General features: G+C 71.7%; 95 protein-coding genes and 6 pseudogenes (1 of these 101 only partly in view). 54 read left to right on the top strand and 47 right to left on the bottom strand.

The window, feature by feature from the left end; translation table 11 throughout:
• Positions 1–739 carry the 5' portion of a discoidin domain-containing protein gene (locus tag AB0I52_RS16745; RefSeq protein ID WP_363073153.1) on the bottom strand. Its footprint begins 3,551 nt before the window's first position, so the window shows 739 of its 4,290 coding nt (coding positions 1–739); the start codon lies at positions 737–739; its stop codon lies beyond the left edge, outside the window.
• A gap of 327 nt (positions 740–1,066) precedes the next feature.
• Between AB0I52_RS16745 and AB0I52_RS16740 the strand changes: the two are divergent.
• Both AB0I52_RS16740 and AB0I52_RS16735 read left to right on the top strand, forming a co-directional pair.
• Positions 1,067–1,438 (top strand): annotated as a pseudogene (locus AB0I52_RS16740) (MarR family transcriptional regulator); the annotation flags it as partial.
• Positions 1,431–2,860, top strand: a pseudogene (locus AB0I52_RS16735) (MFS transporter). The pseudogenes AB0I52_RS16740 and AB0I52_RS16735, both read left to right, overlap by 8 nt.
• Positions 2,861–3,046: 186 nt before the next feature.
• Here the strand turns inward: AB0I52_RS16735 and AB0I52_RS16730 are convergent.
• Positions 3,047–3,541, bottom strand: coding sequence for a GNAT family N-acetyltransferase (locus tag AB0I52_RS16730; RefSeq protein WP_363073151.1), 495 nt, complete (start codon positions 3,539–3,541; stop codon positions 3,047–3,049).
• 184 nt (positions 3,542–3,725) lie between these two features.
• On the opposite strand from AB0I52_RS16730, the gene AB0I52_RS16725 reads away from it, so the two are divergent.
• Together AB0I52_RS16725 and pgm are read left to right on the top strand one after the other, a co-directional pair.
• Positions 3,726–4,463, top strand: a complete 738-nt coding sequence (locus tag AB0I52_RS16725; RefSeq protein WP_363073149.1) for a 4'-phosphopantetheinyl transferase superfamily protein — start codon at positions 3,726–3,728, stop codon at positions 4,461–4,463.
• 46 nt (positions 4,464–4,509) lie between these two features.
• The gene (gene pgm / locus AB0I52_RS16720) at positions 4,510–6,150 is read left to right on the top strand and encodes a phosphoglucomutase (alpha-D-glucose-1,6-bisphosphate-dependent) (protein ID WP_363073147.1); all 1,641 of its coding nucleotides are present in this window, start codon (positions 4,510–4,512) and stop codon (positions 6,148–6,150) included.
• A 65-nt stretch (positions 6,151–6,215) separates the two neighbouring features.
• Here the strand turns inward: pgm and AB0I52_RS16715 are convergent, their stop codons facing one another.
• Positions 6,216–8,105, bottom strand: coding sequence for a rhamnogalacturonan lyase (locus AB0I52_RS16715; protein ID WP_363073145.1), 1,890 nt, complete (start codon positions 8,103–8,105; stop codon positions 6,216–6,218).
• A gap of 263 nt (positions 8,106–8,368) precedes the next feature.
• Here AB0I52_RS16715 and AB0I52_RS16710 point away from each other — a divergent pair, with 263 nt between their 5' ends.
• Positions 8,369–10,396 (top strand): SpoIIE family protein phosphatase, encoded by a 2,028-nt coding sequence (locus tag AB0I52_RS16710; RefSeq protein WP_363073183.1) that lies wholly within the window; start codon positions 8,369–8,371, stop codon positions 10,394–10,396.
• Positions 10,397–10,532: 136 nt separating this feature from the next.
• On the opposite strand, the gene AB0I52_RS16705 is transcribed toward AB0I52_RS16710, so the two are convergent.
• The 3 genes from AB0I52_RS16705 to AB0I52_RS16695 all read right to left on the bottom strand — a co-directional run bounded on the left by AB0I52_RS16705 (position 10,533) and on the right by AB0I52_RS16695 (position 11,936).
• Positions 10,533–10,694: a hypothetical protein gene (locus tag AB0I52_RS16705; protein ID WP_363073143.1), complete on the bottom strand. Its 162-nt coding sequence runs from the start codon at positions 10,692–10,694 to the stop codon at positions 10,533–10,535.
• A 201-nt stretch (positions 10,695–10,895) separates the two neighbouring features.
• Positions 10,896–11,531 carry a DUF6629 family protein gene (locus AB0I52_RS16700; RefSeq protein ID WP_363073141.1) on the bottom strand — a complete coding sequence of 212 codons (636 nt, stop codon included), beginning with the start codon at positions 11,529–11,531 and terminating at the stop codon, positions 10,896–10,898.
• Between the two features lie 105 nt (positions 11,532–11,636).
• Complete coding sequence (locus AB0I52_RS16695) at positions 11,637–11,936, bottom strand: DUF1876 domain-containing protein (protein ID WP_363073139.1); 300 nt, start codon at positions 11,934–11,936, stop codon at positions 11,637–11,639.
• Positions 11,937–12,206: 270 nt separating this feature from the next.
• Here AB0I52_RS16695 and AB0I52_RS16690 point away from each other — a divergent pair, with 270 nt between their 5' ends.
• Together AB0I52_RS16690 and AB0I52_RS16685 are read left to right on the top strand one after the other, a co-directional pair.
• Complete coding sequence (locus AB0I52_RS16690; RefSeq protein ID WP_363073137.1) at positions 12,207–13,040, top strand: PP2C family protein-serine/threonine phosphatase; 834 nt, start codon at positions 12,207–12,209, stop codon at positions 13,038–13,040.
• Positions 13,041–13,107: 67 nt separating this feature from the next.
• Positions 13,108–14,106: an MASE1 domain-containing protein gene (locus tag AB0I52_RS16685; protein ID WP_363073181.1), complete on the top strand. Its 999-nt coding sequence runs from the start codon at positions 13,108–13,110 to the stop codon at positions 14,104–14,106.
• 13 nt (positions 14,107–14,119) lie between these two features.
• Here AB0I52_RS16685 and AB0I52_RS16680 read toward each other — a convergent pair whose 3' ends face one another.
• Positions 14,120–15,400, bottom strand: a complete 1,281-nt coding sequence (locus AB0I52_RS16680) for an FAD-binding protein (RefSeq protein WP_363073135.1) — start codon at positions 15,398–15,400, stop codon at positions 14,120–14,122.
• 398 nt (positions 15,401–15,798) lie between these two features.
• Between AB0I52_RS16680 and AB0I52_RS16675 the strand changes: the two genes are divergently transcribed.
• Positions 15,799–17,301 carry an exopolysaccharide biosynthesis polyprenyl glycosylphosphotransferase gene (locus tag AB0I52_RS16675; protein WP_363073133.1) on the top strand — a complete coding sequence of 501 codons (1,503 nt, stop codon included), beginning with the start codon at positions 15,799–15,801 and terminating at the stop codon, positions 17,299–17,301.
• 99 nt (positions 17,302–17,400) lie between these two features.
• Here the strand turns inward: AB0I52_RS16675 and AB0I52_RS16670 are convergent, their stop codons facing one another.
• Positions 17,401–18,384 carry a GDP-L-fucose synthase gene (locus AB0I52_RS16670; RefSeq protein WP_363073131.1) on the bottom strand — a complete coding sequence of 328 codons (984 nt, stop codon included), beginning with the start codon at positions 18,382–18,384 and terminating at the stop codon, positions 17,401–17,403.
• A gap of 112 nt (positions 18,385–18,496) precedes the next feature.
• Here AB0I52_RS16670 and gmd point away from each other — a divergent pair, with 112 nt between their 5' ends.
• The 5 genes from gmd to AB0I52_RS16645 are packed head-to-tail and all read left to right on the top strand — an operon-like array spanning position 18,497 to position 26,070.
• A complete protein-coding gene (gene gmd / locus AB0I52_RS16665; RefSeq protein ID WP_363073129.1) occupies positions 18,497–19,510 on the top strand; it encodes a GDP-mannose 4,6-dehydratase in 1,014 nt (337 codons plus the stop codon).
• The gene (locus AB0I52_RS16660; RefSeq protein ID WP_363073127.1) at positions 19,507–22,296 is read left to right on the top strand and encodes a LamG-like jellyroll fold domain-containing protein; all 2,790 of its coding nucleotides are present in this window, start codon (positions 19,507–19,509) and stop codon (positions 22,294–22,296) included. The genes gmd and AB0I52_RS16660 overlap by 4 nt, the downstream gene beginning before the upstream one ends.
• Positions 22,296–24,551 (top strand): LamG domain-containing protein, encoded by a 2,256-nt coding sequence (locus AB0I52_RS16655; protein ID WP_363073125.1) that lies wholly within the window; start codon positions 22,296–22,298, stop codon positions 24,549–24,551. The genes AB0I52_RS16660 and AB0I52_RS16655 overlap by 1 nt, the downstream gene beginning before the upstream one ends.
• Positions 24,548–25,246: a hypothetical protein gene (locus AB0I52_RS16650; RefSeq protein WP_363073123.1), complete on the top strand. Its 699-nt coding sequence runs from the start codon at positions 24,548–24,550 to the stop codon at positions 25,244–25,246. Before AB0I52_RS16655 ends, AB0I52_RS16650 begins: the two co-directional genes overlap by 4 nt.
• Positions 25,243–26,070, top strand: coding sequence for a glycosyltransferase family 2 protein (locus AB0I52_RS16645; protein ID WP_363073121.1), 828 nt, complete (start codon positions 25,243–25,245; stop codon positions 26,068–26,070). Before AB0I52_RS16650 ends, AB0I52_RS16645 begins: the two co-directional genes overlap by 4 nt.
• Position 26,071: 1 nt before the next feature.
• On the opposite strand, the gene AB0I52_RS16640 is transcribed toward AB0I52_RS16645, so the two are convergent.
• Positions 26,072–27,232: a glycosyltransferase gene (locus tag AB0I52_RS16640; RefSeq protein ID WP_363073119.1), complete on the bottom strand. Its 1,161-nt coding sequence runs from the start codon at positions 27,230–27,232 to the stop codon at positions 26,072–26,074.
• Positions 27,233–27,420: 188 nt separating this feature from the next.
• On the opposite strand from AB0I52_RS16640, the gene AB0I52_RS16635 reads away from it, so the two are divergent.
• Positions 27,421–28,851: a hypothetical protein gene (locus tag AB0I52_RS16635; RefSeq protein WP_363073179.1), complete on the top strand. Its 1,431-nt coding sequence runs from the start codon at positions 27,421–27,423 to the stop codon at positions 28,849–28,851.
• On the opposite strand, the gene AB0I52_RS16630 is transcribed toward AB0I52_RS16635, so the two are convergent.
• Genes AB0I52_RS16630 through AB0I52_RS16620 form a run of 3 tightly spaced genes read right to left on the bottom strand, consistent with a single transcriptional unit; the run spans position 28,820 to position 33,095 of the window.
• The gene (locus tag AB0I52_RS16630; protein WP_363073117.1) at positions 28,820–30,064 is read right to left on the bottom strand and encodes a hypothetical protein; all 1,245 of its coding nucleotides are present in this window, start codon (positions 30,062–30,064) and stop codon (positions 28,820–28,822) included. The two genes, AB0I52_RS16635 and AB0I52_RS16630, sit on opposite strands and share 32 nt — an antisense overlap.
• Entirely contained in the window at positions 30,061–31,836 is a 1,776-nt protein-coding gene (locus AB0I52_RS16625) for a lipopolysaccharide biosynthesis protein (protein WP_363073115.1), read from the bottom strand. The genes AB0I52_RS16630 and AB0I52_RS16625 overlap by 4 nt, the downstream gene beginning before the upstream one ends.
• A complete protein-coding gene (locus AB0I52_RS16620) occupies positions 31,833–33,095 on the bottom strand; it encodes a glycosyltransferase (RefSeq protein WP_363073113.1) in 1,263 nt (420 codons plus the stop codon). The genes AB0I52_RS16625 and AB0I52_RS16620 overlap by 4 nt, the downstream gene beginning before the upstream one ends.
• Positions 33,096–33,309: 214 nt before the next feature.
• Here AB0I52_RS16620 and AB0I52_RS16615 point away from each other — a divergent pair, with 214 nt between their 5' ends.
• On the top strand, positions 33,310–33,756 hold the full coding sequence (locus AB0I52_RS16615) for an adenylyltransferase/cytidyltransferase family protein (RefSeq protein WP_363073111.1): 447 nt from the start codon (positions 33,310–33,312) through the stop codon (positions 33,754–33,756).
• Here the strand turns inward: AB0I52_RS16615 and AB0I52_RS16610 are convergent.
• Complete coding sequence (locus tag AB0I52_RS16610) at positions 33,725–34,459, bottom strand: CDP-alcohol phosphatidyltransferase family protein (protein ID WP_363073109.1); 735 nt, start codon at positions 34,457–34,459, stop codon at positions 33,725–33,727. The two genes, AB0I52_RS16615 and AB0I52_RS16610, sit on opposite strands and share 32 nt — an antisense overlap.
• 184 nt (positions 34,460–34,643) lie before the next feature.
• Entirely contained in the window at positions 34,644–35,351 is a 708-nt protein-coding gene (locus AB0I52_RS16605) for a ribonuclease H (protein ID WP_363073107.1), read from the bottom strand.
• 196 nt (positions 35,352–35,547) lie between these two features.
• Here AB0I52_RS16605 and AB0I52_RS16600 point away from each other — a divergent pair, with 196 nt between their 5' ends.
• The 3 genes from AB0I52_RS16600 to AB0I52_RS16590 all read left to right on the top strand — a co-directional run bounded on the left by AB0I52_RS16600 (position 35,548) and on the right by AB0I52_RS16590 (position 37,570).
• Positions 35,548–35,730, top strand: a complete 183-nt coding sequence (locus tag AB0I52_RS16600) for a DUF6381 family protein (RefSeq protein WP_363073105.1) — start codon at positions 35,548–35,550, stop codon at positions 35,728–35,730.
• A 205-nt stretch (positions 35,731–35,935) separates the two neighbouring features.
• Positions 35,936–36,670: an SDR family oxidoreductase gene (locus AB0I52_RS16595; protein WP_363073103.1), complete on the top strand. Its 735-nt coding sequence runs from the start codon at positions 35,936–35,938 to the stop codon at positions 36,668–36,670.
• 372 nt (positions 36,671–37,042) lie between these two features.
• A complete protein-coding gene (locus tag AB0I52_RS16590) occupies positions 37,043–37,570 on the top strand; it encodes an HAD domain-containing protein (protein ID WP_363073177.1) in 528 nt (175 codons plus the stop codon).
• A gap of 26 nt (positions 37,571–37,596) precedes the next feature.
• Here the strand turns inward: AB0I52_RS16590 and AB0I52_RS16585 are convergent, their stop codons facing one another.
• Positions 37,597–38,466, bottom strand: a complete 870-nt coding sequence (locus AB0I52_RS16585) for a UbiA family prenyltransferase (RefSeq protein WP_363073101.1) — start codon at positions 38,464–38,466, stop codon at positions 37,597–37,599.
• A 118-nt stretch (positions 38,467–38,584) separates the two neighbouring features.
• Between AB0I52_RS16585 and AB0I52_RS16580 the strand changes: the two genes are divergently transcribed.
• From AB0I52_RS16580 to AB0I52_RS16560, 5 genes are all read left to right on the top strand, one after another.
• Complete coding sequence (locus AB0I52_RS16580; protein ID WP_363073099.1) at positions 38,585–39,640, top strand: 3-oxoacyl-[acyl-carrier-protein] synthase III C-terminal domain-containing protein; 1,056 nt, start codon at positions 38,585–38,587, stop codon at positions 39,638–39,640.
• Between the two features lie 12 nt (positions 39,641–39,652).
• Positions 39,653–40,180 carry an isoprenylcysteine carboxylmethyltransferase family protein gene (locus AB0I52_RS16575; protein ID WP_363073097.1) on the top strand — a complete coding sequence of 176 codons (528 nt, stop codon included), beginning with the start codon at positions 39,653–39,655 and terminating at the stop codon, positions 40,178–40,180.
• On the top strand, positions 40,177–41,190 hold the full coding sequence (locus AB0I52_RS16570) for an FAD-dependent monooxygenase (protein WP_363073095.1): 1,014 nt from the start codon (positions 40,177–40,179) through the stop codon (positions 41,188–41,190). Before AB0I52_RS16575 ends, AB0I52_RS16570 begins: the two co-directional genes overlap by 4 nt.
• Positions 41,191–41,260: 70 nt before the next feature.
• Positions 41,261–41,893 (top strand): methyltransferase domain-containing protein, encoded by a 633-nt coding sequence (locus AB0I52_RS16565; protein WP_363073093.1) that lies wholly within the window; start codon positions 41,261–41,263, stop codon positions 41,891–41,893.
• A gap of 170 nt (positions 41,894–42,063) precedes the next feature.
• Positions 42,064–42,411, top strand: coding sequence for a DoxX family protein (locus AB0I52_RS16560; protein WP_363073091.1), 348 nt, complete (start codon positions 42,064–42,066; stop codon positions 42,409–42,411).
• A 236-nt stretch (positions 42,412–42,647) separates the two neighbouring features.
• Here AB0I52_RS16560 and AB0I52_RS16555 read toward each other — a convergent pair.
• Positions 42,648–44,115, bottom strand: a pseudogene (locus AB0I52_RS16555) (FAD-dependent monooxygenase).
• A gap of 63 nt (positions 44,116–44,178) precedes the next feature.
• Here AB0I52_RS16555 and AB0I52_RS16550 point away from each other — a divergent pair.
• Positions 44,179–44,796 (top strand): TetR/AcrR family transcriptional regulator C-terminal domain-containing protein, encoded by a 618-nt coding sequence (locus tag AB0I52_RS16550; RefSeq protein WP_363073089.1) that lies wholly within the window; start codon positions 44,179–44,181, stop codon positions 44,794–44,796.
• A 58-nt stretch (positions 44,797–44,854) separates the two neighbouring features.
• Here the strand turns inward: AB0I52_RS16550 and AB0I52_RS16545 are convergent.
• The 3 genes and pseudogenes from AB0I52_RS16545 to AB0I52_RS16535 all read right to left on the bottom strand — a co-directional run bounded on the left by AB0I52_RS16545 (position 44,855) and on the right by AB0I52_RS16535 (position 46,878).
• Positions 44,855–45,345: pseudogene (locus tag AB0I52_RS16545) on the bottom strand (cupin domain-containing protein).
• Between the two features lie 55 nt (positions 45,346–45,400).
• Positions 45,401–45,772, bottom strand: a complete 372-nt coding sequence (locus AB0I52_RS16540; protein WP_363073087.1) for a DUF4267 domain-containing protein — start codon at positions 45,770–45,772, stop codon at positions 45,401–45,403.
• A 176-nt stretch (positions 45,773–45,948) separates the two neighbouring features.
• Positions 45,949–46,878: an SDR family oxidoreductase gene (locus tag AB0I52_RS16535; RefSeq protein ID WP_363073085.1), complete on the bottom strand. Its 930-nt coding sequence runs from the start codon at positions 46,876–46,878 to the stop codon at positions 45,949–45,951.
• A gap of 121 nt (positions 46,879–46,999) precedes the next feature.
• Here AB0I52_RS16535 and AB0I52_RS16530 point away from each other — a divergent pair, with 121 nt between their 5' ends.
• Positions 47,000–47,566, top strand: coding sequence for a TetR family transcriptional regulator (locus tag AB0I52_RS16530; protein ID WP_363073083.1), 567 nt, complete (start codon positions 47,000–47,002; stop codon positions 47,564–47,566).
• Between the two features lie 99 nt (positions 47,567–47,665).
• Complete coding sequence (locus tag AB0I52_RS16525) at positions 47,666–48,271, top strand: hypothetical protein (RefSeq protein ID WP_363073081.1); 606 nt, start codon at positions 47,666–47,668, stop codon at positions 48,269–48,271.
• Between the two features lie 15 nt (positions 48,272–48,286).
• Here the strand turns inward: AB0I52_RS16525 and AB0I52_RS16520 are convergent, their stop codons facing one another.
• From AB0I52_RS16520 to lnt, 4 genes are all read right to left on the bottom strand, one after another.
• Positions 48,287–50,899 (bottom strand): alpha-L-rhamnosidase C-terminal domain-containing protein, encoded by a 2,613-nt coding sequence (locus AB0I52_RS16520; protein ID WP_363073079.1) that lies wholly within the window; start codon positions 50,897–50,899, stop codon positions 48,287–48,289.
• 127 nt (positions 50,900–51,026) lie between these two features.
• Complete coding sequence (locus tag AB0I52_RS16515) at positions 51,027–52,790, bottom strand: protein kinase (RefSeq protein ID WP_363073078.1); 1,764 nt, start codon at positions 52,788–52,790, stop codon at positions 51,027–51,029.
• A gap of 151 nt (positions 52,791–52,941) precedes the next feature.
• Positions 52,942–53,421 carry an NUDIX domain-containing protein gene (locus AB0I52_RS16510; RefSeq protein WP_363073076.1) on the bottom strand — a complete coding sequence of 160 codons (480 nt, stop codon included), beginning with the start codon at positions 53,419–53,421 and terminating at the stop codon, positions 52,942–52,944.
• Positions 53,422–53,452: 31 nt separating this feature from the next.
• Positions 53,453–55,048 (bottom strand): apolipoprotein N-acyltransferase, encoded by a 1,596-nt coding sequence (gene lnt, locus AB0I52_RS16505; RefSeq protein ID WP_363073074.1) that lies wholly within the window; start codon positions 55,046–55,048, stop codon positions 53,453–53,455.
• A 195-nt stretch (positions 55,049–55,243) separates the two neighbouring features.
• Between lnt and AB0I52_RS16500 the strand changes: the two genes are divergently transcribed.
• Positions 55,244–56,308: an O-antigen ligase family protein gene (locus AB0I52_RS16500; protein ID WP_363073072.1), complete on the top strand. Its 1,065-nt coding sequence runs from the start codon at positions 55,244–55,246 to the stop codon at positions 56,306–56,308.
• A 36-nt stretch (positions 56,309–56,344) separates the two neighbouring features.
• Here AB0I52_RS16500 and AB0I52_RS16495 read toward each other — a convergent pair whose 3' ends face one another.
• Positions 56,345–56,908 carry a hypothetical protein gene (locus AB0I52_RS16495; RefSeq protein WP_362964408.1) on the bottom strand — a complete coding sequence of 188 codons (564 nt, stop codon included), beginning with the start codon at positions 56,906–56,908 and terminating at the stop codon, positions 56,345–56,347.
• Positions 56,909–56,977: 69 nt separating this feature from the next.
• Positions 56,978–57,763, bottom strand: coding sequence for an aspartate/glutamate racemase family protein (locus tag AB0I52_RS16490; protein WP_363073070.1), 786 nt, complete (start codon positions 57,761–57,763; stop codon positions 56,978–56,980).
• A gap of 58 nt (positions 57,764–57,821) precedes the next feature.
• On the opposite strand from AB0I52_RS16490, the gene AB0I52_RS16485 reads away from it, so the two are divergent.
• Positions 57,822–58,994 carry a glycosyltransferase gene (locus tag AB0I52_RS16485; RefSeq protein WP_363073068.1) on the top strand — a complete coding sequence of 391 codons (1,173 nt, stop codon included), beginning with the start codon at positions 57,822–57,824 and terminating at the stop codon, positions 58,992–58,994.
• Positions 58,995–59,004: 10 nt separating this feature from the next.
• Here the strand turns inward: AB0I52_RS16485 and AB0I52_RS16480 are convergent, their stop codons facing one another.
• From AB0I52_RS16480 to AB0I52_RS16470, 3 genes are all read right to left on the bottom strand, one after another.
• Complete coding sequence (locus tag AB0I52_RS16480; protein WP_363073066.1) at positions 59,005–60,372, bottom strand: TerD family protein; 1,368 nt, start codon at positions 60,370–60,372, stop codon at positions 59,005–59,007.
• 219 nt (positions 60,373–60,591) lie between these two features.
• Entirely contained in the window at positions 60,592–62,160 is a 1,569-nt protein-coding gene (locus tag AB0I52_RS16475; RefSeq protein ID WP_363073064.1) for a polysaccharide lyase family 1 protein, read from the bottom strand.
• A gap of 487 nt (positions 62,161–62,647) precedes the next feature.
• Positions 62,648–64,207, bottom strand: a complete 1,560-nt coding sequence (locus AB0I52_RS16470; RefSeq protein WP_363073062.1) for an aromatic amino acid ammonia-lyase — start codon at positions 64,205–64,207, stop codon at positions 62,648–62,650.
• Positions 64,208–64,334: 127 nt separating this feature from the next.
• Between AB0I52_RS16470 and AB0I52_RS16465 the strand changes: the two genes are divergently transcribed.
• From AB0I52_RS16465 to AB0I52_RS16445, 5 genes are read left to right on the top strand one after another with little or no spacing between them, the layout of a single operon-like run.
• On the top strand, positions 64,335–65,402 hold the full coding sequence (locus tag AB0I52_RS16465) for an ABC transporter ATP-binding protein (protein WP_363073060.1): 1,068 nt from the start codon (positions 64,335–64,337) through the stop codon (positions 65,400–65,402).
• A complete protein-coding gene (locus AB0I52_RS16460) occupies positions 65,399–66,049 on the top strand; it encodes an ABC transporter permease (RefSeq protein WP_363073058.1) in 651 nt (216 codons plus the stop codon). The genes AB0I52_RS16465 and AB0I52_RS16460 overlap by 4 nt, the downstream gene beginning before the upstream one ends.
• Positions 66,050–66,055: 6 nt before the next feature.
• The gene (locus tag AB0I52_RS16455) at positions 66,056–66,742 is read left to right on the top strand and encodes an ABC transporter permease (RefSeq protein WP_363073056.1); all 687 of its coding nucleotides are present in this window, start codon (positions 66,056–66,058) and stop codon (positions 66,740–66,742) included.
• Positions 66,739–67,668 (top strand): ABC transporter substrate-binding protein, encoded by a 930-nt coding sequence (locus tag AB0I52_RS16450; RefSeq protein WP_363073054.1) that lies wholly within the window; start codon positions 66,739–66,741, stop codon positions 67,666–67,668. Before AB0I52_RS16455 ends, AB0I52_RS16450 begins: the two co-directional genes overlap by 4 nt.
• 57 nt (positions 67,669–67,725) lie before the next feature.
• Positions 67,726–69,129 (top strand): cytosine permease, encoded by a 1,404-nt coding sequence (locus AB0I52_RS16445; protein ID WP_363073052.1) that lies wholly within the window; start codon positions 67,726–67,728, stop codon positions 69,127–69,129.
• Positions 69,130–69,225: 96 nt separating this feature from the next.
• Here AB0I52_RS16445 and AB0I52_RS16440 read toward each other — a convergent pair whose 3' ends face one another.
• The 4 genes from AB0I52_RS16440 to AB0I52_RS16425 form a co-directional block, all read right to left on the bottom strand.
• Entirely contained in the window at positions 69,226–69,924 is a 699-nt protein-coding gene (locus AB0I52_RS16440) for a DUF4232 domain-containing protein (protein WP_363073175.1), read from the bottom strand.
• A gap of 264 nt (positions 69,925–70,188) precedes the next feature.
• Positions 70,189–70,647 carry a helix-turn-helix domain-containing protein gene (locus AB0I52_RS16435; protein ID WP_363073173.1) on the bottom strand — a complete coding sequence of 153 codons (459 nt, stop codon included), beginning with the start codon at positions 70,645–70,647 and terminating at the stop codon, positions 70,189–70,191.
• Between the two features lie 147 nt (positions 70,648–70,794).
• Complete coding sequence (locus tag AB0I52_RS16430; RefSeq protein WP_363073050.1) at positions 70,795–71,490, bottom strand: hypothetical protein; 696 nt, start codon at positions 71,488–71,490, stop codon at positions 70,795–70,797.
• Entirely contained in the window at positions 71,487–75,320 is a 3,834-nt protein-coding gene (locus AB0I52_RS16425; protein ID WP_363073048.1) for a CHAT domain-containing protein, read from the bottom strand. The genes AB0I52_RS16430 and AB0I52_RS16425 overlap by 4 nt, the downstream gene beginning before the upstream one ends.
• A gap of 765 nt (positions 75,321–76,085) precedes the next feature.
• On the opposite strand from AB0I52_RS16425, the gene AB0I52_RS16420 reads away from it, so the two are divergent.
• From AB0I52_RS16420 to AB0I52_RS16410, 3 genes are all read left to right on the top strand, one after another.
• Positions 76,086–76,565: a DUF6643 family protein gene (locus AB0I52_RS16420; RefSeq protein WP_363073046.1), complete on the top strand. Its 480-nt coding sequence runs from the start codon at positions 76,086–76,088 to the stop codon at positions 76,563–76,565.
• A 412-nt stretch (positions 76,566–76,977) separates the two neighbouring features.
• The gene (locus AB0I52_RS16415) at positions 76,978–77,586 is read left to right on the top strand and encodes a hypothetical protein (protein ID WP_363073044.1); all 609 of its coding nucleotides are present in this window, start codon (positions 76,978–76,980) and stop codon (positions 77,584–77,586) included.
• A gap of 223 nt (positions 77,587–77,809) precedes the next feature.
• Positions 77,810–80,242, top strand: a complete 2,433-nt coding sequence (locus tag AB0I52_RS16410) for a right-handed parallel beta-helix repeat-containing protein (RefSeq protein WP_363073042.1) — start codon at positions 77,810–77,812, stop codon at positions 80,240–80,242.
• On the opposite strand, the pseudogene AB0I52_RS16405 reads toward AB0I52_RS16410, so the two are convergent.
• Positions 80,215–82,511, bottom strand: a pseudogene (locus tag AB0I52_RS16405) (hypothetical protein); the annotation flags it as partial. The gene AB0I52_RS16410 and the pseudogene AB0I52_RS16405 overlap by 28 nt on opposite strands.
• 270 nt (positions 82,512–82,781) lie before the next feature.
• On the opposite strand from AB0I52_RS16405, the gene AB0I52_RS16400 reads away from it, so the two are divergent.
• The 4 genes from AB0I52_RS16400 to AB0I52_RS16385 all read left to right on the top strand — a co-directional run bounded on the left by AB0I52_RS16400 (position 82,782) and on the right by AB0I52_RS16385 (position 85,690).
• Positions 82,782–83,624: a DeoR/GlpR family DNA-binding transcription regulator gene (locus tag AB0I52_RS16400; protein ID WP_363073040.1), complete on the top strand. Its 843-nt coding sequence runs from the start codon at positions 82,782–82,784 to the stop codon at positions 83,622–83,624.
• 83 nt (positions 83,625–83,707) lie between these two features.
• Entirely contained in the window at positions 83,708–84,160 is a 453-nt protein-coding gene (locus AB0I52_RS16395) for an SRPBCC family protein (RefSeq protein ID WP_363073038.1), read from the top strand.
• Positions 84,161–84,308: 148 nt separating this feature from the next.
• Complete coding sequence (locus tag AB0I52_RS16390; protein WP_363073036.1) at positions 84,309–84,509, top strand: hypothetical protein; 201 nt, start codon at positions 84,309–84,311, stop codon at positions 84,507–84,509.
• Between the two features lie 701 nt (positions 84,510–85,210).
• Positions 85,211–85,690 (top strand): SRPBCC family protein, encoded by a 480-nt coding sequence (locus tag AB0I52_RS16385; RefSeq protein ID WP_363073034.1) that lies wholly within the window; start codon positions 85,211–85,213, stop codon positions 85,688–85,690.
• A gap of 44 nt (positions 85,691–85,734) precedes the next feature.
• Here AB0I52_RS16385 and AB0I52_RS16380 read toward each other — a convergent pair whose 3' ends face one another.
• Positions 85,735–86,886, bottom strand: a complete 1,152-nt coding sequence (locus tag AB0I52_RS16380) for a PLP-dependent cysteine synthase family protein (protein WP_363073032.1) — start codon at positions 86,884–86,886, stop codon at positions 85,735–85,737.
• 230 nt (positions 86,887–87,116) lie between these two features.
• On the opposite strand from AB0I52_RS16380, the gene AB0I52_RS16375 reads away from it, so the two are divergent.
• Positions 87,117–87,431: a hypothetical protein gene (locus AB0I52_RS16375; RefSeq protein ID WP_363073030.1), complete on the top strand. Its 315-nt coding sequence runs from the start codon at positions 87,117–87,119 to the stop codon at positions 87,429–87,431.
• A 188-nt stretch (positions 87,432–87,619) separates the two neighbouring features.
• Positions 87,620–88,141: an ATP-binding protein gene (locus AB0I52_RS16370; RefSeq protein ID WP_363073028.1), complete on the top strand. Its 522-nt coding sequence runs from the start codon at positions 87,620–87,622 to the stop codon at positions 88,139–88,141.
• 71 nt (positions 88,142–88,212) lie between these two features.
• On the opposite strand, the gene AB0I52_RS16365 is transcribed toward AB0I52_RS16370, so the two are convergent.
• Genes AB0I52_RS16365 through AB0I52_RS16355 form a run of 3 tightly spaced genes read right to left on the bottom strand, consistent with a single transcriptional unit; the run spans position 88,213 to position 91,852 of the window.
• Positions 88,213–90,780, bottom strand: a complete 2,568-nt coding sequence (locus AB0I52_RS16365; RefSeq protein WP_363073026.1) for an FtsX-like permease family protein — start codon at positions 90,778–90,780, stop codon at positions 88,213–88,215.
• A complete protein-coding gene (locus AB0I52_RS16360) occupies positions 90,777–91,565 on the bottom strand; it encodes an ABC transporter ATP-binding protein (protein WP_363073024.1) in 789 nt (262 codons plus the stop codon). Before AB0I52_RS16360 ends, AB0I52_RS16365 begins: the two co-directional genes overlap by 4 nt.
• Positions 91,562–91,852 (bottom strand): SHOCT domain-containing protein, encoded by a 291-nt coding sequence (locus tag AB0I52_RS16355; protein WP_363073022.1) that lies wholly within the window; start codon positions 91,850–91,852, stop codon positions 91,562–91,564. The genes AB0I52_RS16360 and AB0I52_RS16355 overlap by 4 nt, the downstream gene beginning before the upstream one ends.
• A gap of 365 nt (positions 91,853–92,217) precedes the next feature.
• On the opposite strand from AB0I52_RS16355, the gene AB0I52_RS16350 reads away from it, so the two are divergent.
• The gene (locus AB0I52_RS16350; RefSeq protein ID WP_363073020.1) at positions 92,218–92,787 is read left to right on the top strand and encodes a TetR/AcrR family transcriptional regulator; all 570 of its coding nucleotides are present in this window, start codon (positions 92,218–92,220) and stop codon (positions 92,785–92,787) included.
• Positions 92,788–92,890: 103 nt separating this feature from the next.
• Here AB0I52_RS16350 and AB0I52_RS16345 read toward each other — a convergent pair whose 3' ends face one another.
• Positions 92,891–94,105 carry an ROK family protein gene (locus AB0I52_RS16345; RefSeq protein ID WP_363073018.1) on the bottom strand — a complete coding sequence of 405 codons (1,215 nt, stop codon included), beginning with the start codon at positions 94,103–94,105 and terminating at the stop codon, positions 92,891–92,893.
• A gap of 122 nt (positions 94,106–94,227) precedes the next feature.
• On the opposite strand from AB0I52_RS16345, the gene AB0I52_RS16340 reads away from it, so the two are divergent.
• The 4 genes from AB0I52_RS16340 (at position 94,228) to AB0I52_RS16325 (ending at position 97,146) form a co-directional block, all read left to right on the top strand.
• Complete coding sequence (locus tag AB0I52_RS16340; RefSeq protein ID WP_363073016.1) at positions 94,228–95,445, top strand: MFS transporter; 1,218 nt, start codon at positions 94,228–94,230, stop codon at positions 95,443–95,445.
• 95 nt (positions 95,446–95,540) lie between these two features.
• Complete coding sequence (locus AB0I52_RS16335; RefSeq protein WP_363073014.1) at positions 95,541–95,912, top strand: hypothetical protein; 372 nt, start codon at positions 95,541–95,543, stop codon at positions 95,910–95,912.
• Between the two features lie 11 nt (positions 95,913–95,923).
• Positions 95,924–96,691: a maleylpyruvate isomerase family mycothiol-dependent enzyme gene (locus AB0I52_RS16330; RefSeq protein WP_363073171.1), complete on the top strand. Its 768-nt coding sequence runs from the start codon at positions 95,924–95,926 to the stop codon at positions 96,689–96,691.
• 137 nt (positions 96,692–96,828) lie between these two features.
• Positions 96,829–97,146 carry a DUF6332 family protein gene (locus tag AB0I52_RS16325; protein ID WP_363073012.1) on the top strand — a complete coding sequence of 106 codons (318 nt, stop codon included), beginning with the start codon at positions 96,829–96,831 and terminating at the stop codon, positions 97,144–97,146.
• Here the strand turns inward: AB0I52_RS16325 and AB0I52_RS16320 are convergent.
• The 3 genes from AB0I52_RS16320 to AB0I52_RS16310 form a co-directional block, all read right to left on the bottom strand.
• Positions 97,107–97,772, bottom strand: a complete 666-nt coding sequence (locus tag AB0I52_RS16320; protein ID WP_363073010.1) for a response regulator transcription factor — start codon at positions 97,770–97,772, stop codon at positions 97,107–97,109. The two genes, AB0I52_RS16325 and AB0I52_RS16320, sit on opposite strands and share 40 nt — an antisense overlap.
• Positions 97,769–99,118 (bottom strand): sensor histidine kinase, encoded by a 1,350-nt coding sequence (locus AB0I52_RS16315; RefSeq protein ID WP_363073008.1) that lies wholly within the window; start codon positions 99,116–99,118, stop codon positions 97,769–97,771. Before AB0I52_RS16315 ends, AB0I52_RS16320 begins: the two co-directional genes overlap by 4 nt.
• A gap of 183 nt (positions 99,119–99,301) precedes the next feature.
• Positions 99,302–100,051, bottom strand: coding sequence for a TetR/AcrR family transcriptional regulator (locus tag AB0I52_RS16310; protein ID WP_363073006.1), 750 nt, complete (start codon positions 100,049–100,051; stop codon positions 99,302–99,304).
• Between the two features lie 128 nt (positions 100,052–100,179).
• Here AB0I52_RS16310 and AB0I52_RS16305 point away from each other — a divergent pair, with 128 nt between their 5' ends.
• A complete protein-coding gene (locus tag AB0I52_RS16305; RefSeq protein ID WP_363073004.1) occupies positions 100,180–100,632 on the top strand; it encodes a nitroreductase/quinone reductase family protein in 453 nt (150 codons plus the stop codon).
• A 102-nt stretch (positions 100,633–100,734) separates the two neighbouring features.
• On the opposite strand, the gene AB0I52_RS16300 is transcribed toward AB0I52_RS16305, so the two are convergent.
• On the bottom strand, positions 100,735–101,952 hold the full coding sequence (locus AB0I52_RS16300) for a geranylgeranyl reductase family protein (RefSeq protein WP_363073002.1): 1,218 nt from the start codon (positions 101,950–101,952) through the stop codon (positions 100,735–100,737).
• Positions 101,953–102,135: 183 nt separating this feature from the next.
• Here AB0I52_RS16300 and AB0I52_RS16295 point away from each other — a divergent pair, with 183 nt between their 5' ends.
• Positions 102,136–103,500 carry a dipeptidase gene (locus AB0I52_RS16295; RefSeq protein ID WP_363073000.1) on the top strand — a complete coding sequence of 455 codons (1,365 nt, stop codon included), beginning with the start codon at positions 102,136–102,138 and terminating at the stop codon, positions 103,498–103,500.
• A gap of 135 nt (positions 103,501–103,635) precedes the next feature.
• Positions 103,636–104,346, top strand: coding sequence for an MBL fold metallo-hydrolase (locus AB0I52_RS16290; protein WP_363072998.1), 711 nt, complete (start codon positions 103,636–103,638; stop codon positions 104,344–104,346).
• Here the strand turns inward: AB0I52_RS16290 and AB0I52_RS16285 are convergent.
• Positions 104,305–105,342, bottom strand: coding sequence for an NUDIX domain-containing protein (locus tag AB0I52_RS16285; RefSeq protein ID WP_363072996.1), 1,038 nt, complete (start codon positions 105,340–105,342; stop codon positions 104,305–104,307). The genes AB0I52_RS16290 and AB0I52_RS16285 overlap by 42 nt on opposite strands.
• Positions 105,343–105,547: 205 nt before the next feature.
• Here AB0I52_RS16285 and AB0I52_RS16280 point away from each other — a divergent pair, with 205 nt between their 5' ends.
• Positions 105,548–105,724 (top strand): hypothetical protein, encoded by a 177-nt coding sequence (locus tag AB0I52_RS16280; RefSeq protein ID WP_207315030.1) that lies wholly within the window; start codon positions 105,548–105,550, stop codon positions 105,722–105,724.
• 67 nt (positions 105,725–105,791) lie between these two features.
• Here the strand turns inward: AB0I52_RS16280 and AB0I52_RS16275 are convergent, their stop codons facing one another.
• Positions 105,792–106,058, bottom strand: coding sequence for a hypothetical protein (locus AB0I52_RS16275; protein WP_362964480.1), 267 nt, complete (start codon positions 106,056–106,058; stop codon positions 105,792–105,794).
• 567 nt (positions 106,059–106,625) lie between these two features.
• Here AB0I52_RS16275 and AB0I52_RS16270 point away from each other — a divergent pair.
• Positions 106,626–108,674 carry an NPCBM/NEW2 domain-containing protein gene (locus AB0I52_RS16270; RefSeq protein WP_363072994.1) on the top strand — a complete coding sequence of 683 codons (2,049 nt, stop codon included), beginning with the start codon at positions 106,626–106,628 and terminating at the stop codon, positions 108,672–108,674.
• Between the two features lie 166 nt (positions 108,675–108,840).
• Here the strand turns inward: AB0I52_RS16270 and AB0I52_RS16265 are convergent, their stop codons facing one another.
• Positions 108,841–109,797 carry an ROK family protein gene (locus tag AB0I52_RS16265; RefSeq protein ID WP_363072992.1) on the bottom strand — a complete coding sequence of 319 codons (957 nt, stop codon included), beginning with the start codon at positions 109,795–109,797 and terminating at the stop codon, positions 108,841–108,843.
• Positions 109,798–109,980: 183 nt separating this feature from the next.
• Here AB0I52_RS16265 and AB0I52_RS16260 point away from each other — a divergent pair, with 183 nt between their 5' ends.
• Together AB0I52_RS16260 and AB0I52_RS16255 are read left to right on the top strand one after the other, a co-directional pair.
• Positions 109,981–111,009, top strand: a complete 1,029-nt coding sequence (locus AB0I52_RS16260; protein ID WP_363072990.1) for a LacI family DNA-binding transcriptional regulator — start codon at positions 109,981–109,983, stop codon at positions 111,007–111,009.
• 274 nt (positions 111,010–111,283) lie between these two features.
• The gene (locus AB0I52_RS16255; protein WP_363072988.1) at positions 111,284–112,945 is read left to right on the top strand and encodes a hypothetical protein; all 1,662 of its coding nucleotides are present in this window, start codon (positions 111,284–111,286) and stop codon (positions 112,943–112,945) included.
• A gap of 26 nt (positions 112,946–112,971) precedes the next feature.
• On the opposite strand, the gene AB0I52_RS16250 is transcribed toward AB0I52_RS16255, so the two are convergent.
• Positions 112,972–114,270: an aldolase gene (locus tag AB0I52_RS16250; RefSeq protein WP_363072986.1), complete on the bottom strand. Its 1,299-nt coding sequence runs from the start codon at positions 114,268–114,270 to the stop codon at positions 112,972–112,974.
• A 192-nt stretch (positions 114,271–114,462) separates the two neighbouring features.
• Positions 114,463–114,603: pseudogene (locus AB0I52_RS16245) on the bottom strand (electron transfer flavoprotein subunit alpha/FixB family protein); the annotation flags it as partial.

The raw sequence follows: 114,603 nt of genomic DNA, 5'->3' as shown, positions 1-114,603 counted from the left end.
TCTTCAGCGTCTGACTGCGGGTCTCCCAGCCGTCCGGCAGGCGCAGCACCACCCGGTCCACCCGTACCGAGGACCCCAGATCCGCCTGGAGCCACTGCGGCAGGTCGCCGTTGCGGCTCTCCCAGTAGCTGGCCGGGTTGCCGTCGTTGGCCTGGGCGGCGGTGTACGTCTGGGTGTAGCTGCTGGCCGTCAGCGTACGGCCGGCGGCCAGGTTCACCGACGACTCGGCCGCCGCGCGGACCTCCAGCTCGGCGAGCTGGCCGTTCTTGGCGACAGTGTTCGCGGTGATGTTCGCCCGTACGAACCGGGCCTGGGTGGCCGGGAAACCGATCGTCACCTTGTTGGAGCCGCCCGGTGCGAACGTGTAGGCGGCCGAGGTCTTCAGCGTCGAGAAGCTGGTGCCGTCGGCGCTGCCCTGAAGTGACAGGGTCTGCCGGCGGCTCTTCCAGTCGGCGGGAAGCTTCAGGGTGACCTGGTCGATGCGGGTGACCTTGCCCAGGTCGCTCTGCACCCACTGGGGCAGGGCGCTGCTCGCCCCCTCCCAGTACGTCGACTGGTCACCGTCGGCGATGTTCCCCGCGGCTTTCCCGCTGCCGGCGCTGCTCGCGGCCGTCTTCTGGTCGGCGGCGATGTTCGGGCCGCCGGCCGCCGAGGCGTTGAGTGCCGGCCAGCCGATCATCAGCAGGCTGGTGGTGACAGTGGCGGAGAGGACCCGCCATCTCCAGCGTTGCGGTCTCATATGTCCCCGATCTTCGGCCTCGGCGCAGGGCGCGTCCAAGGCGCGGCTCTTTCTGCGTACCTGCTGGGGCATGATTTCCTGCACCCACAGGATGGACTTTTGCGTATTGTGGTCAGAGAGTTGCAGAGAATTGACGGTGAGTCCACTGTCGCGGCAGAACCCGAAACGCAAGCGGACTCCCCCGCCCCGCCTCAACTGCCGTAACAAATAAGGCAATAGATGGCTCATCGGCACGATCGCAAACGGTCTGCAATTTACGCAAAAGATTTGCGTAAAAGCGAAAGGCGCTGAAAGGCCCCAGCTCGGACGGGGAGACGGGGCCGAGGGAGGCGCCGCATCCTGAACGCCGCCGAGGCCGAGGACATCACCTTCGGGCAGGAATCCGTGCTGACGCGTCTGTCGGGCGAGCCCGGCGTCACGGCCAGTCAGCTCGCCTCGGCCGAGGGTGTGCGCCATCAGTCGATGACGGCGACGGTCGCATCGCTGACCGCCCTGGGGCTCGTGGAACGGCGGCCGGACCCCGCTGACGGGCGCCGCCTGCTGATCTCGCTGACCGCGCAGGGGCGCCAACGGGTGGCGGAGGGGCGACAGGCCCGGCAGGAATGGCTCGCCGGCGAGTTCCAGGAGAAGTGCACGGAGGAGGAACGGCGGGCCGTGATCGCCACCACGGCCGTACTGGAACGCCTCACTCATGACTGACCGCACAACAGCGGGTCGGGGCGGGACGGCGACGGCGGGCTTCGACCGGCGGCTGCTGCCGGCGATGACGCTGGGCTCGGTCCTGAACCCGATCAACTCGACGGTCATCGCCGTCACACTCATACCCATCGGCGAGGCGCTGGGCGCGCCGCCCTCCCGGACCGCGTGGCTGGTCTCGGCCCTCTACCTGGCCACTGCTCTCGGGCAGCCCGTCACGGGCCGGCTCATCGACATCTTCGGGCGCGCAGGCTCTTCCTCGTCAGCACGAGCCTGGTCGGGGTCGCCGGTGTCGTCGGCACCCTGGCGCCGAACCTGGGGGTGCTGATCGCCTCTCGCGTCCTGCTCGGGTTCGGCACCTGCGCCGGGTATCCCGCCGCGATGGCGCTGGTGCGCAGCGAGGCCAAGCGCACCGGGCAGGACAGTCCCGGTGGGGTGCTGACCGCCCTGGCCGTCGCCAACCAGACCATCGCGGTGCTCGGCCCGCTGCTGGGCGGCCTGCTGATCGGTCTGGGCGGCCGGCGCAGCACCTTCGCGCTGAATGTGCCGCTCGCCGCCGTGGCCGTACTGCTCGGGCTGCTCCGGCTCCCCAAGGAGGCCGGCACCGGGGAGTCCCCGCGGCGTGGGCGCCTCGCCGCCCAGCTCGACCTGCCCGGGATGGCGCTGTTCGCCGCGATGCTCATCTCCCTGCTGCTGTTCCTGATGAACCCGCATCTGCGCGACTGGTACCTGCTGGTGATCACCGCCGCCGCGAGCGCCGCGTTCGCGGCACGGGAGCTACGGGCCGCCACCCCGTTCATCAACCTGCGGGTGCTGGGCGGCAACACGCCGCTGCTGGCCACCTACGGGCGCGCGCTGGTCGCGTACATCGTCGCCTACGCCTTCCTCTACGGGTTCACCCAGTGGACGGAGGAGGGCTTCGGGCTCTCGCCCTTCCACGCCGGGCTGGTACAGATCCCCATGTTCCTGGTGGCCATCGGTGTCTCGGTCGTCACGGGGCGGCGCAAGGGTGTGCGAGGCAAACTGATCGTCGGCGGGCTCGGCCAGATCGCCGCCTGTGCGGTGATGCTGACGCTCACCGGGGACAGCCCCGTGTGGATGCTGGTCCTCGTCGCCCTGATATTCGGCATCCCGCAGGGGCTGAACAGCCTGGCCCTGCAGAACTCGGTCTACTTCCAGGCCGATCCCGAGCGCACCGCCTCCTCGGCCGGCCTGCTGCGCACCTTCGCCTACGTCGGCTCGATGGTCGCCTCCTCCACCGCGGCCGCCTCCTTCGGGCAGCGCGCGGACACCGGCGGCATGCACCACCTCGTCTGGATCATGCTCGGCGCGGGCGTGCTCTACCTGCTGCTGACCGTCTTCGACCGCACGCTCGGCCGCGCGACGGACCAGGGCACCTCGGCCGATGCGCCGCAAGCGTCGTAGCCCACCCGGGACTTCGCCCCGCGAGCACCCCGACGCCCAATGCCTTGCGCCCGACGCCTGCGCCGACCCAGGCCCCGCGCCGCACCACACTCTCGCGAACGACCTCCTCGCCCGCCGCCGCGAGGTCGCCGCCGTCGCGGAATGGGCCCGCGCCGTCAGCGCCGTCCCACAGGCGTTCGCCGCGCCTCACCCGGCCGCGGTCCAGCGGTATCTGACGTCCGGCTCCCCCTCCTCGTTGCGGCTGCCGTCGTTGAACTCGACGGCGGTGAAACCGTGACGCTCGTAGAAGGCCCGCGCGTCGGTGTTGCGCTGGAAGGCGTAGAGGGCGAGCCCCTCGGGGCTGTGCTCCTTGGCCTTCGCCAGCAGCCGGGTCCCGATGCCCCGGCGTCGTGCACCGGGGCTGAGGTAGAGCTGTTCGAGCTCATCGCCGTCGAGCGAGACGAAGCCGACGATCTCCGCCGCACCGCCCTCCTCGTGGAGTTCGGCCACCCAGACATCCGTGTCGGGCAGCACGACGTGGGTCATCCAGCCGAGCGTGGCCTCGTCGCTGTGCACTCTGGGCAGGTACGGCATGGCGACGGCCCGGGAAGCGAGAAGGAGCCGGGTGAGGGAGCCGGCGTCGTCGGCTCGGGCGTCCCGCAGCCGTACGGTGCCGAGTTGCGGGTGGTTGTCCGATGGCATCCGGTGTCTCCTGTTCGAAAGGGCGGTGGCCGAAAGGCCCGCCGTACCTCATTCGGCACGGTGACCTGGCCACCCGTGGTCGAACGTACGTCTGCACCGGCCCGGATCTCCATAGAATATGGGCGACCGCTCCGCCGTTGACGACCGCTCACGGCACCCGCCCCGGCCGAGGGAAGACGTAACGGTGTACCAGCCCGACGAGTTCGCACTCACCGAGACCGGCTACCGGGGCCCGCCGCCCTCCTGGGCCCCCGGCGGCCCCGCGCTGTGGATCGTGGACGCGCAGCAGGAGGGCGAGCGGGCGCAGCGGCTCGCCCCGGGGATCCTCGACGCGCAGGAGCTCGGGCGGGCCGGGAGTCTGGTCGTCGAGGCCGACCGCCTCTGCTTCGTCGCCTCGCACGTGGCGCTGCGAATGCTGCTGGGGGCCCGGCTGGGCATCGCTCCCGACGCCGTGCGGCTGACGCGGGAACCGTGCCCGTCCTGCGGCGGGCCGCACGGCCGTCCCGCGACCGGTGGGGGTGTGCACTTCTCCCTCTCGCACACCCGGGGCGTCGCCCTGCTGGCGTTCGCGGACGAGCCGGTGGGGGTGGACGTGGAGCGCACTCCCAGGGCCCGGACCGTGTCGGAGATCGGGGACCAGCTCCATCCGGCGGAACGCCGGGAACTGGCGGAGCTGCCCGAGGAACAGCGGCCGGCCGCCTTCCTCCGGGCCTGGACCCGCAAGGAGGCGTACCTGAAGGGCAAGGGGATCGGCCTGGCCGGCGGCCTCTCGCACGACAACATGGGCACCGGCCCCCGTCCGCGGCCCGGTCCGCCGGGCTGGACCGTCACCGATGTCGCGGTCCCCGCCGGATACGCGGCGGCGGTGGCCGTGCGTACGGCGGGGCGGCCGCCCTCCCACGACGGCGACCGGCGAAAATGACCCGGCGGGCAGATCGCACCGACCGACCGATACGGAGGAGTGGCAGATGCCGCACACACGAGCCGGACAGCACGCGCGCCCCGAGGACCTGACCGATGTGGCACGGCTGGTGACGGCGTACTACACGCTGCACCCGGATCCGGCCGAGGCCGGGCAGCGGGTGGCGTTCGGCACCTCGGGGCACCGGGGGTCGTCGACGGCCACCGCGTTCAACGAGGACCACATCGCCGCGACGAGCCAGGCCATCAGCGAGTACCGGGCCCGGCAGGGCACGGACGGGCCGCTCTTCCTCGGGGCCGACACCCACGCGCTGTCGGAGCCCGCGCGGGTCACCGCCCTCGAAGTGTTCGCGGCGAACGACGTGGCCGTGCTCATCGACCCGGCCGACGGCTACACCCCGACGCCCGCGGTCTCGCACGCCGTCCTCACGTACAACCGCGGCCGTACGTCGCATCTCGCCGACGGTGTGGTGGTCACCCCGTCCCACAACCCGCCCGGTGACGGCGGGTTCAAGTACAACCCGCCGAACGGCGGTCCGGCCGGGTCCGGGGCGACCGGCTGGATCCAGGAGCGGGCCAACGAGATCATCGCAGGCGGTCTCAAGGACGTGCGCCGGATGACCCGCGTCCGCGCGCTGGCGGCGGCGTCGACCGGAACGTACGACTTCCTGGGAAGCTACGTGGCGGACCTTCCGTCCGTGCTCGACCTCGACGCCGTGCGCGAGGCCGGCGTACGGATCGGCGCCGACCCGCTGGGCGGGGCGTCGGTCGCGTACTGGGGCCGCATCGCCGAACAGCACCGGCTCGACCTGACCGTGGTCAATCCGCTCACCGACCCCACCTGGCGGTTCATGACGCTGGACTGGGACGGCAGGATCCGGATGGACTGCTCGTCGCCGTACGCGATGGCCTCGCTGATCGGGCAGCGCGACCGCTACGACATCGCCACCGGCAACGACGCCGACGCGGACCGGCACGGCATCGTCACCCCCGACGCGGGCCTGATGAACCCGAACCACTACCTCGCCGTCGCCATCGACTACCTGTACACGCACCGGGACCGGTGGCCCACCGGGGCGGGCGTCGGCAAGACGCTGGTGTCGTCCGGAATGATCGACCGGGTCGCCGCCGATATCGGCCGGGAACTGGTCGAGGTGCCGGTCGGGTTCAAGTGGTTCGTGGACGGCCTGGCCGACGGGTCGCTCGGCTTCGGCGGCGAGGAGTCGGCCGGGGCCTCCTTCCTGCGCCGGGACGGATCGGTGTGGACGACGGACAAGGACGGCATCCTTCTCGCGCTGCTCGCCTCCGAGATCCTCGCGGTGACGGGCGATTCGCCGTCCGAGCGCTACGCCGCGCTGACCTCGCGGTTCGGTGAGCCGGCGTACGCCAGGATCGACGCCCCGGCGGACCGCGAGCAGAAGGCGGTGCTGGCGCGGCTCTCCCCCGAACAGGTCAGCGCCGACACCCTCGCCGGTGAACCGGTCACGGCCGTGCTCACCTCGGCGCCGGGCAACGGGGAGGCGATCGGCGGTATCAAGGTGACGACGGAGAACGCCTGGTTCGCCGCCCGGCCCTCGGGCACCGAGGACGTCTACAAGATCTACGCCGAGTCCTTCCTCGGTGCCGAGCACCTGGGCCGCGTCCAGGAGGAGGCCAAAGCCGTCGTCTCGGCGGCCCTGGACGCCTGACGCGGTACGGGCGCAAGGGCCGTTTCCCTGGCGTCGATCCGCCGGGGAAGCGGCCTTGTGCCGTGTCAGGGAGTCGACACCTTCGGCCGCGGCGCCGTCGCCATCCCCGCGCCGATGTGGAAGCTCGGGTGCGGCGGCTGGTTGTACGCGGTGTTCTGCCAGGCCAGAGCCGTGCGGTAGGTGGTGTCGTGGAGCAGTGTGGTGATCTTCGTGCCGGTCTCGTACGGCGTGGAGTAGATCCGCAGCGCGGTGTTGTCGGTGGTCGGCCAGACCACTTCCTCGCGCCAGTCACCGAACAGGTCACCCGAGATCGCGGGGGTGGCCTTGGTGCCGTTGTTGGAGCGCACCGATGCGGCGGTCAGCAGCCGGGTGTCCGAGGAGGTGCCGTACTTGTCGATGTGGGTGCCGTCCAGGAGTTCCCGGGTGGTGTCGCCGTCCCACCAGGCCAGGAAGTTGGAGCTGGAGGGCTTGCGGCTCGCGACGACGGCGCCCTTCGGATCGCGCAGCCCGTCCGCCGCGGCCGACCAGGACTCGGCGCCGGCGCTGCCCGGCCAGATGTCGTCGCTGACACCGCGTCCGTTGTCGCCGTTCGCGGGCGTCGACCAGAGGATCTGGCCGGTCCTCGCGTCCGCCATCCACGACGAGGGCTTCGAGCTGTCCTCGTCGACCTTGAACTCCTCCAGCCCGGGACGGGACGGGTCCAGGTCGCCGACGTGCATGGCGTCGCCGTGGCCGTTCTTCGTGGTCCACAGGGCGTTGCCGTTGTCGTCGACGGCCATGGCCCCGTAGACGATCTCGTCCTTGCCGTCGGCGTCGACGTCGGCCACCGAGAGCTGGTGGTTGCCCTGGCCGTCGTATCCCCTGCCTGAGTTGGTCGAGCTGTTGGTGTCGAAGGTCCAGCGCCGGGTGAAGGCCCCGTCCCGCCAGTCCCAGGCGGCGATGACGCTGCGGGTGTAGTAGCCGCGGGCCATGATCAGTGACGGGCGCGCACCGTCGAGGTAGGCGGTGCCGGCGAGGAAGCGGTCGACCCGGTTGCCGTAGTTGTCGCCCCACGAGGACACGGTGCCGCGTGCCGGAACGTAGTCGACCGTGCCCATGGCCGCACCCGTCCGGCCGTTGAACATGGTCAGGTACTCGGGTCCGGACAGGATGTAGCCGGAGGAGTTCCGGTAGTCGGCGGAGGTGCTGCCGATCGCCCTGCCGTCTCCGTCGACGGTGCCGTCGGCGGTCTTCACCGCCACCTCGGCCGAGCCGTCGCCGTCGTAGTCGTACACCTGGAACTGCGTGTAGTGCGCCCCCGAGCGGATGTTGCGGCCGAGGTCGACGCGCCACAGCCGGGTGCCGTCGAGCTTGATCCCGTCGACGATCGTGTTGCCCGTGTAGCCGGACTGCGAGTTGTCCTTGGCATTCGTGGGCTGCCACTTCAGTACGAAGTCGAGTGCGCCGTCGCCGTCGAGATCTCCGACGGACACGTCGTTGGCCTCGTAGGTGTAGGCGACCCCGTCGGGGGTCGTGCCGCCGGCGGGCGGGCTGATCGGCACGTCCTTGTAGCCGGCGCGGAACTGGATCGCGTGCACGGAGTCGCTCTGCTCGACCCCGCCGACGACCGCGCGCACGGTGTAGTCCGCGGAGTTGGGCGCCCCCGTGTGGAAGTAGTTCGTCGAACCGGTGACCGGTGAGGCGTTGACCTTGGTACCGGCCCGGTAGACGTTGAAGGAGATGTCGTCGGTGTCGGTGGCGAGCCAGCGCCAGCTGATCAGATTGCCGGCGCCGGTGTGGACGCTGACGACGCCGCGGTCCAGCGCCTCTGCCTGGCGGACGGTCGCGGCCTGCGAGGTCTGGCCCGAGACGGCCAGCCCGGCGGTGGCCAGCAGACCGGCCGTCACCGCGCCGAGCAGCGTGCTGGTCCGGGTGGTGCGGCGTCTGCGGGGGGATCGGGGGTGCTCGGGAGCCACGGTGGATACCTTCCGGGATGGGGGCGGGTTTCGTAACGTCAGTGGCCGCCGGACCCGGAAAGGTTGCCGTCCGTCCGCGGCCGGATCGCGGCGGTGCGCGTGACGGTGGCTTCACCCGTTCGGCCCCTGCACGGTGGCGGGCGGGACGGCAGGTGCGCAGGCTGTCCCGAAAGCTGCCGATTCGCTGGGGCGGCGGAGCCCGATGGGGGTGCGACGTGTCGGACGCCGGTGGAGCGGTCCCAGGGACGACCACGGGCGATGTCATGGCGGCGGCGCTCCTGGACGCCCTGTTCGACCAGTCCGCGGTGGGCCTGCACGTCCTGGACACGGAGCTGCGGGTCGAGCGCGTCAACACCCTGTCCGACGCGGTCGACGCCGAGCAGCTCGTGGGACTGCACTTCACCGAGGCGTACCGGCTCGACGATCCGGACGAGGCGGAACGGCTGCTGCACCAGGTGCTGGAGAGCGGCACGCCCGTGCTCGACCGGGTCATCCGGGGGCGGCCGGCCCGCGCGCCCGGCCCCAGCCACAGCCTGCGGGTCACCCTCCACCGGCTGGACGACCCCGAGGGGCGGCCCCTCGGGGTGCTGGCGGCGGTCATCGACGTCAACGACCGGGAGAAGGCGCGCGCACGGGCGGACTGTCTGACGGCCGTGCGCAGGGAGGTCGGCCACTCCCTCGATGTGGCGGCGACCTGCGAGGGCCTGGTCGCGGCGCTGGTGCCGCGGTTCGCCGGCTTCGCCTCGGTCGAGGTGGTGGACGAGGTTCTGCGTGGTTCGTCCCCTCCGCCCGGTCCGCTGGGACCCGATGTACCGCTGCGCCGCGCGGCGCAGCGGGGGCCCGGCGGTGACAGCATGGCCGGGGACATGCGGCGGCTGCCCGGCCGTACGCCGTTCGCGCTCGCCGTCACGGATCTGCGCCCCCGGCTGTCCGATCTCGGCCCGGACACCCCGTGGCTGGCCGCGGATCCGGACAGCGCGCGGATGATCGAGGTGTCCGGGGCCCACTCCCTGATCGTGGTCCCGCTGAAACTTTACGGCGCCGTGCTCGGACTGGTGAGTCTCTACCGGTTCCGAGGCGTCGAGCCGTACGACGAGGACGACCTCGCCCTCGCCCTGACGGCTGCCGCCCATGCCGCGCTGAGCATCGAGAACGCGCGGCGCTACGAACGCGACCACGCGATCGCCTCGACCGTCCAGCGCCGGCTGCTCCCCCAGCACGACGGTGCCCGGATCGCCGTCGAGACCGCGCATGTGCTGCTTCCGGGGCGCAACAGCGGCTGCTGGTTCGACACCATCGGGCTGTCCGGTGCGCGTACCGCGCTGATCATCGGCAATGTCGAGGGGCACGGGCTGCAGACGGCCATCACCATGGGGCAGCTGCGCACGGTCATCCATGCGCTGGCCGGCCTCGATCTGGAGCCGGACGAGGTGCTGGCCCGGCTCAACACGACGGCCGACCGGCTGGCGCAGGAGCGCAGGTCGCTGCCGCCCGGCGACTCGCTGCACCGTCAGCCCCTGACCGCGACCTGCATGTACGCGGTCTACGACCCGTTCGCCCGGACCTGCACCGTGGCACGGGCGGGGCATCCGGCGCCGGTCGTCGTCGCTCCCGACGGCAGTCCGGTCGTCCTCGACGTACCGGAGGGCCCGCCGCTCTTCTCCGCGGACAGCGCCCCTTTCGCCACGGCGACGATCGAGCTCGACGAAGGCAGTGTGCTGGCCTTCCTCACCGGTTCGCTGCTGCCGGACGCCGGGTCCGTGGCCAGGGTGCAGGACGCGCTCGCCTATCCGGACCGCCGCCTGCGGGAGTTGTGCGACGCCATCGTCTACAGCCTGCCCGCCGACGCCCATCCCGACGGTGCCGCGCTGCTCCTCGCCAGGACCGGTGTGGTTCCGCCCGAACGGGTCGCGACCTGGGAACTGGCCCACGACCGGGCCACGCCGGCCATCGCCCGTACGCTCGTGCGGGACCGGCTCGAGGGGTGGAACCTCGACGAGGAGACGATCGAGGCGACCGAACTGATCGTGAGCGAGCTGATCACCAACGCGGTCCGCTACGGAACCCCGCCGCTGCACCTGCGTCTCCTGCTGGACCGCACCCTCACCTGCGAGGTCCACGACACCAGCCCGGTGGCGCCCCACCTGCGCCATGCGCGCACGGTGGACGAGGGCGGCCGCGGCCTGTTCATCGTGTCGCAGCTCGCCACGCACTGGGGCACCCGGTACGGCGCCGACGGCAAGGCCCTGTGGACCGAACAGGAGATCCCGGCCCCCGACAACGAATCCTGACGGGCCGGAAGCCGCCAAGCGCACCGGCTCGCAGGGGTGTTGACGCGGGTGCGGCGCACCGCGGCCGGGTGGGCCGTGGTGCGCCGCGGTCAGAAGGCTGGTGGCGGCCCCGGGTTCAGGGGGCGGCCGTCAGCGGTCAGCGGCGGCCCAGGACGACGGCCGAGCGCGGGGCCGGCTTGCCGTGGCCCCTAGCGTGGTCGTGGCCGCGGCCGTCCGCGGTCGCCGGCAGAGCGGCGGCGGCCAGAAGTGCGCCGGAAGCGAGAACGGTGGCGGTGATCCGCCGTGCGGAACGGGACATGAAGGCCCCTCGGATCCGGGCCCGGAGTCTGTAACAGCCACCACGCCGCCGGACCCGAACGTCCATTCCGTTACCCCGGGAATGGGCGCACGGAGGTTCCCTCGAACACCGGGCGAAGCGAGTGGCCGGGTGGCGGGGAGAACGGTGGATCGAGGTCCGGACCGTTGCGGGCGTCCGAGGCGCGGACGTGTCCCCCGCCCTTCATGGCGCGGCCGGTTCGGCCGCCTCGGCGGGGCGCCTCCCGGACCAGCCGAGCAGGACCACCGAGCACACGGCGGCGAACGCGCACCAGGTCGAGACGAACTCCAGCCGCCACAGGGCGGCGCAGACCACGGCCCCGATCGCGGCCAGCGCCCCGAGACACCGCAGCCACCGGTCGCCGGACAGCAGCAGCGATCCGACGGTGGCCAGGAGGTAGCCCGCGGCGAACAGCCCTGGACTCGGCAGGTCGAGCACATAGCCGAGGGTGTGCCCCCTGATGTGCGCGGTCACGGGCCGGACGGCCAGGCCGTACCCGAGAGCGGCGGACGTCACGGCGCCGGCCACCAGCGGCACCAGCAGCCGGCGCCGGGCGTTCGGCGGCGCCGCGCACAGGACGCCCACCGGCACCCACAGCGCCAGCAGCGGCAGCGCGATGACGGCCCAGGCCACGGTCGCCGGGCCGGTGCCGCCGTCGGCGCGCCACACCGCGGACTCGATGATCTGGTGGGCACCCAGCAGCAGCGGGAGCGCGGCGAGCGGCAGGTCCCGGGCCCGGTGCGTCCTGAGGACACAGGCCGCACCGATCACCGCGACGGCGGTGCCGGCGACCAGATCGGCGTTCGCGCTCCAGCACATGCCGCCACCCGGGGGTCTCTCGTTCGCGTGAACCGGATTCCTCCCCGGTCACGCTACGGCCCCTCCGGCGGGCACGGCCCGTGACACGGCCGCCGTGCGGCAGGCTCAGGCCGTCGCGTCCGACCAGGCGTACGGCGGTGGCAGCGGCCCGTCCGCGGGCCCCGCGCCGGCCTCTCCGAGTTCGCGGTCGGCCACGCTCATCAGCTGGGCCGCCACATCGCGCATCGCACGGCTCGCCGCGAGTTCGTCACCGATGGTGGGCACGTCCGGGTCCTGTGGACTACAGCGGGCGACCCCGTGGCCGGTGAGTTTCGCCGTGCCGGTGTCGAGCACCGCCTCCGCCTTGGTCGCACCGTTCTCCGCGGACAGATCAACGTGGACCGTCCACTCCAACGTCCGGTTCATCGCACACCTCCCGGCCCGCGCCGGCCGCCATGCGACGCCGCCACACGGGCTCGCTCCCAGCATCCACCCAACCGGGACGCCACGCGCGTTCCGGCCGCCGGGGACGGCTCGGACTGCGCGGATCACCGCACCGAAATAGGATGAGGGAAGCCGCGTCCGGACCAGCCGGCACGCGGCACGTACCGGATCGGAAGCATTGACCTCCCGGATCGTCCCGCCACGACCGACCCTGTGGTGCGGCTCGCCACCACACGCACTGGGGAGCGGCCCATGAACCGGCGTCGTCCTCCCCGGTCGGCCAGTGCCGAGGAACTGCTGACCACGCTCCAGCACCTCACCTCCCGGGCGCGTCGCGAGGTGGAGCTGCACCAGGCGCGGGTGGAGCTCGCCGAGGCCCTTCAGCGGGAGATGCTCCCCTCCTCCCTGCCCGATCTGCCGGGTCTGCAGACCGCCGCCCGCTACACACCCGCGCGCAGCGGTCTGGACATCGGGGGCGACTGGTACGACGGTTTCCGGCTCCCGGACGGTTCACTCGCGTTCGCCATCGGGGACGTACAGGGACACGACGTCGAGGCGGCTGCCTTCATGGGCCAGATCCGGATCGCGATGCGCGCCCTGGCCGTCACCGCGTCCGATCCGGGCGAAGTGGTGCGGCGGACGAATGACCTGCTGCTGTCCGTGGACTCCGGTCTGCTCGCCACCTGCACCTTCGTCCGGATAGACCCGCTCACCCGGGAGCTGCAGAGCGCCCGAGCGGGTCACGTCGCCGCAGTGTGGGCCACGGCGGACGGACAGTCGGGCACCACCGAGGACGAGGGCGGTCTGCCGCTCGGGATCCAGACCGGTGAGGAGTACCCGGTCACCACCCGGCGCCTCACGACGGCCGGGGCCTTCGTACTGCTCACCGACGGAGTGATCGAGGGGCCGTCCTACTCGATCGACGAGGGGCTGGACGCGGTGGTCCGCCTGGTGCGCTCCCGGGTCTGCGACGACGCGGACGAGCTGGCCGACGCCATCCTCGGAGCGGCTGAGCGTACCGGGCACGAGGACGACTCCGCGGTGCTCGTCCTGCGTCACGACGCGTTTCCCGCAGCCCCTGGATGACACCGCGATCCAGGCCGGTGCGTGTCACGCAGCCACCTCCCGCCGGGGCCGGTGTCTGATGAGAACCGTGATCCGCAGCGAGGAGTACCGGCGCAGGGCGGTGGCACTCCTGCGCATCCTGGCAGTGGCCGCCGCCTACTACGTGGCCGGGGGCCTGGGACTTCTGAGGCAGGTGACCGTGCACGGCGCGGTGGTCACACCGCTCTGGCCGCCGACCGGGATCGCCCTGGGATGCCTGCTGATCCTGGGCCTGCGCATCTGGCCCGGGATCGCCATCGGCTCGCTGGTCGTCATCGCCACGCTCAGCGGCGAGGTGACGCCGTCGACGGCCGCCCTCGTGGCGGGCAACACTCTCGCACCCGTCTGCGCCTGCCTGATACTGCGCATGGTCGGCTTCCGCGCGGAGCTGGACCGGCTGCGCGACGGGGTCATGCTGGTCTTCCTGGGTGCGCTGGCCGGGATGGCCGTCAGCGCGACCGTGGGCAGCGCCATGCTGGCGGTCGACGGCAAACTGCCCGCGAGTGGTTTCGGTACGGTCTGGGTGGCGTGGTGGGCAGGGGACGCGATGGGAGTACTCGTGGTCACTCCACTGGTGCTCGTCGTGCTGCGCACGTTGCGGATGCCCCGGGTGACCGACCGGTGGGTCGAGGCCAGTGCGCTGCTGGTCGTCGCGGTGGCGGGTTCGCTGCTCGCCACCCGCGGTCCGCTGTCGATGCTCTACCTGGTGTTCCCGATCCTCATCTGGGCGGCGCTGCGGTTCCAGCTGGCGGGCAGCGCGCCGTGCGCCCTGCTGGTGTCGGTCCTGGCGGTGGTCGCGGGGACGGAGCAGGTGGGTCCGTTCGCCGGCCACGGCATGGTCGAGGTGATGATCAACCTCACGGTACTCAACGGGGCCGTGGCACTGACCTCGCTGCTGCTGGCCGCCGTCGTCGCGGAGCAGCAGAACGTCCGCCGCCGGATCGAACGCGCCTGCGAGGAGCTGGCCGATGTGGTGGACCACCTCGCGCCGGGCAGGTCGGCGGCCGCCTGGCCGTCCCGGGCGAGGGACGAGCGCGAGGGCCGCTGACCTCCGGCCGGGGTCACCCCGGGAAGTGCCGGTCCAGGAAGGCGTTGCGGAAGGTGCCGGCCGGGTCGTACCGAGCCATCAGCTTCTCGAAGTCCGCATACTCCCCGTACAGCGTGCGCAGGACGTCGGGGGCGGTGGTGAACACCTTGCCCCAGTGCGGCCGCGCGCCGAACGGCGCCAGCGCCTCCTCGATCTCCCGGAGGACCGGCGCCACCGCCGCGGTGTCGGGTATCCAGGTGAAGTGGAAGGCCACCGAGTCCCTGCCGGAGGCGGGGCTCAGCCACAGGTCGTCACCGGCGACGGTACGGATCTCGGAGATCTGCAGCAGCGGGGCGATCCGGTCCCGGAGCCTGCTCACCGCCTCGTAGGCAGCCGCGGCGTCCTGCCGTGCCACGAAGTACTCCGACTGCAGCTCGTCCCCGTTGCTGGGGGTGAACTCCAGCCGGAAGTGCGGCAGCCTCCGGTGCCAGGCTCCGGCGGCGCCCTGCTGCCGGGTGCAGTTACCGGCCGGCACCCCGGCGATCGGATGGCGCGGACCGTCGGCGAGCCGCGCGCCCAGCCACTCGCCGGGCGCCTGCCGGACGCCCTCGCTCCCCACCCGCTGCTTGAGCCAGACCTGGCCGATCGGCCCGGGGCGCCAGTCGGTGAAGACGCTGACGCTGTACGCGGCCGACAGCACCTCGTCGAAAGAGCCGGTCAGCCGGGCCTCGGGAAGGTCCTCGTAAACCCATTGCTGGACGTCGAAGGCCGGGACCACGTCGAGCGTCAGCCGGGTCACCACACCCAGCGCCCCCATGGAGACGACCGCTCCGGGGAAGTCCGCGTCGCCGCGCCGCAGCGAGACGGTCCCGCCGTCCGCCGTGACCATGTCCAGCGCCCGGACGGCCCCCGCGAGCGACCGGTTCCCGACACCCGAACCATGGGTCCCGGTCGCGCAGGCGCCGGCCACCGAGATGTGCGGGAGCGAACCCAGGTTGTGCAGGGCGAAGCCGCTCTCGTTCAGCTCGCCGGCGAACTCGCCGAAGCGCAGACCCGCGCTCACCGTCACCGCACCCGCCGCCGGGTCGATCTCGACCACGCGGGGCAGGCCGGCCACCGACACGAGGTCCCCGGCGGTGTCGGCAACGGCGTTGAAGGAGTGCCGGGTACCCAGGGCGCGCACCGCGCCGGAGGCGGCCACCGTCTCGCGCAGCTCGGCCTCCGAGCGGGGTACGCACAGCCGCCTCGCCCCGAACGTGACATTGCCGGCCCAGTTCTTCTCCGCGGGAGTCACCGTGCGTCCTCTTTCGCTCATGGCCGGGTGCAGTCTCCCGGCAGCGCATTCTCCCAGACGGCCCCGCGGAGCCGTCCGGCGAGCAGACAGCGCAGATCAACCGATCGACCACGTAAGGTAGTTGGCGGAACCGAGGTACATATCCGCACACCGACCGATTCTACTGCCGGCCAAATAGCAACACCCACGCACAGAACCTGTGATCCAGTACGGAACGGGACGAGTTCCGGCTCACACCGCATGTCTGAACTTCACTGGAACTCCAGCGAAATGGCACGTGTGTGGATATCGTGCACCGAGCGAGGGCGCATCCGTCAGTCCCACAGGATCGGCGGATGCGCCCCGTTTGTGGAGATGCAACTGTGACTGGGGGGTTCATGGGGCATGTCGAGCTACCCGAATCCGATAGATCAGGACCCGTGGGGCTGGCGGGGTCGCCTCGCCCACGGACCGCTTCGAACCGGCCCCGCAGCCAGGAGTTCGACCGGCTGCCGCAGGGCCCGACCGTACAGCGCGAGCGTTCCACCCGGTCCGGCCGGAAGAGCGGACCCGGCCGGTACCTACCGGTCGTCGTCTGCCTCGACCTGCTCGGGCTGGGGCTTCCCGGCTGGTTCGTCCTGCGCATCGACGGCGAGCCCGGGGCCCTGGCCTGTGCGGCCGCGGCCGCCCTGGTGTGGTCCGCCGTGCGGGCGGCGCGCGGCCGGTACTCGCTCCGGGCGGCGGGCCGCCCGGCCGGGGCGCTGACCGCGTCCGGGGACTGGTTACTGCTCATCGGCGTACTGGCGGTGCTCTGGACCGTGGCCGACGGGTCCGTCGATCCGGCGGCGGCGGTCGTGGCACTGATCCCGGGCCTGCTGGCGACCACGGCCGTGTCCGGGGTCCGTCAGCTGCCGCGGTGGGGGAAGCGGCGGACGGTCCGCCGGGTGCTGGTCGTCGGCGAGGCCGCCGAGGTGGACCGGGCGGTGCGGCTGCTCGGTTCCCGTTCGGACCACGGGTACCTCGTGGTGGCCGCCGTACCCGTGGGATCGGCGGCGCTGAGCTGCGACGCCCCCGTACCTGGGCGGCTCGCGCCCGCACCCGCCGACGACGACGCCTCGACGGTGCTGGGCTCGGCGTTCGCGCACGAGGCCGACCTGGCCCTGGTGGTGCCGGGACCGGAGCTCACCGAGGAGCGACTACGGCGGCTGTCCTGGGGGCTTCACGACGGCGGGCTCGAACTGTCCGTACTGTCGCACCTCTCGGAGATCGCGGCGGGCCGGGTCCGCCCGGCGTCGGCGGCCGGACTGACCCTGCTGCACATCGTGCCGCCGCTGCGAAGGGGACCGCAGCCCGCGCTCAAGGCCGCGGTGGACCGGACCGGCGCTGCCCTCGGCCTGCTCGCACTGGCTCCCCTGCTGCTGCTGGTCGCGACGACGGTCCGGCTCACTTCCTGCGGACCGGTCTTCCACCGGCAGATCCGCCACGGGCAGCACAGCCGGCCGTTCACCATGTGGAAGTTCCGCACGATGATCGCGGACGCCGAACAGCACCGGGCGCGGCTCGCCCCGTCCAACGAGATGGACGGCCCGATGTTCAAGATGCGCGGCGACCCCCGGGTCACCCGCGTCGGCCGGCTGCTGCGCCGCTCGTCGCTCGACGAGCTGCCCCAGCTCTTCAACGTCCTACGGGGTGACATGTCCCTGGTCGGACCGCGTCCGCCGCTGCCGGACGAGGTGTCCCGTTACGACGACCGCGAGCTGAGACGGCTCGCGGTCAAACCGGGGCTGACCGGCCTGTGGCAGGTCAGCGGGCGCTCCGACCTGTCCTGGCAGGAGACCGTGTCACTCGACCTCTGGTACGTGGACAACTGGTCGGTGGCCACGGACATGGGACTCATGGCCCGTACGCTGCGCGCCGTCACCGACGGCCGCGGGGCGTACTGAGAGCGGCGGCAGCGGATGCGAGGAGCGGGAGGGGGCCGGGTGGGCGGCGGCGCGACGGCGTCCGCCCACCCGGCCGGGAAGGCCGTCCCCGGCCGCCGGTCAGACCTGGGCACCCTGCCGCTGGAGCCACCACGCGTAGGTGCCCGCGATTCCCTCACGCAGCCCGATCCGCGGTACGAAGCCGAGGGAGGCCAGCCGGGACACGTCCAGCAGCTTGCGCGGGGTGCCGTCCGGCTTGGTCGTGTCCCACTCGACAGTCCCCTGATAGGACGTCACATCAGCTACGGTCGAAGCGAGTTCACGGATCGTCAGGTCGTCGCCGGAGCCGACGTTGACGGGTGCGTCGCCGTCGTAGCGCTCCAGCAGCAGCACGCAGGCGGCGGCCAGATCGTCGACGTGCAGGAATTCACGCCGGGGGCTTCCGGAGCCCCAGAGCGTGACGGCCGGCGCGCCGCTGCGCTGCGCCTCGTGGAAGCGGCGGATCAGCGCGGGCAGGACGTGCGAGGTCTCCAGGTCGAAGTTGTCACCCGGTCCGTAGAGATTGGTGGGCATGGCGCTGATGTACGAGGCGCCGTACTGGCGGCGGTAGGACTGGGTCTGCACGATCCCGGCGATCTTCGCGAGCGCGTACGCCTCGTTGGTCGGCTCCAGCGGGCCGGTCAGCAGGGCGCTCTCGGGGATGGGCTGCGGGGCACGCTTGGGATAGATGCAGGACGAACCGAGAAAGAGCAGCCGTTCGACACCCGCCGCGTGCGCCCCGGCGATCACGCTCAGCTGGATCCGCAGATTCTCCTCCAGGAACTGCACCGGGTAGGTGCTGTTGGCCATGATCCCGCCGACCTTGGCGGCGGCCAGCACGACGGCGTCCGGCCGCGCGTCCCGCAGAAAAGCCGCGGTCCGCGCGGCGTCGCACAGGTCCAGGCGGTCACGGCCGCGGGTGACCGCCTCGTGGCCTTCGGCGGTGAGACGGCGTACCACCGCCGAGCCCACCAGACCGCGGTGACCGGCGACGAACACACGGGCGCCGGGTCGTAGCAGGGACGGGACGGATTCCTGGGGAGGGCCGGGGAGATCAGTCGTCATGGCTCGGATTGTGCCAGCAGCTCCATGACGCGGTGACGTTTTACCGCAGATCGCTCAAACTCTGAAATTTCGGCGACCAACAGCCTCTCGGGCGACCAGAGAAGGGGGAGACGTGGCGAAGACCGCGCTCATCACCGGCGTGACCGGACAGGACGGTTCGTACCTGTCCGAGCTGCTCCTGCAGAAGGGGTACACGGTCCATGGACTCATCCGCCGTTCGTCGAGCTTCAACACCGAGCGGATCGACCACATCTACCAGGGCCCGGAGGAGGAGGACCGCTCCTTCGTCCTGCATCACGCCGATCTCGCCGACGGTGTCGCCCTGGTGAACCTGCTCCGCGACATCCGGCCCGACGAGGTCTACAACCTCGGCGCCCAGTCGCATGTCCGGGTCTCCTTCGACGCCCCGCTGTACACGGGGGACATCACCGGGCTCGGCACGATCCGTCTCCTGGAGGCCGTGCGCGCCAGCGGCATCGACACCCGCCTCTACCAGGCGTCGTCCTCGGAGATGTTCGGCGCCAGCCCGCCGCCGCAGAACGAGCGGACCCCGTTCCATCCGCGCAGCCCGTACAGCGTGGCGAAGGTCTACTCGTACTGGTCGACGGTCAACTACCGTGAGGCGTATGGGATGTTCGCGGTCAACGGAATCCTGTTCAACCACGAGTCCCCGCGCCGCGGCGAGACCTTCGTGACCCGGAAGATCACTCGCGGGGTGGCCCGGATCAAGGCGGGCCTGCAGACGCGGCTGCATCTGGGGAACCTGGACGCGGTACGCGACTGGGGTTACGCCCCCGAGTACGTCGACGCGATGTGGCGGATGCTCCAGTGCGACGCCCCGGACGACTACGTGGTGGCCACCGGTGAGGGGGTCAGCGTCCGGCAGTTCCTGGAGTACGCCTTCGAGCACGCGGGCCTGGACTGGCGCGAGCACGTCCGCCACGACGCGAAGTACGAGCGCCCCAGCGAGGTCGACGCGCTGATCGGGGACGCGTCCAAGGCGGCGGAACTGCTCGGCTGGAAACCGGCCGTGAAGTCGCGGGAGCTGGCCCGGATCATGGTCGACGCGGATGTCCGGCAGCTGGCCGACCAGCTCACCGGGGCCGCGGTACGGGTGGACCGGTGAGCCGCCCCGGACGTCTCGGACGGGCGCGCGGCGGGGTGTTGGGCGCCGTCCTCGCGCTCGCGGCCGGGGCGCTCACCGCGTCCGCGGCCACCGCTCCCCCGGCCGCCGCGCTGACCCCGCCCGTCGGCTTCACCGCCGACGACCTCGCCACCTACCAGACGAACGGCATCGTCTGGACGCTCGCCGAGGCGAACGGCGTCGTCTACGCGGGCGGCACGTTCACCGACGTGCGCCCGGCCGGCTCCCCGGCGGGCAGCGGCACCACCTCGGCGGTCAACTTCGCCGCGTTCGACGCCGCCACCGGCGCACCCGTCGGCTGCTCGCTCTCCTTCACCCGGAGCAGCGGCACGGCGACCGTGCGGGCGCTCGCCGTCTCGCCCGACAAGTCCACGCTGTACGTGGGCGGTTACTTCAACGGGGTCAACGGGACGGGCGCCAACGGCCTGGTGGCCGTCAACACCGCCGACTGCACACTGCGTCCGGGCTTCGCGCCGAACTTCGGGGCGACCGTGCGGGCGCTGGACGTGGCGGCGGACGGAACCGTCTACGCCGGCGGCGACTTCCAGAGCCTCAACAGCCGGACCCGCCGCTTCTTCGGCGCGGTCACGGCCACCGGTGCGGTGACCTCATGGAACCCGGACGCCGACGATCCGGGCAGGACCCTGAAAGTCACCCCGGACGGGCGGAACGTGCTGATCGGCGGCGACTTCTTCACCGTGGGCGGCACGAACTCGCACGCCCTCGCGGTGGTCAGCGCCGCTTCCGGCGCGCTGACCCGTGCCTACACCGGCAACTTCATCCCGTCGTCCGCCGTGATCAAGGACATCATCACCGACACCGCGTCCAACGGCTGGTACGCGGGGGGCGAGGGTGCCGGCGGTGCCTCCTTCGACGGCCGTCTGGCCATGGGGCTCGACACCTTCGACCAGCGCTGGCGGGACACCTGTCAGGGCGCCACTCAGGCCCTGCGGGTCTACCGGGGGGTGCTCTACGCGGGCAGCCACGTCCACGACTGCTCGACCATGGGCGGGTTCCCCGACCAGGTCCGCAAGCACCTCACCGCCCAGTCGGTCGACGATCCGGCCATGCTGGGCTGGCTCCCGGACACCAATGACGGCATCGGTGAGCCGGTGGGGCCGCGCGCCCTGACCGTCTCGTCGCGGGGCGGCCGTGACTTCCTCTGGGTGGGCGGCGAGTTCACCACGGTCAACGGGGTGGCGCAGCAGGCGCTGACCCGGTTCGCCACCGCACCGGACACCGGGGCGCCCTCCGTACCCGTGGTGAGCCTCTCGGCGCCGCGGGCCGGTGAGGTGCGGGTCAGCTGGCGCTCCAGCCTGGACCTGGACGACAGCCTTCTGACCTACCGGGTGTACCGCGACGGCGGCTCGACGCCCGTCCACACCACGACCGGTTCCTCGCTCTTCTTCAGCCGACCCCAGCTCAGCTTCACCGACACCGATGTCGTGGCGGGCCGGAGCTACTCCTACCGGGTCACGGCGAGCGACGGCACCAACACGAGTGCGCTGTCCGCCAACGCCTCGGTCACGGCGGCCGGTTCGTCGAGTCCGTACGCGCAGCGGGTGCTGGCCGACGGGGCGGATCTGTACTGGCGCTACGACGAGGCAGGCGGGGCGTTCGCCGCCGACGCCTCGGACAACGAGGACGGCGGCGTGTACGTGAACGCCCCCTCGTACCGTTCGACGCCGTCCGCCGTGGCCGGTTCCGCGGCGCTCGCCCTCAACGGCGCCGACGAGTACGTCCACAGCGACCGGCTGCGCCATTACACGTCACCGACCCCGTACTCCATCGAGACCTGGTTCCGCACCGGCACGAACCGGGGCGGCCGGATCGTCGGCTTCGGCAACAACATCGGCAGCGGGCAGGGGCACACCAGCGGGATCTCCGACAAGCTCCTCTACCTCACCGACAACGGGCGCCTCGCCTTCGGCGTCCAGGTCGGCAGCACCAGCAGCCGCCCGACCATCACCTCGGCCGCCTCGTACAACGACAACGCCTGGCACCACGCGGTGGCCACCCAGGGACCGTCCGGTATGAGGCTGTACGTGGACGGCGTGTCCGCCGGCTCCAACACCACGGCCGGCAACCGCTCGTACAACGGGTACTGGCGGGTCGGCGGGGACGCCATGACCAACGGCTGGCCGAACCGCCCCACCAGCACCTACTTCGCGGGGCAGGTCGACGAGACGGCGATCTATCCGTCGGCGCTGACCGCGGCGCAGGTGGCCGCGCACCACGATCTGGCGGACACCCCGCAGGGCCCCGGGGACACCACGGTCACGCTGACGCCGACCGAGGACGCGTACGTCAACGGCGTCGCCGCGAACACCACGTACAACGACAACCAGCTCGCCTCGCGGGGCACCACGGCCTATCTGAGCTACCTCAGGTACGCGCTGCCCGCCGCCCCGACGGGGCTGGAACTCAAGAGCGCCCGGCTCACCTTCCGTACCTCGTCGGACCCCACGGCGGGCTCGGCCGACAGCCACACCCTCGTGCCGGTCACCGGCGCGTGGACCGAGTCGTCGGTCACCTACAACTCCCGGCCGTCGCTCGCCCCGACGGTGCTGGGGACCATTTCCGGCGCGACCGACGTCTCCACCGACTACTCGGTGGAGCTGGACGCGCCGGCGCTGGGCGGGGCCCTGGGCTCCGCCTACTCACTCGCCCTCACCAGCGGCGGAACGGACTCGCTCCGCATCTGGTCGGGCGAGGTCGCAACCGCGGCCCACCGGCCGCAGCTCGTTCTCACCTTCGGAGCTGAATGATGAACGAAAGTACGGGGCGCAGATCCCGTGGCCGCGGCCGGGTACGAGCCGCGGCCGCCGCGCTCTGCCTGCTCGCCGGGGCCCTGACCGCCGCCGCTGCCGGGGGCTCCCCGGCCACGGCGCTCACCGCGCCGGTCTCACTCACCGCCGACGACCTCTCCACCTGGCAGACCAACGGCATCGTCTGGTCGATGGCCGCGTCGGACGACGGGGTCGTCTACGCGGGCGGCACCTTCTCCACCGTTCGCCCGCCGGGCGCACCGGCCGGGACATCCGAACAGCCCGCGGTGAACTTCGCCGCCTTCGACGCCGCGACCGGTGCGCCGACCGGCTGCAGCCTGTCGTTCACGCTCTCCTCGGGAACTGCGACCGTGCGGTCCCTCGCCCTCTCCCCCGACGGCAAAACCCTCTACGCGGGGGGCCAGTTCGGTTCGGTGAGCGGGGTGGGCGTGAGCAACATCGCGGCCATCGACACCGCGACCTGCACCCCGCGCACGAACTTCAAGGCCGCCGTCTCCGCCACCGTCCGGGCCATCGCCGTCACCGACGACACGGTCTATCTCGGCGGTGACTTCAACAGTGTCGCGGGACAGACCCGGAACAAGTTCGCCGCGCTCACCACGGGTGCGGCGCTGAAGCCGTGGACCGCCAACACGGACGAGGTCGGCCGGGCCGTCGAGGTCACTCCCGATGGGCGGCACGTCGTGATCGGCGGCGACTTCTTCACCGTCAACGGCACCACGTCACACGCGCTCGCGGTGGTGAACGCGACAACGGGCGCCGTGGACAAGAGCTACCCCGGCTTCATCCCGAACACCTCGACGGTGCAGGACCTCACCTCGGACGCCACCAAGTTCTACACCGCCAACGAGGGCACCGGGGGCGGTGTCTTCGACGGCCGGATCGCACTGGACCTGGGCACCTTCCAGCAGGTGTGGCGGGACACCTGCCTCGGTGCCACGCAGGCCATCCTGGTGCACAAGGGGGTGCTCTACAGCGGCAGTCACGCCCATGACTGCGCCTCCATGGGTGAGTTCCCCGACCAGCCGCGCAAGCATCTGCTGGCGCAGTCCGTGGACGACCCCAAGCTGCTGCCGTGGTTCCCGGACACCAATGACGGGATCGGGGAGCCGGTCGGTCCGCGCACGATGGCGCAGACCGACAAGGGCGGGCATCACTACCTGTGGGTGGGCGGCGAGTTCACCACCGTCAACAGCTCACCGCAGCAGGCGCTGACCCGCTTCGCCGACGGCCCCGACACCGGGGCGCCCTGGGTGCCCAACGTCAGCGTCTCCACGGTCGCCCCGGGCAAGGTCGACGTGAACTGGCAGACGAGCTTCGACACGGACGACGGTGAGCTCACCTACCGGATCTACAAGGACGGCGCGAGCACACCCGTGTACACGACGACGGGCTACTCGGTGTTCTGGGACCGTCCGCAGCTGCGGTGGACCGACACGAATGTGGCACCGGGTGAGACGCACACGTACCGGATCACCGCGAGCGACGGCACCAACACCAGCGCCAAGTCCCCCGCCGTGAGTGCGACCGTGGCGGCGAAGGCCGAGAGCTACCCGGCCAGGGTGCTGTCCGACGGGGCGAGCCTGTACTGGCGCTACGACGAGGGCACGTCCACCTTCGCCGCCGACACGAGCGCGGGTCTGGACAACGGCTTCCTGCGCAACGCGCCCTCCTACCGGCAGACCCCGGCGGCCGTGTCCGGGCCCTCGACCGCCATCGGGTTCAACGGGACCAATCAGTACGCCTACAGCAACCGGAGCCACACCCAGACCACGAAATTCTCCGTGGAGACCTGGATCAAGACGACGACGACCCGGGGCGGGAAGATCATCGGCTTCGGCACCAACACCATGAAAGCCAGCGGCAAGTACGACAAGCATGTGTACATGCTCAACAACGGGCGCCTCACCTTCGGCACCCACAACGGCGGCGGCCGGACCGTCAGCACACCCGGGGCCTACAACGACGGCGCCTGGCACCATGTCGTCGCCTCCCAGGGTTCCGGCGGCATGGCCCTCTATGTCGACGGACAGCTCCGCGCCTCGAACCCGCAGTACACCACCAACGAGAGCTACACCGGGTACTGGCGGGTGGGCGGGGACAACCTGGCGACCTGGCCGAACCGTCCGACGAGCGACTTCTTCGCCGGACAGATCGACGAGACCGCCGTGTACCCCACCGCGCTGACCGCTGCCCAGGTCAGTGCCCACTACGCCCTGAGGACGGGTGGATGAGATCTCCGTTCCTGGCCGGCGCCGTCGTCGTCATCACGACGGCGGCGCTGGCCGCCTGCGGCTCGTCGTCCGGCAACGACGCCGGGCAGGCGGCGGCCACCGGTCCCGCCGCCTCGGCCGGGCCGGTGGCCGGCGCGCCCGCGGAGCCGGACGGCTCCGCCTCCGAAGGCCCTCGGGCATCGCAGTCCAGCGAGCCGCCGAAGACCCCGACCGACCAACTCACCCCGGCCACCGGCACGTTCACCAAGAAGCAGAAGAAGTACCTGGTCGGCCGGGTTCCCAAGGGAATGGACCCGGCGGCGGTCCTCCAGACCGGGCAGGAGACCTGTGACCGGCTGACGTACCTGGTCAAGGTCGACCCGGACACCGCGACCGGTGCCGTGGCCACCGGCGAGATCGCCGACGCGAAGCCCGCCGTCACGCATCTGTGCACCCAGCACAAGGCGCTCGTGGAACGGGCCTCGCGGGCGTACGCCGACGGCACGTACAAGGGCGCGCAGCTCCGTCCGGGCCGCTACCGCGATGTCGCGCCCACGAAGAACTGCGGCTGGGAGATCACCGGGGCGAACGGCAAGGTTCTGGCGTCGGGCTCGTCCGGCGACGGGAAGCGCAGCGGCATCACGATCCCGGAGGCGGCCCGCGCCTTCACCTCCACAGGCTGCTACGCCTGGCTGCCCGAAGGAGACAACGGATGAACAGGCTGCCGATAGCCGTGGCGATCCCCACGAAGAACGAGGGGCTCAACATCGCCGAGGCGGTGAAGTCGGTCCTCGGCCACTTCGAGGCGGTCGTGGTGGTCGACTCGCACAGTACGGACGACACCGCGAAGATCGCCGCGGAGTGCGGGGCCGAGGTCGTCATGTACACCTGGGACGGCGGGCATCCCCGGAAGAAGCAGTGGTGCCTGGACCATGTCCGCACGGACCTGGACTGGATCCTGCTGCTCGACGGGGACGAGCGGCTGAGCCCCGGGCTGCTGGCCGAGCTGCGGCAGGTCTTCGCCGATCCGGACGCGCAGAAGCCCGCCGCGTACGACATTCCGCTCGGGTACTGGTTCTCCGGCAAGCGGCTGCGGCACGGCTACACCATCCGCAAGCGGTCGCTGACCGACCGCACCCGCAGCCGGTACCCGGAGGTGGGGGATCTCGACGCGCCCGGCATCGGCGAGGTCGAGGGCCACTACCAGCCGGTCGCGGAGAGCGCCGGGTCCCTGCGCCATCCGATCGAGCACCAGGATCTCGACCCGGTGACCGCCTGGTTCGAGCGGCACAACCGGTACTCGGACTGGGAGGCGTGGCTGGAGCACCATCCCGAGGTCAAGGAGCAGGTGCGCCGGGTCAAGTCCCGCCAGGGGCAGCTGTTCCACAAGGCGCCGTTCAAGCCGCTGGTGTCCTTCGTGTACATGTACGTGTACCGGCGGGGCTTCCTGGACGGGCGGGCGGGCCTGGACTTCGCCCTGGCGATGAGCTTCTACCGGTGGCAGATCGCCCTCAAGTCGCGTGCGGTGCCTGCTCCTTGAGTCACCGGCGCTTGCGGCGGACCACGTTCTCGTAGGTCCGCCGGAGCGTCCGGGTCACGACGTCGATGGTGAAGTGCTCCCCGACCAGCTCCCAGGCGGCCTGCCCCGCCTCGGCGTTGGCCTTGGGCTCCAGCAGTTCCAGGACCGCCCGCGCGACCTTCCGCGCGTTGGCCGCGTCATCGCCGGGCCGGCTGTCGATCACCCGGCCCGCACCGGTCCGCGCCACGTCGGGCCCGAGGCCGCAGGTGCGGGTGATGACCACGGGGGTGCCCACGGACATCGCTTCGAGGACCGAGACGCCCAGGGGTTCCTCGATCGACGGAAGGACGTACACATCGGCCTGCCGTCCGGCCGCCAGCACCTCTTCGTGGCCGAGCGGTCCGACGTGGTCGAGCGAGTCCAGCACGCCGAGCTCGCGGGCCAGCCGGAGCGTGCCGGCCAGCGCCCCGGTGTCGGGGCCCGCCAGCACGAACCTGGCGTCCGGGTGCTCGGCCAGGACGGCGGGCATCGCGGCGACGAAGTCCTCGGGGCGCTTGCGCTCCTGTATCCGGGCGAGGAAGAGCACCGTCGGCGGCCGCGCGGGGTCCCGGTCCGGCTTGCGCTCCTGCGGCCGTACGCCGTTGACCAGGCGCACCGTCCGGGTGAGCGGTACCGGGGCCGCGACGGCGTTCACATCGATCCGCTCGGTCTCGGTGAGGTGCAGCACCGCGTCCGCGCCGCGCAGGACCTTCCGTACGCCCAGCAGATCGGTCAGCTGCGCCACCCGCTTCCCGGTCGGGTCGACCATGCCGTGCGTCTGGACCACCAGCGGGGTGCCGGAGGCCAGCGCCAGCAGCCCGGCGGGCAGCGTCACCAGATCGCGCATCAGATGTACGTGGACGACGTCGGCGCCGCGCATCATCCGGCGCGCGGCCAGCAGCAGCGGTCCCGAGGTGATCCCGCTGACCTCGAACCTCGGCAGCAGATGGCGGGCCTGGTAGAGGTGGGCGGGCACCCCCTCCACCTGGGACGGCAGCGGGCCGTCGAAGCCGTCGCCCAGGGCCATGATCCGGGCGTCGTCCCCCTCGGCGCGCTGGACCTTGGAGAGGTTCAGGGCCACCCGGGTCGGACCGCCGAAGGCGTGGTCCGGGGTGTGCAGTGTGACGACGTGCAGGATCTTCACCAGGGTTCCCCTCGACCTCGGCAGCTGTGCCCAGAGTAGTCATCAGATCCCCCCAAGTGGGTTGATTCGTTAGAGTGTTCACAGGCTCACGGAACGGGGAACAGATGACGTCCGTGCACGGGGTGACGCCGTCCGCTCCCGGCCTGGAGAGCGGGCCGCGGCGTCCGGTCGAGCCGCCCGCCAAGCCGATGTCCTGGGCGATGCTGTCGCGGGCGATGGCCGTGCCGCTCATCCTCGGTCTCGTCTGCTTCCTGCCGGCGCTGATCGCCGCGCAGCCCGGGAGCGGGGTCCGGGACACCGCGTACTGGCTGCAACTGGTGCTGACGTGCTATTCGGGTGCGCGGCTGGCGACCATGGTCCTTTCCACCCGGCGGCGGCTGCTGCAGGGCGTCTTCTGGATGTTCGTGTACATCGCGATGGGGGTGGCGCCGTTCGCCCAGGCCGTCATCGGGCAGACCCCGACGCCGGTGGTCGGGCCGCGCTCCGACCTGGTGACGGCGATCGCGCTCGTCCTGGTGGGATGCGCCGCGTTCGACCTCGGGGCGCTGCTGGCGTCCCGGCGTCCGCTGCGCAGGCGCACCACCGCGCGCGGGAGCGGTGGTCCGGCCACCGCTCACCCGGTCCGGCTGCGGCTGCTGGTGCTGGTGGCGTTCGCGGCGAGCGGCTACTACGTGCTGAAGCTCGGCGGGCCCGCGGTCTTCTTCTCCAGCAGGCAGGAGATCAGCGCCTCGGTCGCGGAGAGCGGGGTGGTGTCCGGCGGGTCGAATGTGGGGTCGGCGTTCCTCAAGGGGTTCGGCACGGTTCCGGCCCTGCTCGCGCTGCTCTTCTGCACCCGGCGGCTGGTCACCTCGCGCCGGGCCCGGCGCTCGCCGTCCACCGTGCTGGTCTGGTTCGCGCTGCTGGTCGTGAACCTGGTCGTGAACAACCCGGTGTCCAATGCCCGTTACTGGTTCCTGACGGTGCTGGTCTCGCTGCTGTTCACCGCGTTCCCGGCCAGTGCGGCGATGTACCGCTCGGTGCTGGCCATGGGCGTGATCGGGGCCCTGGTGCTGTTCCCGTACGCCGACCGGTTCCGCTACGACGACTCCGGGTACCGGCCAGTCCAGTCGTCCTCGGTCTTCGAGCCGCTGGCCATCAAGGACTACGACCAGACGGTCATGTTCGCCAACACCATCTCCTGGGTCGACACCCGGGGCCACACCTACGGCCGTCAGCTGGCGGGCTCCGCCTTCTTCTTCGTGCCACGGGCGGCGTGGAGCGGGAAGCCGGAGGACACCGGGGTGCGGGTCGGACAGTGGATGGGGATGAACATGACCAACCTCTCGGCCCCGCTGTGGACCGAGCTGTGGGTCGACTTCGGCGCCCCGGGCATGATCGGCGGCTTCGCCGTGATCGGGTACGCGGCCGCGCGCACCGACCGCCGGTACGCGCGGGCGGTCTCCCGGGACGGTCCGGGGCCCGCCAGCGTCCTCGCCATCGCGGCTCCGCTGATCGCCGGGTACACCTTCATCCTGCTGCGCGGCCCGCTGTTGCAGGCGGCCGGGAAGCTGGCCATCGCCGCGCTGTGCCTGGCGCTGGTCACGAGTCTCAGGGACCGGAACGGACAGCGGTCGCACTGACCGGGGCCCTTCCCGCGGCGCCGCGACGGGCCAGCCGCGCCACCCGGGTCCAGGTGGCGACCGCCTTGCAGACGGAGCCCAGGCAGAGGCCCCAGGCGGCGCCGGGTACCCCGCCGAGCACGTATCCCCCGGTCAGGAAGGCCACCGCGGCGAGCGAGAAGACCACCTGGATGGAGAGCGTGGTGCGCGGGTCGAGCAGTCTCAGCGCCAGCAGCCCGCAGGTGCCGACCGCCATCGCCGCGTACTGGCTGCCGGTCGCGGGGAGCAGGGCCGCCGCCGTGGGCCAGGTGTCGCCGAGCAGATGGCGGCCCGCCGATGCGGGCAGCAGGGCCAGGACGGTGGCCCAGCCCGCGGCGGTCGCCGCCAGTACGGCGGCCAGGGCCGCGGCGGCCCGCACCCTGAGCCGGTCGGTGGCGAGCCGTCCCAGCAGCGGCGGGCCGAAGCCGGTGGCGGAGGTGAACAGTACGTTCAGCGGGCCGAAGAGGGTGGTCGCGCCGCGCAGCGCACCGACCACGAGGGGGTTGCCGACGACGCCCAGGCCGAGGACGGAGAGCTGGCTGGTGGCGTTGCCCACCCCGAACTCGACGACGAACCGCCGGCCCAGGTGCCCGCGCCGCAGCAGGGGCGCCAGCCGCACGGGTGTACCGGCGGTCCGGCGGTGCAGCACGGTGACGGACAGCAGGAGCGCGGGCAGTGCGGAGAGACCCCAGACGGTCACGAGCCGGGCGGCCGAGGTGGCGTGCGGCTGTACGGTCAGGGCGCCGAGCACACAGACCAGCCGGAGCGTGTCCGAGGCCAGGGCCAGGTGCTGTGCCTGGAGTGTGGCGAAGGCGTAGCGGGCCGTGTCCTGTCCGAGGACGACGGGCAGCACGAGTCCCAGCATCATCAGGGCCCGTGCCGTGTCCCCCGCGAGTGCCGCGCAGACAGCCGCGAGCAGGCCGCCGAGGACGGCCGAGACGAGCAGGGTGAAAGCGACCGCCGAGCGGCAGGCGCCGCGTGTCTCCTCGCTCGCGCCGCAGCGCAGCACCAGTGGCTGTCCGGTGTAGGCGCCGAAGACGCCGAGCAGCACGGTGAAGACCAGGTAGACGCCGGAGAACCGGGCGAAGTCGGCGACGGTGGAGAGCCGGGCCGCCACCACCAGGACCAGGATGTTGGTGAGCGCCGCCACCCCCTGGTCCGCGACCGAGCAGGCGATCGCGGTGCGTGCCCTCATCTGCGTCCCGCGGTGCTGCTGTGGTCGCTGCCGCCGTTGTGGCCGTTGCCGCTGCCCGGCCGGGTGTCGCCCTCCAGGGTGCGCAGGCCGAGCGTCTCGGTGGGGTCTCCCGCGCGGCCCCCGTCGGTCCGGTCGGGTCCGTCCGGATGTCCACGGCCGTCCGGCGCGTCGCGCCCCGGCCCGGGGGTCTGCCGGCCGCGGGCGCGGCGTTTGGCCGCCTTCCGGGACGCCCGGCGCTCCAGCCGTCCGCGGCCGGGGTGCAGCAGGGTGCCGAGCACGGCCCCGCCCGCGGCACCGATGATCTCGCGGATCCGCTCCAGGTCGCTGCGGTGCACCTCGCGCGGGTCGCAGACCACCACAACGCCCTCCACCCGGTCGATGAGCGCGACGGCGTCGGCGTACGAGAGGACGGGCGGGGTCAGCACGATGACGACGGCTCCGGGCCGGCCGCCCTCGGCGACGATCCGGCCGACGGGCGCGGAGGTCAGGGCGCGGGGCACGTTGTCCGTCCGGCGGCCCGCGATCAGGGTGAAGGCCCCCGATCCGGGCACGTCCACGTTGGTGCGGCTGTCCGATGGCCAGCCCCGCCCGTCGCGCTCCGCGGCCCAGCGGGGCCGGCCGCCCTGGACTGCGGGGCCGAGGTCCCTGGCCAGGGACGGGGTCCGCAGATCGGCTTCGACGAGCAGGACGTCCCGCCCCATCTCGGCGAAGGCGGCCGCCAGGTTGACCGCTGCGGCGGCGGCCATGTCGTTGTCCCCGCGCGGGGCCGTGACCAGGAACCGCCGGCGCTCGGCGAACGAGGGGTCGTACGCGAGGCGGAAGGCCACCGCCCGGTACTCCTCGGCCAGCCGGCTGCCGCCGCGTCCGATGGCGAGCAGTTGGCCCGCCGAGGCGCGTTCCCTGGGCAGGGTGCCGAGCAGCGGGGCGCCGAGCGAGCGGACGAGTTCCCTGGTGGAGCGGACGGCCGGGTCGAAGACGAGCCGTACCCAGGAGAGCAGCAGCCCGAGCGCGAGCCCGACGACGCCGCCGAGGCCGAGCAGCAGGGGCAGTCCCGCGCCGGTGGGCCGCTCCGGTGCGACCGGCTTCTTGTTCAGGTAGCCGGGTGTGGTGTCGAGGGCGCGCAGCTCGGAGATCTTCTGGCTGAGTCCGGAGATGGCGACGATCAGGTTGGCGCGGGCGCTGGTGACGTCGCTGCCGGCGGTGCCGGTCTCCTGCTCGGCCAGCCGGTCGCGCTGTTCGGTGAGCGGCTTCAGCTGGGCCCGGTAGCCGTCGACCATGTTGTCGATGCTGTTCTCGGTGCGCTCCCTGCGGATCTCCAGGTAGGCGTCGGCGAGTGCCTGGGCCCGCGCCCTGGCCTGTTCGGGGTTGCGGTCGGTGTAGGAGAACCTGAGCACCAGGGTGTTGGGCGGGTTGGTGACCTGGAGGCCGGTGAGCAGCTTTCCGACCTCCACCCGGTCGCCGTGCTTGACCAGCGAGCCGACGGCCACGGTGCCCACGGCGTCGCTGACCGCGGTCTGGCGTTCGGAGCCGATGTTGATGCCCTTGTCGGCGGACGCTCCTGCGGCGAACGGGTCCGATGTGGCCGAGCGCACCGACACCTCGCCGGTGGAGGTGTAGGTGTCCTCGCCGCTCAGGGCGAGCCAGCCGCCGCCGAGCAGTCCGACGACCACGCCGCACGCGAGCAGCGCGCGGTAGCGCAGGAGCTGCCGGAACTGGTCCCTCAGCAGCGCGGGTTCGTCCTGGTCCTCCAGGGCGCGGATCTGCTGGGTCATCGGCGTGGTCTCCCTTGGGCGTCCTGAAGGACCTCGGTGAGCAGTGCGTCGAAGCGGGCGAGACCGGCTTCCCGGCCGAGGTGACGTGCCACGTAGCGGGGTCCGTTGGCGCCGAGTTCGTCTGCGGCGGCGGGCTGCTCGACGAGCTTGCGGACGGCCGCGAGCACCGCGGCCGGGTCCTCGGGGGCGACGAGGAGTCCGGCGCCGGAGCGCTGCACCTCCTGGGCGGTGCCCCCCTCGTCCGCCACGGAGGCGACGACGGGGCGGCCCGAGACGAAGTACGAGGTCAGCTTGGAGGGCACGCTCATGTCGAGGACGGATGCGCGCTGGGTCACGGCGAGGACGTCGGCGGCGGCCAGGACGTCGGTGAACTCGTCCGCCCCCGCCGCCGGCAGGAAGTCCAGGTTGGGCAGTCCTGCCGCGCGGGCCAGCAGCGCTTCGCGCTGGTTGCCGTCGCCCATCAGCACGATGCGTATCCCGGGGGCGAGCCGGGCCGCGTCGACGAGGACCTCAAGGCCTTGTTTGAGGCCCATGTTGCCGGAGTGCAGCACCACCGGGGTGCCCTCGCGCCAGCCCAGGCGCGCCCTGGTAGCGGCCCGGTCGGCCGAAGACGCTTGTATGTGACTCCAGTTGGGGACCAGCCGGATGCGCCCGGGGTCGACTCCGTAGGCGGTGACCCGGGGCACGAAGCTCTCGTGGATGACGCCGACGAGCGAGGCGGCGCGCAGCGCGTACCGCTCGGCCCGGGACGCCACCGCCGCCGCGCTGCCGCCGCCGCGGATGCCGCTCTGCGCGGCGGCGGCGCCCATCAGGTCCTGTACGACGGGTATGTACGGGACGCGGTGGCGGCGGGCCAGCCGGGCGCCCAGGATGCCGCCCGCGAGGCTCGGCATCTGGGAGATCACCGCGTCCGCCCGCACCGCGGGCGGTGAGACCAGCCCGTGCGCGAGGACCGACGCCTCGAACGTCGCTCGGCTCAGGGCGCTCTGACGGGGCGGCACATAGTGCCTTCGCCGGTGGACCGTCACCCCCGAGCGCTCCTCGTCGGCCCGCCACACACCCCGGTACTCCGGCTCGGTCCGCCAGGACGGATAGTGCGGCATACCGGTCAGCACATGGGTCTCGGCCCCGGACGCGGCCCAGTGCTCCGCGAGTTGCGCGGCGTACGGTCCGATCCCGGTCAGCTCCGGTGCGTAGTTCGTCGAGACCACCAGCAGACGGCGGTGCTGAAACAGCTGGTGCTGATCCGTGTCCGGCATCGGACGGTCGCCTTCCCCCCAGGAGCCACCTGTGTTCCCCCCAAGGAACAGCCCCAAAAGTGAGCTTATCCGTTCACGTGATGCGCAAGTGGTCTTCACAGTAAGGTCGTTGCACGATCAACACCGATACCGATATCCCACCGGACCGGATGCGATGTCCGGAAACCTGCCGGCGGGACACGGACATCACGTTCACCGTGGGGGGAGAGAACGGATGGTGCACAGGGTCGGCTACGCGCCGGGTGTCTACGACCTGTTCCACGTAGGTCACCTCAACATTCTGCGGCATGCCCGCAGCCAGTGCGACTACCTGGTCGCGGGCGTCGTCTCGGACGAGATGGCCGCACTCGCGAAGGGCCACAGACCGGTCATTCCGCTGCCGGAGCGGCTGGAGATCGTACGGAGCGTCCGGTACGTGGACGCCGCGTTCGTCGAGACCGTCCCCGACAAGGTGGAGACCTGGCAGCAGGTCAGGTTCGACGTCATCTTCAAGGGGGACGACTGGCGGGAAACGGAGAAGGGTAAACGGCTCGAACGCGACTTCGCCGAGGTCGGCGTGGAGGTCGTCTACTTCCCGTACACCGTGCACACGTCCAGCACCCAGTTGCGCCGGGCGCTGGACTCGCTGGTCAGCCTGCCCGGAGCGCTTTCAGCTCCCTGAACCACTTGGCGAGGAACGCCATCAGGAACAGCGCGTGCAGGGCGGCGAGCACGGCATAGCCGGTACGGAACGCCGTCTCGTCGCCGAGCAGCAGGAACACCAGGCAGAACACCCCGTAGTCGGCCGGCAGCAGCGCCACGGCCCGGAGCCTGGAGACCGCCCGCACGGGCCCGGCGGCACCGGCCGGCCCGGGGCGGGCGGCAGCCCTGCCGAGCTGTTCACGCAGCAGCCCCGCGCAGAAGGTCAGCACGGCCACGAACAGGAAGCCGAGCGGCAGCAGCAGCCAGCCGTCGGCCGGCAGGGCGAAATAGCGGTGGAACGAGATCAGTACGACGGTGTGGACGAGGATCATCTTGGCGCAGTCGACGACGTGGTCGAGCCATTCGCCGTCGGGGCCTCCCCGGCCGGTGAGCCGGGCGAGCTGCCCGTCGGCCGAGTCCAGGGCGAAACCCACGGCCAGCCCCAGGTAGACCAGGACGGCCAGTCCCCACGTGGGCCTGGTCAGGGCCACGGACGCGAGCGCGGCGAAGGTGAACAACGCACTGACCGCTGTGACTTGATTGGGCGTCATGCCCAGCCGGAACGCAACGGCCGCGAAGATCCGGCCGGCCGGCCGGTTCACGTACCGCGAGTAGAGCGAGACCCCCTTGGCCGACTTCTGCGCCCCGCGCAGTTCACGCAGCACCGTACCCGTGCTTTCCATACGCCCCCCAGCGTGTAGCCGTTCCGCACAGCTCCGGCGGCGCATCGACCGCTCCGCCGGAGCCGCATCATGGCACGCGGAACCCGCCGCGGGGGCCCGATCGCCCCGGCCCGGCCGACGGATCGGGGCCCGTCGGCAGATCCGGGCCGGCCGGGCGACAGGGGTCGTCCGGCGACCGCGTGGGTCAGGCGGAGGCGGTGCGGCACTCCGGATGGCCCCAGCCCTGGTCGTTCTTGGCGATCGGCTCCTTGGCCGCGTACGGCTTCCCGCAGTGGCACCGCCCGGCGAACCTGGCGCGGATGGTGGCGCCGGAGCGGGCCGTCCTGCCCGTGCTTCCCGCCGTGGCGCCGGTGCTCTTCGCCGCACCGGCGGTCCGCCGCCCCTCGGAGGCGCGGGCGGCCACCGGCACCGGCAGGTCAGCGGAACCCTGGGAGGTACCGGCGGCGCGCTGCGCCACGGCCACCTCACTGGCCGCCTGGTCGGCGAGCGCGTTCAGCGGGTCGCCGTCCACCTGGTGGGCGGGCACGTAGACGAAGTCCACGGCCCGGCCGGTCAGCAGGGCGTCGATGCGGGCCACCAGATCGCGGTTGGCGACGGGCTTGCCGGCCGAGGTCTTCCAGCCGTTGCGCTTCCAGCCCCGCAGCCACTTGGTGACGGCGTTCATCGCGTACTGCGAGTCCATCCGGACCTCAAGCGGCACACCGGCGTCGACGGACTCCAGCAGCTCCTGCAGCGCGGTGAGCTCGGCGACGTTGTTGGTAGCGGTGCCCAGCGGTCCCGCCTCCCACCGAAACGGCCGGCCCGCGGCGTCGGCCACCACATATGCCCAGGCCGCAGGCCCCGGATTACCCTTCGACGCCCCGTCACACGCGGCGATCATGCGCTCGTTCATACCCCTGATCATGCCAGCGTCGGGGGGCCGCGAGTCCCGCCGGTGCGCGAGCCGGCGCCCGCACCGCCGCGACGGCCCGTTCCCGGCACCCGTCCCACCTGGCACCTTCACGGTACGTAGCGGTTCGGAGTGCGACGGTCCCGGAGCGCTGGTTCTCTGAGGGAGCCCGCTCTTCCCTACCGTTCAAGGAGCGATGATGAGCGTCGCAGGAGAATCCGGCCGAGCCGATCAGATGCGCGAGAAGGCCAGGCACATGACCGAGGCCGCGGAGCGCACCAACGACCCGGAGCAGCGGCGACGGCTCCAGGAGAAGGCCCGGAAGCTGCACGAGCAGAGCGAGCAGCAGGCCGGCCGGGGCGGCAGCGACCTCCCCCTGTAGCCATCGCATCACACGGGCGACCGATGACCGCCACTCTTCCATGAGTGGGTGGCGGCCATCGGTCGCTCAGTGCGTTCCGCCCGCCGCGGTCAGGCTGTCCTCGTGCCCGGCTCCCGTACCTGCCCGGAGGAGTTTCGATCTTCACTCCCTACGATGGTCACTCCGCCGGGGACATCGGGTCCTCGCACCCGAGTCAGGGGCGTTCATGAGCCGTCATCCGGTCACCGTGGTCACCGGCGGCGGTCGCGGGATCGGCGCAGCCGTCTGTGTACGTCTGGCGAACGACGGTCACGACATCGCGCTGGGCTACCGCTCCGACGCCGCGGCGGCCGAGGCCGTCGCCGCCACGGTCCGCGCGACGGGCCGCCGCTGTGTCGTGGTTCAGCTGGACACGACCGACGAGGCAGGTGTCGACCGGCTCTTCGAGTCCGCGGCCGCCGAGCTCGGCCCGGTCACCGGACTGGTCAACAACGCGGGCGTCGGCGGGCCGACGGGACCGCTCGCCGACGCGGACGCGGCCGGACTCCGACGCGCCCTGGACGTCAACGTCGTCGGGTACCTGCTCTGCGCGAGGCGGGCCGTGCGCGACATGAGCGGGACCGGCGGCGGGGCCATCGTGAACATGTCCTCGGCCGCCGCCACGCTCGGCAGCCCCGGTGAGTACGTCCACTACGCCGCCGCCAAGGCCGCCGTGGACACGATGACCATCGGTCTGTCGAAGGAGGTCGCGGCGGACGGCATCCGGGTCAACGCGGTGTCGCCGGGCGTCATCCGCACCGATTTCCACGAGGACCCCGAGCGCCCCGACAAGCTCGCCGCCGGCATCCCGCTGGGCCGGCCGGGGCAGCCCGAGGAGATCGCCGGAGCCGTCGCCTGGCTGCTCTCGGACGACGCCTCGTACGCCACCGGGGCGATTCTGCGTGTGGCGGGCGGACGCTGACGTGCCGTTGCGCGGTGCCCCCGTTCCGGCGGGCGCCCGACCGCGGACCGGAGCCCGGATCCACGCCACCACCGGAGGCCGGCCGGGCGCGGCTGGTACCGGGCGACTGCCATGTGCATTTCGGCGGTCTCGAACGGCGGAGAGCTGACGCCGGAGCGGCTTGCGGCCGATGGGCGCGGCCTGGCCGCGGACATCCACCGGGGACGGTGGCGGCCGGCCGTCGGGAACAGCGACGCTCACCTCAAGGACCAGATCGGCACCCCGCACACCGTCGTGCTGGCCGGTCATCCGGATCTGATCAGCCGACGTGGCGGGCGGGCAGTACGGGCAGGCGGTACGGCCGGCGCCGATGTCCGGCTGTACCGTGCTGCCGTGACCGGTTCCGGCGGGCTTCCGCTGCTCTTTCTCGATGTCGACGGCCCGCTCATCCCGTTCGGCCCGGCGACCGGGCCCGGCGGGAGCCACCCGACGTACTCGGCGGGTCCGTTTCCACCCGGAGCGGGGGCGAACCCGCTGCTCGCCAGGATCGACCCGGCTCTCGGCCCCATGCTGGCCGCGCTCGACTGCGAGCTCGTCTGGGCGACGACGTGGACGCACGAGGCCAACGAGGTCGTCGCGCCGCGGCTCGGGCTGCCGCAGCTTCGCGTGGTGCTCTGGCCGGAGCCCACGGCCGAGGACGCGCGGTACGAGCGGGCGGGGCTGCACTGGAAGACCCGCCCGCTCGTCGGCTGGGCTGCCGGGCGGGCCTTCGCCTGGGTCGACGACGAGATCGGTGAGGCGGACCGGAGATGGGTGTCCGCCCATCACGACGGGCGGTCCCTGCTCCACCGCGTCGATCCCGGGCGCGGTCTCACCGACCCTGATTTCCGGCTGCTCGACGCGTGGCTGCGTACGGTGTGAGGTCACCGGCCCGGCCGCCGCCCCGGTCACACCGGCGCCGCGCCGCGCACCAGCAGCAGTGCCACATCGGCCGCCGCCACGGCCACGGCGGCGGCGAGCGCGGCCTTGCGCCAGTACCGGCCGAGCACGAGCCCGGCCAGTGCCGTCGGCGCCGCCACCGCCAGGGTCAGTGCCCCCCACCAGCCCGGTGGTCCGGCCGGGCCGAGCGCCAGCACCGCCGAGGCCGCCACCAGGGGCACCGGCAGCAGTAGTCCGGTGCCGGTGACACCCAGCCGGTGGGGCAGTCCGCACACCCCGTTGCGCAGGTCGTCCTCGATGTCGGGGAGCACATCGCCCAGATGGGCCGCCAGGCCCAGCAGCGCACCGGCCATCACGGCCCACCAGGCGGGGCCCGGACTTCCGGGCAGGGTCAGGGCGGCCACCGCGGGCAGGGCGGCGAACCCGATCACGTACGGGAGCCAGGACAGCGCTGTCGCCTTCAGCCTCAGGTTGTACGCCCAGGCCGCCGCCACCGCGGCCAGGTGCACCGTGCCGGCGAGCGGTCCGCAGGCCAGGGAGAGCGGGACGCACAGCAGCGCGGCGGTGAACGCCGCCGTCCACACCGCCTGACGGCTCACGGATCCGTCGGCCACCGGTTTGCCGTGACGGCCGGCCGCGGCGTCCCGCCGGGCGTCGAAGGCGTCATTGCACCAGCCCACCGAGAGCTGGCCGCTCAACACGGCGGCGACCAGGAGGGCGCAGCGGATCCCGTCGAGGCCGACGCCGACGCCCAGCGCCCCGGCCAGCGCGCTCACCGCGACCACCGGCCCCGGATGGCAGGAGCGGGCCAGCGCGGTGGCACGGCGCGACGGCCAGGCGGTCGTGGCGTGGACGCGCGGCGGGTCGGGGGTGCCCATCACATGATCGTAGGCAGTGCGTGCCGGACGGGCATGACAGCCGCACGGGTTGTTTACGGTGTTTTGTCCACCATGTGGGGCAGGGATGGGCCATGACGCCTCCGAATCAGGACCCGGGATGACCCGGATCGCCGCCGTTCACGGCACCCCGGCCCCCTACCGTCACACGCAGCGCGAGATCACCGACATGGTGGCCCGCACCTGTCTGCCGCCGGGGGCGGACCGGCGGGTGCTGGACCGGCTGCACGAGAACGCCCGGGTACGCACCCGGAACATGGTGCTGCCCCTGGAGCGCTACGCGGAACTGGACGGGTTCGGCGAGGCCAACGACGTGTTCATCGGCGCGGCCGTGGACATGGGCGCCGAGGCACTGCGCGGGGCGCTGCGGACCGCGGGGCTGCGGCCCGCCGATGTGGACCTCCTGATGTTCACGTCCGTCACCGGGGTGGCCGCTCCCTCGGTCGACGCCCGGCTGGTGGGGCGGCTCGGTCTGCGCCCCGACGTGAAGCGACTGCCGGTCTTCGGGCTCGGCTGCGTGGCCGGGGCCGCCGGGGTGTCCCGGCTGCACGACTATCTGCTCGGACGTCCCGACGACGTGGCGGTGCTGCTCTCGGTGGAGCTCTGCTCCCTCACGTTCCAGCGCCACGACGCCTCGACCGCCAACCTGGTGGCGACCGCGCTGTTCGGTGACGGGGCGGCCGCCGTGGTGGCGCTCGGCGAGGGCCGGGTGTCCGGGGCGGGACCCGAGGTGGTGGCGACCCGCAGCCGCATGTATCCGGACACCGAGCACGTGATGGGCTGGGACATCCGCAGTACCGGCTTCAAGGTGCTGCTCGATCCGGCCGTCCCCGATGTCGTGCGCCGGTATCTCGCCGACGACGTGCGCGACTTCCTCGCGGAGCACGGGCTCAAGCCGAAGGACGTGGCGCACTGGGTGTGCCACCCGGGCGGCCCCAAGGTCCTGGAGGCCGTCTCCGAGGTCCTCTCGCTCCCCGACGGCGCTCTCGACGTCACCTGGCGCTCGCTGGCCGAGGTGGGGAACCTGTCCTCCTCCTCGGTGCTCCACGTGCTGCGGGACACGCTGGAGCAGCGGCGGCCCGAGCCGGGGTCGCCGGGGCTGCTGATGGCGATGGGGCCCGGATTCTGCTGCGAACTGGTGCTGCTGCGCTGGTAGGTCGGAGGACACATGATCTGGTACACGGCACTGGTGCTGGCCGTGGCGGGCGAACGGCTCGCCGAGCTCGCCGTCGCGCTCCGCAACACCCGCTGGGCGCTGGCCAGGGGCGGCGTAGAGACCGGCCGCGCCCACTACCCGGCGATGGTCGCCCTGCACACGGCGCTGCTGCTGGGCTGCCTCGTGGAGGTCCGGCTCGCGGACCGGCCGTTCATGCCGCTGTTCGGCTGGGCGATGGTGGCCGTGGTCGCGGCCGCGCAGGGCCTGCGCTGGTGGTGTATCCGTACGCTCGGGCACCGGTGGAACACCCGTGTCATCGTCGTGCCGGGGCTGCCTCTGGTGACCGGCGGACCGTACCGCCTGCTCCGCCACCCGAACTACGTCGCCGTCGCCGCAGAGGGACTCGCGCTGCCGCTCGTCCACGGCGCGTGGGTGACCGCGGTGCTCTTCACCGTTCTCAACGCGGCGCTGATGGCCGTACGGGTCCGGTGCGAGGAGGCAGCCCTCACCGCCGCGTCGGCCGCGGGCGTTCCGGCGTGATCGACCTCCTGGTGGCGGGCGGCGGTCCGGCCGGGCTCGCGGCGGCGATCCGGGCGGCCCGGCTGGGCCTGGAGACGGTCGTCGTCGAACCCCGCGCCTCGCCCGTCGACAAGGCGTGCGGCGAGGGCATCATGCCCAGCGGGGTCGCCGCGCTGCGCGCCCTGGGCGTCGAGGTGTCCGGGCACCGGCTGCGCGGCATCCGGTACGTCGAGGGCGCGCGCAGCGCCGAAGCGGTGTTCCGGGACCGGACGGGGCTCGGCGTGCGGCGGACCGAGCTGCACGCCGCTCTGCACGGCCGGGCGGTGGGGCTCGGCGTCCGGATCGTGCCGGGCAAGCTCGCGGACGTGACGCAGAGCGACGACCGGGTCAGCGCGGGCGGGCTGACGGCCCGTTGGATGGTGGCGGCCGACGGGCTGCACTCACCGCTCCGGCGCGAGCTGGGGCTGGACGGTCCGGGCGCGGCGGTGCGCCGGTACGGGCAGCGCCGCCACTACCGGATCGCCCCGTGGACGGAGTTCGTGGAGGTCCACTGGTCCCGGCGCGGCGAGGCGTACGTGACGCCGCTCGGGGACGGCCTGGTGGGTGTGGCCGTACTCAGCCGGGAACGCCGCTCCTACGAGGAACACCTGACGGCGTTCCCCCGGCTGGCCGCCGCACTCGCCGGCCGGGAAGCGGGTCCCGTGCGCGGCGCCGGTCCGCTGCGCCGGCGGGCGCTGGACCGGCGGGCGGGCCGCGTCCTGCTCGTCGGTGACGCAGCGGGGTACGTGGACGCGCTGACCGGTGAGGGGGTGGCCCTGGCCCTGGCGACCGCCGCGGCGGCGGTGGACGCACTGGCCGCCGGCCGGCCGCAGGACTACCCGGCCCGGTGGAGGAGGCTGACCAGACGTCATCGTGTACTCACCGAAGGGTTGTTGGCGGTGGCTCGCCATCCGTCGACCGCCCGCCTGATCGTTCCCGCCGCACACCGAGTACCGGCCGTCTTCGGCGCGGCCGTGCACGCGCTGCAGTAGTCCGCGACGGTCGCGAATACTGTGGGGGCGGGGGCCTGGAGACATTGGCCCGAGAAGGAGTGGATTCCCGATGGACTCAGGTCAACAGCCCACTGCCGCGACGGCGTTCGATGCCATCGGCGCGGAGTACGAGCAGGCCTTCGCCGGATCGGCCGCGCATCACGCCTCGTTGGAACTGCTGCTGGAGCAGCTCGCCCCGCACAGCCGGGTGCTCGATGTCGGCAGCGGCACCGGGCGGCCGACCGCGCAGACCCTGGCCGACGCCGGTCATGAGGTACTCGGTGTCGATGTCTCCCCGGTGATGGTGGACATCGCGTCCCGGCAGGTTCCCCGGGCCGCGTTCCGTTGCGCGGACATCCGGGAACTGCCCCTGGAAGAGGCGAGTTTCGACGCCGCCTGTGTGTACTTCTCGCTCCTTCAGATGTCGCGCGCCGACCAGTCCGAGGTGCTGCGTCTGCTCGCACGGTCACTGCGGCCCGGCGGTCATCTGGCCGTCGCGACGGTGCCGTTGGACCTGGAGAGCGTGAGCGGTGAGTTCATGGGACGGCCGGTGCGGGTGACCAGCTTCGGGCCCGCGGAATTCACCGCGTTGGTGGCCGGGGCCGGATTCTCGGTCCTGTCGGAACGGAGCAGCGTGTTCACCCCGGCCCATCCGGCGGCGGCGCCCGAACCGCACCTGTTCCTGCTCGCCCGGCGGACCTGAGGAAGCCGGGCGACGGCGACACGGACCGGGTGATGTACGTCCGGAACGCGCCGGCCCCGTACGCCGGTGAAAACTCCTTCTCCGAATGTGTCACGTTCACTCGTCGAGGCGTGTCAGTGCAGTGCCGGAGCGAAACCGCACCGGCATCCGCCTGATGAGGAGTCCTCACGATGTCCATCGCTCACGTCGTCGTCACTCTCGTGGCCGCCGCCATGGCCGGCTACTCGGCCGGCGCCCTTCTCCTGCGCGCCCAGTGGGTCGTCCAGGCCCTGACCGACTACCGCGTTCCCCGCACCTGGTGGACCTGGCTCGGCGCGGCCAAGGCCGCCGGGGCCGCGGGTCTGCTGGCCGGTCTGTTCGTCCCGGTCATCGGCGTCGCGGCCGGGATCGGTCTGGTGCTGTACTTCGCCGGTGCGGTTGTCACGGTGATCCGGGCACACCAGCACTCGCACATCCCGTTCCCCCTGGTGTACGCGGCGCCGGTGGTCGGGGCCCTGGTGCTGGGATTCGCCGCCTGAACGCCGGTCCGTCGCGGGTCCGGCCCGCCCGGTCCCCGTTCACGGCAGGGTCCGGTGGCTGTCGCTCAGCCGCCGGAGCCGCCGTCCGGGCCGCCTCGCTCGGCGTACGCGCACAGCCCCCGGAGCTTTCGGGCCGCCTCGTCGCCGGACGGCAGGCACGAGACCAGTGTGACGCCGGGGGTGTCAACGAGCGCCGGCTCCACATAGCCGAAGGCCAGCCGGCCCAGTCAGGGGTTTCAGCGGTGAGTGGCGGATGCCGCCGCGTCCGCCTCGGCCCGCAGAACTCCGGCGTCGGGCTGTTCGCTCGCCCAGGCGACATGGCCGTCGGGGCGGATGAGCGCGGCACGCACGGTGGACCAGGCGGGGCGCGGGTCGGGCCGGTGTGCTGTGTGCGTGATGACGTGGGGGGGTGGAGGGCGGCGCCGGGGCGCCGGTGAAATGCAGCAGGACGTGGCGGCCGGTCCGGAGCAGTGTGAAGAGGTCGGTGCTGTCGGAGAGTTCGAGGTTGGGTGCGCGGTGACCGGTCAGGGAGTGGTGGTGCGCGGGAGCCGGGTAGGTGACGGCCGGCGCGGAGAGCCGTTCGGCCAGGCTTCGGGAGAACTCGGGCACGGTGGCGATGAGTTGGCTCAGCAGCGCGCGCAGGTCCTGGCCCTCCGCCGAGTAGGCGTTCATCAGTGCCGTCTGGGCGCGGGTGCTGAGCAGCAGGTCGGCGCCGACCGGGTGGCGTTCGGTGTGGTAGCTGTCAAGGAGTCCGGCGGGGGCGGTGCCTGCCACGGTGGCGGCCAGTTTCCAGCCGAGGTTCGTGGCGTCCTGGACGCCGACGTTGAGGCCCACACCTCCGGCCGGGTAGTGCATGTGCGCCGCGTCGCCCGCGAGGAGGACGCGGCCCCTGCGGTAGTCGGCGGCCTGACGGGTGGCGTTACCGAACCGGGAGAGCCGGCTCGGGTCGCGCATGCCGAAGTCGGTTCCGGCGATCCGGGTCACCTTGGCGCGCAGCCCGTCGAGGGTGAGTTCGCCGGGGTAGCCGGCACCGGTGCTGTCCGGGTCACCGCCGACGATCCGGTGGATGCCGCCCGGCATCGGGACCATCATGACGCCGCCCGTCGGACCCGACACGGCGGACACCGCTCCCTGTGGCGGGTCGTCCAGCACGACGTCGCCCAGGAAGCCCCAGGTGGTGGCGTCGTTGCCGGGGAAGTCGATGCCCGCCGCTTCGCGCACGGTGCTTCGGGTGCCGTCGCAGCCGACGATGCAGGCGGCGCGCACTGTATACGGACCGTCGGGGCCGGTTGCCTCGACGCTCACCCCGTCCTCGTCCTGGGTAAGTCCGGTCACTTGGTGCCCGCGCCGGATTTCGGCTCCGGCCGCGATCGCGTTCTCCTCCAGCAGCTCCTCGGTGCGGGCCTGCGGCAGGGCCAGCGTGAAGGGGTAGGGGGTGTCGAGGGCCCCGAAGTCCATCCGGTCGTCGAGCCCGCCGAAGTGGCCGCTGGGGATGCGCCGTCCCTCCGCGAGGAAGGGCTCCAGCACGCCCCGGGTGGCCAGGACCTCCAGTGTGCGCGGGTGGATGGTGAGGGCCTTGGAGTGGGGATCCCGCTCGCGGCGGGTTTCCAGGACGGTGACGGGGGTCCCGCCCAGCCGCAGTTCGGCGGCCCGCCACAGCCCGGTGGGGCCGCCGCCTGCGATGACTACGTGCTGGTGCTCCATGGCAGCCCCTCAAGAATGCCTTGGTCGGCGACCAAGATGTGGTGCGCCAAGTAGACTAGGTCGATGACCAAGAAGCAAGCGGAGGATCTCGCCCGGACCCGGCTCGACCCCGGAACGGTGGTGCGGGCGGCCCTGGAACTGCTGGACGAGAAAGGCGCGGACGGGCTCTCGATCCGCGGCATCGCGGACCGGCTCGGCGTACGGATGAACACAGTGCTCTGGCACGCGAAGACCAAGGCGCGGCTGCTGGAGTTGATGGCGGACTCGATCGTGGCCGGGGCGCCGGTGGACGGGCTGCCCGAGCCCTGGGAACCACGGGTCCGCGAACTGTTCCACCGCTACCGCCGCGCCCTGCTGGCCCACCGGGACGGGGCCAGGATCGTGGCCGGTACGTACGCCGCCGAACCCGCCGCACTCCGCTTCGCCGACCTGATGACCGAGGCGCTGCTGGCCGGCGGACTGGCGGAACGCGAGGCGGTCTGGACCGGCTGGAGCCTTGTCTACTTCACCCTGGGGCTGACCCAGGAGGAACAGGCGCTTCCTGACGCGATGGGCCCGGCGTTCGCACGACGGCTGGACTCGGGCGCATACCCCGCACTGTCCCGGGCCGCCGCGCACTTCGAGGACACCTCCTTCGACGAGCGCTTCGACTACGGACTCTCCCGCATCCTGGGGGTGTGAAACGCAACGGCACCCGAACGGGCCGGGCTCCCCACCCCTGATGGCCCCGATGCCTGGGTCACAGGGATCCCCGGACCTCGCTCCAGGCCTCGCTGTTGAGGAAGTAGGTGTCGTACAGCTCCCGGACCTCCAGGAGGCTCTCCGGCGGCACCTTGCCGTAGGCGATGCGCTCCAGATGGCGGAAATACTCGAAGCGTTCGACGCCCGGGGTGATGACGATGAGGATGTCGGCGTCCTCCCCGGGAGCGGCGGCGAAGGCGTGCGCGAGGCCGGGCGGGACGATGACGAGGTCGCCGCGTTCGGCGGTCACGAGCTGCTCGCCGGAGAGCAGTTGGGCCGTGCCGTCCAGTACGTAGAACAGCTCGGCCGATCGCGAGTGGTGGTGCGGCTTGGCGCCGTCCGCCCCTTTGGTCAGGCTGACCCGCTGGGTGGACAGCGCGCCGCCGGTCGAACTGCTGTCGGCCAGCAGCCTGATGGTGGTGGGCGCCCGGCCGATCACTTCGGCGCCGGCGGAGCGGACTCGCCGAAGTCCGGCACGATCAGCGACATCTGTGACTCCTCGCCTGGAGAAAAGTCCGCCTCATTGCGGGAACGGGCCCCGGTGTCAGACCGCGAAAAGGAGAGCGGCGCTGATGAGCATGACCACGGCCGTGGCGAAGTGGATGCCGAACGCGACCGCCCTGGCGCCCCCGTGGCGCAGAACGACAAGGGTGTCGCCGAGCGGGACGATGCTGACGATCAGCATGAACCACCCGGCGGCATGAGCACCCGAGAAGGCCAGCAGAGCGAGGCCGAGTATGCCGTAGGTGAGGTCGCGCAGACCCTTGATGGACAGGTAGGCCGCATCCCCGTCCTCCTTGGCCGGGACACCGTAGCCGGCGGCGGAGACGCTCGGCACCACGAGGAACCGCACTCCGATGAAGATGAACATGGCGTTGAGCAGGATGGCGAGCCCGTAGGCGAGGGGCGTGAGCATGATCTGTCTCCTTTTCTAGCGTCGCTAGGAACGAAATCGACACTAACATATCGATGAATTGATTCCTAGCGTCGCTAGATTCCGGAGCGTAAGAACGCCTTCGTGACGCCTGTCGCCGTACAGGGTTTCGCCGAGCCGCTCACCGCCCGGACCTCGACGGCGGACCCGCTCGGGGTTTACGCGGACGGGGTGTCGAAGTAGTGCCCCTTGTCGAGGTCCTCAAGGAGCCCGGGGTGGGTCGGCTGCCACCCGAGCAGCTCACGGGTCAGCGCGCTCGACGCCGGACCGTCCAGGCCCAGAAGGCTGCCCAGCCAGCCGAAGTGCCCGTCCGCGCCGTCCGCGGGGACGGCGACCACGGGGACGTCGAGATGGCGTCCGATCACTTCGGCGACGGCCCGGATCGGGACCCCCTCGTCGGCGATCGCGTGCAGCACGGATCCCGCGGGCGCCTGCTCCAGCGCCAGGCGGAAGAGACGCGCGGCATCGAACCGGGCGACGGCGGGCCAGCGGTTGGAGCCGTCACCGACATAGCCGGAGACGCCCTTGTCACGGGCGATGCCGACCAGGGCCGCCATGAAGCCGTTGTCCCCCTCGCCGTGCACCGTCGGGGGAAGCCGCACCACGGATGAACGGACGCCGCGGGAAGCGAGGGAGAGCGTCAACTGCGCATTGGCCAACCGGGCCTGCGCACCCTCGAACGGCACCGCGCCGTCCGAGCTCCGCCCGTCCCGCTCGGTCCCGACCCGTCCCGGTGCGAGCCCCATCGTTCCGGAGGCGATGACGAAGGGCCGGTCGGAACCCGCGAGCGCCTCACCGAATGCCTCGATGGCCGCACGGTCCGCATCGACGGCACCCTGGAAGTCGCCCGAGAAGGCGATGTCGTGCCGGAACGCGAGGTGGATCACTCCGTCGGAGGCGTCAGCCGCACTCCGCAGGACGTCGAGATCGTCGAGAGCGCCACGCCGCACCTCGGCCCCGGCAGCGTCGAGCGCGGCGGCCGAGGCGTCCGAACGGGCGAGTCCGACGACCTGATGGCCCGCACCGATGAGCTCGGGGACGACGGCGGAGCCGATCCAGCCCGACGCTCCGGTGATGAATACACGCATGGGAAACCTCCCGGTTGGACCGACCGCCCGTGCCGCGGCGAGCGGGACGGACAGTCGATGTCAGCGACTGACATCAAGCTACACCTGATGCCAGTCACTGTCATCACATAGAATCGCCGCCATGAGTCGATGGGAACCGGACGCACGCGGCAGGCTGGAACGGGCCGCGATGGATCTCTACAGCGAGCGCGGGTTCGAGCGGACGACCGTGACCGAGATCGCCAGGTGTGCCGGGCTCACGGAGCGGACGTTCTTCAGGCACTTCGCCGACAAGCGCGAGGTCCTGTTCGCGGGCGCGTCCACCCTGCAGGACCTCTTCGTGGACACGCTCGCGGGCGTGCCCGAGTCCGCGGCGCCGATCGACGCGGTGGCCGCGGCGCTCGATGCCGCCGCGGCCGTCTTCCAGGGCCGTCACGAACATGCCCGGCAGCGCCAAATGATCATCGTCGCCAACGCCGAGCTGCAGGAACGCGAGCTGATCAAGCTCGCGAGGCTGTCCACGGCGATCGCCGAGACGCTGCGTCTGCGCGGCGTCCCGGACCCGGCCGCGAGCCTGGCCGCCGAGGCGGGCATCGCCGTCTTCAAGGTGGCGTTCGAGCGTTGGATCGGTGGAACCGGCCGGCCGGACATGCCACAGCTCATCCGGGAGTCGCTCGACGAGCTCAAGGCCGTGACAGCGGGCAGGTGAGCCTCGCCCCGGGCCGCCGCACCGCCTGTTCCCCGCCGATGCCCTGGGCGGGTGCCGGGATGCCGGAAGCAGCGTCAGCGCATACCTTCCACTTGGCTCATGTTCGCAACACGGGAGGTGCTGATGCGGAAGGCAGGCCGCACTCTGCGCCGGGCGCTCCGCGGCTGCGCCCTCAGGACGGGCGGCGCGTCGGCCCGTGCCGCACCGGCCGGTCTGCTCGTCACCGCCCTCCTGCTCGCGGCGCTGCCGTCGCCGTCGTACGCCGAATCGACGTCGACCGGCTCGAACCAGCTCTACCGGTACGGCTACTCGCTGGGATTCCACTCGTTCACCGGACCGCACGACCTACGCAGGCAGCTCACCGGCAACTTCTGGCTGTTCCCGGTGAGCCGCGACTGCCCGGCCGTGATCCGTCCGGCGGACGAATGCGATCTACTGGGAAGGAATCCGGTCCGGGTGGAGGCGATCGGGTACGACAGCCTCCAGATCGCGACGCTCCCCGGCCATGACCTGGGCGAAGGCCTGCACATCCGCTTCACGTTCGCGAGCAGTCTCGGCCTCCACTGTCTGGTGGTCAGCGCCTGGCAGGACACACCGGCCCGATGCACGGAGAGGACGCTGTGCAGCGCGGCGAGCCGTGCCGGTGCCCGGGCTCTGTGGCGCGTCCTCTCCGAGACCCTGAAGGTGTCCGCCTACACGGCCTGACCGGGCCGGACAGGCTCAGTGTCCGCGCACGAGGGTGAGGTGATGCGTGCCGTGGGTGAGACCGGTGACCGTCACACGCCGGGGCTCGCCGTGCACGCCGGAGCCGTGCGCCCGGCCGTCCTTCCACAGGGTCCGACGCCCGGAGCGCACCGTGACGTTCCGGCCGTCCGTGGGCAGGGCCACCGAGCCGCGCGTACCGCGCGGGACCCGCACGGTCAGGGAGAAGGCCGCACCGTCCCGGTTCCACTCCACGCCCAGCGGCCCGTGCGGCGTGGGGAGCCGGCCCTGCGCCCAGCGGACCTCACCGGGGTTCGGCCGCACCTCCCAGGTGGCGTAGCCGGGCGACATCGGCTTCGCGCCGAGCAGTTGGTGGGTGAGTGCGGGCAGCACACCCGTCGACCATCCGTGCGCCATGCTCGTGTAACCCTGTTCGTACAGAGAGCCGTTGGGGCCGATGCCCTCCCACTGGGTGATGCCGGGGTCGTGACTGTCCATCCAGCCGTAGGTCCGTCTGATCTGATCGATCGCCGAGTCCGGCCGGCCGGTCTCGAAGCGCGCCACCAACTCCGGATAGGACGTGAAGGCGTACACCCGCTGGGAGGCGCCGCCGAACAGGGTGTCGTTGTCCATGAAGGCGTTGCCGTACCTGAGCTTCGTCGTCGCGTCGAGGTGGGCCAGCGCCGAGGCCGCCCGCTCCGCGTCGGCGACGCCCGCGGTGATGGCGATGGCGTTGCCGTCCTGGGCGTGCCTGACGGGGCCGGTGGCGGAGTCCAGGTAGGCTCCTGCCGCCGGGTCCCACAGGTGGTCGTTGATGGCCCCGGCCACCTTGTCCGCCCGCTCCGACCAGCGCTGCGCGTCCGCGTGGTGGCCCAGGAGCCCGGCGATACGTGCCGCGTCGCGCAGCGCCTGCACGTAGTTGGCGTTGTAGTAGGTGACGCGGCCGGTGCGGCCGAGGAACGCGTAGTCGCCGTAGCCGGACGTACCGTTCAGCCCCTTGCTGAGCAACCCCGCCCCGTCCGTCACGCTCGGGTACCAGGTGTCGAGCACCTTCACCAACTGCGGGTAGTACCGGGCCGCGTAGTCCTGGTCGCCGGTGTACAGCACGTAGTCCCAGCTGCATGTCACCCACCAGAGCGGGTAGTCGAAGAGCGGGAGGGTGTAGTCGTTGATGGACGCGGGTGGGATCCACCCGTCGTCGCGCTGGTGCTCGGCGAGGTCGGCCAGCACGTTGCGGGCGGCCTCGGCCGCGTCGTCATGGGTGAGGTAGAGGGTCCGCCCCGCCACCGCCACGTCCCCCACGTAGGGGTCCCGGTCCCGCTTGGGGCCGTCGTGCAGCACCAGCTTTCCGTCGAGTGACGGGCTGAAGGCGTTGCGCGGGTCCACATCGTCGCGGCGGAAGGTGTCGACGACGAGTTCGTTGGTGTACGAGGCGCCGTACCAGTAACGGTTCAGTTCCTCGTCGGAGCAGAGAAACCAGCCCCGGTAGGAACCCGGCGTGCCGAGGTAGGCGGTGAAGTCCAACGACACTGCGTCGATGGCTACTTCGCCCCACGGCTGGGCGGCAGGCGCGTCGGACGGCAGCGCGTCCAGCGTGATCTTCAGGTAGCGGAAGCCGTGCAGCCCGTCGGCGTACAGCTTGTCGTCGCCCGAGCCGAAGCCCTTGGTGTCCTTCCACTTGGCACCGGCGGCCGGTACGGCGTACTGGTCGGTGCCCCGGCCCGCGCCGCCCGCCTGGTCGCCGCGGGTGAAGTCGGAGCGCTCGGTGAGGTACTGGAGCGTCTCGGAGAACGCCAGGCGCACGCCGGGGCTGTTGTCGGAGGCCCGGGTGAAGTCCACCTCCGGGTAGCCCACGACGACCTTGCCGAAGTCGATGGTCACGCTGGGAGGGGTGACCGGGGCCACCGCGTCCGGCCAGACCTCATTGACACGGGTGAACAACCCCTGCCCGGCGTCCTGATCGGCCGTGACGGCGATGCGCACCCGGTCCGTCGCGACCGGCGGGTCGAAGCGCACGGCGCGCTGCAGGTCGGTGTTTCCGGTGACTGCGGCGACGGTCCGCCAGGCGGTGTCCGCCCAGACCTCGACGGTGAAGTCGGCGGGTACGCCGTCGGCGTTGGACACCAACGTCACACCGGGCAGCCGCTGTTCCCCGGGCAGGGTGATGGTCAGCGTGTCGGGGAAGGCGCCCTCTGTGTCGTCGTTCCAGAAGGTGTCGGGGTCGCCGTCAATGGCGTTGTCCGCGGCGTAGGTACGCGGGCGGCCGTCGCTCCCGTTGTTGCCCGCGTGCGTGGACGACGCCTCGGCCGTGGTGCCCTGCGGCCAGCGGGGCGCGGCGGGTGGCTGGGCGCGCCGCAGTACGGTGACCCCGCCTCCGGGTGCGAGCAGCGCCTCGGGTCCGGTCACGTCCCCCGCCGTCCGGACGATCCCCACCGGCCGAACGGTCCGGTGCGACGGCCCCTGGACGTAGCGGTGCCACGAGTCCCCGGGCTCCGGCGCGGCCCCGGCGGCGGCGGCCGTTCCGCCTGCGACGAGCGGCAGTCCGACCGCGAGCGACGCCGCGCCGCCGACGCCCGCTTCGAGTACGGTGCGCCGCTTCGGCCCCGGCTTCCTCTTGCCCACACTCGTCACGTTTCGACGTCCTTCCGTAGACGCGCCTCGCTGAGGGGCGCACGCATGAATCGTTTCAATGTCAAACGTCACGGCGACGTTATACGAGGCCGGCGACCCCGTACAGGGGTGTGCGGGAGCTGTTGTGTCAGGCGTGGAAGCCGTTGCACACGACGGAGGTGTACTTCGTGGGCCCGCCCTCGACGTGGTAGATCACCACGGTCCAGTCGCCCCGGTCGTCCCCCACCGGGATCGCGTCGAGGGCCTTCTTGCCGAAGTGGGCCCGGAAGTCGTCGGGGTACTTGAGCTTGACGGCTCCGCCGGAGGACCAGCGGGAGTAGATGTCGACGGGCTTGCTGGTGAAACCGATGCCCTTGGACTCGGACCGGAGCGGCCGTCCGGTGGCGCGGTCGGTCTCGTGCGGGGGCCGCACCCCCACGGAGACGTAGTAGGGGGCGGGTCTCTTCCCCTCCCCCGCGTGCTCGAACCGCATCGACACCCCGGCGGTGCCGGAGCCGGCGGTGTGCGACACGGAGGAGATCAGCCCCGACGGCGGAAAGGAGTCGGGAAGGCTGTCCGGATCGCAGCCGCCGCTGCCCAGAGCGGCCTGCTCCGGATCGTCCGACAGGGTCCAGCGGTCCTGCGAGACGCGGTCGTTCACGATGTGGTCCGGCGGGCGGTCCGCGTTCTCCGGGGTCGCCGAACGGCTCGCGAGCGGACGGCCGGACGGTGTGGACCCGGGACCGGGCGCGGCGTCGGTGCCCTTGCCCTCCGTCTCCGGGAGCAGCCAGACGGTCAACAGCACTGCGACCGCCACCGCGCACGCGGCGAGCCAGGTCCTTCCCCGCCGTGGGCGCCGCGGCTGGTCCCGGCCGGTGTACGGGGTGGCGCCCGGCGGCTGCGCGGGGCCGGACGTCGCGGGTCTCTCCACCGGCTGGTCGGCCGGCTCGGGCTCCGCCCGCCGGGTCGGGGCGGCGGTCTCCGGGACCGGCACCGTTTCCGGCTCCGCGTGCGCACCGGACGGCACGGGGGGCGGGTTCAAGTCCCCCGGTACGAGACCGGATCCGGCGGCGCGTACCAGTGCGTGGTAGTGGGCGTCCGACGCCAGCGGCGAGTCCACCGCGCACAGCGCGATCACGGCGGCCGGCCTGGGCCGCTCCGCCGGATCCTTGTCGACGCACATCCGGATGAGCGCGGCCAGGTCCGTCCGTACTCCCGCCAGGTCGATCTCCTCGTACACGGTCCGGTAACCGACCGACGACGCGTCGCCCGTGCCGTACGGAGGCCGGCCCGTCGCCGTGTACGCGAGCGTCGCGCCCAGCGCGAAGACGTCCGCCGCCGGGCCCGCCTCGTTGCGCAGCAGGACCTCGGGGGCCGTGTAGCCGGGAGTCCCCGACGCCATCCCGTCCCGGGTGAGGACCGACTGTTCGAGCCCCCGTGCGATCCCGAAGTCGATCAGCTGCGGTCCCTGCGGCGAGAGGATGACGTTGTGCGGCTTCAGGTCCCGGTGCGTGACTCCGTGCACATGGACCGCGGCCAGTCCCTCGGCGAGCGCGGCCAGCAGCCGCAGCGCACTGTCCGGCGGGAAGGGGCCGCTCGCGCCCACGGCGCCGCGCAGCGTGGGCCCCGCCACGTACTCGGTGGCCAGCCAGTAGGGAGACGTGTCGAGCGACGCCTCGATCAACTGGGCGGTGTACGCGCTGCGCACGGTCTCCACGGTCGCGGCCTCGCGCCGGAACCGGGCCAGCGCGTCCGGGTGGTCACTGATCTCGTCGCGGATGACCTTGACGGCCACCAGCCGTCCACCGGGCGAGCGGCCCAGGTACACCTGCCCCATCCCGCCCGCGCCGAGACGGGCGAGCAGCTGGTAGGCGCCTATGCGCGCGGGGTCCTGGGGCCTCAGTCCGTCCACGGCCCGACTGTGCCACATCCGCACACGCCGGACCACAACTCCCGCCCGGACAACCGGGGTCCACGCGCTGAACGGCAACCCCGCGGATCCGGCCGGGGCTCCGGAGCGGGACGGAGGCCGTTCTCGGCCCCGCCCGTCCGGTCCGTCACGTTCAGCGCGAGTCGGTGGCCTCGAACCAGGTGGGTCCGTCCGTCAGCGACTGCTTGATGCGCAGGAGCGCGAACTCCTCCAGCGGCGGCAGCGCGTCGACTCCGAACCAGCCCACCTCCAGCGACTCGTCGTCGTTGACCCGGGCCTCGCCGCCGGTGGCCCGGCAGCGGAAGGTGACGTCCAGGTACTGGCACCGGTCGCCGTTCTCGTACTGTACGGGCGGCAGTGCCTGGGTCAGCACCACGCGTTCCGCGACACAGTGCACCGCCGTCTCCTCGTACACCTCGCGCTCCGCTGTCGCCGCAGGCTGCTCGCCCGGCTCGGAAATGCCCCCGATGACCGACCATTTGCCGGTGTCCGCACGCCGTCCGAGCAGCACTCTGCCCTCGTCGTCGAAGACGATGGCGGTGACGCCGGGCAGCAGGAGCAACTGTTGACCCGCCGTGGCGCGGATCTCGCGGATGAAGTCAGGAATTGCCATGGGTCCGACCCTACGTGGCGTGCGGAGCCGCTCAGCGGCCGCGTCGCACCCGCACCGCCCGAGTGACCGCCCAGCCCAGGCCGACGACCGCGAGCAGGGACAGCACCCCTTCGGGCAGCGGTCCCATCCGGGTCGCGGGGGTCAGCGAGGACCGCAGCGGCACCTCGTCCACCAGCGCGTCCGGGGTGAACATCTTCGTCTTCTGGACGACGGTGCCGTCCGGGCGGATGACGGCGCTGACACCGCTGGTGACCGGGACGACGACGGACCGGCTGTGCTCCACCGCGCGCACCCGGGACATGGCCAACTGCTGGTAGGTCATCTCGCTGCGGCCGAAGGTGGCGTTGTTGCTGGGAACGGCGATCAGCTGGGCCCCGTGCTCGACCGTGTCGCGCACGGCGTCGTCGAACGCGGCCTCGTAGCAGGTGACGAGCCCGACGTAGGTGCCGGAGAGGTCGAAGACGCCGACCTTCTTGCCCGGTCCGAAGTCGCGCTGCACCCGGTCCACGTCCGAGCTGAACAGGCGCACGAAGGAACGCATCGGCATGTACTCGCCGAACGGCTGGATGCGGCGCTTGTCGTACGTGGCCATCGGGCCCTTGTCCGGGTCCCACTGGATGAGGGTGTTGCGCAGGTTGCCGGTGTCGGGCTCGACGACCGCGCCGACGACGGTCGGCACCCCGATCGCCTTCACCGCGTCGTCGATCACGATCCTCGCGTCGGCGTTGCGGTAGGGGTCGAGGTCGGAGGAGTTCTCCGGCCACAGGACGAAGTCGGGCTGCGGCACCTTGCCCGCCTTCACGTCCCGGGCGAGCTGCTCCGTACGGTTCGCGTGGTTGTCCAGGACGGCCCGGCGCTGGGAGTTGAAGTCGAGGCCGAGCCTCGGCACGTTGCCCTGGATCGCGGCGACGGTCGCGGTGCCGTCCTCGGCCGAGTCGTCCACCAGCGGCAGCGACGCGAGGGCCGCGACGACCGGTACCAGTACGGCCGCCGCGGTCGCCGCGGCGGCCAGCCGGGGCAGTTCGCCCGTGGAGCGGCGGACACGGAACCGGCGGACCGCCTCGAAGAGCCCGAAGCCGCACAGCACCACGGCGAAGGAGAGCAGCGGTGTGCCGCCGAGCGCCGCGAGCGGCAGGAAGACGCTGTCCGCCTGGCCGAAGGCGATCCGGCCCCAGGGGAAGCCGCCGAACGGCACCCTGGCCCGTACCGCCTCGTCCAGGGCCCAGACCGCGGCCGCCCAGAACGGCCAGCCGGCGAGCCGGGACACGGCGGAGATGCCGATGCAGCCCACCGCGACGAACAGTGCCTCGGCGGCGGCCAGGGCCAGCCACGGCACGGGGCCGACCTCTTCCCCGGTCCAGTGCAGCAACGGCAGCATGAAGCCGAGACCGGCGAGCAGACCGAGCCCGAACGCGGCACGGGGCCCGCGCTCGAACAGCACCCAGCCGAGCAGCGCGAAACCTGGCAGAACCAGCCACCACAGGGGCCGGGGCGGGAAGCTCACGTACAGCATCAGCCCGGAGAGCACGGCTGCACAGGGGCGGGCGAGCCGAGGCAGCAGGCGCCTGGCTCGGGGCAGGGAGACGGGCTGCTGCGGGTCGCCGACCGGGGCGATGGTGGTGCTCACCAGGCGGAGTCTACGGTCATCGGCTGTGCGCCCGGCAGCACTGCCCCGGTGGCGGAATCCGCACCGCCGGATCGTTTCTTCGCATCTTCTGCACATATGCCCGCCGGGGCCGTTAATCTGTGCGCCGGTCCCCCGCCGACCGGCCGGATCCGGCCGGTCGCGCACGGGACCGTCACAGGCCGGGGGACGGACGTGATGGCTTCATCCGCGGAACGAGGGCCGGCGGGCGGCGACGCTGCCGGAGCGGTGATTCTCGCCGCCTGCGCGATCTGGTCCCTGATCAGCGCGGCCGGCCGGGAGACCCGGCCGGAGGGGGTGCTGCTGGCTCTCCTCGCCGTGGCGGCGGGCTTCGCCTGCGGGCGCATCTGCGGAACGCTGCTGCCGGTGGCCACCGCGACGGTCGCCGCACTGGCCGCTCTCGTCATGGCACTGGTCTGGCGCGACGGGATGCCCGGAGCAACGGCCGCGACGGACACCGCGCCCGGGTACACGGGGGCGGCCGCCGGGCTGCTGGTACTCGCGGCCGGAGCCGCCTGCTGCGCGGCGGCCGCGGCCCGCCGGGAGTCCTTGCGGTTCACCCTGCGGCTGCCGGCCCTGGGGGCGGCCTGCGCGTCTCTCGGGCTCGGCTCGGTGGCGGGGTGCGCGGCGGCGCTCGGGGTGCTGCTCTGCTCACTGGCCTCGGCCAGGATGCGCCGCCGGCTGCCCGCTCTCGCCGGTTTCGCCCTGGCCGCCGGCCTGGTGGCCGGTATCTCGTGGGCGGTGGCCGAGGACGTACTGCCCGACGGGCTCACGGTTTCCCTGGAGGGCCGGCTCACCAGCAACCGGGTGCAGCTCTGGCAGGACGCCACCCACCTGGCCGGGCAGCACCCGGTACGCGGTATCGGCCCCGACCGCTTCGCCGAGCTGAGCCCCACCGCACAGGAGTCGCTCCGCTCCGACGGCAAGCCGCACTCGGGGCCGCTGCAGCAGGCGGCCGAGCAGGGGGTGGTGGGGGTAGTGCTGCTGGGGGCCGCGTTCGGCTGGCTGCTGTATGTGCTGTGGCGCTCGCCGCGCAGCACCCCGGTGGTCCTGACCGCCGGTGCCGCGCTCACCGCACTGGCCGCGCTCGCCTGTGTCGGCAACGCGCTGAGCTTCACGCCGGTGACGGCCGGGGCCGGCCTGCTGGCCGGCCTGGCGTCCGCCAGGCGGCCGATCGGGGACGGCGGACCGGCCCCCGGCATCGGGACGGAGCGGTTGCCGCGGGGCGGGGACGGTGCCTGATGCCCCGGCCGGCGGCCGGGGCATCAGTGCGGTGTGTCAGGCGCCGGCCGGGGCGCCGGTGGCCGGCAGGTGCAGCCGCTCACGGATGAAGCGGACGCCCGCCTCCGCGTCGTCCACCGTCACCGTGAACGTCCTGCCGTCGCCGAGCCGGAGCACCAGGCCCTCGCCCCGTCGTACGACCACGGCGGTGCCCTGCTCGGGGCGCCAGCGGTAGCCCCAGCCGCCCCACTGGCGCGGCGTGACCCGGGGTGCGAACTCCGCACCCACCACATGGGTGAGCAGGATCCGGCGGCGCGGCAGACCTATGTGGCCGCACCGCACTTCCAGGGCGTCGCCGTCGACCCGGACGGCCACGTTCACGAAGGCGAGCGTGCCGAAGAGCATCAGCAGTCCGGCCGCCATGCAGCCGATCACCGACATCAGCAGCGGTGCGATGCCGGAGGTCCAGGTGGAGCTGACGGCGAGCTGGATGCCGAGCGCCAGACAGGCGGCGCCCGCCGCGGCGAGCACCCACTGGGTGTGGTTGGTGGCCCGGCCGGTCCAGACCGCCGAGTGGGAATCGGCACCGGTGTGCCTCGGTTCTCGGGGATGGTCCCTCATGCCAAGCAGCGTACTGAAGAAACCGCGCGGCGGACTGGGTCCGACAGCTCCGGTCGGGGCGCCGGACGGTCAGCGGGCGGGGCTGACCGCGGTGAGCCGATGCCACTCCGGGTAGGTGAGAGCGGCCTCGGGCATCTCCGACACCCGGCCGCCGAGGAGCACGACGAGTCCGGTGCCCGGTTCGGCCGACGGAGCGGGTTCGGCCCCGATCCGGCGCAGTGCCTGGGCCGCGACGGCTCCGGCGGAGCCGTGCAGGACCACGGGGGGCCGGCCGGGCCGCCGCACGGCGTCGCGGATGCGCTCGGCGACCAGCTCGTAGTGGGTGCAGCCCAGCACGACAGCCTGGACGTCGGGCGGGGTGAGCGCGGCGGCCGCGGCCAGGGCCCGGTCGATCCCCTCATGGTCGGCGTACTCCACGGCGTCGGCGAGCCCCGGGCAGGGGACCTCGGTGATGACCGCGTCCCCGGCGAAGTCCCTGATGAGTCGCCGCTGGTACGGACTGCCCGTGGTCGACGGGGTGGCCCAGATCGCGACACGGCCGCCGCCGGCCGCGGCGGGCTTGATCGCCGGGACCGTGCCGATGACCGGCAGGGCGGGTTCGAGCTCGGCCCGCAGCGCCGCCAGCGCGTGCACGGAAGCGGTGTTGCAGGCGACGATCAGCGCGTCGGGGCGGTGGGCGGCGGCGGCGCGCGCCACCGCGAGCGCGTGCTCCGTCATGTCTTCGGGGGTGCGGGGCCCCCAGGGCATGCTGCCGGGGTCCGAGGAGAGCACCAGATCGGCGTCCGGCCTCAGCCGGCGTACTGCGGCGGCGGCGGCGAGCAGGCCGATTCCGGAGTCCATGAGCGCGATCTTCACCCAGTCACCATAGTCGACAGCCCTTGCGGTCCCGGCTCAGTGGGGCAGACTTCGGCCAATGAGCGCCATTGTCTGGATCGCCGTGGGTTCCCTCGCCGCGTGGGTGTGGCTGCTGCTGGGGCAGGGCTTCTTCTGGCGGACGGACCAGCGGCTGCCGGAACGCGCGGACCCCGCGCACTGGCCGTCCGTCGCGATCGTCGTCCCCGCACGTGACGAGGCCGACATGCTTCCGGTGAGCCTGCCCTCGCTGCTGGCGCAGGACTATCCGGGATCGGCCGAGATCTTCCTGGTCGACGACTGCAGCAAGGACGGCACCGGGGACGTCGCCCGAGCGCTGGCCGTACGGCACGGAGGACTCCCGGTGACCGTGGTGTCGCCCGGGGAGCCCCAGCCCGGCTGGACGGGCAAGCTCTGGGCCGTACAGCACGGGATGGCGCTGGCACGGGCCCGGAATCCGGAGTATCTGCTGCTCACGGACGCCGATATCGCGCACGAGCCGGACAGTCTGCGGGAGCTGGTGGCGGCCGCCGGCTCGGGCGGGTTCGATCTGGTCTCGCAGATGGCGCGGCTGCGGGTGGAGAGCACCTGGGAACGGCTCGTCGTACCGGCCTTCGTGTACTTCTTCTCGCAGCTCTACCCGTTCCGGTGGGTGAACCGGCCGGGGGCGCGGACGGCCGCGGCCGCGGGCGGCTGCGTACTGCTGCGGACCGAGGCCGCGGTACGGGCGCGGGTGCCGGAGTCGATCCGGCAGGCGGTGATCGACGATGTGTCGCTGGCCCGTGCGGTGCGGGACAGCGGCGGCAGGATCTGGCTGGGGCTCGCGGACCGGGTGGACAGTGTGCGCCCGTATCCCTGCCTGGCCGACCTGTGGCGGATGATCTCCCGGAGCGCGTACGCCCAGCTGCGGCACAACCCGCTGGTGCTGCTCGGCACGGTGCTGGGGCTCGCGCTCGTCTACCTCGCGCCGCCCGTGACGCTCGTGGCGGGACTGCTGGCCCCCGATTCCGCGGCGGCCTGGACGGGGGGCGTCGCCTGGGTCGTGATGGCCGGCACGTACATGCCGATGCTCGGTTACTACCGGCAGTCCCTGTGGCTGGCACCACTGCTGCCGTTCACCGCACTGCTGTACCTGCTGATGACGGTCGATTCGGCGGTGCAGCACTACCGGGGCCGCGGTGCGGCGTGGAAGGGACGTACGTACGCCCGTCCCGAGGCCGCACCGGACCAGTGAACGGCAGGGCTCACTTGCGGCCGGGGGTCCAGTTCATACCCCAGCCGTAAGCCTGGTCGATGGTGCGCTGCGGACTCACTCCGCGCGGCGGCACGAGGTAGCGGGCCTCTCGCTGCACGGTGAAGTCGCCCCCGTTGTTGCTGATGAGGGCGAGTGCGCAGACCGTGGACGGGACGGTGCACTCGTCGAGCGAGAAATCGATCGCCGCGCCGTGCTGGGGCTGAAGGGTCACCGTGGCGTGCAGATCGGCGAAACTCCGGGCCCCTTCGTAGATGGTGACGAAGATCAGGATCCGCCGGATCCTGGCCTTCTGGTCGAGGTTGATGGTCAGGTTCTCGCCGGAGGCGACAGCGCCGGTCCGGTCGTCGCCGTCGAGGTGGATATAGGGCGGTTGCTGGAGGGCGCCGAAGGCGTTGCCCAGCGCCTGGACCACTCCCTTGCGTCCGTCGGTCAGTTCGTACAGGGCGCAGAGATCGAGGTCGAGATCCGCGTGGTTCGCGACGGCCCGGCCGAGCTTGCTGCCCCATCCCTTGAACTGCTTGCGCACTTCCCAGTTGAGATTGACGCGCATGGAACCCGAATTGCCGCCCTGCTTCGCGAGCGAGACCGACGGCGCTTCCTTGGTGAGTGTCACCTTGGTGAGCCGGACGGGCTGGGTGACGGGCGGCGCGGGGGGTGCGGGAGGGGCGGGAGGCGTCACCGGGGCGGCGGCCGCCGGCTGAGAATACTGCGGCGGCTGCGGCGGCGGCATGGAGGCGACCCGCGTCGCCGGGTTGGGCTGTTGGGATTGCGGAGGCGACTGGGGCTGAGGGGACCTTTGCGGTTGCTGCGGTCGCTGCGGCTCGTCGACGGAAATCCCGAAGTCCGTGGCCAGGCCTTCGAGCCCGGTCCCGTATCCCTGGCCCACGGCCCGGAATTTCCAGGATCCCTGGCGCCTGTAGAGCTCACCGAGGATGAACGCGGTCTCGACCGTGGCGTCGGCGCTGTCGAACCGGGCCAGTTCGGAGCCGTTCGCCGTGTCCGTGATCCGTACGTACAGCCCTCTCACCCCGCCGAACGTGCCGCCGTCCGCCGAGGCCGCCACCACGATGCGGTCGACGACGGACTCCACCCGTGCCAGATCGACGGCCAGGATGTCGGTGGCCGCGCCGCCGTCGACTCGCTTGCCCTCGTGGCGCACCGCACCGGATGCGTGGGCCGGCTGGTTGTAGAAGACGAAGTCCGCGTCATTGCGCACTTTCCCCGAACCGAGGAGAAGGAGCGCCGAGGCGTCCACGTCCGGTGTCCCGGGGGCGGTGTGCCACCCCAGTTCGATGCGCACGGCCTGTGCCGCCACTGGAACATTGGTTCCTTTTAGCATGGTCATGCTCGCCCCCATCACGAGTCCGGCTGCCGGGACCTTTCCCGGTCAACCTAATGCTCTCCCGCCGCAGAACCCACAGCGGCACCAACAGGCATCCAGGGATCAGCCGGGAACCCCTGAACGCGCTCCTCGCACGATCAGGACGCGGGGATGAGGGCGCTCGGCGGGTGACGGGGCCGCGGCGCCGGTCCCGCCACCGGGTGCGAGCAGGTGGCGGTCGCGGCGCCGTTGCCGCTACCCGGCGTAGGTCTCGTACTCGGCGATCTTCGGGGTGCCGGTCGAGCCGGTGATCTCGAACGTGATCTTGCGCAGGGAGGTCCGGGGGAAGGTGATGACTCCCGCACCGCTGCCGGAGGTCAGCACGGTGCCGGTGTCGCCGTTGACGACCCTCCAGGATCCGATGGCGCCCTCGGCTCCCGACGCCTCCCGGATGCTGATCGCGGCGACGGCGGTGGCGGAGGGCCACTTGACCGAGACGGAACCGGTCGGACCGGCCGGCGACCAGTAGGTGCTCATGTCACCGTCGCGCACGTTGCCGTAGCTCGTCCCGGCGGCCTTGCCGGAGCCGTCGGCACCGGCGCCGATGCTGAGGTTGGTGCCACTGGGCTGGGTCGGGTCCGGTGTGGGATCGGTCGGGTCCGGTGTGGGATCGGTCGGGTCCGGTGTGGGATCGGTCGGGTCCGGGGTCGGCGTCTGCGGCGAGCAGTTGCCGTCCGAGACCTTCAGCCCCTTGTTGGCACCTGCGGTCTGCTTCACGATGTCCGGCACGCAACCGGCGTCGTCGAGGCTGTAGGCGTAGGGGATGCTGACCGTGGTGTTGGACTGCGGGTCGGGGCCGGCAGGGTTGTTCTCGCTGCCGCGGGCGGACCACGTCACGTTGTCGAAGGTGTTGCCGCTGACCTGCCAGTATCCGGCCGCGTCGGTGTAGAAGGTACCGAGGACGTCCTTGGAGTCCTTGAAGTAGTTGTTGTCCACCTTCGCGCGGGCCCCGGCCCGGGAGTTGATGCCGGACTTGTTGAGCTTCACGTAGTAGTTGTTGTAGATGTGGGAGATGCCGCCGCGCAGCAACGGGGTGCGGGAGTCGACGTTCTCGTAGAGGTTGTGGTGGAACGTCACGAAACCGTTGGAGAGTTCGGTCTCGCTGGACCCGATCAGACCGCCGCGGCCGGAGTTGCGCAGGGTGCTGTACGACAGGGTCACGTACTGGGTATTGGCCTTCATGTCGATGAGGCCGTCGAACCCTTCCGACTCCCCGCCCGAGGCCTCCAGGCTGGAATGATCGACCCATACGTTACGGACGTTGCTCTCCATGCCGATGGCGTCGCCGCCGTTGGACGTGGGCGAGCCGGACTTCTTGACGTTCCGGACAGTCACGTTCTGGATGATGATGTTGCTGGACTCGCGTATGTGGATGCCCAGTTGGTCGAACACGGCCCCGTTGCCGACACCGACGAGTGTGACGTTGCTGATCTGCTTGAGCTCGATCACACCGGCGGCGGTGTTGCAGCTGCCGCCCGACACCTTGGTGGTGTTCGCGTGGTTGATGGTCCCCTCGACCTCGATGGTGATCGGAGTGCTGCTACTGGCCCGGCCGCACAGGGCGGCGTGGATCGCCGTCCCCGTGGTGGCCCGTACCGTCGCCCCGCCCGCACCGCCGGTCGTCCCACCGTTCTGGGTCGCGTAACCGGTGGCTCCGCCGGTCGCCGCCGAGGCCTCAGGCATCGTCAGGACCGCGCCTGTCGCTGCCGCCAGGGCCAATGTGGCCACCGCCGCAGAGAGGCGCAGTGCAACTGGTCGTCTCATTTTCGTCTCCCGATTCGTCTTCGAACTGCGGGTGCTGCTCCTGCGTGCCGCGGTCGTGCCGGTGGGGTGTCGAAGCCGCCGGTCCAGTAGCGGCGCATGCGTGATGCCGTGGCAGGGGCCACGACAGCCGCTTCCACCGGAACGAGGATCTTGAAAACGGAAAGCGCTTTCTGGATGCAGACCATAGAGCTGCTTCAGTTGGACTGACAAGACTCCTGCACGCCTGCGAAATAGTTCGGCCCGACCCCAACACGCTTCATTCGCAACGGTGTTGATGATGCGATCGGGACCATCGAGGGCGACGTGCCGGCCGGCCGCCCGGAATCCGACGGTCTCGTACCGCCCGACGTCGGAGCAAACGCTTTCATTTACCGACCACGGGAGCTGGTGAATCCCAACGGCGTCCGCGGCCGTGACGTCGTCGTACAGCGGACCGGCCGTCAGGCCCCTCGCAACGGCCCCGTCCTCGACGCCGGAGGGCTGTCGCTCACGGCGTCCGCCGCACCACGCCCTGGCCGTCGAAGGCCGCCCCGCTCCCCGCCCCGAGGTCCAGCCACAGCTCGGTGAACCGGTCGAGCAGCCCGGCCGCCGCCGTCACGTCATCCGTCAGCGGCCGGTCAGCCGAATCCGCGTCGAGCACCGCGGCCGCCAGCCCGAAGGCCCGGCCGACGGGCAGCCCCGGGTCGAGCCGCATGTCACGCTGCCGCAACGCCCGTACAGCCGCCACGAGTTCACAACCCACGACGAGCCGGTACGCCTCGCACGCCCGCAGCGTCTGACGAGCCGCGAGCGAGGCGAAGCTGGCCTGCTCCTCGACACCGCGCGAGAGCACCGCATGGCCCAGAGACGCGGGCGCGGAGAAGGCCCGCAGATCGCCGAGCGCCGCCCCGGCCGCGTACTCGAGGATCATCACACCCGACGAAGCCGGTGCACCGTCCGCGAGGAACGGCCGCAGCCGGGTGAAGCCCGGTTCGTTCAGCGTGGACAGACGCGAGGTCGACAGGCGCGCCACCTGCGTCACCGCCAGCCTGAAGTGGTCGAGGGCCAGGGCGAGCTGAGCGACGTAGAAGCCCCCGTGGTGGTAGGCAGCCATGTCCTGCGCCGAGATCAGCGGGTTCTCGGCCGCCGCGTTGATCTCGACCGCGAGCACGTCCTCCAGGGCGTCCGCCGCGTCGTGCGCGGGCCCGTGGATCTGGGGCACGCAGCGGAAGCCGTACGGGTCCTGGATCCGGCCCAGCGGCGGCGTGGGGCGGTCGGGGGCGCCGAGCAGCAGCCGCATCCGTTCCGCGACCGCGTACGAACCGGCGTGCCGCCGCGCCTCGTGCACGGGCAGCGCGTACGCCTCGTACGAACCGTCGGTCGCCATCAGGGACAGCGCCGCCACCACCTGCGTGGCCGCGACGAGGCCACGCAGCTCGTGCAGGGCGAGCGCGGACTGACCGAGAGTCAGCGCGTTGCTGCTGATCAGGGCAAGGGCGTCGTTGTTGTCGAGGGGCTGCGGGGCGGGGGCCGCCCCCGGTCCCTGCCAGGGGTGTTCGCCGGCCAGCGCGAGACCCATCTGCGCGAGCGCGGCGATGTCGCCGGTGCCGACCGAGCCGAATTCGTTGACCTTGGGGTAGGCGCCCGTCTCCAGGGCCTCGCAGAGCGCCGTGACGACGGTCGGGCGCAGGCCGGCGCCTCCCGCTAGCAGCTGGTTGGCGCGGACCGCCAGCATGGCGCGTACCTGCCGTGCGGGCAGCTCCTCGCCGATCGCTCCGGCGTGGCTGCGCAGCAGGCGCAGGCCGTGGTCGGCGGCCGCCTCCGTCGGTACGGACTCATTCCGGTTGGCACCCACACCGGTGGATCGGCCATAGACGCGACCCCACGAGGCGATCTCCCGAGCGGCGTTCCACGAGGTCTCCACGCGCTTCATCCCGTCCGCGCCCGGCACGGGTTTTGCGGTGGATTCGGCCATACGTACGACATCTGCAACCATCAGTCCGCGGCCGTTCAGGACGACAACCGAGTCACTGTCGCCCGTCACCCTGTCCGCGATATGAGACGACATCACTCGTAATTCCTCCTCAACCGGAAGCGCGGTCTTGCCCTACGGCCACTCACCATCAGGGATTTACACCTGAGCGGCGACTGACTATTGACAATCTATTCAGACACCGAGAACTCTGCATGATGATATGCAGCCGGGCAAGGGACTCCACATGATCCAATTCGACACGGTCAACAAGCGCTTCCCGAACGGCACGACCGCGGTGCACGACCTTTCCCTGGAGATGCCGGAAGGAGGCGTGACCGTCCTCGTCGGATCTTCCGGTTGCGGCAAGACGACGACACTCCGCATGATCAACCGGATGGTGGATCCCACCTCCGGGACGATCAGGGTCAACGGCAGGGACGTCCTGGAGCAGGACGCCGCCGAGCTGCGCCGGTCCATCGGCTACGTGATCCAGCAGTCCGGGCTCTTCCCGCACCGCACGGTCCTCGACAACATCGCGACGGTGCCGCTGCTGCTCGGCTGGGGCCGCAGGAAGGCACGGGCGCGGGCGGCGGAACTCCTGGAGACGGTCGGCCTCTCCCCCGACGCCGGGAAGCGCTACCCGCACCAGCTCTCCGGTGGCCAGCAGCAGCGGGTCGGAGTGGCCCGCGCGCTCGCCGCGGACCCGCCGGTGCTCCTGATGGACGAGCCGTTCGGCGCGGTCGACCCCGTGGTGCGCTCCCAGCTCCAGGACGAGCTCCTGCGCCTGCAGAGGGAGTTGAACAAGACCATCGTCTTCGTCACGCACGACATAGACGAGGCCGTCCGGCTCGGCGACCGCATAGCCGTCTTCCGCACCGGTGGCCACCTCGTCCAGTGCGCGGGCCCCGCCGAACTGCTGGCCCGCCCCGCGGACGCGTTCGTCGCGGACTTCCTCGGCGCGGAGCGCGGCCTGAAGCTGCTGTCCCTGACCACACTGGCGGAGGTCACCCAGGGGCCCGCCCCCAAGGGCACCCGCTGGCAGCTGACCCTCGACGCCGCCCGCAAGCCGCTGGCCTGGCGCGACACCGAGACCGAGGCCGAGGCCCCGGTCCGGCCGCTGCGCGACACGGACTCGCTCCTGTCGGCGCTCAACGAGTCGATCGCCGCGCCGAGCGGACTGGTCGCCCGCGTCGACGCCGAGGGCGTCCTCACGGGTGTGACGTCCCGCGAGGACATCCACGACCACGCGGGACGCGTCCACAGCGACGCGAGCACGGTGGCCGCATGACCGTCGACTGGTCGTGGATATCCGACCACACCGGCGATCTCACCACCCTGGCCCTCTCCCACCTCCAGGCGGCCCTCACCGCCGTACTCCTCGGCCTGATCGTCTCGCTCCCCCTGGCCGTCCTCGCGCACCGCGTACGCAGACTGCGCGGACTCCTCCTCGGGCTGTCGAACATCCTGTTCACCATCCCGTCCATCGCCGTCTTCGTCCTCCTCCTGCCGGTCAGCGGGCTCACCCGCACCACCACCGTCATCGGCCTGACGATCTACACGCTCGTCGTGCTCCTGCGGAACACCGTCGAGGGTCTGGACTCCGTCCCCGCCAGGACGAAGGAGGCCGCGAAAGCCATGGGCGCCCGGCCGCTGCGCACCCTGCTCACCGTCGAACTCCCCCTCGCCCTCCCCGTGATCATGGCGGGCGTGCGGATCGCGACGGTGATGGCCATCTCCCTCGTCTCCGTGGCCACGTACATCGGGGACGGCGGACTCGGGCAGCTCTTCACGGACGGGTTCCAGCGCAACTTCCCCACCCCCGTCATCGTCGGCGTCGTCCTGACCCTGCTCCTCGCACTCGTCGCGGACGCGGCTCTCGTCGCCCTCCAGTACGTCCTGACTCCCTGGACCCGCCGGCAGAAGCAGGGGGCCTGAGCGCTCATGTACGAACTCTTCAAGGATCTCGGCGCCTGGCTGGTCAGCAGTGAGCAGTGGACCGGGCCCGACGGCATCGGGCACCGCCTCGCCGAGCACCTCCAGTACTCGCTGCTCGCCACGCTGATCGCCGCAGCCATCGCACTGCCGGTCGGCCTGCTCATCGGGCACACCGGGCGCGGGGCCTTCCTCGCCATCAACCTCTCCAGCTTCGGGCGCGCGCTGCCCACGGTCGGCCTGGTCGTACTGGTCTTCCTCGCCAGCGGCCTCTCGATGTGGCCCGTCTACATCGCCCTCGTGGCACTCGCCGTCCCCTCGATCGTCACCAACACCTATGCCGGGATGACCGCCGTCGACCCCGAGGTGCGGGATGCCGCACGCGGCCAGGGGATGCGCTGGCACCAGGTCCTCCTCCAGGTCGAACTGCCGCTCGCGCTCCCTCTGATCATGACCGGGCTCAGGCTCGCCCTCATCCAGGTCGTCGCGACGGCCACCATCGCCGCGTACGTCTCCTTCGGCGGGCTCGGCCGGTACGTCTTCGACGGGCTGGCCCAGCGCGACCTCGTGCAGGTGCTCGGCGGCGCCGTGCTCGTGGCGGTCGTCGCGGTCGTCCTCGATCTCGCGCTCTCCGCACTCCAGCGCACCCTTTTCCGTCACCGCCCCGCCAAGTCGGCCCAGGAGCACACACCATGAACCGCAGGAATCTTCTCGGCGGACTCCTCGCCGCCGCCTCCGTCCCCGCGCTCGCCTCCTGCAGCGGCGGCGTCACCTCGCTCGACGGGCAGGGGTCCGGCGGCGGAGGCCGCGGCTCCAGCAAGGACGGCGTCACCATCGGCACCGCCAACTTCACCGAGAACCAGGTCCTCGGGTACCTCTACGCCGCCGCGCTCGAAGCGGCCGGTGTGAAGACCACGGTCCGCCCCAACCTCGGCACCCGCGAGATCCTCATCCCCGCCCTCAAGGGCGGCGACATCGACCTCCTGCCCGAGTACCAGGGCGCCCTGCTGCACTACCTCGACACGAAGGCGAAGGCCTCGGAGGAGGGCGAGATGCAGAACGCCCTCGCCATGGCCCTCCCGAACGGCCTGCAGATCCTGCCCTACGGCAGGGCCGAGGACTCCGACGCGTTCGTCGTCACCCGGGAGACCGCCGGCAAGTACGGTCTCAAGTCCCTCGCCGACCTCGCCCGGCACAACGGGAAGCTCGTCATCGGCGCGGCGCCCGAGGTCAAGAAGCGCGCGGTGGGAGCGGTGGGCCTCAAGGACGTGTACGGCGTGGAGTTCAAGGAGTTCAAGTCCCTCGACTCCTCGGGGCCGCTGGTCAAGGGCGCGCTCAGGAAGGGGGACGTGGACGTCGCGAACCTCTTCACCACCGACACCGACATCGCCGCAGAGCACTGGGTCGTCCTCACCGATCCCAAGAACCTGATCCCCGGCCAGCACATCGTCCCGCTCATCGCCGACCGCAAGGCCGACTCCACGGTCCGCAAGGCGCTCGCCCGGCTCGGCAGCGCGCTGACGACCGAGGACCTCACCGAGCTCAACCGCCTGGTGGACAAGGACAAGAAGGACCCGAAGGACGTCGCGGGCGACTGGGCGGCACGGCACGGGATCAAGTAGCGGTCGCCGCCGGACCGCGGAGCGGAACACACCGACGAGAGGCCGGGTAACCGAGTCATGGCAGCTGAAGACCTGGTGGAGCGGCGCTCCATCGACGTCGTCCCGGACGACGAACGGCACGGGACCGCGTTCAGTCAGTTCACCCTCTGGCTCGGCGCGAACCTGCAGATCACCGCGGTCGTCACCGGCGCGATCGCCGTCGTCTTCGGCGGCGACGCGGTGTGGTCGGTGATCGGCCTCCTGCTGGGCAATGTGCTCGGCGGCGCCGTCATGGCCCTGCACTCGGCGCAGGGCCCGAAGCTCGGCCTGCCCCAGATGATCCAGTCCCGCGCCCAGTTCGGGGTGCGCGGCGCGGTCGTTCCCCTCCTCCTGGTCGTCCTCATGTACGTGGGCTTCTTCGCGAGCGGCAGCGTCCTCGCCGGACAGGCCACCGCCGAGCTCACGCACACGAACGACACCACCGGCATCATCGTCTTCGCGGTGGTCACCGCGGTGGTGGCGGCGGTCGGCTACCGCGTGATCCACGTCCTGGGGCGGGTGGCGAGCGTGGTCTGCGCGCTGGCGTTCATCTACCTGGGCGTCCGCCTCCTGGACCGCGTGGACCTGTCGGCGCTGCTCGGCGACGCGCACTTCGATCTGCCGATGTTCCTGCTCGCGGTGTCGCTCTCGGCGTCCTGGCAGCTCGCCTTCGGGCCGTACGTGGCGGACTACTCGCGCTATCTGCCGCGTACGACGTCGGGCCGGGCCACCTTCTGGTGGACGCTGTCGGGGTCGGCCGTCGGCTCGCAGTGGTCGATGACGTTCGGCGTGCTGGTGGCGGCGAGCGCGGGGGACGCGTTTCTCGCCAACCAGGTCGGATACGTGGTCGGCCTGGGCGGGGCCGGCCTGATCGCGTCGTTCCTGTACTTCGTGATCGCGTTCGGCAAGCTGACCATCAACGTGCTCAACACCTATGGCGGCTTCATGTCGATGGTGACCGGCATCAGCGGATTCCGCGGCCAGAGGACGCTGTCGCCGCGCGGCAGGGCCGTGTACATCGCGGTGATCATGGTGGCGGGGACGGTGGTGGCGCTCCTGGGCAAGGACAGCTTCCTGACGTCCTTCAAGGACTTCCTGCTGTTCCTGCTGACGTTCTTCACGCCGTGGTCCGCGATCAACCTGGTCGACTACTACCTGATCGCGCGGGAGCGGTACGACATCCCGGCGCTCTCCGACCCCGGGGGCCGCTACGGCGCCTGGCGCTGGGACGCCCTCACCGTCTACGGGGCGGGCGTGCTCGCCCAGCTCCCGTTCCTCGCGACGCACTTCTACACGGGCCCGCTGGTGGATCCGCTGGGCGGCGCGGACATCTCCTGGATGGTGGGCCTGGTGGTCCCTGCCGCCCTGTACTGGCTGCTGGCCCGCCGCGACACCTCACACGTCCCGGAGGAGACGCGGTACGCCCCGGTGCCTCCGAAGTAGCTCCCGCCGCCGCCTTCTTCGAGGTGTTCTTCTTCGGAGGTGTTCTTCTTCGGAGGTGTTCTTCTTCGGAGGTGTTCGGATTACTTGTCCGGCTCGTCAGACGATGGCGGGGACGGTTTCGGCACTGTTGGTGGACCAGTTGGTGACGATGGGCTTGTCGACGGTGGCGGGCTCGGGCAGCTTGAGCTCGGCGGGGTCGGGGTCGTCCTCGGTGATGGCGATGATGACGTTCTCGAATTCCTTTCCGTCATTGCTGTTGGTCGACTTGGGGCTGATTCCGGTGTACGCGACGCTGGAGCCGGTGAGCTTGATGGGGTCCTCGCCCCCCTGTCCCACCGGAGAGGCGAGGCCGTCGACACCGGAGCCGAAGGACACGCTGGGGGTGTTGGTGTCCAGGTAACAGGTGATGCCGGACTTGGCCTTGGCCGTCACGAGGTAGTAGCCGCCGGCCTGGGACTCCGAGGTGAGCGTGAAGTCCAGGTCGTTGGTGCCGCAGGACTGCCCGTAGCCGCTCTTCCCGCCGCCGCCCGAGCCGGCCTTGTCGCTGCCTGAGCCGGACTTGTCGTCCCCGGAGCCCGACTTGTCGCCCGAGCCGGCCTTGTCGCCGGAGCCGCTGGTGGAGGGGCTGTCGGTGGAGGAGTTGTCGCTCGCGCCGCTGCCGGTGGAGGGAGCCGCGGAGCTGCCGGTGTCCGCGACGTCGTCGGGGCCGCAGGCGGTGGCGGTGGCGGCGAGGGCCGTTACGGCCGCGGCGGCCAGGACGAGACGGGCGGAACGAGCGGCGAGACGCGAACGCATCATGATCTCCAGCGGCTTTCGGTTGCGGTGTTTCCTGCTGACACCGATGACACTAGGGCCGAGTCGATCCTCAAATGATCCTGTGAATGTCCAGGTTCTGTTTCAGCAACCTCGGTTCCAGGGATCCGCATCGACTTGCGCCAACCGCAGCTCAAGGGGCATGTCCGGGGGCCACGGCCGGGCGAAGCCGTACGACGCCGATGAGGTCGGCGTCAGCGCGGTTCGATGCGTACCCGGTGCCGTCGTCCTGCCGCCCGACCCGTTTCACGACCGCAGGCGGCCCACCGTCTCGGGCGTGAGGTGCCGGGCGAGCACGTCGAGGGCCGCCGCGACCTCGCGCAGCCGCTCGGGATCGTCCGTGCCGAGTGCGGTGGCCAGCGCGTCGCCGATCCGGGACGCCCGGACCTCGGAAACCCACTCGGACACGTCGGGCACCCTGCGGATCAACTGCCGTCTGCCGTCTGCCGGGTCGGGCGCGGTGACGATCGAACCCGCGTCCTTCAGACGCGCCACGGTGCCCGAGACCTGGCTCTGGGGCAAGCCCGTGCGCACGGCGATCTCGCTCACCGAGGTGTCGGGGTGGCCGAGGAGGTCACTCAGCACGACGAGGGCCGCGCGGGTGCCGACGCGATGGGATACCGCACCCGGAGGCAACTCCGGGAGTACCTCCTCCCCGATCTTCATGAGGGTCCGGCCGAGCAGGAACAACTGGACCGGGGTCATCGAGGAGCTCATGACCCGCACGCTACCCCCACTCCATCATTAACGATGCATCCGCATTGATGTATCGGAACAGACGCACTGAGCCGTCCGCGGCGGACATGCCGTGGGCGAGCGTGAGCCCGTACCCGTGCCGGGACGGTTCGATGGTCAGCTCTGCCGGCGCAGATCGATGGTCCGCAACGCGGCGGGCAGATCCGCCCGGTAGGGAATCAGGCCGAAACGCCGGTGCTTGACGGTGGCTGCCACCGTCACCCGGGCCCGCACGGGAGCGCCGGCGGTGGCCTTGACGATCAGCGTGAAGGTCTCGTCGCCGATCAGGGGGTGCCTGCTGGTGGGCCGGATGCGCCATTCCGGGTCGCTGTCCCTTTCGCCCATTCCGATGACGCACAGGTCCTCCCGGCCTTGTCCGGGGGTGAGTTCGAGGCTGGTCTCGACGATCGCGAGCTTGGCGCTGAGCGCGATGGTGGTTGCTCGCTCCACCGGGTGGGAGCGCTTCTTGGGAGAGATCGACCAGGCGATCGGCTGCCGGTCGGCAGGCTCATCAGGGGACTCCAGGAGAACGCCGACGGCTGCGTCGGCGAAGGGGTCGCCGTTCGCCGGTGGGCGGAAGGCGCACGTGAGGCTGAGGAGAAAGTAGTCGCTGTACGAGGCCTCCGAGGTCAGGAAACTCAGCCACTCCGCCTCGCCCGCGGCTGCTTCCTCGGCCGTCAGTGGGTGGGTGATGGCGGTGCTGAGGGAGACCCGGCCAGCGATGCGGTGCTGCGGGGCAGGCGACTGCAGCCGTGGCACCTCCACCAGATCGATCGCGTGGAGCGGGGTCGGGGGCAGTTCAAGCCGGGTCACGAGGCAGCTCCGTGGTTCGAGTCCGAAGGGCGCCAGTCGCCGATGAAGCAGAACGAGCCCCAGTCCCGGTATGCCGGATGGCGGGCGCGGACGGCCGACTGGGCGGCGCGGAAGGCGGCCCGGCGGTCCGGTGTCCGCGCGAGGCGCTCGTAGAGCGTCCCGAAGAACTCCGTGGCCACCTGGGGATGGACCGGCCACAGGCACCCGATGACCGCGGAGGCGCCGGCCGAGAGGAACGCGGCGGGCAGGCCGCGCAGATTGTCGTTGACGTCGAAGCGGCCCAGAGCGGATTCACAGGAGCTCATCGTCACGAGTTCGACCCCCCGCAGGTCGGCCTGGAGTACGTCGTGGGCGAAGACGCGGCCGTCGTTGTCCGGATCCGGCGACAGGAAGAGGCACTGGTACCACGACGCCCACTCGTTGTGCGCCCCGTGCGCGGCCACGTGGACGTACCGTGCGTCGGCGAGTTCGGTGAGCAGCCGGCGCGGCGTCGCCGCGGTGCCCAGCACCGCCTGACCGCCCATCGCCGCGGCGACCTCGGCGGCGTGTGTCTCCAGGCCGTCCTGGGCGAGGAGACCGTGCCGGGTGCCCCCTGCCGCGGATGCGAAGGCGACGAGCCCACGTCCGGGGGGACGGTGACGGCCGGACGTCGGAGTCCGGAGGAAGCCCAGGCTCAGCACCTGAGTGACGGTCCAGTCCTCGGCGAGGGGAGCGCCGTTGACCTCCAGCAGGTGGTACGGGAGGTAGTGCAACGGGCCGTTGGGCCAGATGCACAGGTGCCGCTTGCCCTGGGCCCGCCAGCGATCCAGGGAGGCGGCGAAGGCCGCCAGATGCGGGACGCTGTCCTGCCTGAGCTGCCCCTGTCCCTCACGGCTGACCGGCCGGTGCAACGGGTCTGCGACGACGGCGTGTCGCAGGGCCGCGACGTGGAAGGCCACGGGGTGGGCGGAAAGGGTGTGTGCCGCGCGTGTGAAGCGAATGAGCCCGGCTTCGAATTCCGACAGGAGCACGGTGTGGTGCTCCATCTCGTCCCGGGTCACCGCCAGACCGGACAGTGAGGTCACCGGTACTTCGGAGCCGTCCCGGTGGGCGTGGCCGAGGTACAGCGAGAGCAGCACCGTGTCCTCGGTCAGGATTGCCTGCAACTCGTCAGGGAACATCATCGGCATCCGGTCCATCGAGCCGGTGGCGAGGAGTTCCTGACTGATCCAGCGGTCGGCGGCGCGCTGCATGTTGCGGTGCTCCGTCTCGGCGTCGCCTTCGAGTTCGGACTCGCCGGTGCCCACGTAGAAGAGCATGGCGTCTTCGGCGCTCGGCAGTTCGGGCTCGCTCAGTGGTCCGGACAGCTGCGGCTCTTCCGCCGTGATCCGGGCCAGTAGTCGCGAGAGCCTGGCGGACGGTGTGAATGGACCGGGCCGTGCGGCGATGACCGTGAAGTCAAGTCCCTTGGCAGCTTGGTGAATCGCCAGCATCAGGCCGTAGGAGAGGGTGGATCCGCTCAGTTTGAGGACCAGTTGCTGGTACAGATCCCTCAGCTTCCAGCCGATGACCTCGTCAACGCCGCCCCGCAGCCATACGGAGGCGGGGATCAGTGCCGCCACGGCTTCGCCGGCACTGCTCTCGTCTGCTGCCAGCGCACTGCGCAAAGCGGCATCGAGGCTGTTCAGCGCCATATCGCTCTGGCCGCAGGCGGCGTAGGCGGCAAGCGCGTCGGCGAAGTGACGTGCGGTGAGGGCCTCCTGCCCCGTCCCTGACAGGCGCAGCGCCATGTCGTACGAGAGCGTGCCGTTGAGATAGGCCAGCGCCGGACCGCAACGGTTGCACAGTTCCGGAGCCAGCTCCCGCGCCTCCTCGATCAGGGTGCGGCCGATGTGCTCCTCGCCGCCTCCCCGAGCGTGCGCCGCGAGATGGACGAGGGTCGCCGCACGCTCCTCGGGCGACCAGCCTTCTCCGTCCGCGCGCGTGCGCAGCCGCTCCGCGGCCTCCGATACCCGGATGAGCCCTTCGAAGCAGCCGAGGCGGTTGTCCGCCAGACAGTGCACTTCGCTGGCCCAGCGGCGCCGTCGGTAGGAATCCCTGGGCAGTTCCGGCAGTTCGCGGTCGGTGGCCTTGAGCAGCTGGAACTCCAGGTCGGGCCGGCGGGCCTCCTCGGCGAGCGTGAGCGCCTCGGCGAAGACGCTCGCGGCCTCGTGCACGCCTTGTCGTTCCCGGACGGCGGCCAGCGGCAGAGGCAGCACGTCCTGAAGGTCACCCGGGAGCGAGACCTCACCCACCAACCGCAGGACTCTCAGCAGGTACAGCCGGCTGAGAGGGTCGCGCACCGGGTCCAGCAGGTCGAACGCCTCACGGGCAGCCGCCGTGATCTCCGCGTCGTACGACTCCTGCTTCAGACCGGCGACCAAGGACAGCGCTTCGGCCAGAGCCTTGAGGACACGCCCCCGGTTGTGCTCACGCGACAGGTCAGCGGCCTCGCGCAGATACCCGAGCGCCTCCTCGGCCGCGGCCAGTGGGAGAGGCATCTCCGCGGATTCCGCCGCGAGGGAATCGCCGAGGTGGATCGAGCGGTGCCGGGCCCGGCGTTCGCGCCACAGATCATTGGCCGACTCGAAAGAGAGTCCCGACATCTGTCCCACGTAGGGGCTGACGCGCAGCAGCCCCGCGGCGAACAGCGTCTCCGCGAGTTCGGCGATGTCCTCGGCGCGGTCGCTGTCGCGCAGCACGGAGATCTGCTCGTCCGCGACGGCACAGGCGCGGCGGAAGAGCACCCCGTCGGCCGCCTCGATCAGCGCGAGCCGTCCGGCCTCGACGTAGGCGTCGGCCGCCCACCACCACGGCGTGCCGTGTCCGGCGCCCCAACGGGAGCGCGCAGCCTCCAGGGCGAGGGTGAGCGCCGGCACCGCGTCGTGCGGCGCGCCGGCTGCCACGAGACGCATGGCCCCGGACACCACGGAGCCGATGGCGGCCTCCGGGAGTTCGAGGGACTGGTCCTTCACCCGCCGTACGGCCTCGCTCTCGGAGACGACGCGCGACGAGAGCTGCGCAGCGAGCCGGACCAGGGCTTCGGCCTGGCGGCGTACCGCGGCGCCGTCCGGACGGGCCGCCAGGCCGTCCTCGGCGGCATTGGCGTTGCTGACCGGCGGGCCCACGGTGGCCCGGCGGGCGCGGGACGTCCGCTCAAGAAGGAGCCTCATGGCTCTGCTCAGGCAGGCCAGGTGTGGCTCACGATCAGCGCCATCCGTCAGGTCAACCGCGCGGCGCAGCCACCCGACCGCTTCCCTCAGCACCGGCACGGCGCTGTCCCCGTCACCGGCCGCCCCGTCCGCCGCTTCCACGCGACGGCCGAGAGTCGAACCGAGTCCGGCGGCCGCACTCGCATACGCGGGCACGTCCCCGGCGGCGTCCGCGAGAGCATCCCGATAGGCTCTCTCGGCTCGGGTGAGATCCGCGTGGTCGCCCGCAACCTCGAAGCGCCGTACGAGGGCTGCGGCGAAGGACCGTCCGCGTCCGGCACGCCGCACGGCGGACGGCTCCGGGAGAGCCGCGACCCTGCCCAGCAGCTCCACCGCAGCGTCCGCGTCCGCACGCCGTTCCGCCGCGGGGCGGTCGGGAAGAACCGCGCGTTGATGGAGCGCGAGACCATGGACGGTGTCCCGGTACGAGTTGTCATCGCTGTCGGCGACAGTCCGGATCAGACCGATGGCCTGGTCGAGGGCGGCGATGTCGCCCTGCTCCTCACCGTAGACGACCAGATCCGCCGCATGTTCCAGCGGGTCGCTCCACGGATGGTATCCGGTCTCATCGGCGAGCCGGGGCCACAACTCGCGGGGCACTCGCCGGTGATCGATCAGGTAGAGCAGTCCGAATACCCCGATCGCTGTCTCCAGGTCCCGGGCGGCAGGGTCTTGGGCGGCAGAGTCTTGGGCGGCAGGGGCGCGCCTGTGCGCCAAGGACCGGGCCCGATAGAACGCGGCAATGGTGTGCAGTACATCGGGGTCGGCCGCTTCCGGTCGGCTGTCCACCGAAGCGAAGAGTTCCGCCGCTACAGCCAAGGCATCGTGTTCGAGCACGATCCGGGGGTCCCCACCGGCACCGAACTCCCGTACCCGAGCCGCCAACTCACTATGAAGCGCGTCCTCCACGAATCCCCCTGACCGCCGGAGTACTCATCGTAGTGAAAGCGACACTCCCAGGGCCTCTCGTTCGGATCCTGCTGGGATCGCGGGGCCCTCCGAAAGGCTTTCCGGGCAACGCGAGTCACGCCCGGCGGACTGCGTCTGCCGCCCCCTGCCGTATGCGCCGCACACATCTCGCTTTGACCAAGCGCTATTCGCGTCCTGCCGAGTGCCCCGGTGTTGTTCCAGTTCACTGTCCCAGGCAGGCGCGTGCGCGCTACTCACCCATGATCCGCCGGACAGGCCCTGGTAGTGGCTCCGTCACTTCTTGTTAGCCACCCGTTCCTCCAACAGAAAAACCCCCTCTCTTAACGGAGCCTTTAACAATGTCCTGGCAGGTCAGCAGGGCAGAATCAGCGTAAAACGGATAACCCCAAGATTGGGGCTCCCCAATCGGCACATCGTGGGCTTAACTTAGGTGGCATGACCTCCCCTCGCTCCACCTACGGCGGCGGCTACTACGCCGCACCGTCGTTCCCTGACACTCCGATCTACGACTCGCTGGTCGCGGAGCGGGGCACCCCTCAGATCGCGCCGATCCGAGTTCCTGCCGCCTACGACACCGGAAACAGCTATCTGCCGGCGCTCCCGGCGGCCCTGCCGGCTCTTCCGGCGGCGCCCTCCCAGCCCGCTCCGTCGTACGGCTACCAGCAGCAGCCGGTGGCGCAGCAGGGCTACGCGCCGATGCAGCCGGCGCATCTGCAGCACGCCCCGGCCCCGTACATCCCGCAGCAGCCGGCCACGGGCCGCGGCGGCTACCAGCCACCGCCGCAACAGCAGCAGCCGCGGCCCGCGCCGGGTACCGGCTACGAGTCGATGCGTCCCGCCTCGCCGCGGCCGGCTCCCGCGCAGTCCCCGTACGAGGACCCGTACAACCGCCCGTACCAGGGCCGGGGGTACTGAGGGAGCGCTGAGCGGGGGGTACTGAGGGAGCACTGCCGCCAGGCGGCGGGCTGTCCGCGGTGGCTGGCAGAATGGGCGCATGCGCCCTGCCGTGCCGAGTGCCGTCCGCATCCGTCAGTCCGGAGTGCCGGCGGCACAAGCGACCGGCGAGACCGAAGTCGAGCCATGGGGACTCGACGGCGGCCCTCGCCGGATACCCGCCGATGCCGTCGGCAGTACTGTCACGCGACGTCAGCAGCCGCCCCCGGCACCGGAGGTGTCCGCCGCGTCCCTGCCGGGCGGCCCCGCGCCGACGGGAACTCCGGGCACCGGCAGCCGCGTTGGAACAGGACGGGTTGCTCTCTCCTCGTCGCTCCGGCGCGCGGACCGCACCGTATCGGGCTGAGACGGATACGGAAGGGGGTGCAGGACTGTGCGGGCACTTTCGGGAGTCTGGCGTTGGCGGCACAACCCGCTGCGCCGCGCCACGGACCGGCGCGAGGCGTGGGTGGCGCTGGCAGCGTTCGTGCTGCTCGTGCTGGCGGCGCCGGCGGCCGGCTGGTTCTTCGGGTCGCGCACCGATGACGTGTTGCAGGAAGCCGTGCGGGCCCAGCAGGCCCGGAGCCATCTCACCACCGCCGTCGTGGTACGCCGGGCGGCAGGTTCACGGCACTTCGTCGCCGACCCCGAGATCTCCGCCGACCGAACGGCCCTGACCACGGTGCTGGCCCGCTGGCAGGCGCCGGACGGCACGGTCCGCAGCGCCACGGTGACGACCTCCTCGGCCCACACCGCACCCGGGGACCGGGTGCGGATCTGGACCGACCGGGAAGGGCGTCCCGCGCTGCGCCCGATGGACGCGCCGACGGCCCGCACCCATGCCGCGCTGGCCGGATTCGGCGCCGCGATGCTGGCCGCCCTGCTGATCGAGGCCGGTCGGCGTCTGATCGTATGGCGCATGGTGCGACAGCGGTACGTGCGGCTCGACCGGGCATGGGCCAGGGCCGGTCCGGACTGGGGCAGGACGGGCACCGGCAGCTGATGGCTGTCCCGCGATCCCTGGCGGGCGCGCGTGGTCCGCTCCATGATCCAGCCTGGTCCAAGCGAAACCCCCCAGGGTGCTGATCGGGTCAACTCCCGCCCTCCGCGCGCGCTACGGTGGACCGGCCCGCCCGTCACTTCGGCAGGCGGACCCCGGATGGTCACTGCCGCGAGGCCGGTGACCCGGGCATCACACACGCACGAGGCGGGGGCACGACAGCGCCATGGCACAGGGCACGGTCCAGGTGACGCACACCGGCACATCGCGGTGGCGGCGCCGCACTGGCGAATACGCCTCCCTCACCGCGGCTCTGGAAGCGGCGGCGGACGGTGATGTGCTCACCGTCGCGCCGGGCACCTACCGGGAGAATCTGGTCATCGCCCGCGCGGTGACGCTGCGCGGACCCGAGGGATCGCTCGGATCCGTCCGGATCGCCCCCGTCGACGGCGTACCGCTGACCCTGCGCGCCTCCGCCATCGTCCAGGACCTGCATGTGGAGGGCCAGGACTCGGCGGCCCCCGCCCTGCTGATCGAGGAAGGCGCTCCGGAACTCGCGGACCTGCGGATCGTGACCCGCTCGGCCGCCGGGATCGAGGTGCGCGGTGCGGCCCGGCCGACCGTGCGCCGCTGCACCGTCGACAATCCGGCCGGCGTCGGCATCGCCGTACTCGACGGCGCGGGCGGTGTGTTCGAGGAGTGCGAGATCGTCTCCGCCGGACAGTCCGGTGTCTCCGTGCGCGACGGCGCGCATCCCCGGCTGGAGCGCTGCCGTATCCACCACTCCTCGGGGGCCGGTCTGTCCGTCACGGGTGAGGGCAGCGGCCTGGAGGCGGTCGGCTGCGAGATATACGAGATCAAGGGCAGCGGAATACAGGTGGCCGCCCGTGCCTCCGCCCACCTCACCGACTGCACGGTGCACCGCACGTCCGCGGACGGCGTCACCCTCGACACCGACGCGGTGCTCACCCTGGCCGACTGCGACATCCACGACATCCCGGAGAACGCGGTGGATCTGCGTTCGCGCTCGGTACTCACCCTGACCCGCTCCACCGTGCGCCGGTTCGGCCGCAACGGGCTCTCGGTCTGGGACCCGGGCACCCGGGTCGACGCCAACCAGTGCGAGATCCACGACAGTACGGGCGACTACCCGGCGGTCTGGGTCAGCGACGGGGCGACGGTGATACTGGACTCCTGCCGCGTCCACGACGTGCCGGACGCCATCTTCGTGCTCGACCGGGGCTCGCGCGCCGACGTCGTGGACAGCGATCTGTCCCAGGTCCGCAACACGGCGGTGTCGGTCAGCGACGGGGCGACGGCGCAGCTCGACGACTGCCGCATCCGGGAGGCGTCCACCGGTGCCTGGTTCCGCGACCACGGGAGCGGCGGCACCCTGAACAACTGCACCATCGACGCCGCCCAGACGGGCGTGATCGTCACCAAGGGCGCCGATCCGACGATCGAGCGCTGCACGGTCACCTCGCCGGCCGAGGCGGGTTTCTACGTGTCGGCCGAGGGCCGCGGCACCTTCCACGGCTGCCGGGTCACCGGGAGCGAGGGCTACGGCTTCCACGTGATGGACGGCTGCCGCACGACGCTCACCCGCTGCCGTACCGAGCGATGTGCCCGCGGCGGTTACGAGTTCGCGGAAGGCGGTTCGCACGCTGACGGTTCCGGCATCGGTCCGGTCGTGGAGGACTGCACCAGCGACGAGAGCGCGCTGCGCACCGCCACTCCCCCGCCGCCCGCGGTCCTGACGGCGACCCAGACGACGCCGGGGCTGCTCGGCGGGGTCCCGGCGCCGCGTGCGGTCGAGCCCTCCGCGGCGGAGACGCCGGCCGAGCCCGCTCGTACCTCCGGGGCGGTCCTGGGCGAACTGGACACCCTGGTCGGCCTCGACAGCGTGAAGCGTGAGGTGCGCGCACTCACCGACATGATCGAGGTGGGCCGGCGACGCCAGGAGGCCGGGCTCAAGGCCGCCTCGGTCCGCCGCCACCTCGTCTTCACCGGCTCCCCCGGCACCGGCAAGACCACCGTGGCCAGGCTGTACGGCGAGATCCTGGCCTCCCTCGGTGTACTGGAGCGGGGCCATCTGGTCGAGGTGTCCCGGGTCGATCTGGTCGGCGAGCACATCGGCTCGACCGCCATCCGTACCCAGGAGGCCTTCGACCGGGCACGCGGCGGGGTGCTGTTCGTCGACGAGGCGTACGCCCTGTCCCCCGAGGACTCCGGCCGGGACTTCGGCCGCGAGGCGATCGACACGCTCGTGAAGCTGATGGAGGACCACCGGGACGCGGTGGTCGTCATCGTGGCCGGGTACACCCACGAGATGGAGCGGTTCCTCACCGTCAACCCCGGGGTGGCCTCCCGTTTCTCAAGGACCATCACCTTCAGCGACTACGAGCCGCGGGAGCTGCTGCGGATCGTCGAGCAGCAGACCGAGGAGCAGGAGTACAGCCTCGCGTCCGGGACCGACGAGGCGCTGCTGAAGTACTTCACCGAGCTCCCCAAGGGGCCCGCGTTCGGTAACGGCCGCACCGCCCGGCAGACCTTCGAGTCGATGGTGGAGCGGCATGCGGGCCGGGTCGCCCAGCTCGCCGAGACGAGCACGGACGACCTCACCCTGCTGTACCCGGAGGATCTCCCGGAACTTCCCTGAGGGCCTCGCGGGACTCGTCGCCCTCGGCCTGGTGGGGCAGGAGCGGGGTCAGCCGTTCCAGGAGCGCGGCCCGCTCCTGGGCGAAGACCGGGTCCGCCTGGTAGTCGGAGTGGCCCAGCACCGGTTCGGGCAGGGGGTGTTCGGGGGTGCGCCCGTAGACCAGCGGGTCTTTCAGGGGGCCCCGGTCCACCTCGGGCCCGGACTCCGCGCCGAGCCTGACCTCGCCGCCGATCGGGTCGGTGGCCCGCCACAGATTGCGCCAGCAGTGCACCGAGCGGTGCAGCCCGTGCAGTTGGGCGGGGCCGAAGTAGGCCGGGAACCAGCGCCCGTAGAGCCGCTCGATCGGTGAGCCGTAGGTCAGCAGGGCGACCCTGCGACGGGTCCCGGCGGGCAGTTGCCAGACCGCGGACGCGGCGAGGACGCTGCCCTGGGAGTGGCCGGAGATGACGAGCCTGCCGCGGGTCCGTGCGGTCCAGCCGGACATGCGTGAGGCCAGGTCGGGAACGGCGCGCTCGGCGTAGCAGGGCGGCGCGAAGGGGTGTGCGGCGCGCGGCCAGAACGTACCGACGTCCCAGAGGATGCCGATGGTGCGCCGGGCTGAGGCGTCCCGGTAGGCGCGCCGGCCGCAGGCGACGAAGACCAGGAAACCGAAGCCGATCATCCAGGAGCCGGTCGACTGCGCCGCCTCGGCCACCGATTCGACGAACGGGCTGCTGTCGTCCATCGCGAGCCCGGGAACCTGTCCGCTGGCCCACGCACCGCCGACCGCCGCGGTGCCGAGCAGCAGGGCGGCGGTCGAGACCAGGCCGACCATGCCGGGCGCGGAGTCGGTGAGCGCGGCCGTGGCGCGGGTCCGGGCGATCTGCCTGGTTCGGGCGGGGTCGGGCCGCGCCTCCTCGTACTCCGCGTCGACCGCGGGCTCCAGCCGGCGGGCGGTGAGGTAGGTCCGTACGCCGAGCGCGATGCCGGGAACCAGGAGCAGCACCAGCAGCACGGGGATGACGGAGGCCTGCCAGCTGAGCAGCACCGGCGGTCCGGCGATGGCGGCGCTTCGGCCCATTCCGGGGCTGCCGGGCCCGTCGAGCCAGTCGGCGACGCGCTGGGCCACCCCGCCGGTCATCACGCCGCCGAGCGCGCAGGCGAGCATCGCGACCGCGGGGCCGCCGAGTCCGTGCATCACGGTGCGCGGTTCGGGGCTGCGCCGGTACAGGCTCCACGCCACCGCGGCGAGGGCGACGACGAGGGCGCCCTGGGCGAGGGTGACGACGCGGAACGTGATGTCACCGGGGAGCGTGCCGTCCGAGGCCCAGCCGGGCCGGGACCAGGCGGCGTGCACCGAGGCGACGACGAGGAGGGTCAGCGCGGCCCCGGGCAGATAGGTGATGACGGCGCGGTCGAGCCGGTTGTCGAGGCGCCGTTCGCTGCGGCCGCGCCGGCAGACGACCCAGAGCACCACGAGCATGCCCAGTACGAGCAGCGCCTCGATCAGCCGGCCGTACACGGCGGGGACCGGTCCCTCGGCGGCACGGTCGTGCCGGGCCGTGGCGCCGGCGACGGAGGCGGTGACGGTCAGGAACCCGGCGGCGGTGTGGGCGGCGCGCAGCCGGGCGACCAGCCGGCGCCCGAACCAGAACCCGGGGCGTCCGAGCGCGGGCCGCAGAGGCTCGACGGGGGCGGCACCGGCGTCGGGGGCGATGCCCGGCTCGCCGTCGTCGGGGACCGTTCCGGTCAGCGGGCGCTGGGACTCGTAGGCGCTCCACGTGCGGTTGGACAGGTACCAGAGCAGTCCCACCAGTGCGGTCGGCACCAGCGCGGCGAGCGCGAGCCGCCGGCCCGGCTGGGACCACCAGCCGCCCTGCGCGCTGGACAGGAATCCCAGCCACGACCGCTGGTCCGAACACCCCCGCGCCCCGGCGCACTGCCAGGCCGTCAGGTCGAGTGCCACCTCGCAGGCCGCGGCCGTCAGCAGGACGGTGAGGCTCAGCGCGACGAGCCGGACGAGCGCCCCGTACAGCCGGATGGTGCGGGGGCGGGCGGTGGCGGCCGGGCGCATCCAGTGGGCGAGGTTGATCACCATGAACGGGAGCAGCAGGAGCCACAGCGCTCGGGAGCCGTTGCCGGAGGTGAGGTTGGACCAGCAGTAGGCCTCGGGGATGGGCCGGTCCCGGTACCGCTCGGGGTGCTGCTCCGCGTCGATGTCGTCGGAACGCCGGTATATGGCGGCGGTGGCGTCACCGGTGACCCGGACCGTGCGCGGGTCGACGAGCATCTCCTGGGGCGTGGCCCCGCCGACACCGTGAACCAGCAGTTCCAGCGCTGGTCGGGTGCTCTGCGGGGCCTGGGTGGGAGGTGGCACTGGGGTGACTCGCTCTCGAAGGGGACGGCGGCTGATGTCCGGTCATCAGAATCGCGGCTGAGTGACGGTGTCCGTGCCGCTCTCACGGAATCTCCCCAGTGCGGCGCCCCGCGACACCGCGTGGCAGGATGAGCCCGTCCGAACGGACTCCTGCACAGCCAGAGGGAAGGACCGGACCCGGCGTTGAGCGAGAATCAGAATCTGCTCGCGGAGCAGCGGCGCGCGCTGATCCTCGACGAGGTGCGCAGGCGCGGCGGGGTCAGGGTCAATGAGCTGACCCGCAGGCTGAGCGTCTCCGACATGACCGTGCGACGTGACCTGGACGCGCTGGCGCGGCAGGGTGTCATCGAGAAGGTGCACGGCGGCGCCGTTCCGGTGATCGAGGCGAGTACGCACGAGCCCGGTTTCGAGGCCAAGTCGACGCTGGAGCTGACCGCGAAGGAGGACATCGCGCGGGCGGCCGCCGCGATGGCCGTGCCCGGCAGCGCGATCGCGCTCTCCGGCGGCACCACGACCTATGCGCTCGCCCAGCACCTGCTGGACGTGCCGGACCTGACGGTGGTGACCAACTCGGTGCGGGTGGCCGATGTGTTCCATGCGGCGCAGCGTCCGGGATCTCCGGGTGCCCGGCCGGGTGCCGCGACCGTGGTGCTCACCGGTGGGGTGCGGACGCCGTCCGACTCGCTGGTCGGCCCGGTCGCGGACCAGGCGATCGTCTCGCTCCATTTCGATGTGCTCTTCCTCGGTGTGCACGGCATCTCGGTCGAGGCAGGTCTGTCCACGCCGAATCTGGCGGAGGCCGAGACCAACCGCCGGTTCGTCCAGTCGGCGCGGCGCGTGGTGGTGGTCGCCGACCACACCAAGTGGGGCACAGTGGGGCTGAGTTCGTTCGCCACGCTGGAGCAGGTGAACACGTTCGTCACGGACGCGGGCCTGTCCGAGGAGTCCCGCGAGGAGATCGAGGAGCATCTGCCCGGTCTGGTGGTCGTGGGCCGGGACGCGGGCGGCGGGCCCGAGCAGGGCTGAGCGCGGGTTCCGTCCGGCCTCGCGGTGGAGCCCCCGGATTCCGCTCAGCTCGCGGTGGGGCCGCCACGGCCTAGGATCGTGCTGTGGCCGTCTTCCGGATCGAGCGCTTCACCCCTCTTCCCGCAGCCGAGTCCTGGCGCCGGGTGACGGACTGGGAACGGCACGCCGCGCATGTCCCGCTGACGACGATCACGGTGCCCGCCGGGCTGCCGACCCGGACCGGAACGGTCTTCGTGGCACGGACGGGAGTCGGGCCGCTGGCGTTCGACGATCCGATGGAAGTGGTCCGGTGGTCACCGCCGTCGGGCAGCCGGGCGGGGATGTGCCGCCTGGAGAAGCGTGGCCGGGTGGTGCTGGGCCGGGCGTCGATCGATGTATATCCCACCCATGCCGGCTCCCATGTGGTGTGGGTGGAGGAGCTGAGCGTCCGGCTGCTGCCGAGGTGGGGCGATCCGCTGATCTCCGGAGCGGGGCGGCGGGTCTTCGGCCGGGTGCTCGACTCCATGCTCGACCGGCCGGCGCAGGGGTATCGGTGACCGGTGGCCGCATATGCGCGGGAGGCTCCCTCCGCCCGCACGTGCACGGCCGCCGACGGGCGCCGTGAGCAGGTGATGTGACCGTCACACGAGCGAGTCGTTCGTTGGTGTGACGGTTTCCGCCCACGGCTCGGAAGGCACCGAGTTCATGCCGATCCACCAACCGCAGCAGCGGTCCTCCGGCAGCGGCGAGCGCCCTGGCCTCCCGCAGGCCGAGGCCGCGCGCGTGGAGCACTACGCGCGTCTCGTCCGGCTCGCCTATCTGGTGCTGCCGCCCGCCCTCGGCCGGCGCCGAAGGGTGATCGCCGCTCGCGCCTCGGTGCGCGGCCGGGCGGCTCGGGGCCGGTGACCGTGCGGGCTCCGAAGCGCTGCTGCGCTCCGGGGAGTCCGATCCGCGCGTGCTGCATGCACGCCCGAGCGATCTGCTGCGGCGCCGGCACCGGATGCGGGTCGTGGCCGGCGTCGCCGCGCTGTGCCTGGTGGCGGGCGGCGTGGTCGCGCCGGCCGAGGAGGGCTCGGGGGTCCGCCTGCCCGACAGCCGGGGCGTCCGCGGCGCGCTCGCCCCGGCCCTCGATCCGGCGGCGCTGCCGCGTACCGCCGCCGAGGAGTGGGCGGACACCTCGCGCGTCGGCTTCACCGCGTGGCCGGCCCGCGGCGACCGCACCGACGACCAGGCGCTGCTCGGCCGGGCGCTGCGGGCCTGGGGCCGCGCCCCGCGGGACACCGCGGTCGCGACCACGCCCGGGACCCTCCCGGTGCCCCCGGCACGGGCGCTGAAGGCGGGGCGGACGGGGTCACGGCCGCCGTTGTGGGGCTTCGCCGAACAGCGCCTCCCGGAGGACGGCGCCGGTGGGTCTGCACCCGGGCGGACACCTGGCAGGGCCCCGGACACGTTCTGGTGCAGTTCCTGGGGCCCGACCCGTCGCCCACCGCGCCGGGGACACGTACCACCTCGTGGTGCGACGCCGCCGGCACCGACGACATCTGACGGTACGACAGATATGGTGAGCGGCGGTCCGTCCGCCGCCGACCGCACCGGAGGTGCGTTCCATGACACGCCGACTCCGCACCGTGGACCTCGACTTCGTCGAGTCCGCTCCGCTGAGACTGGTATTCGCCGCCGAGGTGGCCGCGCCGCCCGATGTCGTGTATCGCGCCCTGGCCGATGATGTCGAGGGCTGGCCCGGCTGGTTCACCCAGGTGACGTCGGCGCGGCCGGTCGACGCGGGGGCGGGCCGCGAGGTACGGCTCCGGGGCGGGGTCGCGTTCCGGGAGACGGTCGTCGCCGCGGAGCCCGGCCGGCGGTACGCCTACCGGGTCGACGACTCCAACGCCCCAGGTCTGCACGCCCTGGTGGAGGAGTGGCTGCTGACCCCGGCCGGCACCGGCACCCGAGTGCAGTGGACCTTCGCCGCCGACGGGTCGGGGCTGTTCCGGTTCACGATGCGGCGTGGGCGGGCGGCGGTGGGCAGGTCGTTCCGGGACGCGGTGCGCAACCTCGGCAGGCGGCTCGCGGCGGCCGCGGCCTGAGGTGCGCCGCGGGCCGCTGCCGGTGGATCGGGCCGTGCTCCGGATCAGGCCGTGCTCCCCTGCCGGCCGGGCCAGTTGCCGGTGGCCAGGAAGGTGTCGATGGTCCGGGTGTACGGCGCGATGTCCAGGCCCTGTGCGGCCAGCCAGGAGTCGGAGTAGTACTTGTCGAGGTAGCGGTCACCCGGGTCGCAGATCAGGGTGACGATGCTGCCGGTACTGCCCTGTGCCACCATCTCGGCGACCAGCTTGAACGCGCTCCACAGCCCGGTCCCGGTGGAACCGCCCGCCTTTCGGCCGATGGACCGCTCCAGGGCGCGCACGGCCGCGACGGTGGCCGCGTCCGGGACCTTCATCATCCGGTCGATGGCTCCGGGGACGAAGCTCGGTTCCATCCGCGGTCTGCCGATGCCCTCGATACGGGATCCGCAGTCGCTGGTGGCGAGGGGGTTGTGGTGGGTCCAGCCGTCGAAGAAACAGGAGTTCTCCGGGTCGGGCACACAGATCCGGGTGTCGTGCTGCATGTAGTGCACGTACCGCGCGATGGTCGCCGAGGTGCCGCCGGTACCCGCGGTGGCGACGATCCAGGCCGGCTCGGGGTACCGCTCCAGCCTCAGTTGCTGGTAGATCGACTCCGCGATGTTGTTGTTGCCGCGCCAGTCCGTGGCCCGCTCGGCATAGGTGAACTGGTCCATGTAGTGGCCGCCGGACTCCGCCGCGAGTGTGGCGGACTCCTCGTACAGCCTGCGCGAGTCGTCGACGAAGTGGCAGCGGCCGCCGTGGAATTCGATGAGGCGGCACTTCTCGGGGCTGGTGGTGCGGGGCATCACGGCGATGAACGGCACACCGATCAGCTTGGCGAAGTACGCCTCCGAGACGGCGGTCGAGCCGCTCGACGCCTCGATCACCGGCTTTCCCGGGCGGATCCAGCCGTTGCAGAGCCCGTAGAGGAAGAGCGAGCGCGCCAGCCGGTGCTTGAGACTGCCGGTGGGGTGCGTCGACTCGTCCTTGAGGTAGAGGTCGATGCCCCAGCTCTCGGGCAGCGGGAAGCGCAGCAGATGGGTGTCGGCGGAGCGGTTGGCATCGGCCTGGACCTTGCGTACGGCTTCCTTGAGCCAGGCCCGGTACGCCAGGTCGGTGCGGTCGATGTCAACGGTCGCCACCGCTTCGCCGTCGTGCCTGTGCTCACTCGTGTCCATCAGCGCGCTTCTCCTCGTAAGACCGGTCTCGGCGCGCCCCACGATATGCCCCCTACCTGCACAAACGTTGACTTTGATGCTCCATAGCCCTGCCTTGGTGTTGCGGGCGGGGCGCCTGTGCGAATCGGGCGCGGCGCAAATACGTCATTGCGCCCCGACCCGCTCTGGTGCAGCCGGGCCGGGTTGTGCACACTTTCTCTCGGGGGCGTGACGAAGGGGGCGAAGGGGCCATGTCCGAAATGGATTTCAGCGAGACGGGCGTACGGATCGACCGGTGGGCGCGCTCGCTCTCACGGGCCGGGCAGGTGACCGTCAAGGACGGCCGGCTGGCGCTGCTGACCAGCTACGGCCGGGAGATCGACAGCGCACCGGTGGGGACCGTGAGCACGGGCAGAGCGTGGTTCGCGGGCGGGGACGCGACGGTGGCGCGGGTCAACGGGACGCGGTACCGGCTGACGATGCCGCGGCGCCCGGGGAAACCCGACGAGGCCGGCCCCGCGCGCCGGTTCCTCGACGCGCTGCGCGGCGCGGGCGGGCGCGGCTGACGGAGCGGCACCGCCGGGACACCGCGAGTTGCGGAGCCGTACCCCCTGAGCGACATTGGAGTCACGTCACTCATGGTTTACCGGCGGTGACACTGTGATTCAGGCCGCCGGCCCGGAATCAGCAGTCAGCCAATCTGCTGGATCCGTTTCTTCGTCTTCTTCCGGACCTATTTCGGGGAGTCGCAGCCGTGATCAGCGAGCCAAGCAGGCACTGCACGGTGGAGCTCCAGGCCCTGCCGTCGCGGATCGGTCAGGTCCGCAGAATCATCTCGGCGCAGTTGCGCTACTGGCATCTCGATCCCTTGATCGACCAGGCAGCGCTAGGCGTCACTGAACTGCTGACCAATGTCCACCGGCATGCACAGCCGGACAAATCATGCACCGTCGAGATCGAGTTGCTCCTCGAACGGCTGACGGTGTCCGTCCATGACCACGACCCACGGCTGCCGACCGTGCGCGACGCCGACGACTCCAGTACATCGGGGCGCGGACTCGCACTGATTGCCGCGGTCAGCGAGAGCTGGGGTGTCCGCCCCCGGGGCGGAGCCGGAAAGATCGTCTGGTTCACTCTTCCGGCCCCTTCCCTGTTCGCCGTCCAGCCACCGCATTCGGTGTACGGGGCGACGACCGACGGACCGTTCGACCTGAGCGGCATCATGTCGCCGGAGGGTGTGCGGCCCTCGGTGGCACGGTCGGTGTCGGTCGGCTGAAACGGCAGGAGCGGGGCGCCACTTGAGGCGTCCCGCTCCTGCCGTGTCCGGCCCGGACGATCCGGTTCCGGCTAGTCGGCGGCGACGGCCCGGAGCACATTGAGCCTTGCCGCCCGCCTGGCCGGCCGCCAGCCGGCCAGGGCGCCCGCGGTGACGCCCACCAGGGCGATCAGCAGGAGTCTGAACGGCGGGAGGGCGAAGGCGAACGCCGTGTCGCCCGCCCCTTCGGACGCCTTGACCAGCACCCAGCCGAGGGCGCCGCCCAGCAGCACACCGCCCGCCGTGCCGAACGCGGCGACCAGGACGGACTCCCAGCGGACCATGGCCCGCAGCTGCCGCCTGGTCTGTCCGACAGCCCGCAGCAGCCCCAGTTCCCTGGTGCGTTCGTGGATGGCCAGCGTGAGGGTGTTCGCGATGCCGAGCAGCGCGATGAGCACGGCGAGCGCCAGCAGCGCGTAGACCAGGGTCAGCATCATGTCGATGCCGCCGGCCGAGGACTGTGCGTACTCGCCGCGGGTCTGCACGTCCGGGTTCCCGTACGCCGCCGCGGTCTTCGCGACCGCCGCCTTCCCTTCGGCGGTGGACACCCCGCTCTTGAAGGACACGGCGATCAGCGAGTCGGAGTCCTGGGCGCGGTGAGGTGCCCAGGCCTGCCGGGTGATCACGTAGTCCCCGGCCAGTTCCGACTGCCCGAAGACGGCGCGGACGGTGAACGTCCGTTGCTTCCCGTCGGTGAAGGTGAGCCGCGCGGTGGAGCCCGTGCGCAGATGGCGCTTGCTCGCCTCGGTGCCGGAGACGGCGATGCCGTTCGTACCGAGCGACTTCATGGACCCGTCGACCTTGCCCAGGTGGAAGACCCTGGCGAGCGCGGCCGGGTCGGTGACGGTGAGGGCGCGCCCGGAGCCGTTGACCTCCGCGACGCCCTTGCCGAGGCCGACCGCGGTGTCCACGTCCGGCAGCCGGCCGACGGCCGGGGCCAGCCGCGGGCTGAGCCCGCTGCCGCCGGCCCCGAAGGCGGGTGCGCTGATGGCTACGTCACCGGCGAAGGAACGGTCGACCGTCTGGTTCATGGTGGCCTTCAGCGAGGCTCCGAACACCGTGAAGAGCGAGACCACCGCGACACCGATCATCAGGGCGGTGGCGGTCGACGCGGTCCGCCGGGGACTGCGCAGCGCGTTGCGCCGGGCGAGGTGTCCGGTGGCGCCGCGCAGCCGGCCGAGCGGCGCCCCGAGGAAGCGGACGGCGTACGAGGAGGCGGCCGGCCCGAGTACGACGAACGCGGCGGGCGCAAGCACCGCGCCGGTGGCCGACAGCCAGACGGACGGGTTGGCCGCCGCACTCAGGATCACGGCGACGGCGGCGAGCAGCAGCCCCAGACCGGTGACGGCACGGGTCCGGGAGGCCGCCGAGTCGTCGACGGCGGTTTCCCGCAGGGCCGCGAGCGGTGCGGTGCGTCCGGCGTGGACGGCGGGCACCAGGGCGGAGCCGACGCAGACGACGACGCCGACGGCGAGCGGCAGCAGCATGGACACACCGCTGATGACGAGGGAACCCTCGGGGAACGGGAATCCGATCGCCGGGAAGAGCGCCTGGAGTCCGGCGGCGATACCGATGCCGCCGGCCAGACCTGCGGCGGAGGCGATCATGCCGACGACCGTCGCCTCCACGAGCGTCGAGCCGAGGATCTGCCGCCGGGAGGCCCCGAGAGCGCGCAGCAGGGCGTTCTCCCGGGTGCGCTGGGCGACGACGATGGCGAAGGTGTTGTGGATGGAGAAGGTCGCGACCAGGAGCACGATGCCGGAGAACACCAGCAGCAGCGTGGTGAACAGGCTGAGGAAGGCGCCGGAGACCATGTCCTGGTTCTCGGCCGCCGAGGCCTGTCCGGTGATGGCCTCGGTGTGCGGGGGCAGTACGGAGCGCAGCGCGTCCACCAGTTCCCGCTGGCTGGTGCCGGGGCCCGCGCGCACCTGGATGCCCGACGCCTGGCCGGGCTTGGGTGCGAGGTGCTTCTCGGCGTCGGCGAGCGTCATTCCCGTGTACGTGACCTGCGCCATGCCGTCCTCGCCGCCGAAGGTGGCCAGGCCGACGACGGTGACGCGTACCGGGTCGGGGGTGCGCAGCACGGTCGTGTCGCCGATCCTGAGCCCGCCCTTGTCGGCGGTGCCGCGGTTGACGACGACCTCGCCGGGCGCGGCCGGGGCCCGTCCCTCGGCGAGCCGGTAGGGGTTGAGCTTCGGGTCGTCGATCCAGTTGCCCGCGAGGGTGGGCGGGCCCTGGCCGCCGATGGGCTTGCCGTCGGAGCCGATCAGCTGGCCGGCGCCCTGGATGTCGGGGGCGGCCGCGGCGACCTGGGGCAGTTGCGCGATGCTCCGCACGAGGCCGGTGCTCACCGGCTGCCGGGTGCCCGCGGAGTCGCCGGAGACCGTGACGACGTTGGTGCTGCGGACGACCGCGTCGGTGCCGCTCGCGGCGTTGCCGAACATCGTGTCGAAGCTCGCGCGCAGGGTGTCCCCCATGACGAGCGTTCCGGTGAGGAAGGCGACGCCGAGCAGTACGGCGGTCAGGGTGCCGACGAAGCGGCGCCGGTGGGCGCGGAGCGAGGAGAGGCTGAGGCGCACGGCGGCGCCGGTGCTGTTCATGGCGTGCCCCGGGTGTCCGGCGCGCTGTCCGACGCGGGGTCGAACGCCTTGAGGCGGTCGAGCACGCGTTCGGCGGTGGGGGCCGGCATCCGGTCGACGAGTCTGCCGTCGGCCAGGAAGACGACCTCGTCCGCGTGGGCGGCGGCGACCGGGTCATGGGTGACCATGACGACGGTGCGGCCGGTCTGGCGGACGGTACGGCCGAGCAGCCGCAGCACCTCCTGGCCGGAGCGCGAGTCGAGGTTGCCGGTCGGTTCGTCGGCGAAGACGACTTCGGGACCGCCCGCGAAGGCGCGGGCCACGGCGACCCGCTGCTGCTGGCCGCCGGAGAGTTCGCTGGGCCGGTGGTGCAGGCGGTCCCGCAGCCCGACGCTGTCGATGAGCGCGTCCAGCAGTGCCGGGTCGGGCCGCTCCCCCGCCAGGTCCAGGGGGAGCGTGATGTTCTCGGCGACCGTCAGCGTCGGCAGGAGGTTGAAGGCCTGGAAGACGAATCCGATGCGCCGGCGGCGCAACAGGGTGAGCCTGCGGTCGTCGAGGGTGCCGAGTTCGGTGTCGCCGATGTACGCCGCCCCCGCGGTGAGGGTGTCGAGCCCGGCGGCGCAGTGCATCAGGGTGGACTTGCCGGAGCCGGAGGGCCCCATGATCGCGGTGAAGCGGCCGGCCGGAAAGTCGACGCTCACCCCGTCCAGGGCCCTGACTTCGGTGTCGCCCGTGCCGTAGAGCTTCACGGCGTCGACGACCCGGGCGGCGGTCGCGGTGCCGATGGCCGCGACGGTGGCGGTCATGCCGGACCGCCCTTGCCGCGGGTGCCGAACTGCTCGTCGAGGACGGAGAGGCGGCGCCAGTACTCGTCCTCGTCGATCTCCCCGTCCGCGAAGCGGCGGCCGAGCATGGTGATCGGCGAGGGTTCGGCAGGGCCGCCCTGCATCGGCGGGCCCTGCCAGGGGCCGCGCCGGCCGCGCCAGACCGTGCGGCGCAGGACCGTGACGACGGTGATGACGACGGCTGCCCAGACGAGCGGGAACAGGAAGATCCACGGTCCGGGTCCGCCATGGAGGGCCAGGGTGTTCATCTCGGTCAGCTCCTCGGTTCAGGGTGCTCGTTCACGTTCTTCTGTCGCTTCCGAGCCTGTCTCCGGGGAGGGGTCCGTGTCGTCGTACGGCCAGCGGCAGTACACGTACCCCCTCGGGAGTAGACGGCGGTCCGGCGGCTGCTCCCGCCCGTCGTTCACCACCCTGGTCCCCCGTACCTACTAGGGCCTGTATTGGGTTGTCACGCGGAAGAAGGAGCGGGGCTGGATGCGTGCGATCGCAAGGCGCCGGAGCGCCCTTGTAGCGGAGCTACCAGGGCGTTTTCGGCAACGCTGCGAGCGGGCGTGCCCAGCCCCGTGACGCCGCGTGACAACCCAATACAGGCCCTAGTACGTCCAGTGGGTTCATGAGCACTCCGGACCGTCTGATCGAAGCCACCCAGGAGCTCCTGTGGGAGCGCGGCTATGTGGGTACGAGCCCCAAGGCCATCCAGCAGCACACGGGCGCCGGCCAGGGCAGCATGTACCACCACTTCAGCGGCAAGCCCGATCTGGCTCTCACCGCCATCCGGCGCACGGCCGCCGAGATGCGCGCGGCGGCCGGCCGCACCTTCGACTCCCCCGGCTCGGCGTACGTGCGGATCTCGCGCTACCTGATGCGTGAACGCGCCGTGCTGCGGGGCTGCCCGGTGGGGCGGCTGACGATGGACCCGGAGGTCATCGCGAGCGGCGAACTGCGGGCACCCGTCGACGAGACGATCGCGTGGCTGCGCGGCAGGCTGACCGCGATCGTCCAGGAGGGCCTGGAGCGCGGCGAGTTCACCCGCCCTCCGGTGCCGGACGACATCGCGGCGACGATCGTCGCGACGGTGCAGGGCGGCTACGTACTGGCCCGCGCCTCGGGTTCGGCGGATGCCTTCGACGCGTCCGTCCGCGGACTGCTCGCGCTGCTCGGGCCCCGTACGGATGCCGCCTGACCCCGGGACGCGTGGCCATGGACCGGCCTGCGACAGGTGAACGGGCGCGTTCGGCGGGATCGCGGCCCCGCCGTCACGCAGCCCTCCGCCCGTCTCCCGTCCCTCAGGCGAGCGCGCCCAGGGGGTCGTCCAGCACCGGCTGCCAGGCCAGCTCCGCCGCACCGACCAGGCTGTTGTGGTCAAGGGTGCAGGGCAGGATCGGCACACTGCCGCTGCGCCCCCACAGGCTGCGGTCGGCGACCACGGCCCGCAGCCGTTCCGGGTCGGCGTCGAGCAGCGCGCGGTGCAGTCCGCCGAGGATGATCCGGTCCGGGTTGAGGATGTTGACCAGCCCGGCGAGGCCGAGGCCCAGCCGGTCGATCAGCTCCTCCGCGGCGACCCGCACCGCCACGTCGCCGTACTCGTTGCGCAGCAGGTCCCCGGACTGCTTGAGGAGCGACTCCTCGGGGCCCGGTGCGCGCCCGGCCGCCGTGAGGAAGGCGAGCGGGTCGGTCTCGACGTCGAGACAGCCGCGGCCGCCGCAGTGGCAGGGCCGGCCCTCCGGGTTCACCGTGAGATGGCCGACCTCCAGGGCCAGCCCCGAACTCCCGCTGTGCAGGCGGCCGTCCAGGACGAGCGCCCCGCCGACACCGCGGTGTCCGGTGGCCACGCAGAGCAGATGCTGCGCGCCGCGCCCGGCCCCGTGCCGGTGCTCGGCGAGCGCGGCGAGGTTGACGTCGTTTCCGGTGAACGCCGGTCCCGCGATGCCCGCTTCGCGGACACATGTGGCGAAGATCTCGCGGACCGGGGCGCCCGCGGGCCAGGCGATGTGGAGCGGGTTGAGGGCGGTGCCCTCCGGCTCGGCGACCGCGGACGGCACGGCGAGCCCCGCCCCCACACACCTCAGCCCGCTGTCCCGCAGCAACCGGGCGCAGTCGTCCACGACTTCACCGATGACCTGCGCCGGGTCCGCCGTGATGGTGACGCACCCCGGGGCGGTCGCGACGAGCCTGCCGCCGAGCCCGACCAGCGCGGCCCGGAAGCCGTCCGCGTGGACCTGGGCCGCGACGGCCACCGGCCCGGACTCCCGCACCGCAAGCCGGTGCGAGGGACGCCCCTGCGAGCCCGCGGCCGAACCGGGGCTCGAGTCCACCCTGATCAGGCCGAGCGCCTCCAGCTCCGCAGCGACCGCACCCGCCGTGGCACGGGTGACACCGAGCTCCGAGGTGAGGACCGCACGGGTGGGCGCTCGTCCGGTATGGACCAGTTCCAGCGCGGGCCCGAGCGCGCTGCGGCCCCTCTCCAACTTCGTCCGGGTGGTGGTCACCTTGCCGTTCATGGGGGCGAGTCTCCCATGATCCGGAGGTGTTGCGGACGCCGTGGTGGCCGGGTTCCTCCCCTGCGCGGCCACGGCCGTCGGCCGTCTTGCGCCCGTTGTCGGCGGGCCTCTATGCTGACTTTGTGCCGCAACTAAACAAACTGCGGACGGCCCTGCCGGGGGGACCGGGCGGCAACCCCGCCCCACCCTCGTCCTCCCGTCTCCGCACCGCTCTGACCGTGTTCTTCGCCCTCGACGGGTTCCTCTTCGCCGGCTGGGTGGTCCGCATCCCGGCCATCAAGCAGCAGACCGGCGCCTCGGCCGCCACCCTCGGCCTCGCACTCCTCGGCGTATCCGCCGGCGCCGTGATCACCATGATGCTCACCGGCAGGCTCTGCCACCGCTTCGGCAGCCACGCGGTGACCGTGGTGTGCGGAGTACTGCTCCCGCTCAGCATCGCGCTGCCCGCGCAGACCCATTCGGCACTCTCGCTCGGCCTGGTGCTGCTGGTGTTCGGCGCCGCGTACGGCGGGATGAACGTGGCGATGAACAGCGCCGCGGTGGATCTGGTCACCGCCCTGCGGCGCCCCGTGATGCCCAGTTTCCATGCCGCGTTCAGTCTCGGCGGCATGGTCGGTGCCGGGCTCGGCGGGCTGGTGGCCGGCGGCCTCTCGCCCGCCGCACACCTTCTCCTCCTGACCGGATTCGGACTGCTGGTGACGGCCGTGGCGGGCCCGGTTCTGCTGCGGCACACGGTCGCGAAGCCCGCGGCGGAGGCTGCCGCGAGCGCGGAGCGCCCCAAGCGCCTGGACGGACGGGCGCGCCGCGTGGTGCTGCTCTTCGGCATGATCGCGCTCTGCACGGCGTACGGCGAGGGCGCCCTGGCCGACTGGGGCGCGCTCCACCTGGAACAGGACCTGCACTCCCATCCCGGGATCGCGGCGGCGGGCTACTCGCTGTTCGCCATGGCCATGACGGCTGGCAGGCTCAGCGGCACGGCGCTCCTCGAACGGCTCGGCCAGACCCGGACCCTGGTCGCGGGCGGCGGCACCGCCGCGGCGGGCATGCTGCTCGGTTCGCTCGCCCCGACCACCTGGCTCGCGCTCCTCGGGTTCGCCGTCACCGGGCTCGGCCTGGCCAACATCTTCCCGGTCGCGGTCAGCAGGGCCGGCGAGCTGGCGGGTCCCGGCGGAGTGGCCGCGGCCTCCACGCTCGGATACGGCGGAATGCTGCTCGGACCGCCCGCGATCGGCTTCCTGACCGACTGGTTCTCGCTGCCGGCGGCTCTCACCACGGTGGCCCTGCTTGCGGCGGCCGCGGCGGCGCTGGGGTACGGCGCCCGAAACGTGGCGCACACCTGAGCAAGTGCTCACATGATCAAGTAAGTAGCGGTACTCAGGCAGAAACGGTTCCCCGGACGCACCATGGAGAAGTCAGCCACCAACGGGGAGCAACGATGAACAAGCCGGTCATATCCAAGCAGCGCCTTCGCACAGTCGCACGCCTGACCTTCGGCAACGCCGCCTCACTGATCTATCTGGGAGTGGTGGCGGCCACCGCCGTGTTCGTCACCGTGGACATCCTGTTCGTCACCCACGAGGACGCCTCGTTCTCCGGGGTCTGGCTCTTCCTCCTGGCGGCGCCCACCGTGTTCGTCTTCCTCCTCGGCAGCTCGATGTGGGGCGCGGAGGCGGTCGGGCCCGACTGGTACCTGTACCTGGCCCTGGCCGTGTCCGTGCTGGTGCAGTCGTTCGTCCTCGGCTGGTTCGTACGCCTGCTGCGCGGCGGTGCCGGGCGGACGCGTTCCGCCCACCCCCAGGGCGTCTGACCACTGGCACAATCCCTGCCACGGAGATCGCGGAGCACATCAACACCCTGGCCTGCGAAGGCCGGTTGCTGGCGGAAGCCGCGCAGGAGGCAGGAACCGGGGCGCCCGTGCCGACGTGTCCGGGCTGGCGGGTGCGGGACCTGCTCCGGCACGCCGCGATGGTCCACACCTGGGCGGCCGCCTTCGTGGCCGAGGGACACACCACGTACGTCCCCGACGCCGGGGAGCCCGACCTGGACGGGCCCGCGCTGCTCGACCGGTTCCGCGAGGGACACCGCCGGCTGGTGGACGTCCTGGACGGCGCGCCGCCGGACGTGACGTGCTGGACCTTCTTCGCCGCGCCGTCGCCGCTCGCGTTCTGGGCACGGCGGCAGGCGCACGAGACCACGATCCACCGGGTGGACGCGGAGCGGGCACGCGGCGGGGCCCTGTCCCCCGTGGCAGCCCCTCACGCCGTGGACGGCGTCGACGAACTGCTCCGCGGTTTCCACACCCGCCCGAAGAGCCGGCTGCGTACCGAGGTGCCCCGCACGCTGCGGGTGCGGGCCACGGACACCGGCACGGTCTGGACCGTACAGCTCTCGGCGGAGCCGCCGCGGGCCGTGCGCGGGACCGCCGGGGCGCCGACGGGCCGCGCCGCGGACTGCGAGTTGAGCGCCACGGCCCAGGAGCTCTGTCTCTCGCTCCGGAACCGGCTGCCGCTCTCCGCCCTGACCGTGACCGGCGATCCCGGTCTCGCCCGGCTGTGGCGCGAGAACTCCGCGGTCACCTGGTCCTGAGCCGGCGCCCCCTTCAGCGGAAGGAGGCGCCGCTTCGCGTTCGGGGCGGGACATCCCGGCCGCGCACGGGTGGGAAGCGCTCCGCCCCCGTACGGGGTGGGGTTGTCCGCCGCCACCGCTCCTGTGACACTTCGGACATGGGACACCGAAGCCAGGCCGACCGTGACGCCATGACCGTCGAGATCGGCTTCGCCGTGCTGACCGGAGCCCTGATGGCCGCCGCGGCGTTCATCGTGGTCTGCGTCCCCACCGTGTTCCTCGCACCGCACGGCGGCCTGCGGTCCGCGTTGCTGATGATCGCGGCCGGCGTGGCCGGGCTCGTCCTCGTGGGGCGGGTCATCGACGTGCTGTGGCGGTTCGGCCGCCGGGACACCGCCGTCGAGATCGGTCCGGCGGGTGGTCCGCCGGCGCCGGCTCAGCCCAGCCAGCCGGGGCGTACGAGCCCCGACTCGTAGGCGAGCACGACCAGTTGGGCCCGGTCGCGGGCACCGAGCTTCACCATGGTACGGCTCACATGGGTCTTGGCCGTGAGCGGGCTGACGACGAGCCGGCGGGCGATCTCCTCATTGGAGAGCCCTATGCCGACCAGAGCCATCACTTCCCGTTCCCGTTCCGTCAGTTCACTCAGGCCCGGCGCGGCAGCGGGTTCCTTGGAGCGGGCCGCGAACTCGGCGATCAGGCGACGGGTGACACCCGGGGACAGCAGCGCGTCACCGGCGACCACCGCCCGGACGGCCCGCAGCAGCTCTTCCGGCTCGGTGTCCTTCACCAGAAAGCCGGAGGCTCCGGAACGGATCGCCTCGAAGACGTACTCGTCGAGTTCGAAGGTGGTGAGCATGACCACCTTCACCTCGTTCAGCGCGGGGTCCTCGGTGATCGCGCGGGTCGCGGCGAGGCCGTCGAGATGCGGCATCCGGATGTCCATCAGCACGGTGTCCGGCCGCAGTTCGCGCACCAGGCGGACGGCCTCCCCGCCGTCGGCGGCCTCGCCGGCCACCTCGATGTCCGGCTGGGCGTCCAGGAGCGCCCGGAATCCCGCCCGGACCAGCAGCTGGTCATCGGCGAGCAGTACGCGAATCACGGTGTCTCCTTCTGGTGCGGTGCCCCGTCGGTCCCGCCGGCCGGCAGGGGGAGTTCGGCGCGTACCCGGAAGCCGCCGTCGGGGCGGGTCCCGGCCTCGATCGTGCCACCCAGCGCCGCGGCCCGCTCCCGCATGCCCGCCAGCCCGTTGCCGCTGCCCCCGGCGTCCGTGCCGGTGGCCGGTCCCCGGTCGTCGACACGGAGCCGGATGCGGCCCGGCTCGTAACCGATCCGGACCTCGGCGGTACGCGAACCCGAGTGCCGCACCACATTGGTCAGCGCCTCCTGCACGATCCGGAACGCGGCCAGGTCCGCGCCGGGCGGCACGGCGCCGCGTGCGCCGTCCGTCGTGACGGTGACGGTCAGTCCGGCGCTCGCGGCCTGCTCCACCAGTTCGGGCAGCCGGTCGAGTCCGGGCGCCGGCGTCCTGGGCGCGTCCCCGGGGGTGCGCAGCGTGTCGAGGACCTGTCTGACCTCGCCGAGCGCCTCCTTGCTGGCGGCCTTGATGGTGGTGAGCGCCGTGCGGGCCTGTTCGGGGTCGGAGTCGAGCAGGGCGAGGCCGACCCCGGCCTGGACGTTGATGACGGAGATGCTGTGCGCGAGGACGTCGTGGAGCTCCCGGGCCATCCGCAGCCGCTCCTCGTCGGCCCGCCGTTTCTCCGCGGTCGCCCGTTCCATCCGCTGGGCGGCCCACTGTTCGCGGCGTACGCGGACGAACTCCGCGGCGGCGACGATGGCCACCACCCAGGCGGCGACCCCGACTTCCTGCCCCCAGGGCGGGGCCGAGTCGCCGGAGGGCGGCAGCCAGCGGTAGAGCCAGTGGGCGACCAGGAGGTGCCCCAGCCACACCATGCCGACCGCCGACCACGCGGCCCTTCGGTGTCCGGAGACGACGGCACTGAAGCAGCCCACGGCGACGGCCAGGAAGACGGGTCCGTACGGGTATCCGGCACCGAGATAGACCATCGCCGCGGCCGAACTCACGAAGACGGCCACGACGGGGTGACGGTGGCGCACCAGGAGCACGGCCACGGAGACGAGGAGCAGAAGCCGGGCGAAGAGGTCCAGCGGGGCCTTCTCGCCGAGCTGACCGTGGGCCGCGATACTCGATCCGACCATGACGACGACGCCGAGCAGCAGGGTCGACAGCCAGGGCAGGCGGGCGGCGGACCGACCCCGCACCCCGGTCAGCCAGCGCGGCGGCTCACTGTGGCTCCAGGGCGCGCCGGGGCCGCGGTAGTCCGTCGTCGCGCCGTCCGGTTCCCCGTGCGCCCAGGGCCGTCGCCGCGGTGGTCCGCCCTGTTCCCCAGGGGGACCGCCGCCTGCCTGTGAGCGCTGCTCTTCCATGCCGGCCACGCTAGACCGCGGACCACCGCGAGGGCGTCCGCCGGGCGTGGTGATCACCCGTACTCCCTGTGGAGTACGGCGAACGGGGAGGGCCGGGGCGCGGAGCCAGGTGGTGCGAGGCGGCCGGGGCGCGGCCGGCCCCCTGGACAGCCGGGATCAGGTGCGCCCGGGGGCGGCGCGTTCTCAGCGCCGCCCCCGGCCCGCCGTGCCGGTGCCGCCGCGGACGGCGGTGCCGAGCAGGCCGACCGTGCGGGCCAGCTCCACGACGGCATGGCGGAAGAAGACGTCCCTGGCCTCCACGACCCGGTTGAACTGGCCGAAGACCTCGAACGACACCAGCCCGAACAGCTGCGACCAGGTGGCGACGATCGATACGGCGACCTCGGGGGGCAGGCCGGGGGCCAGGTCGGCGGCGAGCCTCTCGGCCTCGGGACGCAGCTCCGCGGCGAGCGGCGGCAGCGCGAGCCCCGCCTCGCGGTGGGCGTCCTCGACAACGGCGATGAGGACGCGGCCGACGCGCGACGCGGGTCCGATGGTGGCCTGCGGCGCCGTGTAGCCGGGCACCGGCGAACCGTAGATCAGGGCGTACTCATGGGGGTGTGCCAGCGCCCAGCCCCGTACGGCACAGGCGACCGCGACCCAGCGTGCCAGATGGGCGGCGGGCGCAGGCCGGCCCGGGGCGCCGGGCCGGGCGGCGCTCTCGGCGGCCTCGCCCACGGAGTCGTACGCATCGACGATCAGGGCCGTGAGCAGTTCGTCGCGGCTGGGGAAATAGCGGTAGAGGGCGGAGGAGACCATGCCGAGCTCGCGCGCCACCGCGCGCAGCGAGAGTTTCGCCGCCCCCTCGGCCGCGAGCTGCCTGCGCGCCTCGTCCTTGATGGCGGCGGTGACCTCGATACGGGCCCGTTCCCTGGCTCCTCGGATAGCGCTCATGAATCTCAGTCTGCCACGCGACCGGAGCGGCGACCTACAACGAGAGCAGTGCTCTTGATTTTGGACACCACTCTCGTGCACACTGATCTCAAGCGAGAGCACCGCTCTCTCAAGCAGTGGGGGTCATCATGTCGCAGGCTTACTACCTTCAGGGAAGCCCGCTCACCGTCCGCCTGAACAGCTTCGTCGGCCGCCTCGCCCGGCACGGCGTCACTCTGCTCGGCACGCAGGAGATGTCGGTCCGCGGACGCAAGAGCGGCCGGCTGCAGCGCATCCCCGTCAACCCGCACACCTACGAGGGCGCGCAGTACCTGGTCTCGGCCCGTGGCCACTCGCAGTGGGTGCGCAACATGCGGGCCGCGGGCGGCGGCGAACTGCGCAAGGGCCGCAGCAACCGCGTATTCACTGCCGTGGAGATCGCGGACGACGCGTACAAGGCGGTCGTCGTCCGCGCCTACCTGAAGCGCTGGGGCTGGGAGGTCAACCAGTACTTCAAGGGCATCACGGCGAAGTCCACGGATGCCGAACTCCTCGCGGCCTGCCCCGACCACCCCGTCTTCCGGATCACCGTCGAGGACTGAGCGGCCGGCCCCGACAGGCCCCTCCCCCGCACCGCCTCGGCCGGATCCCGCGAGTGCCGGATCCGGCCGGACGTCCGCCGTTCCCCCGGGGAGCGGCGGTGGTTACTTGCGGTCCATCGTGGACAGGGCCCGCTGCGCCAGCGGGTGCGAACGGACCAGCTCGGCGAGCGAGGTCGTTCCCCGGGTGATCCCCGCGAACGCGTTCCACGCCGGACGGAATCCGGTCAGCACCGCGTGCAGCACCCCCGGGCGGCGCTCGAAGAGCTTCAGCATGCGCCGCCCCACGCTCATCTCGACGCCCAGTCCGGCCTTGATGGCGAAGGCGTAGTTGAGCGCCTGACGGCGGGCGTCCACGGCGTCGTGCGACTCCGCGACCCGGACCGCCCACTCCCCGGCGAGCCGCCCCGAACGCAGCGCGAACGAGATGCCCTCGCGGGTCCACGGCTCCAGCAGACCTGCCGCGTCACCGCACACGAGCACCCGGCCGCGCGACAGCGGCGAGTCGTCACTGCGGCAGCGCGTCAGATGGCCGGAGGAGATCTTCGGTTCGAAGCCGGCCAGACCGAGCCGTGCGACGAAGTCCTCCAGGTACCTCTTGGTGCCGCCGCCGTCGCCGCGCGCCGAGATCACACCGACCGTCAGCGTGTCGCCCTTGGGGAAGACCCAGCCGTAACTCCCCGGCATGGGGCCCCAGTCGATCAGCACCCGGCCGGCCCAGTCCTCCGCGACCGTCTGCGGAACGGGGATCTCCGCCTCCAGGCCCAGGTCCACCTGGTCGAGTTTCACCCCGACGTGTGCTCCTATCCGCCCGGCACTGCCGTCCGCGCCGACCACCGCACGGGCCAGGACGGTCTCGCCGCCGGACAGCACGACCGCGACCGTGCGCCGGTCCGGCACCGCGGCGCCGTGCTGCTCCACCCGGGACACCGTCGCGCCGGTGCGCAGTTCGGCTCCGGCCTTCTGCGCCTCCTCGACCAGACCCGCGTCGAACTCGGGGCGGTTGATCAGCCCGAAGAGCATGCGCTTGGAGCGGCGGGTCCGCGCGAGCCTGCCGTTCAGCGAGAACGTGACCGCGTGAATCCGGTCCCGCAACGGCAGTTCGAACCCGGGCGGCAGCGAATCACGCGAATACCCGATGATGCCACCGCCACATGTTTTGTAACGGGGCAGTTCCGCCTTCTCCAGCAGCAGCACCCGACGGCCGGCGACCGCCGCCGCATATGCCGCGGAGGCTCCCGCCGGTCCGGCGCCGACTACGACGACATCCCACACGGACGAGTCTTCGTGCTCATGTCCGGCGTCTGCGTTCTCGCTGCTCACGATGTGCTTCTGCTCCCGATCCGACCAGTGGCCCAAGCTGCTCACGGCATCCTACGGCGCGTTCCGCCCGACCCCTGCTGTGGGAGGATCGGCCGTGCCTCCGTCGTAACCACAACGCCGCATTCGCGGCGTTCAAGTACACGGATTCGTACACATAACGTCGCACCTGCTAGGAGCGTGCCCATGACCGCCCATCCGATTTCCGAGACCATCGCCTCACTGATGCCCCGCGCCAAGGCGGAGCTCGCCGAGCTGGTGGCCTTCCAGTCGGTGGCGGATCCCGCGGTGTACCCGAGAAGCGAGTGCGACGCCGCCGCCGAATGGGTCGCCGGGGCGCTGCGCGCCGAGGACTTCCAGGACGTCGCCCTGCTCGACACCCCGGACGGCAGCCGGTCCGTCTACGGCTTCATGCCCGGTCCCGCCGGGGCGCCCACCGTGCTGCTCTACGCGCACTACGACGTGCAGCCGCCGCTCGACGAGTCCGCCTGGCTGTCCCCGCCCTTCGAGCTGACGGAACGTGACGGCCGCTGGTTCGGCCGGGGCTCGGCCGACTGCAAGGGCGGCTTCGTCATGCACCTCCTCGCGCTGCGCGCCCTCAAGGCGAACGGCGGGGTGCCGGTCTCCGTGAAGGTGATCGCCGAGGGCTCGGAGGAGCAGGGCACCGGAGGTCTGGAGCAGTACGCGCAGGCGCATCCGGAGCTGCTCGCCGCCGACACCGTCGTGATCGGCGACACCGGCAACTTCCGGGTCGGTCTGCCCACGGTCACCTCGACCCTGCGCGGGATGACGATGCTGCGGGTGCGGCTCGACACCCTCGAAGGGAACCTGCACTCCGGGCAGTTCGGCGGCGCAGCGCCCGACGCGCTGGCCGCGATGATCCAGTTGCTCGCGTCGCTGCGCGCCGAGGACGGTACGACGACCGTCGACGGCCTCACCACCGGGGCGAAGTGGGACGGTCTCCAGTACCCCGAGGCCGAGTTCCGCAAGGACGCGAAGGTCCTCGATGGGGTGGAACTCATCAGCACCGGTACCGTCGCGGACCGGATCTGGGCGCGGCCGGCCGTCACGGTGATCGGCATCGACTGCCCGCCGGTCGTCGGCGCGACACCCTCGGTGCAGGCGAGCGCGCGGGCACAGATCAGCCTTCGGGTGCCGCCGGGCGTCGACGCCGACGAGGCGACGAAGCTGCTCACCGCGCATCTGCGGTCGCGCGCGCCGTGGGGCGCCCGGGTCTCGGTCGAGCAGGTGGGCCAGGGGCAGCCGTTCCGCGCCGACGTCTCCAGCCCGGCGTACGCGGCGATGGCGGATGCCATGCGGGCCGCGTACCCCGGACAGGAGATGCAGTCCTGCGGCATGGGCGGCTCGATCCCGCTCTGCAACACGCTCGCCTCGCTGTACCCGGAGGCGGAGATCCTGCTGATAGGACTGAGTGAGCCCGAGGCGCAGATCCACGCGGTGAACGAGAGCGTGTCGCCCGAGGAACTGGAGCGGATGTCAGTGGCCGAGGCGCTGTTCCTGCAGAACTACGCCGCCTCCAAGAAGGCCTGAGCCGCCCGCCCGCGTCCCGTCGGGCCGGGCAGGCCGCTCAACGCCTCCCGTGCCCGCCGCCGCTACGCGTTGAGCGAAGCGCGCCCAGAGCGTAGATCCGTGCGGCGGACGTCCGCCGCTGCGTACGTTCGTCGCATGGATCTCGTCGAAGTGCTTCCCCGACTGCACATGTTCCGTTTCCCGATCGGGCAGGCGTACCTCTGGCGCGACGGGGCGGAGCTGACCCTGATCGACGCGGGCGACATCGACGCCGCGCCCGCCATCGAGTACGCGGTGCGCGGTCTCGGTCTTGACCCCGCCCGCATCTCCCGCATCGTCATCACACACGGCCACCGCGACCACTACGGCGCCGCCCAGGAGCTCGCCGACCGCCACGGCGCCGAGATCCTGGCGCACCGGCTCGACGCCCCGGTGATCCGGGGCGAGGAGGAGATCGGCGACCCGGTGCTGCTCGACTGGGAGGTTCCGTTGTACGAGCACGGGCTGACCGTTCCGGTGGCCCCCGCGACCCGGGTCGACCGCGAGCTCTCCGACGGCTCGACGATCGACTTCGGCGGCGGTGCCCGGGTGATCCACTCCCCCGGCCACACCCCGGGTTCCATCGGTGTCCATCTCCCCGCGCACGGGGTGCTGTTCACCGGGGACTGCGTGGCCGGCGTGGGGCAGGTCATGCTGGGCGTCTTCAACATCGACCGCGAGCAGGCCGTGGCCTCGTTCCAGCGGCTGGCGGCGCTGGAACCGGCCACGGCCTGCTTCGGCCACGGTGATCCCGTCACCGTCGGCACCGCCGCGGTACTGCGCACCTCAGCCGACCGGGACTCCGGCCTCCAGGTTGAACACCGCTGACTGTTCGCGGGCCCGCAGCGCCCAGCGCAGCCGTTCGTACCGGGTGGGCGGCAGCATGGCGGCCGCCTCCGCCTCGGTGACGAACCGCCAGCCGCGCAGTTCGGAGCCGGGTAGCGTCAGCCGCTCGGCGTCCCGGCCCGGCAGCAGGCCTCCGTCGAAGAGCAGCCGCAGCCCACCGTATCCGGGCGGATCGGGCGCCTCCCAGTCGATGACGAGCAGTTTCGGCACCCGGGCGAGATGTATCCCTATCTCCTCGGCGACCTCCCTGATCCCGGCCTGCGCCGGGGCCTCGCCGGACTCCACGATGCCACCGGGGAACTCCCAGCCGGGTTTGTAGGTGGGGTCGACGAGCAGGACCCGGCCGTCCTCGTCGAAGAGCAGCACCCCGGCCGCGACGGTCTCGGCGGTCGGGTCGGGATCCTGCACGATCTCGCAGGCCGGCGCCGCCCCCGTGTGCAGGGCCTCGGCTATCAGTTCGGCGGTCTCCCGCGGGGTGAGTACGCTGTTGTCGATGGTGTGGGCGTCCCCGGTGATCCAGTCGAGCGCCGACCGGTAGGGCCCGATGTGCTCGTACGCCCACTGCCGGACCTGCTCGCTGCGTTCGGGATCGTCGTCGTCCTCCACTCGGTCGGCGATCCGTTTCCGCAGGATCGTTTCCTCAGGTGAGAGCAGCACATGGCGCACCGGAACGCGCCGGGCGGCGAGCCCTCCGAAGATCTCGTCGCGATACTCCTGTCGCAGCAGCGTCATCGGCACCACCAGTACCCCACCGACCTCGGCGAGCAGGGCCGCCGCGGTGTCCACCACCATGCGCCGCCAGATCGGCAGGTCCTGGAAGTCGGTCACCTCGGCGAGCTTCTTCTGGGGCAGCAGATACCGCAGCCCCGCGCCGGTCAGTTCCGGGTCGTAGAAGGTGCTGTTCGGGATCAGATCGATCAGTTCGCGCGCGGCGCTGGTCTTCCCCGCGCTGAACGCACCGTTGATCCAGACGATCACGATTCCCCCTCTTCCGTAGCCCCCTGAGGCTTGCCCGCAACACCCTGCCGCGAAAACCCGTTTGAGGCGATGCCGTTGCACGAACGCAACCGCGGACGGCCCTCACCGGCGTCCCGAGGGACAGGGAGCGGCGTCCACGGAGCCGTAACGGAGACGGCCGGACGTCGTTGGAGCCGACAGCAGAGAGACCGACAGGGGGTGGACCGTGCTTCGCACCGTGCTTGAGCAGTTCCCCGCAGGAGGCCCGCGGGGCAGTTGGCCGGCGGAGGAGTTCGCGGCGGCCCGCCGCGGCGAGGGTGTCGCTGCGGAGGTCGTAATGGATCTGGAACAGGACGCGTTCCTGGTGGTCGTGCCGCAGCAGTACGCGGACCGGGGCCGCTGACGGCACAGCGGGCACCGCGGGCCGGCGCGGCAGGGCTTCCGGGAACGCGCGGAACACACCCTGGCGCTCAGGGGGTGTCGCCCCGCCAGTCCCACTTGTACGGCTCATTCGCCCTCGGTCCGTACTCGGCTCTGCCGCCGGCCCCGTAGGAGCCGATCTCGGTGATCAGGGCGGAACCGTCCGCGAGGGCGACCTCCGTCCAGCCGGTCACGTCCAGCAGCAGCCCGTCGAGCGGGCCGCCCACCAGCTCCCGGTAGACACGCCCCGGCCGGGGCCCGGGGTCGGGGTCGTCGTGATCGGCGCCGTACACCCGTCGCCGCATGATCTCGTCCATAGCAGCAGGATCGCACCGACCACTGACAACTTCCTCGGCCGGCGGGCCCGAGTGACTCGATCGGAGGCATGTCCGCCCGTCCGGGCCGGGTGCGCACGCAGCTCTGGGCGCGGGAAGGAGGCCCATCATGCACTTCCTGTACCGCCACGACCTCCCGGCCGGTGTCCTCGACGCGGCGGCCGTCCACCTGACCAGGGGCATTCACGGCACGGCCGCCGAATCGGGGATTCTCTCGCCGGCATGTCCGCCCTGGCCGCGCGGGCTTCACCGCGCTGACCTTCGCCGGGACATCCGATGTCCTGTGACACTGCCGGGCGCATCTGACCTGTCGCACGTGCACGCCATGACCCCCTCCTACGGAAGGCAACTCAACACAACCGAACGCGCCTTCTTGGATCCTTCTTGGATATCACGCCCAACCATGGTCCCCGTCAAGGACTTTGACGAGTTGCCGAACAACCGACACCGCCCCCCTTCCAACAGACTTCAACACGCTCTAACGTAATCGCACGCCTTGGCGTGCACATGCCTCAACGAGTCTCGGCACGATTCCGGAGGAACGTAACAATGCGTCGTCTTCCAGTCCGCACAACCCGCTCAGGCCCCCACAGAGTCATCGGAGCGCTGACCACAGGACTCCTGTGTGCGGCGGGGATCGCCTTCCCCGCCGCCGCGGACTCCCCGGGACCCTCCCCCGCCCCGGCGTCCGCCGCCGACGCGCGGGCCGGCAACGATCTCGCTCTCACACCCCCCATGGGGTTCAACAACTGGAACTCGACCCATTGCCGGGCCGAGTTCAACGAGTCGATGGTCAAGGGCATCGCGGATCTCTTCGTCGAGAAGGGCCTCAAGGACGCCGGCTATCAGTTCGTCAATCTGGACGACTGCTGGGCCAAGCCGCAGCGCGATGCGGAAGGCAAGCTGGAGGCCGACCCGGTGCGGTTCCCGAACGGCATCAAGGCCGTCGCGGACTACGTCCACTCGAAGGGGCTCAAGCTGGGCATCTACACCAGCGCGGGCACCAAGACCTGCGACAGTGTCGGCCTTCCCGGCGCACTCGGCCATGAGTACAGCGATGCGCGGCAGTTCGCCGACTGGGGCGTCGACTACCTCAAGTACGACAACTGCAACAACCAGGGTGTCGACGCGAAAGAGCGCTATACGACGATGCGGGACGCGCTTGCCGCCACCGGCCGGCCCATCGTCTACAGCATTTGTGAATGGGGGCAGAACAAGCCCTGGGAATGGGCCGCGGAACTCGGCAATCTCTGGCGCACCACGGGCGACATCAACGACAGCTGGAGCAGCATGCTGTCGATCATGAAGCAGAATCTGCCGCTCGCCGCGGCCGCCGGACCGGGACACTGGAACGACCCCGACATGCTTGAGGTCGGGAACGGCGGGATGACGGACACGGAATACCGCACGCACTTCTCCATGTGGTCGGTGATGGCCGCTCCGCTCCTCATCGGCTCCGATCTGCGCAAGGCGACACCCGAGACGTTCGACATCCTCTCCAACCACGAGGTCATCGCGGTCGACCAGGACCCGCTGGGCAAGCAGGGAACCGTGCTCTCCTCCGACGAGGGGCGCTGGGTCGTTTCCAAGGAGCTGGAGGACGGCAGCCGGGCGGTGGCGCTGTTCAACGAGACCGGGAACGCGCAGCGGATCTCCACGACGGCCGCGGCGACGGGGTTGCCTCGGGCAGCCGCGTACACGATGCGTGATCTGTGGGAACACACGGACTACAACACCGCGGGCGACATCTCGGCGACCGTTCCGGCGCACGGGACCGTGCTGCTGCGTGTCGCCGCCGACAGCGGGTGGGCCGTGCATCCACCGGCCGCCGAACTCGGGTTGAACGGGAGTCCGTTGATCGAAGCCGGACGCACCGCACCGCTGACGACGACGGTCACCGATCTGGGCCGTACGCCTGCTCTGAAGGTCTCGGCGGCCCTCACCGTACCGTCGGGCTGGCAGGTCAGGGCCGGCTCGGCGACGACGGCCGCCGCGCTGCCCACCGGACGGACTCTGACCACGCGCTGGCGGGTGACGGCCCCGGCCGGCACGGCGGCCGGCACGTACGACCTGACGCTCACCGCTCAGTACCGCTCGCCCGCCGGAAAGCGTGTGCGGTCCTCGGTGCCCTTCCAGGCCCATGTAGTGGTGGCGCCACCGGCCGGCGGCGGCTATCTGAGCGATCTGCCACAGCTCTCCGCGTCCAACGGCTACGGGCCGGTCGAGAAGGACACCAGCAACGGTGAGAGCGCGGCGGGCGACGGGAATCCGCTCACCATCGGCGGCGAGGTCTACGCGAAGGGGCTGGGCGTGCACGCGGACAGCACCGTCGAGTACTACGCGGGCGGCGCGTGCGACACCGTGACGGCCCGGGTCGGTGTGGACGACGAGAAGGGCGGCAAGGGAAGTGTGGCCTTCGAGATCTGGGCGGACGGCACCAAGGCGGCCTCGACCGGGGTGCTGACCAACGCGATGCCGGCGCAGCCCGTCTCGGCGGATGTGAGCGGCGCCCAGGTCGTCCGGCTGGTCGTCACCAACGGAGGCGACGGCGACGACTCCGACCACGCGGACTGGGGGGACCTCCGCATCACCTGCTGACCGAATCCCCCTGCCCCCGGCATGCGAGGGAGCGGGCCCGGCACCTCGGGTCCGCCCCTTGCGCGGACAGCGCCGGTCTCATAAGCGGACAGCACCGGTCTCACAATCCGTCGGACAGCCCTTATGATCTGACCGCCTGATCCGCTCCCTGTCGCCCGCCAGGTCGTCAGACCGGGACCACGCCGTCCGCGCCCGCCCGGACCGCGAACGCCGCCGCCGCCGCACCCACCAGCCCCGCGTCGTTGCCCATGACCGCGGGCGTCACCGTGAGCCGCTGGACGAAGGAGAGCGTGGCGTAGCGGCGCAGTGCGCTGCGCAGCGGGGCGAACAGGACGTCGCCCGCGCCGGCCACTCCCCCGCCGATCACCGCGATGTCGATCTCGACGAGCGTGGCCGTCGCGGCGATGCCCGCGGCCAGCGCCTGCGCGGCCCGCTCGAAGGAGGCCGCGGCGACCGCGTCCCCCGCCCTCGCCGCGGCGGCGACCGCCGCGGCCGAGGCGTCACCGTCCGGGCCGGGCCGCCAGCCGCCCTCCAGCGCCCTGCGGGCGATGTTGGGCCCGCTGGCGATGCGCTCGACACAGCCGCGCGAACCGCACGGGCACGGATCGCCGTCCAGGTCGACACTGATGTGCCCGATGTGGCCCGCGTTGCCGCTCGGGCCGGGACGGAGCGTGCCGCCGAGGACGAGCCCGCCGCCGACACCGGTCGACACGACCATGCACAGCGCGTTGTCGTAACCACGTGCCGCGCCCAGCCAGTGCTCGGCCGCGGTCATCGCGACCCCGTCGCCGACCAGCTCGACCGGAAGCCCGCCGGCCGCCCTGCTCACCCGCTCCACCAGCGGGAAGTCCCGCCAGCCGGGAACGTTGACCGGACTGACGGTCCCGGCGGAGGCGTCCACCGGGCCCGCGCTGCCGATCCCGACGACCGATGCCCGCCCCCACAGCGGCGACGCGGTCAGCTCGGCCAGCACATCGCCCACCGCGTCCATCACCCTCTCCCCGCTCTCCCGGGCGGGCGTCGGCCGCTGCGCGCGCACGAGGAGCCTGCCACTGCCGTCCACCAACGCGCCGGCGATCTTGGTGCCGCCGATGTCCAGCGCGGCTACGAGGTCGGTATGCATCGGTGTGGGCTCCGGATGGTGAGGGGGTGGGACCTGCGGCTTCAGTAAATAGTCTGCATAGTCTCCATTCAGCTGACAACGTTGTCCAGGGCCTATGCTCGACGCCACAGCCTCCGGCTCCCTCCGCGGTACTCTCCGCGGCCCCGCCGGACAGCCCCGCACCCGACGACAGGACAGCGCACCGTGGCCGAGACCACCCGTCACCCCGAGCCCCGTTACGGCAACCGGCCGACTATGAAGGATGTGGCCGCGCGTGCCGGAGTGGGGCTCAAGACGGTCTCCCGCGTGGTCAACAGCGAGCCGGGCGTCACGCCCGACACCGAGCGCCGGGTCCAGGAGGCCATCGACGCGCTGGGCTTCCGCCGCAACGACAGTGCGCGCGTGCTGCGCAAGGGCCGTACCGCCTCCATCGGACTCGTCCTGGAGGATCTCGCCGACCCCTTCTACGGGCCGCTGAGCCGCGCCGTGGAGGAGGTCGCCCGCGCGCACGGCGCCCTGCTCATCAACGGTTCGAGCGCCGAGGACCCGGAGCGGGAGCAGGAGCTCGTGCTCGCGCTGTGCGCGCGCCGGGTCGACGGGCTCATCGTGATTCCGGCCGGTGACGACCACCGCTATCTGGAGCAGGAGATAAAGGCCGGCATCGCGACCGTCTTCGTGGACCGGCCGGCGGGCCGGATCGATGCCGACATGATCCTCTCGGACAGCTTCGGCGGCGCCCGCCAGGGCGTCGCCCACCTGATCGCGCACGGCCACCGCCGGATCGGGTTCATCGGTGACCAGCCCCGCATCCAGACCGCCACCGAGCGGTTGCGCGGTTATCACACCGCCATGACGGACGCCGGGATAACCGTGCAGGACTCCTGGGTCTCCCTCGGCTCCACGGAGCCCGACCGGGTCCGCCGGGCAGCCGAGACGATGCTCTCCGGCCCGGAACCGGTCACCGCCCTCTTCTCGGGCAACAACCGGGTGACGGTGACCGTGGTACGTGTCCTGGCCGACCGCGAACGACCGGTCGCCCTGGTCGGTTTCGACGACATCGAGCTCGCGGATCTGCTCGGTATCACCGTCATCTCCCAGGACGCCGCGACCGTCGGCCGCACCGCGGCCGAACACCTCTTCCGCCGCCTGGACGGCGCCGACCACGCCCCGGTGCGGGTGGAGCTCCCCACCAGGCTCATCGCGCGCGGTTCGGGCGAACTGCGTCCGTTCTGAGAATACTTGAGCGCTTTCGCACCGTCTGGCCTTCTAGGAGACACGGTGCCCGGTTCACTAGGATGTCGGTCGCACCGCGCCCGTGCTCCTATTCCGGGGGAAGGTCAGACGCAAGGTGAACGAACGCACGCTTGAGGCATTGGGCCTCGATGAAGCGCCACGCGAACACCCGCTCATCTACCCGGGAGCCTGGCCCGTGGAATCGGGCCTGCTGCATCGGAACCAATATCTGAGGTTACGGCCCAAGCGGAACCGACGGCTTGCCCAGTGGCTGGTGGAGAGCCCCGGCAACGAATTCAGCGGCAACCCCGAACCCGGTCGCCCCGTACCGCTCGACTTCGCGCTGATGAGCGCCAACGAACCGCTGATCGGTGAGCGATTCCCCGTGCTCTCGATCGGCTCGAACGCCTGCCCGGCCCAGCTCCGGCACAAGATGGACGGGCTGGGCGTCTCCTCGACCGTTCCCATGGTCAAGGTCCGCTCAACAGGAATCGAGGTCGGGGTCTCCGCCTATGTGAGCCCGCTCGGCTACGTCTCGGCATCTCCTTTCCACACGCCGGGCAGAACCCGCGACTTGTTCGTCACCTGGCTGGACGCGGCCCAGCTGGAGATCGTCGACAGCAGCGAGGGCGTCTTCACACCCGGTGGCGAGTACGACCGGGTGTTCCTGCCCGCCGACGGCTTCCCCGTGGAGATGCCCTCCGGCGAGTGGCTGGGCGGTGTCTACGCGTACGTGCACCGCTACGGCGTGATCCACGACGGAGCGGGCGCCCCCAGGCCGCACCCCGGCGAACGGCAGTTGCTCACCGACCTCCTCTCGGAGTCGCGGCGCCTGCGGGAGTGGTTCGGCGACACCCCGGAGGAGTTCAGCTCACGGGCTCGCGGCGACGAACAGCTCTGTGAGAAGGGCACCCGGCTGTTCCGGGACGAGGAGCGCACCACACTGTCGGGGCTGGAGGGGCTTGTCCCCGAGGCCCCGTCAAACATTCCGTACGACGACATCCACCCGGCCAATGAGCTGCCCTCAGGATCCTTCCACGCCGCCCGCACCCCCGATACCTACGACCAGCGCGGTTCGGGCGTCGTCAGGATCTCGGCCGGGCTCGCCGCCGCGCTGCGCCACCCGAGCCACGTGATCGTGCAGAACGTTCAGGTCCCCACTGCCCGGCACGAGCGCCTGGGCGCACTGGCCAACGTGGTGGTCGCGCCCGAGATCAACCGGGAAGACCGGCACACCGTACAGGTCGACCGCTCGCTGCGTATCTGTGTGGGGGTCGAGCCGGGCGAAGCGGTCACGGTGCGCCCGGCCACGCTGCCCAAGTCCAAGCACCGCTGGCAGGATGTGCTGTTCGGCAAGCAGAGCTACGTCACCTGCAGGATCCAGGACGGCGATCGTGCCAGCGCGGAGCACGAGGTCTGCCTGCTGGACGCCCTCACACTTCAGCTCATCGGTGTGTCCAGCGGCGACGCCGTGGTGCTGGAGGGCTTCCCCGACGAGAACGGGATCGTGCCGGTCCTCGAACTGAAGGCCATCCAGACGAGCGACGAGGTACAGAACCGTCGCACCGAGCTGCACGGCGGCGACATGACCAGCCGCTATCCGAGCTCACTCGATGCACTCGGCACCTATCCGGATCTGCCCTGGGCATTCCTGGACCGCCGGCTGTGGTCCGGGCTCGGCGTCGAGGGGCAGTGGCTGGCGACCGTGCGAATCCGCTGCAGCCGCACCTATCAGCTCAAGAAGGAACTCCGCGAAATGGTGTTCCTGCTCGGGCTCGCGTTCATCGGCGTGGTCACCGTGCTGAACAGCATCCTCTGGCGGATCACCAGCCTGGCGATCCTCGTGCTGCTCGTCGGTGTGCTGGTGAGCATGCGGCTGCGCAGCAGACTCTCCCAGCGCGCGCGGCGCATCGGAGGCCCCATACAGCGCCGGTGATCCGATCGTCCCGGGCGCGGCACCTGCTACGGCGCCGTGACCGTCAGCCCGCCGCGCCGCGGTGCGGCGAAGGCGTCCAGGTCCGCACGCGTCAGCCCGGTCAGCCGGGCCACCTCCGCGGTGTCCAGCGCGCCGCAGTCGATGCCGCGCAGCAGATAGCCGCTGAGCGCCTTGGCGGTGGCGGGTTCGTCCATCACGTCGCCGCCCGCCTTCGCCACGTACGCGGCGAGCCGGGCCGCGGCCTGTTCCAGTCCCTCGCGGTAGAAGGTGTAGACGGCCGCGTAACGGGTCGGCAGGTGGCCCGGGTGCATGTCCCAGCCCTGGTAATAGGCGCGGGCCAGAGCGCGCCGCGTGAGGCCGTGGTGCAGCCGCCAGGCTTCGTGGACCTGCGGGGTCGGGCCGACGGGGAGGACGTTGGTCGAGCCGTCGCAGACGCGTACACCAGTGCCCGCGGCGGCCACCTGCATGACGGCCTTGGCGTGGTCGGCGGCCGGGTGGTCGCTCGCCTGATAGGCGGCGCTGACGCCGACACAGGCGCTGTAGTCGAACGTGCCGTAGTGCAGACCGGTCGCGCGGCCCTGCGCGGCGTCGATCATCCGGGCGACGGCGGCGGTGCCGTCAGCGGCCAGGATGGACTGGCTGGTCTCGATCTGGATCTCGAAGCCGAGCCGCCCCGAGGGCAGACCGTGCGCCTCCTCGAAGGCTTCGAGGAGCTGGACGAAGGCGGTGACCTGTTCGGGGTACGTCACCTTCGGCAGGGTGAGCACCAGCCCGTCGGGAAGCCCGCCCGCCTGCATCAGGCCGGTGAGGAAGACGTCCGTGGTGCGAATCCCCCGGTCCCGGACGGCTGCTTCCATGCACTTCATCCGGATACCCATGTACGGGGCGGCCGTGCCGTTGCCGTACGCGTCGGAGACCAGCCGGGCCGCTCGGGCCGCGGTCTCGTCCTCCTCGGCGTCGGAGCGGGGGCCGTAGCCGTCCTCGAAGTCGATCCGCAGGTCCTCGACGGGTTCCCGCTCCAGCTTGGCGCGCACCCGGTCGTGTACGGCCACGGCGAGCTCGTCCGGGATGCCGAGAACAGCCGCGAGGGAGGCCGCGTCGGGGGCGTGCTCGTCCAGCGCCTTCAGCGCCTGGTCTCCCCAGGAGCGAATGGTGCCGGCGGTGAAGGTGTCCCCCGGTACGTAGACCGTGTGGACGGGCTGGCGGGTCCCGGGGTCGCCGGGATAGCGGCGGGCGAGTTCGGCGTCCACCCCTGTGAGGGAGGCGCTGATCCCGTCGCTGACCGCTCCGGCGAGGCTCGTCGCCACCTTCTCCTGCTGACCCATTTCCGCACCCTCCACACTCTCGTCGTTTCCGCTTCCCGGAATCAACAATCCGTATAGTGAAGTTATAAGGCTGCCGTACCTGCGTCAATGGTGATCGGAAACGGTGCGGGGCCGCGCGGTGTGTTCACCGTGCGGCCCCGGGCTGCCGTGCCGTGCGCTCTGCCGTGCGCTCTGCTGTGTGGTGCGTCGAGGTCAGCCCTTGCGGGTGGTGACCTCTTCGGTGAGCTGGGGCACGACATTGAAGAGGTCGCCGACGACGCCGTAGTCGACGAGGTCGAAGATCGGGGCCTCGGCGTCCTTGTTGATCGCGACGATCGTCTTCGAGGTCTGCAT

The sequence above is a fragment of the Streptomyces sp. NPDC050423 genome (genome assembly GCF_040655445.1).
GTDB lineage: Bacteria > Actinomycetota > Actinomycetes > Streptomycetales > Streptomycetaceae > Streptomyces.
This window is presented reverse-complemented; position numbering and strand designations above follow the sequence as displayed.

Coding starts and splice junctions, on each gene's coding strand:
- AB0I52_RS16730 (WP_363073151.1), bottom strand. CDS start 3,541: ATGCCATCGGACAACCACCCGCAACTCGGCACCGTACGGCTGCGGGAC.
- pgm (WP_363073147.1), top strand. CDS start 4,510: ATGCCGCACACACGAGCCGGACAGCACGCGCGCCCCGAGGACCTGACC.
- AB0I52_RS16710 (WP_363073183.1), top strand. CDS start 8,369: ATGGCGGCGGCGCTCCTGGACGCCCTGTTCGACCAGTCCGCGGTGGGC.
- AB0I52_RS16705 (WP_363073143.1), bottom strand. CDS start 10,694: ATGTCCCGTTCCGCACGGCGGATCACCGCCACCGTTCTCGCTTCCGGC.
- AB0I52_RS16700 (WP_363073141.1), bottom strand. CDS start 11,531: ATGTGCTGGAGCGCGAACGCCGATCTGGTCGCCGGCACCGCCGTCGCG.
- AB0I52_RS16695 (WP_363073139.1), bottom strand. CDS start 11,936: ATGAACCGGACGTTGGAGTGGACGGTCCACGTTGATCTGTCCGCGGAG.
- AB0I52_RS16690 (WP_363073137.1), top strand. CDS start 12,207: ATGAACCGGCGTCGTCCTCCCCGGTCGGCCAGTGCCGAGGAACTGCTG.
- AB0I52_RS16680 (WP_363073135.1), bottom strand. CDS start 15,400: ATGAGCGAAAGAGGACGCACGGTGACTCCCGCGGAGAAGAACTGGGCC.
- AB0I52_RS16670 (WP_363073131.1), bottom strand. CDS start 18,384: ATGACGACTGATCTCCCCGGCCCTCCCCAGGAATCCGTCCCGTCCCTG.
- AB0I52_RS16655 (WP_363073125.1), top strand. CDS start 22,296: ATGAACGAAAGTACGGGGCGCAGATCCCGTGGCCGCGGCCGGGTACGA.
- AB0I52_RS16650 (WP_363073123.1), top strand. CDS start 24,548: ATGAGATCTCCGTTCCTGGCCGGCGCCGTCGTCGTCATCACGACGGCG.
- AB0I52_RS16645 (WP_363073121.1), top strand. CDS start 25,243: ATGAACAGGCTGCCGATAGCCGTGGCGATCCCCACGAAGAACGAGGGG.
- AB0I52_RS16635 (WP_363073179.1), top strand. CDS start 27,421: ATGTCCTGGGCGATGCTGTCGCGGGCGATGGCCGTGCCGCTCATCCTC.
- AB0I52_RS16630 (WP_363073117.1), bottom strand. CDS start 30,064: ATGAGGGCACGCACCGCGATCGCCTGCTCGGTCGCGGACCAGGGGGTG.
- AB0I52_RS16625 (WP_363073115.1), bottom strand. CDS start 31,836: ATGACCCAGCAGATCCGCGCCCTGGAGGACCAGGACGAACCCGCGCTG.
- AB0I52_RS16620 (WP_363073113.1), bottom strand. CDS start 33,095: ATGCCGGACACGGATCAGCACCAGCTGTTTCAGCACCGCCGTCTGCTG.
- AB0I52_RS16615 (WP_363073111.1), top strand. CDS start 33,310: ATGGTGCACAGGGTCGGCTACGCGCCGGGTGTCTACGACCTGTTCCAC.
- AB0I52_RS16610 (WP_363073109.1), bottom strand. CDS start 34,459: ATGGAAAGCACGGGTACGGTGCTGCGTGAACTGCGCGGGGCGCAGAAG.
- AB0I52_RS16605 (WP_363073107.1), bottom strand. CDS start 35,351: ATGAACGAGCGCATGATCGCCGCGTGTGACGGGGCGTCGAAGGGTAAT.
- AB0I52_RS16600 (WP_363073105.1), top strand. CDS start 35,548: ATGAGCGTCGCAGGAGAATCCGGCCGAGCCGATCAGATGCGCGAGAAG.
- AB0I52_RS16595 (WP_363073103.1), top strand. CDS start 35,936: ATGAGCCGTCATCCGGTCACCGTGGTCACCGGCGGCGGTCGCGGGATC.
- AB0I52_RS16585 (WP_363073101.1), bottom strand. CDS start 38,466: ATGGGCACCCCCGACCCGCCGCGCGTCCACGCCACGACCGCCTGGCCG.
- AB0I52_RS16580 (WP_363073099.1), top strand. CDS start 38,585: ATGACCCGGATCGCCGCCGTTCACGGCACCCCGGCCCCCTACCGTCAC.
- AB0I52_RS16575 (WP_363073097.1), top strand. CDS start 39,653: ATGATCTGGTACACGGCACTGGTGCTGGCCGTGGCGGGCGAACGGCTC.
- AB0I52_RS16565 (WP_363073093.1), top strand. CDS start 41,261: ATGGACTCAGGTCAACAGCCCACTGCCGCGACGGCGTTCGATGCCATC.
- AB0I52_RS16560 (WP_363073091.1), top strand. CDS start 42,064: ATGTCCATCGCTCACGTCGTCGTCACTCTCGTGGCCGCCGCCATGGCC.
- AB0I52_RS16550 (WP_363073089.1), top strand. CDS start 44,179: ATGACCAAGAAGCAAGCGGAGGATCTCGCCCGGACCCGGCTCGACCCC.
- AB0I52_RS16540 (WP_363073087.1), bottom strand. CDS start 45,772: ATGCTCACGCCCCTCGCCTACGGGCTCGCCATCCTGCTCAACGCCATG.
- AB0I52_RS16535 (WP_363073085.1), bottom strand. CDS start 46,878: ATGCGTGTATTCATCACCGGAGCGTCGGGCTGGATCGGCTCCGCCGTC.
- AB0I52_RS16530 (WP_363073083.1), top strand. CDS start 47,000: ATGAGTCGATGGGAACCGGACGCACGCGGCAGGCTGGAACGGGCCGCG.
- AB0I52_RS16525 (WP_363073081.1), top strand. CDS start 47,666: ATGTTCGCAACACGGGAGGTGCTGATGCGGAAGGCAGGCCGCACTCTG.
- AB0I52_RS16510 (WP_363073076.1), bottom strand. CDS start 53,421: ATGGCAATTCCTGACTTCATCCGCGAGATCCGCGCCACGGCGGGTCAA.
- AB0I52_RS16500 (WP_363073072.1), top strand. CDS start 55,244: ATGGCTTCATCCGCGGAACGAGGGCCGGCGGGCGGCGACGCTGCCGGA.
- AB0I52_RS16495 (WP_362964408.1), bottom strand. CDS start 56,908: ATGAGGGACCATCCCCGAGAACCGAGGCACACCGGTGCCGATTCCCAC.
- AB0I52_RS16485 (WP_363073068.1), top strand. CDS start 57,822: ATGAGCGCCATTGTCTGGATCGCCGTGGGTTCCCTCGCCGCGTGGGTG.
- AB0I52_RS16480 (WP_363073066.1), bottom strand. CDS start 60,372: ATGGGGGCGAGCATGACCATGCTAAAAGGAACCAATGTTCCAGTGGCG.
- AB0I52_RS16475 (WP_363073064.1), bottom strand. CDS start 62,160: ATGAGACGACCAGTTGCACTGCGCCTCTCTGCGGCGGTGGCCACATTG.
- AB0I52_RS16470 (WP_363073062.1), bottom strand. CDS start 64,207: ATGTCGTCTCATATCGCGGACAGGGTGACGGGCGACAGTGACTCGGTT.
- AB0I52_RS16465 (WP_363073060.1), top strand. CDS start 64,335: ATGCAGCCGGGCAAGGGACTCCACATGATCCAATTCGACACGGTCAAC.
- AB0I52_RS16460 (WP_363073058.1), top strand. CDS start 65,399: ATGACCGTCGACTGGTCGTGGATATCCGACCACACCGGCGATCTCACC.
- AB0I52_RS16455 (WP_363073056.1), top strand. CDS start 66,056: ATGTACGAACTCTTCAAGGATCTCGGCGCCTGGCTGGTCAGCAGTGAG.
- AB0I52_RS16450 (WP_363073054.1), top strand. CDS start 66,739: ATGAACCGCAGGAATCTTCTCGGCGGACTCCTCGCCGCCGCCTCCGTC.
- AB0I52_RS16445 (WP_363073052.1), top strand. CDS start 67,726: ATGGCAGCTGAAGACCTGGTGGAGCGGCGCTCCATCGACGTCGTCCCG.
- AB0I52_RS16440 (WP_363073175.1), bottom strand. CDS start 69,924: ATGCGTTCGCGTCTCGCCGCTCGTTCCGCCCGTCTCGTCCTGGCCGCC.
- AB0I52_RS16435 (WP_363073173.1), bottom strand. CDS start 70,647: ATGACCCCGGTCCAGTTGTTCCTGCTCGGCCGGACCCTCATGAAGATC.
- AB0I52_RS16420 (WP_363073046.1), top strand. CDS start 76,086: ATGACCTCCCCTCGCTCCACCTACGGCGGCGGCTACTACGCCGCACCG.
- AB0I52_RS16410 (WP_363073042.1), top strand. CDS start 77,810: ATGGCACAGGGCACGGTCCAGGTGACGCACACCGGCACATCGCGGTGG.
- AB0I52_RS16390 (WP_363073036.1), top strand. CDS start 84,309: ATGCCGATCCACCAACCGCAGCAGCGGTCCTCCGGCAGCGGCGAGCGC.
- AB0I52_RS16385 (WP_363073034.1), top strand. CDS start 85,211: ATGACACGCCGACTCCGCACCGTGGACCTCGACTTCGTCGAGTCCGCT.
- AB0I52_RS16380 (WP_363073032.1), bottom strand. CDS start 86,886: ATGGACACGAGTGAGCACAGGCACGACGGCGAAGCGGTGGCGACCGTT.
- AB0I52_RS16375 (WP_363073030.1), top strand. CDS start 87,117: ATGTCCGAAATGGATTTCAGCGAGACGGGCGTACGGATCGACCGGTGG.
- AB0I52_RS16365 (WP_363073026.1), bottom strand. CDS start 90,780: ATGAACAGCACCGGCGCCGCCGTGCGCCTCAGCCTCTCCTCGCTCCGC.
- AB0I52_RS16360 (WP_363073024.1), bottom strand. CDS start 91,565: ATGACCGCCACCGTCGCGGCCATCGGCACCGCGACCGCCGCCCGGGTC.
- AB0I52_RS16355 (WP_363073022.1), bottom strand. CDS start 91,852: ATGAACACCCTGGCCCTCCATGGCGGACCCGGACCGTGGATCTTCCTG.
- AB0I52_RS16350 (WP_363073020.1), top strand. CDS start 92,218: ATGAGCACTCCGGACCGTCTGATCGAAGCCACCCAGGAGCTCCTGTGG.
- AB0I52_RS16345 (WP_363073018.1), bottom strand. CDS start 94,105: ATGAACGGCAAGGTGACCACCACCCGGACGAAGTTGGAGAGGGGCCGC.
- AB0I52_RS16335 (WP_363073014.1), top strand. CDS start 95,541: ATGAACAAGCCGGTCATATCCAAGCAGCGCCTTCGCACAGTCGCACGC.
- AB0I52_RS16325 (WP_363073012.1), top strand. CDS start 96,829: ATGGGACACCGAAGCCAGGCCGACCGTGACGCCATGACCGTCGAGATC.
- AB0I52_RS16315 (WP_363073008.1), bottom strand. CDS start 99,118: ATGGAAGAGCAGCGCTCACAGGCAGGCGGCGGTCCCCCTGGGGAACAG.
- AB0I52_RS16310 (WP_363073006.1), bottom strand. CDS start 100,051: ATGAGCGCTATCCGAGGAGCCAGGGAACGGGCCCGTATCGAGGTCACC.
- AB0I52_RS16305 (WP_363073004.1), top strand. CDS start 100,180: ATGTCGCAGGCTTACTACCTTCAGGGAAGCCCGCTCACCGTCCGCCTG.
- AB0I52_RS16295 (WP_363073000.1), top strand. CDS start 102,136: ATGACCGCCCATCCGATTTCCGAGACCATCGCCTCACTGATGCCCCGC.
- AB0I52_RS16290 (WP_363072998.1), top strand. CDS start 103,636: ATGGATCTCGTCGAAGTGCTTCCCCGACTGCACATGTTCCGTTTCCCG.
- AB0I52_RS16275 (WP_362964480.1), bottom strand. CDS start 106,058: ATGGACGAGATCATGCGGCGACGGGTGTACGGCGCCGATCACGACGAC.
- AB0I52_RS16270 (WP_363072994.1), top strand. CDS start 106,626: ATGCGTCGTCTTCCAGTCCGCACAACCCGCTCAGGCCCCCACAGAGTC.
- AB0I52_RS16265 (WP_363072992.1), bottom strand. CDS start 109,797: ATGCATACCGACCTCGTAGCCGCGCTGGACATCGGCGGCACCAAGATC.
- AB0I52_RS16250 (WP_363072986.1), bottom strand. CDS start 114,270: ATGGGTCAGCAGGAGAAGGTGGCGACGAGCCTCGCCGGAGCGGTCAGC.